The sequence below is a fragment of the Ruegeria sp. YTSC325 genome, assembly GCF_059609525.1.
This window is the reverse complement of record NZ_JBXWLY010000002.1, coordinates 395,573-486,711: the sequence shown is the minus strand read 5'-3', so window position 1 is coordinate 486,711 and position 91,139 is coordinate 395,573. Positions and strand designations below refer to the sequence as shown.

The following is a 91,139-nucleotide window of genomic DNA, read 5'->3' as shown; positions in this document are numbered from 1 at the left end:
ACGCAAAAATCCAGACAATAACGTCCGACCCTCAACATCACCGCTCACAGCTACGCCGTTCACAGTCATCGAAACCTGTGCCATGAAATCCTCCCGTTTCGTGTTGTTCCTCGGGTCGAGTTAAACACGCGGGTTTTCATTTGAGAACAAAAATCTGAGACGGTTCAGAGGATTGTCGGGCGAGCCCACCACATCAGGGCTTTCGCGAAGACCGGGGCTGCGGGCGTGTCGGGATCTCTTTCAGCAAGCCGCCGACCCCCATTCCAGCGATATCAAGCCCCGTTGTTTCGACCCCACAGGCCACGCGGGACAAAACCCAATCGGCCCCGTTCAGTGCAGGTGAACGCGCGCAGCCCGGCAAGCCAATCACGGGCCGCTCGCCAAGCGCTCCGAGAAATAGAAGGTTGCCCGGATCGACCGGCATTCCGAACCGGTCCACTTGCCCTCCGGCGGCGCGTACCGCCTCGGGTGCCACGTCGTACACGTCAGACGTGGCCGAGCCGGTCAGGATCATGACGATATCCCCTTCAGAGTCGGACACAGCCAAGGACAAAGGTTCCGCCTGATGCGGGACGATCCGAACGTCTGACAGTTCCATCCCCAAGGCTTCGACACGCCCCCTGATCGCGGCAATCCCTTTGTCATTCGACGGGCCGCCGGGAATATCAGTCACCACTAGACCCGCAGTTTTGTGGATCGGCGAGACCATACGGATCGATGCCTGCGCCAGACGTGCCGCGTGCATCACATCGCCTCCGGGCACGGCATAAGAGATAACCTTGATCGTCGCCACCATGCCGCCTTCGCCCATCTGCTGGTATTGCGGAACAGTCGCCACGGTGATCATCGGGTTGACGCGATTGAAAGCCTCCAACGCCTCAACATCCAGCACGGCGACGCCCGGTCCATCCGCCAGCAGATTCACGCGACCGGTAAAAGGTTGGGTCACGCGTAAACCCGCCTCGGTTGGGTTCGGAGCCAGAGCGGCAGCCAGCATCTGGGCGGCCTCATCCTCGTGACAGTCACCCGGTTCAAGTCGCGCGACAGTGACGGAGCCAAAGCCAGCCTCGGTCAGGTCTTCGATGTGGTCTGCCGTCAGCGCGATGCCTTTGCGCAGCTTACGGTCACCGACCTTGATCGAATGGGCTAGGATCGTGCCGACGGCCTCGGCAACGGGGACAGGACCGAACTTCACGCTTTGCCTCGTAACACGGCGGTCATCTGTGCCAATATGGCGACTGCAATTTCGGACGGATCGGCAGCCCCGATATCCAGACCAACCGGACCATGAATGCGGGCAATCTGATCTTCGGTGAACCCGGCCTCGGTCATACGAGCCACGCGTTTGGCATGGGTCCGGGTCGAGCCCAGAGCACCGATGTAAAACACCCCGGCGGCCAACGCTGATTCCAGTGCCGGGTCGTCCAGCTTGGGGTCGTGGGTCAACAACACCACAGCGGTGCGCGAATCCGGACCCAGCTTGGCAACAGCCTCATCCGGCCAATCGGTCAGTATGTTTTCACCCGGAAAACGGGCGCTGGACGCAAAGGCATCCCGTGGGTCGATAATCGCGGGGTCATACCCTGCAATCCGTGCCATCGGCACCAGCGCCTGCGCAATATGAACCGCACCCACGACAATCAGGCGCAAAGGTGGGTTGTGAACAGCCACAAAGGTCTTGCCGTCCTCTTCGAACCCCGAGCGATCCATGCGCAGCCGGTCGGCATACGCGTTGCGACGCAGCGCGCGGTGGCCGGTCTCGACATTGACCTCATAGGCGAGTGGTTCTCGCGCGGCCCGCGCCTCGACCAGATCACGAAGCATGGGTTCGGGCAGAACGCTTCCGATGGGCTCGACCAGCACCCGAATCGTCCCTCCACAGGCCAGACCAACAGCGAACGCATCTTCGTCGCTGACACCAAATTCCAACAGACGTGCTTCGCCTTCATCTATGGCCTCAAGCGCTTCGACGATCACAGCGCCTTCGACACAACCGCCCGAAACCGAGCCTTCGATACGACCATCGCCGCCAATGACCAACTGCGCGCCCACACGGCGCGGGGCGCTTCCCCAAGTCTCAACCACGGTGGCGAGCGCGGCCTTTTTGCCATTGCTGAACCAGCGCAGCGCAGTTTCTGGGCTGTTGTCGAATCTGTCCATTGCGCCCTCCCATAGTGCTTTGACCCAACATAGGCAGGTTTGGCCAGATGAAAAGGAACCCCGACTTTAAGGTCAGACGCCGCAGTCAGGCTTCGGCGCGAATTGGCTGAGTTTTTACCATTTTCTGCAAAGCATTGATTGTCTACAGAGCAGATTCTAGCCTACACATACATCTACTGCATTCCAGTATGCGCATATTTAATTTTCACAAGGGAGACAAAGAGTTGAAACGCATTTTTGCACTCGGAACAGCAATCGGACTTTTGGCATCCACGGCAGTCAGTGCAGATACATTTCTGCGCTATGGCGAGGTCGAGGGCTGGAAGGTATTCATTGATCAGGACAAAAAATCCTGCCTGATTGAGGCTATCGATGACTCCGAAAACGTGGTTCAGATGGGGCTAACCGAAGATCGCGGCGTTGGCTATGTGGGCGTCTTCACCAAAGAAAAAACCGACATCAAGCGCGGCGATACCGAGGCTGTGGCAATTCTGCTGGGAGAAAACCTCTATATCGGTGAAGCCACCGGCATGAAGGGCAACATCACCAAGGGGTATTCGGGCGGTTACGTTCTGTCCAATGATCCCCAATTCGCTGAAGACATTGCCAAGCAAAAGGTGATGCTTGTCTTCCCCGAGAAGGAATTTGCCTTCACCGTGGATCTGACTGGCACCTACAAGGCCATGGAAATGGCCCGCAAGTGCAATGAAGAACAGCTAAGTTAACTCTAACTCGAAAGCGCGGTCATCAGCCGCGCTTTCTCACCCATGTCATCGGGTTTCGAGATGACCTCGGCCAGATCCTCGAGCGAGGCAATCGAATGCCCGGCCCGAAAGCTGTCCACATGCGGCAGCATCGCGGCCACGCCCTGCGCCTTAGGTGCAAACCCGTCCCAGCGCAGCAGTGGGTTCAGCCAGATCAGACGGCGGGCGGAAAGGTGCAGACGCTCCATCTCTTTTCCCAACGCTTGCGGTTCGCCCCGGTCCAATCCGTCCGAGATTAGCAGAACCACCGCACCCTGCCCCATGACGCGCCGCGACCAGTCGCGGTTGAACGCGTGCAGGCATTCGCCGATGCGGGTGCCGCCCTCCCAATCCTGCGCCTCCGCCCCAGCGGCGGCCAAAGCGGCGTCCACATCGCGCTGATGCAGGTGGCGGGTGATATTGGTCAGCCGCGTCCCGAAAGTGAACGCGTGAACCTTGGCCCATCCCGCGCCCTTCGCGTTCGAGACCGAGTGCAGAAAATGAAGGATAATGCGGCTGTATTGGCTCATCGAGCCCGAGATATCACACAGCACCACCAGATTTGGCCAGCGGGTTCGGGGTTTCTGACGGGCGATTTCGTGCAACTCTCCGCCCTGGCGCATGGCGGCGCGCAAGGTGCGGGCGCGGTCTATCCTTTGCCCAACATGGCTGGCTTGACCGCGCCGGGATTCGATTGGTTTTACGGGTAGCGTCATACGGGCCAATATGCGCTTGGCCTGAGCGATCTCGGCGGTGCTCATCTGTTCAAAATCCAGACTGCGCAGGCGTTCCTCGGTCGAGGCGGTTTGTGAGGCGTCGATCTCAAGCTCAGTTTCTTCGCCCGTGTCTTGCGTCTCTGGCTGATCGCGTTCGACACCATCCAGCAGCGCCTCGGCCGCGCGCTTTTCGCCCGCGTCGGCCTTGCGGTCTTCCTGAACACCACGGATCGCCGGCAGCATCATGGCCATCATATGCTCCATATACCGCGGGTCGCGCCAATACATGCGAAAGACCTGCGCGAACACCGTGCGATGTTCGGGACGGTTCACGAAACAGGCGTGCAGGGTCCAGTAGAAATCCTGCTTTTCCGAGAACCCGGCAGCCTGCACCGCGCGGATGGCATCGACAACACGGCCCGTACCTATGGGCAAGCCCGCCTTGCGCAGGGCCCGCGCGAAATGGGTGATGTTCTGCGCCAGTTTGGGGTCATCTGGGATATCTAGGGGAAGCTGCTCCGCCATCACACCGGTTCGAGCGTGGCTTTGGCTTCGTCCAGAATACGTTTTGCCTCAGACCCTTGGAGTTTCTGGATGTCGTCCTGGTACTTCAGGATCGCGCCCAGCGTATCGCCGATCACTTCGGGGCTGAGGTTGATCACATCAAGCGCCAGGAGGCATTTGGCCCAATCGATCGTCTCCGCAACGCCGGGTTTCTTGAACAGGTCTTCGGTGCGCAAATGCTGGACGAAGGCCACCACTTCGCGGCTGAGTTCCTGTGCCGCTTCGGGTGCGCGGGCGTGGAGGATTTCGATCTCGCGCTCGAAATCGGGGTAGTCGACCCAATGATAGAGGCAACGGCGTTTCAGGGCGTCATGCACCTCGCGCGTGCGGTTCGAGGTGACGATGACAATGGGCGGTTCCGGCGCTTTAACAGTGCCCAGTTCGGGGATTGTAACCTGAAAATCGCTGAGCGCCTCCAGCAGAAACGCCTCGAACGGCTCATCCGTGCGGTCCAGTTCGTCAATCAGCAGAACCGGCGCGCCGTGTTCGTCTGGGCGCATAGCCTGCAACAGCGGGCGTTCGATCAGGTAGTCATCCGAAAACAGCTCGGATTGCAGGGCACCCCGGTCAGCGCCGCCCGAAGCTTCGGCGGTGCGGATTGCCACCATTTGCGCCGGGAAGTTCCATTCGTAAACGGCCGAGGACGCGTTCAGCCCTTCGTAACACTGCAGGCGGATCAGGCGGCGGTTCAGCCCGGCGGCCAGCGCCTTGGCGATCTCGGTCTTGCCGACCCCGGCCTCACCCTCCAGAAACAACGGGCGGCCCAGTTTCAGCGACAGGAAAACAACCGTGGCCAAGGCCCGCCCGCAGACATAGCCCTGATCGCCCAGCATAGTCTGAACGGCGTCGATGGAATTTGGCTGCGTCATGGCGATCTCCCTCGGGGCACAAGAGGTCACGACGGCGGGCGCGCGTCAAGACCAGGGCTTTGCAAGGAGTTACGACGTTCGGGCATATTGACAAGGGGCAGCCGTGCATTCGGGGCCTTTCACGGCTGCGCGCACTGTGCTAGCCGGGGGCCATGACCGATACCCTGACGATCCGCCGCCCCGACGACTGGCATCTGCATCTGCGCGACGGCGCAATGTTGCAGGCCGTCCTGCCCGAAACCGCGCGCCATTTCGCCCGCGCGATCATCATGCCGAACCTCGTGCCGCCTGTGGTGCGCGGCGATCAGGCCGCCGCCTATCGCGACCGTATCCTGGCCGCCCTGCCCGACGGGATGAGCTTTGAGCCGCTGATGACCCTCTATCTGACCGAGGACACGGATGCCGAAGACGTCGCCGCCGCCCATGCCAGCGGGCTGATCAAGGCGTGCAAGCTGTACCCGGCTGGAGCCACGACCAATTCGGCCTCGGGTGTGCGGGATTTCGACAAGGTGCGCCCGGTGCTTGAAAAGATGGCCGAGATTGGCCTGCCTATGTGTGTGCATGGCGAGGTCACGGACTCTGACATCGACATTTTCGACCGCGAGGCCGTGTTTATCGACCGTGTTCTGGACCCGATCCGTAATTCGACCCCCGGCTTGCGCGTGGTGATGGAGCATATCACCACCGCAAACGGTGTGGACTACGTCAAGGCCAATGACACCGATCTGGGCGCAACGATCACGGCGCATCACCTGATCATCAACCGTAACCATATTCTGGTTGGCGGGATCAAACCGCATTACTACTGCCTGCCCGTCGCCAAGCGCGAAGAACACCGGCTGGCACTTTTGGCTGCTGCGACCTCGGGTGATGCAAGGTTCTTTTTGGGCACCGACAGCGCGCCGCATACGGATGCGAACAAGGAAATGGCCTGTGGCTGTGCCGGGTGCTTCACCGCGACGAACACGATGTCACTAGTGGCCGAGATGTTCGACCGTGAAGGGGCGTTGGACAAGCTGGAAGGGTTCACCTCGCTCAATGGCCCCGGTTTCTATGGCCTGCCGGTGAATGAGGACACGATCACACTAACCAAGGGCGAACCGGTCGTGTATCCCGAAAAAATCGACTCTGGTGACGGGCCTGTCACGGTGTTCGACCCAGGATTCCCGCTGCATTGGCGCGTGGACTAATCCGCTAGCAATGCCGCCAGATCGCGGGCGCGGCCTCCGGTGCGCAGCATCGACCAGATCGCGTCCGCCTCGTCACCTCCGATCAGCTTGGCAGCCTTGCCACGCACCCGATCCTCACGCTCGGACAAGGGCAACGGGGTCAGAAGATCATGACTGGCCTCTTTGCGCGCGCCGTCACGGCGCAACAGGGTCAGGTGGGCTTGCGTCTCGGACAGCGTTTCATCCTCCTCGACCGTGACGCGGTCGCGCAGCGATGTCAGGCGCGGATCGGCGCAGGTTTTCTCGGAATAGCTGGCGGGCAAGGCGGTGTCATATCCCAGCGCCTGCATCGCAATCACCGTCCGGTATGAAAACTTGGCCCCCAACCCGGTGGTCGGAGACATCTGGTTGCACACGCTCATCCAGCGCGGATGGGTCTTGACCGTGATCTCGGCCACTTCGGGTTCGGCGATGTCCAACGCGCGCGCCGCCTCTAGCGCCGCGTGCAGCCCGTGGCAGCAAGCGTGAAACTTATGGCTTACGGATGTGAACAGCCAATCCTCGCCCAATCCATCCAGAGCGGTCTGCACATCACCCTGCCCCTGATGCGTGGCCCCAAACCCACAGGGGCCTTCCAACGCATCTGCACTGGGGTCGAACCCCTTGGCGATCAGCAGAGCCGCTTCGACCCCGGCCGAGGCCGCAAGCCCCGCGTTATAGGGCTTCCCCATCGTGCCAAATTGCGCCTTCAGCCCCGCCGCTCGGGTGGCCGTCAATCCCAGAACCTTGCGCATCTGCCCAGCGTCAAACCGTAGGATGCGGCCCGCTGCGACCGCTGCCCCGAAAGCCCCGGCGGTGGCCGTTTGATGAAACCCGGCCTGATAGTGGTCGCGCCCTAGCCAGAGACCGACACGGATTGAGACCTCCATCCCCACCAAAGCGGCCTCAAGAACATCCACCAGAATGCGGTCGTCCCACTCTCCAAGCGCAAGGGCCGCTGGCAGAATGGCAACCGAGGGATGGCCAATATGGGCGAAATGCGTGTCGTCATAGTCCAGCGCATGGGACACCGTCCCGTTAACCAGTGCCGCACCTCGCAAGGGCGCGGCCCCACCGCCGAACAGATGCGCCTGTGCTTCGCCGCCCTCGTCAAGAACCAGCGCGCGTACGGATTTCGAAACGGGCTCGTCTTCTCCAGCCCGCCCTACGGCCAGCCAATCCAGAACGGACAAAGACGTTACAATCCGAGCCTGCTGCGACGTAGATACGGGACTGGCCGCGAACCCGGCCAAGGCGTTGGTAAAATCACTCATGCGGCGCAGTCTAGCGTGCGCCGGGGATGGGTAAAGCCTCAGCTGTACAAATCTGCGGCGCGGGCCTCGAAGGCTTTGACCACCCGCTGCATGGCCTCGTTGAACACGACGCCGATGATGCCCTGCAGGATGGCATTCTTGAACTCGAAATCCACATGGAACGAGATGTTGCAGCCCCCATCAGCCGCGTCTTCGAACCGCCAGTCGGATTTCATGTATTTGAACGGCCCGTCCAGATACTCGGTGTCGATCCGGCGATCCTCGGCGTGTAGCGTCACACGGCTGCCGAACCGTTCGCGGAACACTTTGAAGGAAATCACAAGATCGGCCTCTAGCACCTGGGCCTCGCCCGCCGCATAAGTGCGCCTGATCCGGGCCGCCGCGCACCACGGCAAAAACTGCGGGTATTTGGCCACATCCGCGACAAGGTCATACATCTGCTGAGCGGTATACGGCAGGTGACGTGTCTCGGAATGGGTCGGCATGGCGGTCCGCTATTTGCAGGTGACAATGGCGCGTCATGTCGTATGTTGCGCGCCAAAGATCAAGGGGGCAGTGATGACAGACCGCGCATATGTGATAGATGAGATGATCTCGGCCAAGGCCATCGCCGCCCGGATCGAAGAACTTTGCCGCGAGATCACGCAGGAATTCGGCAACACCGACAAGTTGGTTGTTGTGGGTCTGTTGCGCGGCAGTTTTGTGTTCATCGCAGATCTGGTGCGCGAGCTGGATCTGCCAATCGAGGTGGATTTCCTTGAGGCGTCCTCGTACGGCGACTCGATGGAGAGCAGCCGTGAAGTACGCATTCTCAAGGACTTGCGCGGCGCAATTGAAGGACGCGATGTGCTGGTCGTCGAAGATATCGTCGATACTGGCCATACCCTGAACCACGTGACCAAACTGTTGCGCAGCCGTAAACCCGCGCGGCTGAAATCCATCGCCTTGCTCGACAAGCCCAGCAGGCGCGAGGTCGATTTCCGCTCAGACTGGATCGGGTTTGAAATACCTGATGAGTTTGTCGTGGGCTACGGCATCGACTACGCGCAGCGCAATCGCAACCTGCCGTTTATCGGTAAGGTTCGATTTGTCGAAGACTGAGCGGCCTTCTGACCTATCCATCTTGTGCAAGTAGCAGTGGTTAAGCTTCCTAAAAATTCATCTATTGGAATATTATTGGACATTTCTCCCAGCAAGAGACTACCATTCGAGTACTTTGGGAGGTTTTATACATATGAAAACACTGTCTATTGGGATTCTGGCGGCTTTCGCGCTAGTCGCAACAGTTGGAATTGCGGATGCAAAAGACAACAAGGGCAAAGGTAAAGGCCCCGACAAGTCGAAAATTGAAAAGTCGCTAAAAACAAATAAAGGCGTCGGTGTACCGCCCGGACAAATCAAGCGCTATACGCGAGGTCAGAAAATCCCTAATGACTTGGATTTTGACTATCTTGACGATCTGGATGGTTGGAAGTTGAAACCCTTGCCCGCCGGTCAGCGGTATATCCGCGTAGACGACGAAATCCTTTCGATATCCGATGACACAAAGACAGTTATTGATGCCGTTGGAATCGTCGGTGATCTTGTAAACTGAGGGCTCAGCCTACAAGAGATCGAATTACCGCACTGAATACATCTACCCCTACAGGGATCAGCGCATCCGGAAAATCATAGTCCGGGTTGTGCAATTGCGGGTGCGCTTGTCCGGCACCCAACCAAAACATGGCCGCCGCGGCGCTTTTGCCAAACTGGCCGAAGTCCTCGGAAAATTTCTGGGGTTCTGTCGTAAAAGTACAAGGAACGCCGAGCGCGGCGCAGGCCTCAGCTACAGTGGCTACAGCCTGCGCGTTGTTTGTGCAGGCCTCGAACACATCCTCATAGGTGATTTCAACCACAAGACCCTGAGCTTCGGCGGCTTGGGTGACAAGCCCTTCGGCTTCGGCGATCAGGTTCTGCATCCGAGTGTCGGATACCGTGCGCAGCGTAACCCACAGCTCGGCCGCGCCCGGGGCGACGCCAAACGTGGGTTCGCCCAGCCGGGCATGAGTCACAGTGGTCAGGGCGAAATCGGCATTCAGTGCGCCGCCCGATCCCAAACCTGCCAGTTGCGGAATCAAAGACGCAAGCGCTTTTGCCGGAGAGACTCCATCCTGCGGCTCCGCAGCGTGCGAGGTCTTACCCTTAAGCACAACTCTCATCCCGCGTGACGCACAGTTGGCAGGGCCTGCACACAACGACACCTCACCCAGCGCGAGGCCGGGCAGATTGTGCAACGAAAATACATGGTCCGGCGCGATGGGCGCGAACTGGGGATCAGCGCGAAAGCCTGCAGCCCCCTGCCCGGTCTCCTCGGCGGGTTGATAGATCAGAACCACCCGGCCCCTTTTCGGGCGGGTCTCCGCCAGATGATCAGCTACGCCCAGAACCATGACCATATGGCCATCATGTCCACACAGATGCCCCTTGCCCACCACGCGCGAAGCATAGCCTGCATCCGATATTTCCTGAATCGGCAGCCCGTCCAACTCGCACCTTATCGCCACTGTGGGCCCGGGCTGGCCGCTGTCGAATACTCCAGCCACGCCATGCCCGCCGATCCCGGTCAATACCTGATCGGCATCGCGCGCGCGCAATTCATCAGCGATCCGGGCGGCCGTTTCGGTCTCGTGCCCGGACAATTCAGGATATTGATGCAATTCGTGCCGCAGCCGGGTCAGCCGGGCCAACGCCTCGGGGCTCACCCTTGTTCGAGCTTTGCCTGACGAGCGTCACGCAGGCGCGCAAAGTCGTCACCTGCGTGATATGACGAACGTGTTAGCGGAGTCGCCGATACCATCAGGAAACCTTTACCAAAAGCAGCCTTCTCGTATGAAGCGAACTCCTCGGGCGTTACAAAGCGGTCAACACCGTGATGTTTTGGCGTCGGCTGTAGGTATTGGCCAATGGTCAGAAAATCGATATCGGCAGCGCGCATGTCATCCATAACCTGCCGAACCTCTTGCTCGCCCTCACCCAGTCCAACCATGATGCCGGATTTGGTGAAGATCGAGGGGTCCATCTCTTTCACCCGCTGCAACAGGCGCAGGCTGTGGAAATAGCGCGCACCGGGGCGGACTTGCGGATAGAGGCCGGGAACGGTTTCCAGATTGTGGTTGAACACATCCGGCTTGGCCTCGACCACGGTTTCCAGAACCGCAGGATCACACTTCAGAAAATCGGGGGTCAGAATCTCGATCGTGGTCTTGGGCGAGCGATGACGCACGGCGCGGATGGTCTGCGCAAAATGCTCGGCCCCACCATCGGCAAGATCATCACGGTCCACCGAAGTGATAACCACGTGGTTTAGCCCCAGCTTTTGCACCGCATGGGCCACGCGGCCCGGCTCGAACGCATCCAGTTCATCAGGGCGGCCAGTGGCGATGTTGCAGAAGGTGCAGCCACGGGTACAGATTTCGCCCATGATCATCATGGTGGCGTGGCCTTGGCTCCAGCATTCGCCGACATTGGGGCACCCGGCTTCTTCGCAAACGGTGACCAAATTGTTTTCACGCATAATCTTGTGCGTTTCTGCATAGCCCTTGCCCCCCGGTGCCCGCACCCGAATCCATTTCGGTTTTTTCGGCTGCGCATTGTCCTGACGATGCGCTTTTTCGGGATGACGTTGTTCGGGGATCTTCAGATCACGCACGGCGGCTTTCCTGACTTAGGGTCACTTGAGTGGGATTTAGTACATTCCTGTGTAACAAGCTAGCCCAACCGTGCATAGCTGCCATGACCGCGCACCATGCTTCCGCAGAATACTGGCTGTACTGATTCAATCGATTATCGCGATATTTCAGCGTCTTCCAATAAATATCAGAAAATTCGCATCTGCGAAAACAATCGCATTGAAGCACATTTAGAACTGTTTTAAATCCGCCTCAATTCACACAGGAATCACAGGAATTTGAACATGAAGACCGGGACCGAGCTGCCGAAAGTGACCTTCCGCACCCGAGTGCGTGACGAGGCCGTCGAAGGCCCCAACCCCTATCGCTGGGAAGACAAGACCACCACAGATTACTTCGCCGGCAAGCGCGTGATCCTGTTCTCGTTGCCAGGTGCATTCACGCCCACCTGCTCGACCTACCAACTGCCCGGTTTTGAAAACGGCTTTGCCGACTTCAAGGAAAACGGCATTGATGAGATCTACTGCATGTCGGTCAATGACAGCTTTGTCATGAACAAATGGGCGCAAGATTAGGGCTTGAAGAACGTCAAGGTCATTCCCGATGGATCGGGTGAGTTCACACGAAAGATGGGGATGCTGGTCGACAAAGACAATCTGGGATTCGGAATGCGTTCGTGGCGCTATGCGGCCATCATCACCGACGGCGTTGTCGAAGCGTGGTTCGAAGAGCCCGGACTGATGGATAACTGCCCCGAAGACCCCTATGGCGTGTCATCTCCGGAAAATCTGATGACGCATCTGGAAGCAGAGAAAGAACTAACTCTGGCCTGATCGCGACTTTGAGTACCTCTGCAAGACCCGCCCTGTTGGCGGGTCTTTTCATGTCCGCGTTGCCGAAACGATATCCGTTCCGACAGCTCGGATGACCCCGGCCAGACTGTCAAACCAGTCTTCGCCCCGGGTAGAAATCCGACGCACCAACCCTACAGTCCGGAAGGGTTGTGGTGCGCCGAAACGCTTTAAGCTCAGACCGCGCACAGCGCCAATCTCAGCCTGCGCGGCCAGTTCCGGCATCAAGGTCAAACCAAATCCCTCGGCAACAAGACGCGACAATGTCGCCAGCGAAGAAGCCCCCATATTAATCAAGCCGCTGCTGCGGTCCTGACCGCAGACCTCCAGCGCTTGATCTGTCAGGCAATGCCCGTCGTCCAAAAGCATCAACTGAGTGGTTTGAAGGTCCACCGGTCGCAAAGCCTCAGTGTCGCGCTGCATGGTTTGCAACCGGCCAGCACTGCCCGCCAGTAAAAACCTGTCTTCGAACAAAGGCTGCTCGAACAACTCAGAGCCGCCCGAGGGCAGAGCCATGACCCCCGCATCAATGTCACCAGCCCGTAGCATGTCCAACAGTCGATCGGTGCGCGCCTCGCGAATCTGCACGCGCAACGAAACGTCCATCGTCCGCAATCCTGCTAAAACACCGGGTAGAATATAGGGTGCAATCGTCGGGATGATCCCGATCGACAATGACCGGTGACCGCCCGAATGATCCCGAGCAAACTGGTCGAGACGACTAGCGGCCCCCAAAACCTGCTGCGCATAGTCCAGAACATCCCGCCCCAACGGGGTTAACAGGATGTCGCGCGCTTGTCGTTCAAACAGCGGGCCGCCCAGCGTTTCCTCAAGCGTTTTGATCTGCACTGACAGGGCGGGTTGTGACACGTTGCATTTCTGCGCCGCCCTGCCGAAATTTCGCTGTTCGGCCACTGCGCTGAAATATTGAAGTTGTCGGAGCGTAAAATTCATAACCCCTGATTATCTCAATGCGCATTATCCGCAACCGTAAATTATCGCGCTAGCCTATCATCCGGCTCTTTTCGGCTTGGCTCTCATAGTGGCGTTTCAACCGTTGAAGTGCAATCCGCAGCACAATTTTGCCCGAGCGTGCAGACCACCCCATGCGTTTCTCGGCCAGTTCCAAACCCTCCAGATAACAGCAGCAGCGCAGTGCAACATCGCTGAGGCCCGACCCCAGATCGGACAGAGCCCGCTCGACCCGATCGCGCGCATCGGACGAGCCCCGCCCGTCCTTCACACCCGCGCCAAAACTGCCGCGCCCTCCTGCCGTCAGGAAATGATCCCAGTTCTGCGCGACCTGAGGACCGATCTGAGCAAGTTCAAAATCCTCACGCAGCCTCTCACCCGCCCGAACCAGTGCTTCGTCCAGAAAAGGCTTTCCGTCCCGATCCCGACGCCGCGCCAAGGCGATCAGAGGGCTTTCAGCGGCGCTGTACCGTATGCGCCGCGGACGTTCTGTCTTTGTAGCGCCCACTTGCGCAAGGGATGAGGCCATCTGAAACGGCGCTTGTGCCTCGGCCAACCCGAAATCATTTCGATTATGTGCCTTGTTTCCGCCTCGGCCACAAGCTGGCTTAGCGCAGCACGACCCGAAGTCGAAATCCGATAACGTGAAATTCGTCCGGGGTTATCGCACGTGATCCAGTCCTTCAAAGCCAAGGCTTGAGCGGTTTTGCAATCCACTACAGCCGTCCGCGTGGTACCGCTGTCACCCGCATCGCGCACTACAACGGCCTTATCCATTTCTTCGGCCACGGCTAGAACTGACCCAGTTTCGCAAAGCCGCCTGAGAACGCGCATCGCCTCTCGATTGAATTTTTCCTCGGCCGCAGCAAGATCGTCTTCCTGAGCGGCCGGAAAGGTGCAACTCTGTTGAGCTGTGTCCAAAAAATAAGCTTCCGCCAGCGTCTGAAGCGCAGCATCCACCAGCGGATCGTCTCGCCGCATCTCAATCCGGCGAATTTGTCTGAGTATGGTCGACGCATGGCACCCCGCTGACCGCGCTATATCGCGGATCGACTGACCGGTTTCGGTATGCGCGAGATACCTCTGCGCCCCTTCGGGTACCCAAGCCGGAATGGTAAAAGCCACGTTATTTTCCATAGTTACTTGCCCTCGTCGACAAAACAATTCCGTTCCCAATCGCCCCCGATAAATGTGTTAACCAATTCTAACTAGAGCCGCTTTCGTTACTCGTTCGTTAACCAACAGGGACGAAAACCAGATTTGCTTCAAAATCATAAACACTCATGAAACCATCGTTCGGAGGGAATGCTGTTAAGGCACCGCCCGCTTAGGTTGTGTGACAAAGAGGGCAACTTTTACTCGGACCAAGGAACCCCGACATGCAGGACCTGATGACCATGATAGCTGCCCTTCGCCGCCCTCGTTTGCTGGCGCGGGCTGCAAAACACGGAGCGCAGGACTACGATCGAGATCGTCATCTTCAACGTCTGTTGGGCTATGGTGCACTGCCCGGATCTGGCGCGGCACTCATGCAGTTGATGGAAATGGAGAAAGATGTAAACGCGCAAAGGCTGGCCGAAGACGCCGCCTATTCTCTGGTCCGCCATCTGGACCTGTTGATCGCGTTACTAGGCGAGGCGCAGCTGTACAAGGCCAGCCGCGCCGCGCAATATCAGTGATCAGGCAAAGGCATCCGGCATAGAGGCCTTTTTCTTCTCGATATACTCATTCAGAGCGGCATGGATCGCCGGGTCGAGCTGCGGCTGCTGGTAGTTTGCCAGCAGATGTTCGACCCGCGAAGTGGCCAGTTGCCGTGTATCCCGACCGCCTTCATCTTCCCAGGTTTCGAATGGCTTGTAGTCAAGCAGTTCCGATTTCCAGAACGCGTCCTTGAAGTTGGCCTGCGTGTGGGCGCAGCCAAGGTAGTGACCACCGGGGCCCACTTCGCGGATCGCATTCATCGCCTGTGCGTTGTCGTCAAAGGCGACGCCTTTGGCCACGCCGTGCAGAACACCCAACTGGTCAGCATCCATGACGAACTTTTCAAAGTCCGCCACCAGACCACCTTCCAGCCAGCCGCAGGAATGCAGCATAAAGTTAACACCGGCCATCAGCCCCATGTTCAGCGAGTTAGCGGTTTCATATGCGGCCTGCGCGTCAGGCAGTTTCGAGCCGCAGAACGACCCTGCTGACCGGTATGGCAACCCAAGGCGTCGCGCCAACTGACCCGCACCATAGGTAACCAAAGACGCCTCAGGCGTCCCGAAGGTTGGCGCGCCCGAATTCATGTCTATCGACGACACAAACGCGCCAAAGATCGCTGGTGCGCCGGGACGGATGATCTGGCTATAGGCGACACCGGCCAGAACCTCGGCCAGAACTTGCGTCAGCGTCCCCGCTACCGAAACCGGAGCCATCGCACCTCCCACGATGAAGGGCGAGATGATGCAGGCTTGATTGTTCGCGGCGTACACCTCCAGCGAGCCCATCATCACATCGTCGAAGGTCATCGGCGAGTTGATGTTGGTCAACGAGGTCATGACGGTGTTTTCCTGCACGAACTCTTTGCCGAACAGAATCTCGCACATCTCGACCGAGTCCTGCGCGCGGCTTGGATCAGTAACCGAACCCATGAAGGGTTTGTCCGACAAAGTCATATGCGCCATCAACATATCCAGGTGGCGCTTGTTCACCGGCACATCTGTCGGTTCGCAGACCGTACCACCCGAGTGGTGCAACCACTTGGACATGTAGGCCAGTTTCACGAACTTGTTGAAATCATCCATGGTCGCGTAACGACGACCACCCTGAGCATCACGCACAAATGGAGGGCCATAAACCGGTGCAAGAACCAGGTTGCGGCCGCCGACAACCACCGATTTTTCGGGGTTTCGCGCGTGCTGCGTGAATTCGCTGGGCGCGGTTTTAATCAGTTCACGCGCCAACCCTCGGGGGATACGCACACGCTCGCCATCAATGTCGGCACCGGCGTTCTTCCAGCGCACTAGTGCAGCGGGGTTGTCGACAAAGTTGACGCCAACCTCGGCCAGAATGGTTTCAGCGTTGCTTTCGATAATTTCCAGCGCTTCCTCGTTCAGAACTTCAAAATTCGGAATGTTGCGCTCGATATACTTCGCCGTTTCGATACGAACCGCGGTACGCTCGGCCCGGCGGGCGGCTCCGCCACCGCTTCTGGCTCTGCGTCGGGTGTTTGCCTCTGTCATGAGATGATCCCGTTAAACATGTTCACGTTGGACATTGTGTTACCGGAACAACCGGAGTCACCAGACGTGGATTACGTCGCAATAGGGGTAAAAGCGACATGATCAGCCATTCGCTTTTGTTTTGACCCAATTTCACGAATGCTCAAAATGTAAGCATGGATTCGGAAACGCCTCACGCCGCGGGCCCATCTGCGGAACGAAAAAATCTGGACGCGGCCGAGATTGGTGCAGTTGCGCACCTTTACCGCGGCGAAGTTTACCGGAGCACGATCTGGCGCACACGACTGGACACCACGACCAACTGGGCAGTTGTCACATTGGGCGTTGCGCTGTCGATTTCTTTTTCATCGCCCGAGGCTTCGCCGCTTCCACTGGTACTTGTTGGCGTTCTGATTATCCTTTTCCTGATGCTCGAAGCGCGGCGCTACCGGTATTTCAATGTGTGGCGCGCCCGGGCCAGATGGCTGGAAACCCATTTCTATGCACCACTTCTGTATGACGGCGATCTTCACATGGAAGAGAACTGGCAAAAGGTTTTGGCTCAGGACTATTTACACCCACGCTACCACGTCAGCCTGATGATCGCGATCGGGCGGCGAATCCGAAGGAATTATCTGTGGATTTTATTGATCCAGAGCCTTGCCTTTTGCGTCAAGATTTCGGTCCATCCGACGCCAGTTGAAAGTTTTCATCAGGCCCTCGATCGAGCGGATGTCGGCCCCATTCCCGGTGAGTTTCTTATTATCACAGGTATTTTCTACATACTTTGTTGGTCCCTCATCGCGATCTGGAGTTACCGGGCAGATGTCAGCCGTGCCTCTCATCGAGGTCGCGAAAAATCGGAATCGATGGGCTAATCTGCTTCGAGTGTTTTTTGCATGGCCACAGAATTTCCGCTGACTTCTGATTCAATCCAACCCAGATGCGCATAGATCGCGCGGGTATCTCGCATCAGCCGGTGCGTGCGCAATACCATCAGGGTGCATCCGGCTTCGCGCGCTTCGGCTTCGGCCCGGGCAAGCAGTTTTCCGGCAATTCCCTGCCCTTGTGCCTTTGGTGAGACGGCCAGATTAAAAACCTTCATCTCGGCCCCTTGCCGTGCAAAAATGATCACCCCCGCCAAACAGTCATCTGAAACGGCAATAACCACCCTATTGTCAGCGATATCCTGATCAATACCCGCAGTCACATCCGGTAAATCGGTAAGGTATTCACGCGCGCTTAAATAAGCCGCATTTATGCAATCAGTGATCGCCGTGGCGTCTTTCTGAGTCGCGTTCGCGAAACGAATGGCAGTCATTGATCCAATCTCCCTCTCGTATCTGGTCAGAAACACCTCATAACGCTTGCACATACCCGCCGTGCAACCTAATAGCCAACCATGAGCCAGACATCCCATGACCGCCTATTGATCATCGACTTCGGCAGCCAGGTAACGCAGCTTATCGCCCGTCGCCTGCGCGAGCTTAACGTCTACTGCGAAATCCACCCCTACCAGAATGTTACTATGGACTTTGTGCGCCAGATGGCACCCAAGGCTGTAATCTTCTCAGGCGGACCGGACAGCGTCACACGCGAGGGCTCACCCCGCGCCCCGCAAGAAATTTTCGACTATGGCGTGCCGATCCTTGGTATCTGCTACGGCCAGCAAGTGATGATGCACCAACTGGGTGGCAAGGTCGAAAGCGGCCACGGTACTGCCGAATTCGGTCGTGCCTTCGTCACTCCCAAGGGTCAGCTGGACATTCTGGACGGTTGGTTCGCCGAGGGTGACGAGCAGGTCTGGATGAGCCATGGCGATCACGTCAGTGAAATCGCTCCGGGGTTTGAGGTGTTCGGGACGTCTCCAAATGCGCCCTTTGCCATCACCGCCGACAGCTCGCGCCATTTCTATGCAGTACAGTTCCACCCCGAGGTGCACCACACCCCCAAAGGTGCGAAACTGTATGAGAATTTCGTCAGGCTGGCTGGGTTCAGCGGCGACTGGACCATGGGCGCCTATCGCGAGCAGATGATCGAACAAATCCGCGAACAGGTGGGCGACAAGAAAGTCATTTGCGGTCTGTCCGGCGGCGTCGACAGCTCGGTCGCCGCGATCCTGATCCACGAGGCGATCGGCGACCAGTTGACCTGTGTGTTCGTCGACCATGGGTTGCTGCGCAAGAACGAGGCCGAGGAAGTCGTCGGCATGTTCCGCGACAACTATAACATCCAGCTAATCCACGCCGATGAAAGCGAGCTGTTCCTTGGTGAGCTGGAAGGCCAGTCCGACCCCGAGACCAAACGCAAGATCATCGGCAAGCTGTTCATCGACGTGTTCCAGAAACACGCCGACACCATCGACGGTGCCGAGTTCCTGGCACAAGGTACGCTCTACCCGGACGTTATTGAATCGGTGTCCTTTTCCGGCGGTCCGTCGGTCACGATCAAGTCGCACCACAATGTCGGCGGCCTGCCCGAGAAAATGGGCCTGAAACTTGTCGAGCCGCTGCGCGAACTGTTCAAGGACGAGGTCCGCGCTTTGGGCCGCGAACTGGGCCTGCCTCAGAGTTTCATCGGTCGTCACCCCTTCCCCGGCCCCGGCCTGGCGATCCGCTGCCCTGGCGAAATCACCCGCGAAAAGCTGGAAATTCTACGCGAGGCAGATGCCGTCTATATCGACCAAATTCGTAAACACGGCCTTTACGACGAGATTTGGCAGGCCTTCGTGGCGATCCTGCCCGTGCGCACCGTGGGTGTAATGGGTGACGGGCGCACTTATGACTATGCCTGCGCCCTTCGGGCCGTGACCTCGGTCGATGGTATGACCGCAGATTACTACCCCTTCACCCATGAATTCCTGGGCGAAACCGCCACGCGGATCATCAACGAGGTCAAGGGCATCAACCGATGCACTTATGACATCACCTCGAAGCCTCCGGGCACAATCGAGTGGGAATGACGCAAAAAGCCGGGCCATCGCCCGGCTTTTTTGTTTCTGCGCGACAGATTTCCGGTTACGTATCAGAACAATACACATCAGAGTTAACAGGGCCTTGCATGGAAACTTCCAGACCGCAAATCGGCAAGGCCGCGTTATGGATGCTCGGTGCGATCGCTTCGTTTTCCTCAATGGCGGTAGCCGGACGCGAGCTGAGCGTGACGCATGACACGTTCGAAATCATGTTCTACCGCAGCATTGTCGGCATCTTGGTGGTCGGCCTTGTTCTTACGGCAACCGGTAATTGGCATCAGGTCTCAACGCACAGGCTGGGGCTGCACGGCGTTCGGAACGTGTTGCATTTCACCGGGCAAAATCTGTGGTTCTACGCCGTTTCGGTAGTTCCGCTGGCGCAAGTGTTTGCACTGGAATTTACGCAGCCCATCTGGGTGATCCTGTTGTCCCCGCTCCTGCTGGGTGAGCGTTTGACCACAATTCGCGTCCTGTCGGCCCTGATCGGATTCCTCGGTATCCTCATCGTGGCGCGTCCGGGGGCCGTTCCCCTCAGCGCGGGCGTAGTGGCCGCCGCCATGTCTGCGATCTTCTTTGCCCTGACGACGATCTCGACAAAAAAACTGACCCAATTCGCAAGCATCGGGTGCATTATGTTCTGGCTGACTGTTATTCAGGCCGGCCTCGGGTTTGCCGCTTCTGCATTCGATGGCCAGATCACCCTGCCGACATTATCAACCGCCCCTTTCCTGCTGCTCGTCGGGCTGGCTGGGTTGCTTGCGCATTTCTGTATTACGAACGCTCTGGCGATTGCTCCGGCCACAGTTGTGGTGCCTTTCGACTTCGCCAGACTGCCGACAATCGCGATTGTCGGGGTGATTCTCTACCAAGAACCACTGGATCACTGGACGCTTTTAGGGGCCGTTGTGATCTTTGCAGGTATCTTTCTGAACGTTCACGCCGAAAATCGTAACAGTTTAGCAACAGTTCCTCGCGACACTCAGCGCAAGTAACGCACCGTCACCAGTTGACGCTAAAATGAACCCCGAGTGAATATTGAGCATCATAAGTAAACACCACACTGCGCGCACTCACATCACAGCACTGCGCAGCATACAGGAAAGTATAAGGGAGGAATTTCATGAAAAAGGCGCTTCTACAGGCGTGCGCTTTGTGCGTTGGCGCGACTGGCGTGCATGCCGCAGGACTTGATCGCAGCGGTCAGGGCATCAACCTGATTTTCGAAGACGGTTCGGTGGTCCAGGCGCGCCTGGGTTACGCAAACCCAGATATCAGCGGTGAGCAGAATGGTGTGGATTCCGGAAACGTCGGTGAAAGCTTTTTCTCTCCGGGTCTGGGCTACAAACGGGCCCTGACGGATAAATTGGATTTTGCTCTTATCTACGACCAACCTTTTGGCGCAGACGTTGAATATCCATCGAACTACCCGCTCTCTCAGAACCCATTGGCGCAGTTTGGTGGTCGAACTGATGTTCTGCGTGCAGAAGCCGATGTCGATGCCATCACCGCCGTCCTGCGTTACAAAGTTGGAAACGGTTTCAGCGCGCTTGGTGGTATCCGAGGTCAGCGAATTGATGCAAACGTAGCTGTTCCCGCCGTCTTGGGTTACGAGGTGGATTTCGACAACACTACGGACTTTGGATATCTGGTAGGTGTTGCTTGGGAGCGTCCTGAAATTGCCGCGCGTGTTTCTTTGGTCTACAATTCTAAGATCACCCACGACATAGGCACTACTGAATCTTTCAATGCCTTGGGACCGACAGGTGTTGTTCTCCTGACCGAGGACTCAACAACCAGAGTCGAGACGCCTCAGTCCATCAACTTGGATTTCCAAACCGGCGTTGCACCTAAAACTCTGGTCTTCGGCTCCGTGCGTTGGGTTGATTGGCCGCAGGCTGACGTTTCGCCTCAGGCGTTCACAGCGCTGCCGCCCAACAGTGATCCACTTGTGAGCTTTGCTGACGAAACGTTCACATACACGCTGGGTGTGGGCTATCAGTTCTCGGATGAATTCTCCGGAGCATTCTCCTTGGGCTATGAAAGAGACACAGGCTCAGAGGTGTCCAACCTGGGCCCGACCAACGGTTTCTGGAGCGTCGGCGTCGGTGGCACCTACTCGATTGAGAAAGCTCAGATCTCGGGCGGTATTCGCTACACTGATATCGGCGACGCGACCACAACCACTGGCGGCGAGTTCAGCGGAAACTCGGCCTGGAGCGTCGGTCTGCAGCTGACCTACGCGCTGGACTAATCAGATTAATCCAAACCATTCAAAGGCCCCGCCCAATCGGTGGGGCTTTTTCGCATGTTTCGGGTCGCCTCCAGCCTTGGCGATATGAGAAACAAACATATGGCTGATCAAAAACATCTCTCTGGCCGCGCATGGGCCGAGCTTTTACTTCTGGGGCTGATCTGGGGTGCATCCTTTTTGGCGATCCGCATCGCTTTGGACACAATCCCTGTGATGACTTCTGTTCTGCATCGTGTGTTCTGGGCGATGCTAGCTTTGTGGCTAATAGTCTGGGCAAAACAACAAAGCGTCCCGACCGACCTGCGTACATGGGGTGCGTTTCTTGTCATGGGGCTGCTGAATAACGCTATCCCATTCTCCCTTATGGCATGGGGTCAGTTGTATATCGACACCGGGCTGACCTCGATCCTCAACGCGGCCACGGCGGTTTTCGGTGTATTGGTTGCCGCTATGCTGTTCCGGGACGAAAGGCTGACTAAAGCCCGCGCCCTTGGTGTCGGGTTAGGTTTTCTGGGTGTCACTATCGCCATTGGCTGGCGGAACTTTGCGAGCTTTAACATACAAAACGTCGCCCAACTGGCGATCATTGCCGGCGCCCTGTCATACGCTTTCGCCAGCGCATGGGCGAGAGTTGCGCTTTCGCATCTTCCCCCAACCGTTGCAGCAGCGGGGATGTTAACTGGAGCTACGGTGGTGATCCTTCCCATAACCTTGATGACCGACGGGATACCCGTGCTCAATCTGCCTGCGATAACGTGGGTCGCGATCACATATTACGCCCTGGTCGCGACCGCAGGTGCGTACCTTTTGTATTACCGCGTTCTGGCTATGGCGGGTGCAGGAAACCTGATGTTAGTAACACTTGTCATTCCGCCCATCGCCATTCTGCTGGGCAGTGTCCTGAGGGACGAAGCCCTTCCGGTACAAGCATATCTAGGTTTTGCGGTTCTCGGACTTGGGCTGCTAATACTTAACCGATCCGCTGCGCGCGATTGACGCCGCCGCTGCCCCGAATTAGCAAGGTCGAAAAAAGGGATAGCGGTCGATGATCTACAATTCGGCGAAAGAGTGGCGGGACGCAGAGCGGAAGAAAGTGCTTTTCTTCGGCATGTCAGGGCTTGGCAAAACCTATGTCTCGAATGTCCTGAGGGATTCTGGAGACTGGTTTCACTACTCGATCGATTATCGCATCGGCACACGCTACATGGGCGAATACATTATCGATAACGCCAAAGCCCAAGCCATGAAGGTCCCTTTTCTGCGCGATCTTCTGTTGTCGGATTCGATTTACATTGGCTCGAATATCTCGTTCGAAAACCTGACCCCAGTTGCCGCTTACCTGGGCAAGCCGGGCAATCCTGCGCTCGGCGGGTTGGAGCTGTCGGAATATCGCCGCCGACAAGAGCAGTTTCGCCTGGCCGAAATTCACGCTCTTCTGGAAACCGAGTATTTCATTGATCGTGCCAAGCGCCTGTACCAATATCCGCATTTCATTTGCGACACGGGCGGTTCTATTTGCGAGTGGGTTGATCCCGATGATGCGCGCGATCCGGTCTTGTCGGAATTGTCGCGCCAGACATTGATGATCTGGTTAAAAGGCGATGAGGATCACACCGCCGAGTTGGTCCGCAGGTTTGACAAAGCCCCTAAACCGATGTCCTACCAGCCAGAGTTCCTGACACGAGTTTGGGAGGAATATCTTGCAGAACAAGGCTGCAGCGCGACCGAGGTCGATCCAGATGCTTTTGTTCGGTGGACCTATGCGCGCGCGTTAGCGCATCGGCAACCGCGCTATCAGGCGATGGCCGACAATTGGGGCGTGACGGTCACTGCAAATGATATGCACAGCGTTCGTGACGCGGGTGATTTCGATGAGTTGATCGAACGTACCCTTGAGACCCGCGCTAACCACGCTTAATTACCGCCTCTACACTGTAACTCCAAAGGCTTGCACTGATGCCAATCAAGATTCCCTCCGACCTGCCCGCATTTGACGTCCTCTCGAAAGAGGGTGTCATGGTCATGGCCGAGGATCAGGCAATGCGTCAGGATATTCGCCCTTTGCGGATCGGGTTGCTGAACCTGATGCCGAAAAAGATTCAGACCGAAAACCAATTCGCCCGCCTGATTGGCGCGACGCCTTTGCAGATCGACCTGTCGTTGATCCGCATGACCGAGCATCGCACGAAAAATACTGCGGCCGAACACATGGCTGAGTTCTACCGCCCGTTTCAGGAGGTCAAAGATCAGAAATTTGATGGCCTGATCATCACCGGTGCACCTATCGAACATCTTGAGTTCAATGATGTTACTTACTGGGACGAAATCAGCGAAGTCTTTGAGTGGACTCAGACCAATGTCCATTCGACTTTTGGCGTTTGTTGGGGTGGAATGGCGATGATCAATCATTTCCACGGCGTCAAAAAGCACATCCTGGACGCCAAGGCGTTTGGTTGTTTCCGTCACAGTAATCTTGCACCAGCGTCGCCCTTCTTACGGGGTTTTTCGGACGATTGCGTTATCCCTGTCAGCCGTTGGACAGAAATGAAGCAATCCGAAATCGACACCGCCTCGGGGTTAAAGACGCTTTTGGGCAGTGACGAAGTCGGACCGTGCCTTGTCGAGGATCAAGCTCACCGCGCGATCTATATCTTCAATCACTTCGAATATGACAGTGATACGCTGAAACAGGAATATGACCGCGACGTGGCCAACGGTACCCCAATCAACGTTCCAATGAACTACTACCCTGACGACGATCCAAGTCGCCCGCCGCAGAACCGATGGCGCAGCCATGCGCATTTGCTCTACGGTAACTGGGTCAACGAAATTTATCAGTCCACCCCGTTCGAGATGGAAAACATTGGCCGTTAAAGCGCTTATAGCAGTTCTTTTGCTCGTCATTGGGCTTGCCGTCATCACCACTTGGCGCGAGTCGCACAACAAGGCGCGCGCGGAAACTGCTTTCCCACCAGAGGGCCAGATCATCGACGTTGATGGCGTCGGCATTCACGCTGTCATAATGGGTAATGGCCCCGATGTTGTTTTGATCCATGGATCGAGTGGCAACACACGGGACATGACCTTTGCGCTGGCGCCGATCCTTGCCAAAAATTACCGGGTTATCGTATTCGACCGTCCCGGCCTGGGATATAGCGATAGCTTTAATCCCGACGGAGAAACTATTGTAGAACAAGCAGAAATCTTGCAAAAAGCGGCTGAAAAACTTGGCGCCAAGAAACCTGTAGTAGCAGGGCAAAGCTATGGGGGGGCTGTGTCTCTGGCATGGGCAGTGAAGCGTCCTGATAACCTTTCAGCGCTGGTCCTGATCGCGCCGGCTGCCATCCCGTGGGAGACACCTCTAGATGAGTTCAACAAGATGGCCTCAACACCAACAGGAAATGTGCTGGCGCTGCCGCTGATCAGTGCGTTTGTTCCGGAATGGTATGTCGAACAAGCTTTGGATCGCGTCTTCGCGCCTCAAACGGCCCCTGAAGGATATGCAGACCATTTTGGCACCGGCTTAACGATCCGTCGTGCTTCGATGCACGCCAACGCCAAACAACGTGCCAACCTTCTGGAAGAAGTGCGCGCCCTGCAACCCAGCTATAAGAACATCGACGTACCGACCGAGATCGTACACGGCACTGCGGATGACACCGTGGGTCTTGGTTGGCACTCACATCGCTTGATCGAACAGATTCCCGGCGCAGAGCTGATCGAGCTTGAGGGCATTGGCCACATGCCGCAGGTCGTCGCAGCCCCCGAAGTCGCCGCAGCCATTGATCGCGCAGCCCAAAGGGCAGGTTTGCGTTAATTCGCCGGCTAATCCATAGTAAGTTATGGGTTTTATTGTGAGGTGAGGTATGGCCCGGTCTGAAAAAGGCTCTATTGAAAAATACTTTCGTAAAGAAGCGCCAAAGGATGTCCGCTCGGCCATCGAGAAATCCGACAAAGACGACATCCTCAATCCATCATACCCTTACAACGAGCGCATGAAGCGTAAGGACTATGACAAGCAGATGGAGGCTCTGCAGGTCGAGCTGGTCAAAATGCAATCTTGGGTAAAAGAATCCGGCAGCCGCATTGCGCTTATTTTCGAAGGCCGCGATGCCGCAGGTAAAGGCGGTACAATCAAACGGTTCCGAGAAAATCTTAACCCGCGCGGGGCACGCAATGTTGCGCTCAGTAAACCCTCGGATCAGGAACGCAGCCAGTGGTATTTCCAGCGCTATATCCAACATCTACCTGCGGCGGGAGAAATCGTGTTTTTTGACCGCAGCTGGTACAACCGCGGCGTTGTCGAAAACGTTTTCGGTTTTTGCGAAGCTGTTGAGCGCGAAAGATTTTTCCGACAGGTCCTGCCGTTTGAGACCGGGCTGGTCAATGACGGTATCCAGTTGTTTAAGTTCTGGTTGAATGTCGGTCGCGCCGAACAGTTAAACCGGTTTCTTGCGCGCGAAACTGACCCCCTCAAACAATGGAAACTTAGTCCAATTGATGTCGCTGGGCTTAGTAAGTGGGACGAGTACACGCAATCGATCAGCGAAACACTGACCCGCAGCCATTCTGACCACTGTCCCTGGACGATCGTTCGTTCCGACGACAAGAAACGCGCGCGTTTGGCTGCAATCCGGACGGTTCTGCACGCGGTCGACTATGATGAAAAAGACGCAGATGCCATCGGTGAAAATGACCCGAAAATCTGTGGCGGTCCGGACATCTGGGATGCATGAGTGTTCCACTGTTGCTATTGGACGAAGCCCGGTCACGGATTATGTCGAAATAACAACAAACAACGACAACAAAGGCAGCTGATCAGGAGATGACGAAACGCGGGTATCACCACGGCAATCTAAAACAAGCGCTGATCGAGGCTGCTTTGTCGCTGATTGAAAAGAAGGGCCCGACCGGCTTCACCTTATCCGAGGCCGCAAAGACTGCCGGGGTTACACCCGCTGCAGTGTATAGGCACTATCAGGGTCGCGAGGATCTGATTGCCGAGGCAGCTCGTCAGGGTTTCGAGATGTTCGCGGATCTGATGCAATATGCCTACGACAAGGGGCAGCCGTCAGCTTTGGCCGCGTTCGAGGCGACCGGTCGGGCCTATCTGGCTTTTGCCCGCAAGCATCCCGGTCACTATATCGCGATGTTCGAAAGTGGCATTTCACTCAATCGCACGCCGGAACTGTCAATGGCAGCGAACCGCGCCAAAAGCGTACTTGAAAAGGCTGCCTCTGACCTGTCCCAACATATCCCACCAGAAAAGCGCCCTCCGGCCTCGATGTTCAGCGCTCATATCTGGGCCATGAGCCACGGGGTGGTAGAGCTATTTGCGCGCAATACTGGTGCAAGCTCTCCGTTCCCACCCGAGGACTTGTTGGAATCAGGGATAGGCATCTATTTGCGCGGACTGGGACTGGTGCCACCCGACGAATGACGATGACTAAAACAAATGCCGGGGCTGTGGCATGCTCAACCCCGACGTCACATTGATCAGATCCATCTCGCCCATACCCTTGATGTCAACGCGTCCTAAGTCGGAGACCTGAAACTCGTCGATCAACGCATATTTCATCTCTTCCGGAGCGACAATATTCATTGGGTTGGCAAAGACTTGCAGCCGAGACGCAATGTTAACCGCAGGTCCGAACACATCGTAGACGTATTTCTGAATCCCAACCACAGATCCCACGGCGGGGCCCATTCCCAGACCAATTCTTGCCTGCCACTTGTGCGGGTGGCTTTCGTTGCGACGTTCCAAGTACCGCAAGAACCGGACTGCACAATGTGCAACTGCGGTCGCATGGTCCGGCGTAGCATCCGGCATCCCGGATACAGCAAGATACGCGTCGCCGATGGTCTTGATCCTCTCGCAGCCAAATTGTTCGACGATGCGGTCAAAAGCTGTGAAAATGTCGTTCAATTCACTCAGTGTAACCGTCGGATCCGTCTTGGCGGCAAAGTCGGTGAAGCCCACGAAATCAAGCATAACAACTGAAACCTGATCGTAAAGCTGAGGCGTGACAACGCCAAACGTCTTAAATTCTTCATACACAGCGCGCGGCATCAGATTTAGCAAAAGCCGCTCAACCCGCTCTTTTTCCCGCTCCAATTCGCGCGTATTGCGTTCCACCATGGTCGAGTAGCTGTCGATCATGCTTTCCAATTCACGAATGCGGGTGATGTTCTGGCACTCAATGACCAAAAGCTGCTCTTCCGCGCCGTTGGCCAATGAAATGGCCGTCGCAAAAACCAAAGTCCTGCGCTTTGGCTTCAGTTGCATTTCGAAGGAATAGCGCAACCCCGATTGCTTGACGTCTTCCAACTCACGCTGATCAAGGGTCGGGAAAACGTCCAACAGAGTTTGGCCCTCAGCCGGTGTGCCGAACCATTCTGAAAACGGACCATTGTAAAAGACAAAGCCAAGGTCCGAGGCGCGAACAACCGCAACACCGACTCCGATAGCGCGTAACAGTTGCTCATTTATCGCTAAAATGCTCATGCCGCGCTGCGTGCAACGATTATTCTGCGTTTCGATTCAATGGCTCCCAGCGCGATTTTAACATGAGAGTCATCCATCCCGTGCATTTCAAGCGCCTGCGCAAACAGCGCAGCCATCTCATCAAAATCCTCGTGTGAAATATTGAGGTGCCGATGCACGGCCTCGATACGCTCATCGCTGAACGAAGCGGGTCCACCGACCAAAGAAGATACAAATTTGGTCTGGTGGTCGATCAGACGTGGCATATCGATATCTTCAAAATGCCCTCCGATCTGATCGGAATCCAAGGCCATTTCATAGAACGTCATAACGATTCGACTGATCGTTTTGAACCCACCGTAGCGTTCGTAAATCGTCTGACTCATGCTGCGAACCCGTGCGCCACCCGTAAACAACACCACAACGTTATATCAAACTGACAGTTTTGTTAACGCTAATACGTGCAGAAAGCACCGAATAGGCTCGCGGCGCCACAAAACGACGCGTCTAAACGTTGAGATCGCCCGCACAAGGAATAAAGCCAACAAAGCCACCCTTCCGGATCAGCCGCCTTTGGCCACCCATCCGCCAATACAGTTTCCGCTGTGCGGCCAAAAGCTCTCGTCGCAAGCGGAACCAAGTGGGCCCTTTGTCCAGGCCGCTGTTGGTTTTACGATCCCTAGAGCGTTCGCTGACCTTAACATCCTCTTGCGTCTGTTCCTGATGCTGAGACCAGATAACCTGCACACCGACGGCCGGAAAGCTCTGAAACATGCGCCAATCCGCACGCGGGATCGAGACGAAGTCATCCAGGTGGTCGGAATAGGCGGTGGACCAGGCCAATAGCTTACGGCAGGCGGCATTCGACAAGACATACGCAGCAGCGCTTGGTGCCATCTCCAACATCGGTCGCACGTCAACTGCGCCAACGGTCTGAAGGGTCCCAAATCGCAACTCTCGGGGGGAATAATCAAGCTTCACAAAATCAAACTTGGAACTTTCATTCAGAATATTGGTGACAACGCGCCCTGCACTGCTGGACATTTCCACGTCATCCTCAAAAACGGCCACAGCCCTCAAGTCCTGATCGACGGCGGCTTGCCAAACGGCACGATGGCTTTCGAAACAGGCGATCTCGCTCTGCTTCAGCCCCCAACGGCTACCAGTGCCGGGAACATAGCTGTTCTGGTCCAACGCGCCAGTTCGCTGCCCGTCAACGGCACTGAAACGGACGGCAGCGGACAGGCCAGCGTGCGCGAACTGCCGTTCCATAAAATCCCGACGGGCGGGAACACGATCCAGATTGATGTAGAACACACCTGTCTTGGGTGGCAGTTCGTGCTGTCCCACGGCAATTCCTTTCAGACCTTTCGCTCAGATAGACACCCTTGGCGGGCGACATTCAACCCATCCACCCCTCAAAGAAACCTATCCTGCTTAAGGCAACGCTTCTAAGCTGCAACGGACAAACAAGAAACGGGAATCGCGCTATGTCGTCTCATGGGTATGCAAGTGGCCGCCTGAACCTGCCATTCGTCGGTATTTCGACCTTTGGCAAGTCACCTTATGTCGAGGATTGGGACCAGATCGACGCTGATGTGGCGATCATAGGCGCACCCTTCGATTTCGGCACACAATGGAGATCCGGCGCTCGGTTCGGGCCACGTGCGGTGCGTGAGGCGTCGACACTGTTCAGCTTTGGCCATGCCGGGGCGTATGATCACGAGGATGACGCGACCTATCTGGATAGCTCGGTCCGGATGGTCGATATCGGCGACGCGGACATCATCCACACCAAGACCGAGGAAAGCCACGCCAATATCCAATTCGGGGTCCAGAAAATTCTGGACGCAGGCGCCCTGCCCGTCACCATTGGCGGCGATCACTCAGTCAACATCCCCTGCATCAATGCTTTTTCTGACGATTGCGCGGAAAATGGTCCGATCCATGTGGTTCAGATCGACGCCCATCTGGATTTCGTGGATGAACGCCACGGGGTCACTGCCGGTCACGGCAATCCGATGCGGCGCGCGATTGAGAAAGACTATGTCTCGGGCATGACGCAGTTGGGCATCCGCAATGTGTCCTCAACCGCAAAGGAAGGCTATGAGGATGCCCGCGCCCGAGGGTCCGATATCCTGTCTGTGCGACAGGTCCGCAAACTGGGAACCGAGGGTGTCTTGGCCCGCATCCCCGAAGGCGCGCGGTATTATGTGACGATTGATATCGACGCTTTTTGCCCATCGATTGCGTCAGGCACCGGCACGCCCAGCCACGGGGGGTTTCTGTATTATGACGTGCTGGAAATCCTGCAAGGTCTGGCGCAACGCGGCGATGTGGTCGGCATTGATCTGGTCGAGGTCGCGCCGAATTACGACCCTACTGAGAGCACGCAGATTCTGGCGGCGCAGGTACTGCTGAATTTCATCGGCTTCATTTTCCACGAACGTAGCAAGAGGGGCTAAGCGCCCCTCCTGCCCTTCGGGTCAGTTGATCGTGTTATGTTCCGGCCCATAGGGGAACCCGGTGATGTTCTCGGCCCCATCATCGCCGACAACCAGAATGTCATGCTCACGATAGCCACCCGCACCGGGCTGACCTTCGGGAATCCACAACATCGGCTCGATTGACACGACCATGCCGGGTTCCAACACCGTGTCGATATCTTCACGCAGCTCCAGCCCTGCCTCGCGCCCGTAGTAGTGGCTGAGTACGCCAAACGAGTGGCCATAGCCGAAGGAGCGATATTGCAGCAGCCCCTCATCGGCAAAGAAGCGGTTGATCTCGGCGGTGATGCCCGAGCAAGTCGCGCCGGGTTTGATCAGGCTTAGGCCAAGCTCATGCGCGGCCACATTGGCCTTCCAGATGCGCAAGCTGTCGGCGTCGGGTTCGCCCAGAAACAGGGTACGTTCCAGCGCGGTGTAATAGCCCGAGATCATCGGGAAGGTGTTCAGCGACAGGATATCGCCCTTTTGCAGCGCCCGCTTGGTTACGGGATTATGCGCGCCGTCCGTATTCAGGCCTGACTGGAACCAGACCCAGGTGTCCCGGTATTCGGCATCCGGGTAGGCGCGGGCGATCTCGGCCTCCATCGCGTCGCGCCCGGCCATGGCGATCTCGATCTCGGTCGCGCCTTCGCGGATCGCGGCGTGGATGGCCACCCCACCCACATCTGCAGTGCGGGCCCCGCCCTTGATCAGCTCGATCTCTTCCGCCGATTTCACCATGCGGGCGGCCATCGTATCACCGGCCACATCCACCAGTTCCGGCTGCCCCAGCATCGCCAGCGCCGTGTCGCGCGCGGCCAGCGTCATGTGATCGCCTTCGATCCCGATCCGCTTGGCACCCCCGATCAGGCTGGCCACCGCGCGCCAGTAATTGTCGCGCTTCCAGTCGGTATAGATCACGTTTTCCTCGACCGAGCGCCGCCACGGCTGGCCCGCGTCGATATTCGCCGACACCGTCGTACATGCGTCCTGCGTCACCACGCAGCCATAAGGACGGCCAAAGGCGCAATACAGAAAGCCCGAGTAATAGGCGATATTGTGCATCGAAGTCAGCAACACCGCCGGAATATCCCGTGCCGCCATAATGGCGCGTAGGCCCGACAGGCGGCGGGCGTATTCGGCTTTGCTGAACGGCAGCGGGGCCTTGTCGCCATTGTGGCTGGTGAAAAACTCGGGGCGGTTTGTCAGGTCTGTCATCATGCTCTCTCCTGCAATGCCGGACGAAAGGTGCCCGGCCACAAGCCCCGGCGTTCAGGACAAGCGGCCTCGGGAACCGAGAGCCATGCGCCCGTTTGGATGTCACGACGCCATCGTGACCGGGCTGCATATCGCAATGGCTAAATCACGCCGCGCCGTGCGTCAAGCGGGGGAAAGCCCCCGCAGACGCTCGGACCGGCGGCGCAGCAATTCAACCGTGGTCAGCAGCGCGATTGAGATCACCACCAGGATCGTCGCCACCGCCAGAATGGTCGGGCTGATCTGTTCTCGCAGACCGGTAAACATCTGCCATGGCAGCGTTTTCTGGCTGGCCGAGCCGACGAACAGCACCACGACCACTTCGTCAAACGAGGTGATGAAGGCAAACAAACCACCCGAGATTACGCCCGGCAGGATCAGCGGCATCTGGATCTTGAAGAAGGTCCGCACCGGCCCTGCCCCCATATTCGCCGCTGCACGGGTCAGCGATTGGTCAAAGCCCACCAAGGTCGCCGTCACGGTGATGATCACAAACGGAATACCCAGAACAGCGTGGGCAAGGATGACCTTCACATAGCCTACAAAGTTCTTGTCCATGCCCAGCGTGCCTTCAAGGAACCGGCCGATATCGCTGTAGAAAAAGAACATGCCGGTGGCCGAGATGATCAGCGGCACGATCATGGGCGAGATCAGGATGCCCATGATCGCCCGTTTACCCGGCACGTGGCTCTGGCTGAGGCCAATGGCCGCCAGCGTCCCCAGCGACACCGAGATGATCGTCGCAATCGGCGCGATGATCAGCGAGTTCTTGAAGCTGCGCTGCCATTCATTGTTTGTAAAGAAGTCGCGGTAATGCTTCAGCGAATACCCCTCGGGGTCCAGTCGCAGCATTTCGGGCGTGAAGGTAAAGAAATCCTGCGCGTTGAACGACAGTGGTAGAACCACAAGGATCGGTGTGATCAGGAACACGAAGATCGCGCCACAGATCACCCGGAACGTATAGTGCCAGAACACCTGTCGCCCGGTCATATAGGGCAGCAGTTTTTGGCGGTATCGACCCTCGTAAAGCCAGAAGATGAAGAAGGCAAAAAACCACCCAACCAGAAGGCCGATGATCAGACCAGTCGCCCCAGCGAACACAAAGCCCAACACGCCCATCCCAAGGATCGTGATCCAGCGGGCGACACGTTCATTGTCCAGGACATTCATGTAAAGCCAGGCCAGACCCGCCATTAGAGCGGCTCCGATCACGATCCCGAGCAGGACGCTGCCCTGCCCGGCGCCGACGAACATACCGACGAAACCTCCGGCGATGGCCACAGCGGGCAGAACCACCGACATGGGTTTGCGGGATATTGGTGTTAGTGCTGCCATCGTCTTTATCCCAGCTTCACGTTGTCGATGCCTACGATCTTGTCATAGCACCAGTAGAGTAACAGAACGACCGCCAGCAGGATCGTCCCGAGCGCAGCCGCCAATCCCCAGTTCAGCGAGGATGAGATGTGGTACGCAATCCGGTTCGAGATGAAGACACCCTTGGTCCCGCCAACGATCTCCGGCGTGATATAGTAGCCGATGGCAAGGATAAACACGAGGATCGAGCCCGCACCAATGCCCGGTATAGATTGCGGGAAGTAGATGCGCCAGAAGGTCGTCCAGTTCGTTGCGCCCATGGATTTCGCGGCGCGGGTGTAGGATTCAGGAATGGTCTGCATCACCGAATACATCGGTAATATCATGAACGGCAGCAGGATATGCGTCATCGCGATGATCGTGCCGAACTGGTTGTTGATGATCACCAATCGCGCGTCATCCGCGACCAACCCCAGCCAGACCAGCGTTTCGTTGATCACCCCCTGCTGCTGCAACATCACCTTCCACGCAGACGTTCGCACCAGAAGTGATGTCCAGAACGGCAGCAACACAAGGATCATCAGCAGGTTCGACACCCGCATCGGCAGGGTCGCCAGGATATATGACACCGGATAGGCAAGTAGGATGCACGAAGCAGTGATGATCAGCGACATCATCAGCGTACGGCCAAACAGCTTGATCAGGATCTGTTTGTCTTCAGGCTGCGCCTGCGCACCTTCGGGCGTGCGGCGCATGTCAATTGCGTTCAGGAAATATCCGTTGGTGATCGGAACAGCGTGGGTCTTGATGGTTCGCCAGGTTTCGACATCTCCCCAACCGTCGTGAATGTCGATCAGCTTGTCCTTGAACGGGCCATCGGTTTCAGGGTCCAGTTTTTTAATCTGGCGGCCCGAGCGACGGAACATCGAGGACATACCCGTCTGCTCATAGTTCAGGCGCGAGCCAAGCCGGGTGTGTGTCTTTTCGTCAATGGCAACGACCATATCTTTGGTGAACGCGGCGTATAATGCCTCATCCGGTAGTTCGCCGCTTTCCGCATCCCAGTTCTTCAACTCGACCACGGTCAGGGGCAGAGTATCAGCCACAATCCCGTTCTCGACCGAACGGAACAACATGGACACGATCGGGATCACAAAGGACAACAGCACAAACAGCAGCAACGGCGCAATAAGGGCCAGCGCCCTAAGTTTGCGACGTCTTAACGACCGCGCCAGCGATTTCTTCAGAGGCGTGCCGTCAGCGGCCAGCATCGGACCGGATTGAGTTGCGTCAGTCATCTGCGTCCCTTGGTCTTTTGGTGGGTTGGGGCCAAAACCGGCCCCAACCATTTGTCACAAAAGGCTTATTGTGCCAGCCACGCCTGGAACTTGGCGTCGATGTCGTCGCGGTAGTCCGCCCAGAACTCGTAGTTATACAGGAACGTATTCTTGGCGTTTTCCGGGTCGGTCGGCATGTGCGGTGCCATGTCGATGCCCAGATCGGCGTGCTGACCAACCAGCGGCGCCGACGAGGCACGGGCCGGACCGTACGAGATGTATTTGGCCTGATCCGCAAGACGCTGGGTGTCAGTTGCGAACATGATGTAGTCCAGCGCGCGCTGCTGACGCTCTTCGCTCAGACCGGCGGGGATGATCCAGCCATCCAGATCGAATACCTGCGCGTCCCACAGCATGGCGACGGGCTGTTTCTGCTCTTCGATCACGCTGAACAGACGACCGTTATAGGTCGAGCCCATGATGACTTCGCCGTCGGCCAGCAACTGCGGTGTGTCGGCACCGGCAGACCACCAGACAACGCTGTCCTTAATAGTATCCAGCTTGGCCAGAGCCTGATCCTGACCTTCCGGTGTCGCCAGAACGTCATAGACGTCGTCCTTGGCTACGCCATCACACAGAAGCGCCCATTCCATATTGTTGATCGGACGCTTTTCCAGCGAACGTTTGCCGGGATAGTTTTCCAGATCGAATACGGCGCAGATCTCGGTCGGAGGCGTGTCACCCACCAGATCGGTACGATAGCCGAAAGTGGTCGAGTACACGATCTGCGGGATAAAGCAGTCACTGACCAACAGATCACCGAAATCTTCGGATGCGGGTGTCCCGTCAGGTGCGGCGGCCAGTTGGCTGTCGAAATCGATCTCCATCGCCAGACCTTCGTCGCACAAACGAATCGCATCCGCTGCAACAACATCCACCACATCCCAAGTGATGTTGCCCGCTTCGTTCATCGCTCGCAGTTTGGCCACCGCCTCAGCCGAACTGTCATCGTTCAGGATGGTGACGCCTGTCTTTTCCGAATAGGGCTCGTGATATGCTTTCAGCTGCGACTTGGAATAAGCACCGCCCCAGGACACGATGGTCATTTCTTCGGCCATCGCACCACCGGCTACGGCAGCAACCGCACTTGCCATAAGAGTGGTTTTAACTTTCATGTTTAACTCCCTGTTATACCCGTTACTTTTACTTTCTTAGGCCGGATCACGGGGCAAACCGGCCAACTCTTGCCCCGCAGACGCGGGGGGTTCTGTGTTCAGGCGTCCAGCGCCCGGCAATCATGCGCCAGCCAGCCGATTTCGACCTCTTGACCCGGCGAAAGACGCACCGCATCCGGCGCGTTGCGGGTTTTGATGATGAAGTCATCGTTACCGGCAACCGACAAACGAAAACGGAATACGTCGCCCATGTAGATGAACTCTTTCACCGTTGCTTTGAGCGTATGTGCATCAGCGTGCAAGCGATCCTTGTTGAACTCGACCCGTTCAGGCCGGATAGAGACCTTGGTCCGTTCGCCCGCCTTCGTCACATTCACCGGTTTGGCGTCAATCTCGGATCCATCGTCCAGCGCAACAACACACGAGTCGCCGTCAATCGACTTAACGACACCTTCCAATGTGTTGTTTTCACCAATAAATTGAGCCACAAAGCTGTTTTCCGGCTCTTCATACAGCAAATCGGGCGGCGCAAGTTGTTGAATTCGTCCGTCGTCGAAAACAGCCACACGGTCCGACATGGTCAACGCTTCGGTCTGGTCGTGGGTTACGTAAACAGTGGTAATACCCAACTCATGCGCCAGACGCGTGATTTCGAACTGCATGTGCTCGCGCAACTGTTTATCCAACGCACCCAACGGCTCGTCCATCAAAACAAGCTCGGGTTCAAAAACTAGTGCGCGGGCCAATGCGATCCGCTGCTGTTGACCACCGGACAACTGAGCGGGGCGCCGGCTGCCAAATGCCCCCATCTGAACCATATCCAGGGCGCGTTTCACTTTTTCTTCGCGCTCGTCCTTCCCGATTTTTCGAACTTCCAGCGGGAAAGCGAGATTTTCGGCAACCGTCATGTGCGGGAAAAGCGCATAGTTCTGAAAAACCATGCCGATCCCCCGCTTGTGGGGCGGAATATTGTTGATCGGACGACCATCCAACATGATCTCGCCATGGGTTGCTGTTTCGAACCCGGCCAACATCATAAGGCAAGTGGTTTTGCCTGACCCGGACGGGCCGAGCATTGTCAGGAACTCACCTTTAGGCATTGAAAGATTTAGATCTTTTACGACAAGGATCTCGCCGTCGTAAGATTTCTGGACACGCTGAAACTCGACGAACGCTGCGTCATTAGACATTACCAACTTGGCTCCCCTGTCTGTCCTTGTGTGCCCGGTTTATCCGGATCTCAAGGACCTGTCAGAGCCCATTTAAGGACAAGCAGGACGGGCGACGCAACCAAAATATGTCAGGAGAATGACAAAGAAAGCGCCACACGCCTGATATTCAGGCGCCATTCAAGCGTCGCATGTGCCACGCAAGGCTTTGATTGCTTGAAAGAACCGGCTTTCCCAACCGACTTTCAATTTCTGGCAAAGCATCAAAAGTCCTTAGATTCGTACAGCTTATAAAAACACCCTCAACTGCCGAATCAGAGCCCAGGTTAAGCGCCGCGTCGACTAGCGATTGGCGGGATATTCGAACAACCTTGGATTCCTCGGACTCACCGAATGAGCCAAAAACGTCCATTGTCACTCCGTTTTTTGCGAAGGCACGACGTAATGGATCGTTCACTTCTTCGATATAGGGCGACAGCAAAGCGAATTTGGAAACACCTTTTTCCGCAGCGCAGGCGGAAGCTGCACGCAGCGGATTCGTGACGGTCGCAACGTTGCAGGTCTTTTGAACCATGCGCTCGATCATAGCTGAACCGATCACGGAGCTGGCCGAGGTGCAGCCATACCCCACAACCTTATAAGGCCGGACTTTGGGCAATAGATCTGAGGCCGCAGGAAGGGCGTTCTCCATCTGGGCCAGCGTGTCCGTTGTCACCTCTGCGCCGCTGGGAATTCTGGAAACGTAAATCGGCGCGCGGCAATTTGCGAAGTAAGCGCTGAATTCCGGTTCAATAGTTTCGTCCGTCTGCAAGACGATCAAGCCCATCGGGTTGAGCTGCGGGTCGTCCTCTTCCAGTTCATAGGGTAAATAGCTCATATCACAGGCAACTCCGGCCCAAGCCGAGGGCTGATGAACCGCGGCGCATCTTCGGTAATCACGATGTTCTCTTCATGAACCAGAATTTTATCGCCAACGGCTATTCCGGGTTCGAGCGTCAAAACCATGCCGGGTTGCAACACAGTATGATCGTCGGGAATCAACGAAGGCCATTCTGTGAGGGACATCCCTAGGCCATGCCCCAGACGCCCAGCCCCCGTATCCGCATTTTGACGTGACAGAACACTATTCATTGCATGATGAAGGTCAGAAGCGGTCGCGCCCGGCTTTGCAATCTCGAATGCTGCATCTGACGCCTCAATCAAGGTTGCATACGCAGAACGCACTGACGTCGAGGCCGGACCAATCGACCAGTTTCGGTCGTAGTCACAAAAATACCCGTCCCACACCAAACCAGTGTCCAACATCAGGACATCTCCGGCCTCCATCGCCGTATCTCGGGCCGGAGAGATTACATCCGTATATCCCCCCTGCTCGGCACCGCCCGCAAGATAGGGCACCCAGTCGGCGCCTTCCTCCAGACACAGCATTTGGAACTTTCTAAACACCTCATCAACGGCAATGCCAGATCCTGCGATTTCAGGAACACGCTGAAAAGCCCGCGCGGCAATCGCGCAGGCGGTTTCGATTTTCGCGATCTCCGCCGTTGATTTGATCATCCGAAGGCCGCGCATAAGTTCCGCATCGCCAGCAACCCTCCGCGAGCCCAATAGCGATTGAAGGCGCAACAAATCGGCCATCGGCATACGGACATGGGTTTCGTGCCCATCAGGCAAACCAATAGTGGCATCGGTCGGAGTGACCTCGATCAGGGTTTCCGCCAACAGACTAACGCCGTCATCCAACAAGTCCGGAGAGCTCCAGGTTCGGATATCGTCGATCCAGGTTTGCCCCATCAGTGCAGCACCAATAGAGGGGATAGCGGCAATCGGTTTTCCACTGACCGGAACCACCAGAAACCAAGGTCGGGTCGGGCTTTCCCAAAACCGGGTCAAGTAGCCGGTAAAGTACCGAATCTCGGGTTCAGTTGTCAGCAGCAAGGCAGACAAGTCCGCTTGGGCCATCTTCTTTTGCGCTCGCTGCAACCGGGCGGTGAACTCAGCAGTGTCGAACCCTCTCATTCCGCAATCTCGGACAGAAAGCACAGAACCTTGGCGTCCGCACCAATTCCTAAACGCTGCAGCACTTGGGCATTCATGGCAGCGGCAATCCCTGCCCCACCGGATGCCGTCGTTGCCACCCCAGCCGCCGCCATCGCAGGCAAATGCTGAACAACCTCGTCATCGGTCAAAGTCAAAAACGCGTCGGCATCTCTGGCCAAGCCGTTCAGAGCGATCAACGAAGGTTCTTTGCAATCCAGACGTCCCATTATGCTGTCAGGGCCATCCGCGAAAACGCAGGCTCCGGCTTCGATACTGGCCTGTAGCGCGGGGGCGGACTCGGGCTCGACCACGATGATTTTGGGCGCGTCACCCCAGACATGGCGCGCATAGGCCGCCACCGCGCCCGCCAGCCCGCCAACCCCGGCCTGCAGCATGATATGGCTGGGCATTTCCGGACATTGACGCACGGCCTCGGCAGCCATCTGCAGATACCCCTCCATAAGCATATGCGGAATTTCGATATATCCGTCCCAAGAACTGTCGGACAGCAGCGTCCACCCGTTATCCTGCGCGGCTTGGCTAGCGGCCTCCATACTGGCGGCATAATCGACGCCTTGGCGCACAACCTGCGCCTTTTGCGCGCGGAGGCGGTCCGCGAAACTCTCCGGTACAGTTTCGGCGATATAGACTACCGCCTGCGCGCCAAATACTCGCGCGCCTGCGGCGACGCTCATGCCATGGTTTCCTGCACTGGCCGTCACATAGGTTCGACTGTTCAATGTATTGCAGTCCGGCGCATCCGTTGCCTCGGCCGCATGTCGCGCGATTACGTAGGCCGCCCCAAGCGCCTTGAAAGACCCAAGATTCATGCGGCCGCGCTCGTCCTTGATCCAAAGATTGGCCACGTCGGCAAGCTCTTTTGCATCGACCAATGGAGTTTCACCCGCAGCGGGGCATTGCGACAGAAGATCGGCTACGCGGGCTGCATCAATGGACGGGTACGGAGCAGAAGCGGCAAGTTTCCGGCCTCCGCGATGTGGATTGAGTGTGATCTTCAATGGGGCGTCTTTCCTGAGTTGCCCATTGACGTGACTGCATTCGTCCAGTTCTGTCAACATAACTCGAACACGACTGGAGCTGCTATGCCTCATGCCAATCCGGCCTTTTCACGCGCCGAATATGATCGCCGGCTTGCCAAGACGCGTTCCGCAATGGCAGCCGCTGGTTTAAATGCCCTGTTTGTGCAGGACCCATCGAATATGGCGTGGCTGACCGGTTATGAGGGCTGGTCCTTCTACGTGCATCAGGGCGTCGTCGTTCTACACGATACCGATCCAATCTGGTGGGGCCGCAATCAGGACGCCAACGGCGCGCGGCGCACGGTCTGGATGAGCGATGACCGCATTCACAGCTATGCGGATGGCTATGTTCAATCAACAGAGCGGCACCCGATGCAAGACCTCGCTCAGTTGCTGGTTGAGAGTGGCCTTGGGCAGGCGCGTATCGGGGTTGAGTTGGACAATTACTATTACTCGGCCAAGGCGCATCTGACATTGGCCGCCGAATTGCCTCAGGCCACGTTGGTCGATGGCAACGCTTTGGTGAACTGGCAGCGTGCCGTGAAATCCGGTGAAGAGATCGCCTTGATGCGCAAAGCTGCGCGGATTTCGGAACATGTGATTGATGGCGTGATTGAACGGATCGAACCCGGCTTGCGCAAGAACGAACTGGTGGCGCAGATTTATCACGATGCGATCTCGGGCGTGGGTGAGGATTGGGGAGACTATGCCGCCATCGTGCCCCTGCTGCCTTCGGGGCCTGATGCCGCCGCCCCGCATCTGACATGGGACGGCGCGCCATTCAAAACCGGGGAATGCACCTTCTTCGAACTCTCGGGCTGCTATCGCCGCTATCACGCACCTTTCTGCCGGTCGGTCTTTCTGGGTCAGCCGCCCGACCACCTGCTAAGGGCCGAAGCCGCACTGGTCGAAGGGCTTGAGGCCGGGCTGGACGCCGCCCGTGCGGGCAATCAGGCGCGCGACATCGCGCTGGCGCTGGCCGCTCCGCTGGAACGCGCCGGAATCGAGCGCGGTGCGCGCTGCGGCTATCCGGTGGGCCTCAGCTATCCGCCGGACTGGGGTGAGCGGACAATCTCGCTGCGCCCCGAGGATGAGACGGTGCTGGAACCCGGCATGACGTTCCACTTTATGCCGGGCCTGTGGATGGACGACTGGGGCCTTGAAATCACCGAGACCATCCTGATCACCGATTCCGGCCCTGCAGAATGCCTATGCAACCGGCCCCGCAAACTGTTCGTGAAACCATGACCCTGACCAGAACCACCAAAATCCTCGCCGATCTAATCGCCTTTGAAACGGTATCCGCTGACAGCAACCTTGAGATCATCCGATACCTGACCAACCACCTTCAGGCCTTGGGTGCGCGCTGTATCGAGACACGCGATGAGACAGGCAAGAAGGCCAATGTCTTTGCCACACTCGGCCCGGACATGCCCGGCGGCATCCTGCTGTCCGGCCATACAGATGTCGTGCCCGTGGCCGATCAGGACTGGACCACGGACCCGTTCGAAATGGTTGAGCGTGATGGCCGCCTGTATGGGCGCGGCACCTGCGATATGAAGGGGTTTATTGCGGCGTCTCTGGCCTTTGCCGAAGCGTTAGACGTCGAAAAACTGACCCAACCGCTGCATTTCGCCTTTACCTATGATGAGGAAACCGGCTGTCTGGGCGCGCAGAATTTGGTCAATGACCTGTCCGAACGTGGCATCGTGCCCGACATCGCAATCATCGGCGAACCGACCGAGATGCGGGTGATCGAAGGCCATAAGGGTTGCTTTGAATACACCACGCGGTTTACCGGGCTGGAGGGTCACAGCTCGGCCCCCGATGACGGCGTGAACGCTGCCGAATACGCCGCACGCTATGTCGGAAAGCTGTTGGAATTACGCCATGTTCTGAAATCCCGCGCCCCTGCGGGCAGCTTGTTTGAACCCCCATGGACCACGATCAATGTCGGGTTCTTCAACGGCGGCGTGGCCCATAACGTGATCGCCAGCAAAGCCGAGATCGGTTGGGAAATGCGCCCGGTGCAGGCCAGTGACGCCGACCTCGTCAACCAGACGCTCAGCGATTACGTGACCCACACCCTGCTCCCCGAGATGAAGGCCGTCCACCCCGAGGCCAGCATCACCCAAGACGTGGTGGCCGAGGTGCAAGGGCTCGAGCCGATGGAGGACAACGCCGCCCGCAAACTGGTGGCCGAGCTGACCGGCGCCAATGGCACCGGCACGGTCGCCTTCGCCACCGAGGCCGGTCTGTTCCAGCAGCTTGGCGTTCACGCTATCGTCTGCGGCCCGGGCTCGATCACACAGGCGCACAAGGCCGACGAATATGTCGAGATCGAGCAGCTGGACCTGTGTTGCCGGATGCTCGACCGATTGGGCCGCCGCCTGATCGCCTAGCCCGTGCCGTGGGTCCGGTCATAGGCGGATCGCGGCGGCTGAACATGGGCCGCGCGGGCATCCACGCCGGGGTCATAGACCTCCATCAACAAAGGGTAACAGGCGGCGACGTCCGAGGAATGCTCGGAGGAACAATCGCCGCCGGGACAGGCCGAAAGGCCCACGATCAGGTCAATCTCGGCGTAGAATTCAAGGTTGTCGCCCGGGCGCACCGGGCTGGCCTTCATAAAGTACTGACCGGTATCGCGGGTAAAGCCCGTGCACATAAAGACGTTCAGTACGTCATGCACATGCATCTCGGCCTCGTGCAGCGGCAGATCGCAATGATCGGCCAAAGCGCGGGTCAGGTTGGAATGGCAGCAATAGTGATAGTCGTCCCCCGACAGCAGCCGCCCCGTATAGGGATCACAGCGCGTCCCGATCACATCATGGACCGAGCCGCCATAGGCATCGAACCCGTACCAATCCAGCGTGTCCCCCACGATGGTTGCCATCGGGCGCATGTTGGGAAAGCTGGACCACATGCGGTCGCCGGTCGAAAGGTGCGTACCGTGCAACGCGCGGGTTTTGCCGGAATAGAACCGCTCGGTCAGGTCATGCTTGTTCCACATGTTCAGATCGCCGACCTGCGGGCCATCCACCGACACCACGCGCACAAAGGCCCCGGCGGGCACCTCGATACAGGCCGCATCGCGCGGGGCCGCCGTGGCCTCAGCCGTTTTAACCGCGCTTTGCCGCAGGGTGTTCAGCCCGGCGATATCGGGTTGGGGCAGCGTATCCGGCGGATAGCAGACGAGCGGAGGAATGTCCTTACGCGCCCCCGCATCTGCGGGGGCTGGGAAGTGAGGTGTCTTCAGTTTCATGCGCGCTCTCCCTGTGTTTCCACAGGTTTAGCGCATCACAAACGGGTTCGCCATCGGCTCTTGCGCAGTGCTGATCCACGTGGTTTTCGTGCGGGTGTAATCCAGAATGGCCTCAACCCCGGCCTCGCGTCCATAGCCGGATTGGTTGAACCCGCCAAACGGCGCAATCGGGGAAATCGCACGATAGGTATTCACCCAGCAAATCCCCGCGCGGATGCGTTTCGACACCCGATGCGCCCGCGCAAGATTCTGCGTGAAGACGCCGGACCCCAGACCATAAGGCGTGGAATTGGCAAGCGCGATGGCCTCTTCTTCGGTCTCGAACGGCAGCAGAGACATGACCGGCCCGAACATCTCCACCTTCAGCGTCTCGGTCTCAGGCACTGCGCATTCGACCAGCGTGGGCGTCATGTAATTGCCCGGACGATCTGCGGGCGCGCCGCCAAAGCGAATCCTCGCCCCCTGCCCTTGGGCTGTGGCCAGTGTCGCCTCAATCTTTCTGACCTGCGCGGCGGTGCATAGCGGGCCGACATGGGTGTCGGGCTGCAGCGGATCGCCCAGCCGAATGGCGCTGGCCTTTTGTGAAATCTTTTCGATCAGCGGCTCAAGGATCGAACGATGCACCAACCCCCGTGTTCCCGCCACGCAACTTTGACCCGAGGCCCCGAAATTCCCGGCGATCAGCCCGTTTGCGGCCCCGTCCAGATCGGAGTCGTCAAACACAAGGATTGGAGATTTGCCGCCCAGTTCCAGCGAGGTCACCGCGAAATTCTCGGCCGAGTTGCGCACCACGTGGCGTGCAGTCTCGGGCCCTCCGGTAAAGGCAATGCGGTCCACATCCGCGTGGCGAGTCAGCGGGATGGCGCAGTTCTGGGCATCACCGGTGATGACCGAAACAACGCCGGGCGGGAACCCGGCCAATTCGATCAGCCGCGCGAATTCCAACATCGGCGCGGGAGCGATTTCCGAAGCTTTCAGCACAACCGAGCACCCCGCCGCAAGCGCCGGGCCCAGCTTGGTGGCTGTCAGAAACATCTGCGCATTCCACGGTACGATGGCGGCGACAACACCGATTGGTTCGCGCGTGGTGAACACATGCATGTCGGGCTTATCGATGGGCAAGACAGTGCCTTCGACCTTGTCCGCAAGCCCCGCGAAATAGCGATAATAGTCAGCCACATAGCCCGTCTGCATCGCCGTTTCCGCCAGCAGCTTGCCGCTGTCGGTGGTCTCCAGCTCTCCCAACTTCTGTGCGTGCTCCGCCACTAGATCAGCCAGCCGGTAGAGTAACTTACCGCGCGCTGTCGCCGTCATGTCGCGCCATGCGGGGTCGTCCAGCACGCGCTTGGCTGCGGCCACAGCGCGGTTCACGTCATCGGGCGCGGCGCAGGCGAACGTGGCCCAGCCCTGCCCGGTGGCCGGGTTTTCCGAGGTCATGACCTGCGCATCCGCACCCTCGGACCATGCGCCGTCAATGAAAAGCTGAAAATGTGGAAGGTTTCCCATGGTGTTCCTCACTGAAAGGCTGGCATGACTTCGTCGATGAACCGCGCCAACGAGGCGCGCTTGCGGTCATGGGTCATGCCGCTGTCAACCCAGAACGAGAACTCATCATATCCCAAATCCTCGTACCGTTTGATCCGGTCAATCACCTGCTGCGTTGTGCCAACGGTCAGATCCTGGCCCAGTTTCTCGGTCGTATACATCAGGTTGGCGTCCATCTCCTGATCCGAGATCGGTTGGATCAACCCTTGCTGGACGGGCCGCTTGTTCAGGAACCATGCGCCGAAGTAATTGTAATAACGGCGCAATTCCTGCACACCCTGCGCCACGTCATCTTCATCCGCACCTACATAGGTGTGATGCAACAGCATGATCTTGGGGCGTGGGCCGGAATAGCTTTCGCAGGCGGCATTGAAACGGCCCATCAGCGTTTCGATCTCTTCCATGCCCTGCCACAGCGGTGTGACCTGAATGTTGAACCCGTTGTGAACACCGAATTCGTGGCTGTTGGGATCGCGCGCGGCGATCCAGATAGGGGGGCCATTTTCCTGATACGGTTTCGGGGCCGAGGTGGCCGCCGGGAACGAATAGAACTCGCCCTCATGCGCGCAATCCCCGCGCCAGATTTGCGGCACCAGAGGGGTGCATTCGCGCATGCGCTGCCCGGCCTCCCACGCGTCCATGCCGGGCATCAGTCGCTCGTATTCATAGGAATAGGCCCCGCGCGCGATCCCCAGCTCGATCCGGCCCTTGGTCATCTGATCCGCAGCCGCGGCCTCACCGGCCAGCTTGATCGGATGCCAGAAGGGCGCGATCACCGTACCAGTGCCCAAGCGCACATTCTTGGTGTGATGCGCCAGATCGACCAGAGACAGGAACGGATTCGGCGCGATGGTAAATTCCATCCCGTGATGTTCACCAGTCCAGACCGCGCGCATGCCGCCATCATCGGCCATTTTCACGAGGCTCACGAACTCATCATGCAACACGTCATGGGGCTGATCGGGTGTCAGACGTTCCATATGGGCAAAGAGAGAAAACTCCATTAACCGGCTCCTTTGTCGAAACTGTGCAGCTCACCCCGGTCGGCATCGCCAAGGTAGAGCGAAAAATCCCCTTCGCGCGCTTCCAGCGCAAAGCGTCTTATCATTTTGCCCACCGACGGGGTGGCGTATGTCAGGTTGGGCAGGTGTTCGATGGCGATCCACTCGGTCCCTTCGGGGATCGCTGCCCCGGCGAATGACGCCAGAAAGAACGTGTAATGCAGCTTGGTCGTCGCATCGTTGAACGAGGAATAGACTTGCTCTAGCCGCGCCTTGATCCCCCGGTCCGCCAGACCCTGCGCCAACCGCAGACGCTGCCCGCCGGGCTCGGCACCGGCGATGTGGAAGGGGCTGTGCGTGGTCCCCCGCCGCTCCATCAGAACCGCGTCGCCGGCCCGGATGATCGCGCCGCAGATGGTGGGCTGATCGCTGTCCATCTCCTGTTCCAGCCCAAGGCTGAAATACGAGCCGCCCACATAACCGAGCCCCCGCCCCCCGGCATGCGAGAAATCCGTGACCTGCCCGATCAGCACCGTATGGTCACCCGCCGGGATCGTCTGATGAGTCGAGCAACAGAACTGCGCCAGCGCACCGTCGATCAGCGGCAGATCATGGGCCCCTGTGCTGTGGGCCACTTTGGCGAAACGGTCGCCCCTATAGCTTGCGAACGTGTTCGAGGCGTCCTGCTGCCCCTCGGCCAGAATGTTGACGGCAAAGTGGCTACAGCCCGCAAACACCTCATAACTCGACAGGAATTTTCCCGGACAGACCAGCAACAAAGGCGGATCCAGCGAGACGGACGAGAACGAATTGGCCGTGAACCCGACTGGGTTGCCTGATGCATCGCGGGTCGTCACCACGGTCACACCGGTCATGAAACTGCCGAAAGCGTCGCGCAGCGCGCGGGGATCAAGCGTCATGAATGGCACTCCTTAACAAACGACAACAGAGTAGCGTTGACCTGTTGGGAATGTGTCATCGGCATCATGTGAGCCGCGTTCGGGATAATCTCGGCCCGCCCGTTCGGGGCAAGCGCGGCCATGTCTCGCGACATGCGCGGGGTCGAGTTTGGCTCATCCTCGCCCGTCAGAAACAGGGCCGGACAGGTGATCGCGGCAAGTTGCTCAGCAGTCGGTCCGTCGCTTTCGGCGAAGACGGTATAGGCGGCCTTGTAGGCGCGTGGCCCGACCTGTTGCAGCCAGCTATCGCAGGCGTCCCGCTCGGGGGATGCCCTGTCATCGAACCAGCGCTGCAACGTGGTCGAGGGGTCATTGGCCCGCTCGGCATCCAGCGCCTGCGCCCGCGCCAGAACCGCCGTGCGGGCTTCATCCGAGCGCTGGAAAATCGCGTTCAGCGCGGCCACGCCTTTGACGTTTCCGCCCTCTGCCGCAACCCGGGTTGCGATCAGTGCGCCCATCGAATGCCCGATCAAAACGGCCGGTTGGTCAATCAGCGCCGCCACGGGTGCGGCATAGCTCTCTAGTCCCTCGACCGGGTTAAACGCTGAGTCCCCGTGCCCCGGCATGTCCGGGCACAGCACCCGGAACCCAGCCGCGACCAGAGCATCAATCTGCGCGCCCCACGCCTCGGCCCGCAGGCCAACACCGTGCAGCAAGACGACCAGCGGCCCCTCACCCGCGTCAATCGCGGCGAGGCCGCCGATCTCAGACCGAGGCCGGGTTGTCCACGTCATGTCCCAGATCCTTCAGGTCTTGGTAGCGGTCTCCGATGCGATGATGTGGCCGCCCCGTCGTCGCCCCGCCCAGCACCACCACGACCTCATCTGCGCGAGGCGCATCAGGGATGGAGAATTGCAGCGTCAAGTAATGCGACCGGCGGCCCGCATCGTTCTTGTCCATCATCGGCACCATGATCGGCGTATTCGCAGGGCCGCGCGTGTTGGTGAAGGACAGGTAGGATTTGGCCCCCACCGCCTGCCGGTAGAAATTGCCGAAATGCAGCGTGTGGATCAGGCCCGAGGCATGTTCAACCTCACCATCCAAACCCACCACGGCCGCCTTGCCATAGGCTTCGATCGCCTCACCGCTACCGGCCAGCGCCACCATCCGCTCGGTCATCATCTCGCCTAGCACCGGACCATAGGCCAGAATTTCGGGGCGCAGGTCTTCGACATACCGTCCGGCCCAAGGGTTCTTGATCACAGCGGCTACGGCGAACATCCGCCACGGGTGGTCCGCCGGGCGGAAACCTTCGATCAGAACCTCTTCGTCATACGTCACAATTTTGCGGATTTCTGGCTGCACGGTGTCCTCCTGCGTGTTGCGCGGAATATCCACGGCAGAGTCATGTTTTGACAAATGAAAGAAGTTCAGCCTTAGGTATTAACATCACTACTAGGTAGGTTACCGATGGCCAAAACTCTGCCCCCGCTGACATGGTTCAGATCCTTCGAGGCCGCCGCCCGACGGCTAAGCTCCACCGCCGCTGCCGATGAGATCGGGTTGACCCAATCCGCCGTCAGCCAGCAGATCCGAGCGCTGGAAACGCGGCTGGGCGTTGTATTGTTCCACCGCCACGCGCGCGGTTTGTCTCTGACGGACGAAGGGCGCAAATTGCTGCCGCAGGTCGAGGCCGCGCTTGAGATGCTGGAAACCGCTGCCTCTCCCTATCTGACCGAGGAGAAGGCACGCCACATCACAGTTGCTGCCTCGATCAGTATCATCGAATGGGTGATCGCCCCCGCCCTGCCCGCGTTTCAGGCGCAACACCCCGAGACATCGGTTCGCTTTGTCAGCACGATCTGGCCCGACGAATACGCCGCTGCGCGTGCTGATGTGGAAATCCGCTTTGGGTCGGCGAAACAGGTGGGCAAGGACGCGGTGGCCCTACAACCTAATCGGCTTGTGCCGGTGAAATCCCCGGCGCTTGCGGGCGAGGCCCTGCCGCTGATCGAATCCGTGGGCACCTCGGACAGCTGGGTCACTTGGGCCGAGACAACAGGCCAAACCATGGGCACCCCGACTTATTTCGTGGATTCCTATGGTCTGGCGCTGCAGATGGCGGCGTCCGGCAACGGGGTCGCTTTGGTCAACCAACTGATCGCCGCCCACGCGCTGGGTTCTGGTCAAGTGGTGCGGGCCTCGGACCATACTGCCCCCGCGACCGAGGGGTATTTTCTGGCCGTCCAACGCCGGTCAGCCGAGATAGACGCCTTCACCGCGTGGTTTTACGACTTGCTAAGGGTCTGATTCAGACATGTCTATGTCGCATCCGAGGATATCAAACCGCGCCAAAATAGTGAATTCTGGCGAAAAAGGTCCGATTCATGCGATATTCCGGCTTTCGAGTCATCAAAGAGGCACTGACCGGCCACAAAGGCTGGAAACCGGTCTGGCGCGAGCCTGAGCCCAAATCCCATTACGACGTCATCATTATTGGCGGCGGCGGTCACGGGCTAGCCACGGCTCACTATCTGTCCAAAGTCTACGGTCAGCGCAATGTAGCCGTGGTCGAGAAAGGCTGGATTGGGGGCGGCAATGTGGGGCGGAACACGACCATTGTGCGCTCGAACTATATGCTGGACGGGAATGAGCCGTTCTACGAGTTTTCGCTGAAATTGTGGGAGGGGCTGGAGCAGGACGTCAACTATAACGCCATGATGAGCCAGCGCGGGATCATCAACCTGTTCCATACCGACGGCCAGCGCGATTCGTATATCAGACGCGGCAATGCGATGATCCTGAACGGTGCGGATGCGGAACTGCTGGACGCCGATCAGGTCCGGGCCGAGCATCCCTATCTGAATTTTGACGACGCCCGGTTTCCGATCAAAGGCGGTCTGGTCCAGCGTCGCGCGGGCACGGCACGCCACGACGCGGTGGCCTGGGGCTATGCGCGGTCGGCGGATTTGCATGGTGTCGACATTATCCAGAATTGCGAGGTAACGGGCCTGCGGATTGAAAACGGCACCTGCTTGGGCGTCGAAACCTCAAAAGGCTTTATCGGAGCCAGCAAAGTGGGCTGTGCGGTCGCTGGAAACTCGGGCCGCGTGATGGGCATGGCCGGGATGCGGCTGCCCATTGAAAGCCATGTGTTGCAGGCGTTTGTGTCGGAGGGGCTGAAGCCCGTTCTGCCCAGCGTCATCACCTTTGGTGCGGGCCATTTCTATGTCAGCCAATCCGACAAGGGCGGGCTTGTCTTTGGCGGCGATATCGACGGCTATAACACCTATGCCCAACGCGGCAACCTGCCCGTGGTCGAGGATGTGTGCGAGGGCGGCATGGCCCTGATGCCCATGATCGGCCGCGCGCGGCTGCTGCGGATGTGGGGCGGTGTAATGGACATGTCGATGGACGGCTCACCCATCATAGACCGCACACCGGTTCAAGGACTCTATTTCAACGGCGGCTGGTGCTACGGCGGGTTCAAGGCCACGCCTGCCTCGGGCTATTGCTTTGCGCATTTGCTGGCAAAAGATGAACCACACCCCGTTGCCACCGCCTATCGTCTGGACCGGTTCCGTACTGGCCGGATGATCGACGAAAAAGGCGCGGGCAACCAGCCCAACCTGCACTAGAGGGGACCACGGATATGATCATCAACCACCCTCTGCTTGGGCCTCGCGATGCCTCAGAGTTCACCTATCTGGGCGATGCATCCCTGATCGACCGGCCCGACGGGATGGCCGAGAATGCCGCCGATGCGCTCTATGACTATGCCTATCTGCGCGACAATCCCGCCGGTGAACACCGCGAGCTGTGGTATCACGAAGCCGGGGACCGGTCTTGGCTAGTTGTCACCCGCAACACTCTGACCCACGAGATTTCCAAGGTTGAACTGGCCCGCGATGTGGCCCGCGCGCGGGGGCGTTCGAAATGACACAAGTGAACCGGCTGACCGGCGGGCAGATCGACCGCGATACGACCCTGAACTTCTACTTCGACGGGCGCAGCTATACGGCGCATCCCGGCGATACTCTGGCTTCTGCGCTGCTGGCCAATAATGTGCGACTGATCGGGCGGTCGTTCAAATACCACCGCCCACGCGGGCTGCTGACGGCGGGATCCGAGGAACCCAACGGCATGGTGGAACTGCGCGCAGGTGCCCGCAAGGAACCCAACACCCGCGCCACGACGATCGGGATGTTTGACGGGTTGATCGCAAACTCGCAAAACCGCTGGCCAAGTCTTCGGTTCGACGCGTTGGCCGTGAATGACATGTTTTCTAACTTCCTGTCGGCGGGGTTCTACTACAAAACCTTTATGTGGCCCGCCACGTTTTGGGAGAAGCTGTACGAACCGATCATCCGCCGCGCTGCTGGCCTTGGCTCACTGTCGATGCAGGCCGACCCGGATGAATACGACAAAGGGTTTCGTCACTGCGATCTGCTGATCATCGGTGCCGGGCCTGCGGGTCTGATGGCAGCGCTGACCGCCGGGCGTGCGGGCGCAGATGTCATACTGGCAGACGAGGATTTCACGCTGGGCGGACGTCTGAACAGCGAGACCTTCTCGGTCGGCGACCACAGCGCGCCCGATTGGGCAGCACAGGCTGTGGCCGAACTGTCGGCAATGCCGAACGTCCGGCTGATGCCGCGCACCACGGTGATCGGAGCTTTCGACCACGGCATATACGGGGCCGTCGAACGCACCGGAGATCACCTGCCTTCGCTGCCCACCGGCAAACCGCGCCAGATCCTGTGGCGGATCTATAGCCAAAAGGCGCTGCTCTGTGCCGGGGCGACCGAGCGGCCGATTGCGTTTGAAAACAATGACCGACCAGGCATCATGACAGCCAGCGCGCTGCGGACTTATGTCAATCGCTTTGCGGTGACAGCTTCGCCTCGGGTTGCGATCTTTACCAACAATGATGACGGCCACCGCACGGCCTCGGACCTTCACGCCAAAGGCGTCAAGATCGCCGCCGTGGTCGATGTGCGCGAAGATGCCCCCCTCAGCTATGACTATGAGGTGCTGAAAGGCGCGCAGGTCGTGAACACCAAAGGCCGTCTGGGCTTGAGCTTTGTCGAGGTCGCCTTGCCCGATGGTTCGACCCGGACACTGGATTGTGGCGCGCTGGGCGTGTCGGGCGGCTGGAACGCGAATGTTCATCTGACTTGCCACCAACGCGGACGCCCTGTTTGGAACGAAGCCCTTGCTGCTTTCGTTCCGGGAGAAAACCTACCGGTTGGCATGTCCGTCGCGGGTTCTGCCAATGGCGTCATGTCAACCCATGGCGCACTGCGCTCGGGAGCCGAAGCGGCCGCTGCCGTGCTGGACCTGACCACCCTGCCCGACCTGCCAGAAGCCGAGGACGCGCCCATTGCGCTAAAGCCGTTCTGGTATGTGCAGGGCTGCAAACGCGCCTGGGTCGATCAACAGAACGACGTGACTGTCAAGGATGTGAAGCTCAGCTATCAGGAAGGCTTCCGCTCGGTCGAGCATCTGAAACGCTATACCACGCTGGGCATGGCAACTGATCAGGGTAAGACTTCCAACATCACGGGTCTTGCGATCATGGCCGAGGTTGCGGGCAAGTCGATCCCCGAAACCGGCACCACCATTTTCCGCCCGCCCTACACACCCGTTCCCATCGGCGCGTTTGCCGGTCGGATGACGGGCAAAGAGTTTCACCCGACCCGCCTGACCCCGTCACACCATTGGGCCAAGGAACGTGGCGCAGTGTTTGTCGAGGCCGGGAACTGGCTGCGCGCGCAGTGGTTCCCCCTGCCCGGTGAGACGCATTGGCGCGAGTCCGTCGACCGCGAGGTACGCCAGACCCGAGCCTCGGTCGGAGTGTGCGATTGCACCACGCTGGGCAAGATCGACGTGCAGGGCACGGATGCCGCCGCGTTCCTCAACCGCGTCTACGCCAACGGCTTTGCCAAGCTTGCGGTGGGCAAAACCCGCTATGGGCTGATGCTGCGCGAGGATGGCATGGTCATGGATGACGGCACCGCCGCGCGGCTGGCCGAGGATCATTTCGTCGTCACCACCACAACCGCAAATGCTGTAAGTGTCTATCGTCACATGGAATTTGTGCGCCATTGCCTGTTCCCAGATATGGATGTGCAGCTTATCTCGACCACCGATGGCTGGGCGCAATACGCGGTGGCAGGGCCAAATTCCCGCAAGCTTCTGCAAAAGATCGTGGACCCCGAATTTGATATTTCGAACCAGGCGTTTCCCTTCATGGCCTGCGGCAAGATCTCCGTCTGTGGTGGATTACGGGCGCGGCTGTTCCGTATCTCGTTCTCGGGCGAATTGGCGTTCGAGATTGCCGTCCCGTCGCGCTATGGAGACGCGCTGATGCGGCGGTTGATGACCGAGGGCGCAGAGTTTGACGTCACCCCTTATGGCACCGAAGCGCTGAGCGTGATGCGCATCGAAAAGGGCCACCCGGTCGGCAATGAGTTGAACGGCACCACCACGGCGCTGAATCTTGGTCTGGGCAAGATGGTATCAAAGAAGAAAGACAGCATTGGTTCAGTTCTATGCGAACGCGAGGCCCTGACCGCGCACGATGTGCTGAAACTGGTCGGGCTGAAACCGGTCAACCCCGAGGAAAATATCACCGCTGGCGGCCACTTGATGAACACGGATGGCCCGGTCGATGCGGCGCATGATCAGGGTTATGTGACCTCGGCGGCCTATTCGCCCAATCTGAACAGCAATATCGGGCTGGGCCTGCTGAAACGCGGTGATGCGCGGATGGGTGAGAAGATGCGCCTTGTTTCGCCACTGACCGCCCTGACGGTCGAGGTCGAAATTGTCTCGGCCCATTTCATTGACCCCGAAGGAGAACGTCTGCGTGCATGATCTTGTAGCAATAACCGCCCTCGGCGGGGCCGCGCCGCGCGTCGACACGGTCGGGCCGGTAACATTCACCGAGGTGCCCGACGTGGCGCTGACCTCGGTCGCGGCCCGGTTGGGACAGGAAGCCAAGGCACGTGAGGCACTGGCCAACGTGATCGGCGCGCCTGCACCCGACATCCAGCGCATAGCAGGTGGCGAAAAAACCGCCTTTTGGTCCGGCCTCGATCAATGGATGATTGAGGCCCCCTATGAAGGACACCAAGACCTTGCGGATCGGATCAAGGCAGCGGTAGGGAATACGGCGTCCGTCACCGAACAGACCGACGCCTGGGTACGCTTCGACCTGCGCGGTGATGGCATTCCGTCAGTGTTGGAATTGCTAAGCCAACTGGACCTGCGCCGCCTACCCCCCGGCACCGCAGCACGCTGTTCGATCCACCATGTCGGGTGTTACCTTTTGTGCCGCGATGCAGATCATTACAGCATATACGGTCCACGATCCTCGGCCGGGTCGCTACATCACGCTGTGCTGACCTCGATGCGATCAGTCTACTAAACTGATGGAAGTGGTGCGTTGCCCTGGACCCGGAACCGGTTGATCCGGCGGCGATCCTCGGCCGGGCTGAGTCCGAATGCAGCCCGGTAATGTGTCACCAAAGGCGCGGCGGAACTATAGCCGACCGATGCAGCGATCTCGGGGATCGGATCCGCTGTATACATCACCATCTGCCGCGCGGCCTTCATACGCATGGCCCTGTAGTAGTGACTGGGGCTTTTGCCGGTTGCCCGTTTGAAGGCACGTTCAATTTGGCGCGGCGTGACGCCTATTTCCCGTGCGACGTCGGCGATCGAGACTGGTTCGCTCATATCCTGCCCAAACAGCGCCACGCAACGCGCGACAAGCGGCGGAAGACTGTCGCCCGTTTCGGGTTGTGTGGCACTGGGCACCTGTTGGCGCACCCCAGCTCCACGCATCATGGGGTGCTGAAACCAACACGCAACCTCATGCGCTATTTCCGCTCCAAGACGATCCTGAATCAGATGCAATGCCAGATCAAACCCTGCTGCGGCCCCGGCGGCAGTGTAGCGCGTTGCGGTTCTGACGATGACTTCACTCCGGGCATCAAAATCGGGAAATTCGGCCTCGAACGCCGCTTCATAGCACCAATGAACCGAGACCGGTTGCCCTTGCATTGTGCCCGAGCGAACAAGCGGGAACACACCACCGCTGATCCCACCCAGAATTGTACCGTGTCGCCCAAGGCTGCGCAGAGCGGCATTTCCCGCGCTGGCGTTTTCAAACCTCGAGGTCGGGCTACTAAGAAGGAACAGAATGTCGACTTCACCGTGATCCAGCAAGCCACGCATTGCGTCAAATCCCACCTCGGCGCTAGAACGTACCTTTTGTCCGCGCTCGGACAGTAACGTCCAACAAAAGGTCTCCTGCCCTGCGATCTCGTTGGCGGCACGCAAAGGTTCGATAACCGAAGTCAGGCAAGCCATCGGAAAGCCATCAAACAGCAGAAAACCAATCTCGATTCTGTCATCTCTGCACATTGGATTATCCTGGCCGAAAGTCCGCATCCGTGAACATATTCTTCACGAACGGAAATAACCCTGACGAATTACGGGCGCAGCATGCCAAGCATCCTCTCACGTCGACGTTGTATCGACTTGCGAAAAGCTAAATCACTGACCAGAGCCAGCGGAAGCAGAACCCTCTCACCGACGCCGTCGATGACAGTCAACTTTCCGCCACGCTCTTGAGCGCGCACTACGTTTTCATGGCTCATGTCTCCGACGATGATCCGTCCACGTTCCAGATCGTCCATTAGCTCGGCGAAATCATCGTGCAAACGCTTCAGACCAACGGGATCGTCTTTGACCAACAGCCACTCACTGTAAACCGTCGGCGCCAACCCGCCATCGGGACCTGTCAGTTTTTCTACGGCCATGGCTGGCCCTAATGAGGTTGGTGCATAACCCATAAACAGCGCAAGGCGCTCAATTTCTGGACACCCCCTGTGCAGCGCGGCGAGGTATTCGTTAGCCTCGCGGTTCCATTGGCGTAAATTGCCGTATCGTCTTTCGGCATAGCGCTGGACAGCGTGATTTCTGACAGGAATGTCCGCTCTGACCTTTAGCAGCGCGTCTTCGTGATCCGGGTGCTCGAAAATCAGGTAGTTGCGACTTTCTCGCAAAGGCTTACGCCCACTGAGATCAATCATTTAGTGTTGCCCTATGATAGAAGACGACGGTCGCGTCATTCGGAATAAAGTGTCAAACCGGAATTGGCTTAATAAAACCTTCTTAGAATTGTTACAAATGACTTTTGCCCAAACCAAATGAAAAACGCCCCGTCGGGAAATACGGGGCGTAGTTAGTTCATACCGTCCTGTTACGGCCCGACCGGAGGCGAAGGCAACAGAAGAAAGCTTACCTCGCCCCGGCTTTCAACTACCGGAACATGTGTCCAATCCCTAGGGTCGAAAAGAGGCGTTTCCTTTTCGCAATCTTCAGGTTGCTTATGACAGATGAAAACCTCGGCCCCGGTTAGATAAGCCAAGCGCAGTTGCAGCCCACGCGAAAACTGGATTCCAGCCGAACGCGCGCCGTTCAACCCAAGAAATTCACCATAAATGTGGATCGCGCTTGTGCCTTCAGGAATGGACGCCGCCAAATCGCGGGTGGTTTTTTGCCATTCCGGAATTTGAAGGTAAGTCGCGCGTCCAAATAGGATCAACTTGATCAACAGCACATACATTATTGTAATCCGCGCGACACTCGCCCACCTGCCTGGTGTTTTGGCCATGTGCAAGGTTGCTGTGGTAAAGGTAAATCCGATGAGGATCCAAATCCAGCCATAGGCGCGCACAGGCACTAACACGCCGGACATCAGTGACTTGGCGAACAAAGGTGCAAGACCGGCCAGCGCTGCTGCCAAAACGGCTATGGCAGTGAACCGTTGCCAACGAAACAAGCAAACCCATGCCCCAACAAAAAACAGCAACAGCACAGTTCCGGTTCCTGCAGTCCCACCCCCGAATTGGCGGACGGTCATCATTAGAAACCTTTTTAGCTTGCCCAGATTTACTATCAGGTCATCCAGCGTTTTGGCTTCTGTCGGGGCCCGCCACTCAGCTATGGGGATACCGAAAACCCCGTGGTAGAGATAATTGAGCGAGTAAACCGACACGACCGCCAGGACGAGACTGACAAAGAAGACAAGCAGTGTGGTGACCATGCTTTTGTAAGTCTGTGGTGCTTTGTGCGACAATAACAGCAGCGTCAGCAACAGAAACGGATAGGTCGTATAGGCCATGAAGGACAGCGGCACTGCGATCAACATCAAGGCCAGCGCGATCCGATGAGGCAAAAACACGACCGCAAGCGCAAAAAGCGCAATAACCCATGCCCCAGGCAACAACGTGTTGAACCAAAAGCTGATCAAAAATGTCGGGATCGATAGCACCACGAACAAGGTAAAGTAGCCGCGGTACCAACCCGGAGCATCCCGACCAAAAACGATCAAGGCTGTCGATGCCGCAAAAACGGCACTGGCGATCAGGTAGAGTGCAAAACTGACGGGTGCAGGCCAAAAATACGGGCGAAACTGCCACCAGTAATTCAACCAGCGCCCTTCATCCAGCGCTTTTATATACGCCATTTCTTTGGTTCCCAGCAAAGCCGGGAAGTCATCATGCCGCACCAGCGGATCGAACAGTAAAGGCGCGTAAACCAGAACAAGCGCTGCCAGTCCCAGCAACGAAAACCGGATGACATCGCGCCCCAAAGACTGTGTACTCATTATTTACTCCGGTGAGCGCGGGCGATGACCGAGGCGCGAGCCTGCGCGATCGAGGTAACGGTTTTTTGCGGCAATTGGCGAACGATCATCTTGCGCAGGTTCCATCCGAAGCTGCCAACCTCTTTCAGAGCACCTGCCGCGACTTTAGTGTTCAAAACCTCTGTCGGCAGAGTTTCGGCTCCTGCCTCACTGGCATAAAGAACGCTGTTGTAGCGATACCAAGGCTCAATCGAGCTGTCATTGAACAGAACGGGGCGCAAGCAGTCATAGGCAGTGTAACCACGCTCGGCAAACAGGCCCTGCCAGAATGCCAAAGGCTGCTCGTTGACGTGGAACTCTCCTCCCTGCCCGGGAACTGCCGCCGAAAAAAGTACGAGATCGCTGTGGGTTGTCAGGCTTTGCACAAGGCTGGCGGACGCCGCATTAGGAAGGTGCTCTCCGACTTCAAGCGATTGCGCCAAACCAAACTTTCGCCCCAGATCAACGGGCTTGCTCAGGTCTTCAGCATAAAAAGACTCGGGCGCGATAGCCAACCGATCCCGGTCAACGTAGTCACCATCGACCCCGGCAACATCCGGGCAACCGGCAGCTGCCCATTCGGACAACCATACACCTCGTCCACATCCGAAATCCACGACGCTTTCTGGTTTAACCCAAGCGTGCAGGCACTTAATCAACCGAACAGCCGACTGCCTTGCGCCGCGGTCGATATAGTCGAAGAACTCGTTGGAATAGATATGTGACATCTCAACTCTCTAAATTGAATTCTCTTCGCGATAGACCCACAGCCGCAGGATCACGAAATTGATGACAGGTAGAACGACGACCACCACCCCAGCCGTTGCAAGCTCGGACATGTTCAGTCTGGGGCCGAGAACCGAAGTCAGAACCGAAGACACGATCAATCCGATGCCGATCATGCACATAAATCGGCCAAACTGAGCCGGAACGGCCAGCTTCTTTTCAAAGGTCCAACTGGTTTGGCCGACATACTGGATAAGGATGGCCGACCCAAACGCCAGAAAGTTGGCAACCCAAGACGATCCGAACAACCTGAGCAACCCCAGATACGCCAGGATATAGTAGACGGCTACACCTACTCCCACGACCGCAAAGCGGACTATCCGGCGGCGTTCGCTCATGCTTGTTTGCTCATTGTTTCCGGCGTGTTCTCAACCACGCCGCCGACTTGTTCATCGATGAAAAACAAGGGGCGCCCTTTGGCTTCGATGTAGAGCCGCCCGAGGTATTCGCCCATAATTCCCAATGTCAGCAACTGGATACCCGAGAAAAAGCTGATCACCAAAACCGTTGAGGCCCAACCAGCAACCGTGTTGTATAGGATCAGCGACCAGAATACATAAACAAGCATCAGCGCCGCAACGATCAGGGTTAAGAACGCAAGGCGCGTGGCAATCTGCAACGGTTTGATCGAAAAACTGGACAACGCATCAAAGGCCAAGCGGATCATCTTGGACATTGGGTACTTGGTTTCACCAGCAACGCGCGGATCCCGCACGTATTCGATACCAATCTGCCGGAACCCAGCCCAGGCGAACATCCCGCGGATGAAACGTGCACGTTCAGGCATATCCAGCACCGCGTTCAACACCCGGCGGCTGACCAATCGGAAGTCACCTGTGTCATTCGGGATCGGGACATCCGACAACCGGTTGAGAATGCGATAGAACCCATGAGCGGTCAGCTTTTTGAACCAGCTTTCTCCTTTGCGCTCGCTGCGGCGGCCGTACACCACATCGTATCCGCGATCCATCATCGCCATCATGTCAGACAACAACTCGGGCGGGTCTTGCAGGTCAGCATCCAACATAAAGATGCGCTCACCCGTTGCGGCCATCAACCCGGCTGTCAAAGCCACCTGATGCCCCCTGTTGGTGGACAGTTTAAGACCACGCACTCGCGGATGCTTCTGGCTTTGCAAACAAATCCCATCCCAGGTGTCGTCGGTCGAACCATCGTCGACCAACAGGATCTCGGTGTCGTCAGACCATGCGTCTGTTGCTGCGATCAAGCGCTCTACCAGAGCTGGTAATGAGTCCTCTTCGTTCATACATGGAACGACTACAGACAGTAACATTTAACCTCCGAACGCGATCTGTCCTGCTCGATTTTGTGGCGAATATTTCGCTTCTGTTGGAACACGTCGCTTTGGTTTAGCTTCTTCGTATTGGGTCGGAACCCTTGATATCTTAACACCCGGTCGCCGCTAATCGGTAAGTTCCAGTTTTCAGACCGTAGTTACCAATGCGACACATTCAATCACCCGTTCAGACGGGCTGCACGCAAAATATTCGCGCCGTTCTTGCCTGTACGATGTGGCAGCAATGAGCCCATCTTAAGACAAAGCGTTGTCTGATGATCCAAAACCGCAACTTGATTGCAGGTCTGAACAGTTTTTCCAACGAAATTCAAACCTTCGGCTGGTCATGACCCGCGTTTTTAGTATCAACTGTGGCTAACCAACGAGGGAGAGAAAAATGAAAAAGCTATTGCTGGCTGCATCAGCTGCATCGCTGCTAGCCACATCAGCATTCGCTGAGGTCAAGGTCGGGATGATCACTACCCTTTCGGGCGGCGGCGCCGGCCTGGGTCTTGACGTGCGCGACGGGTTCCTTTTGGCGATTGAACAGTCAGGACGTGACGACATCGAAGTCGTGATCGAGGACGACCAGCGCAAGCCCGACATTGCGGTGCAACTGTCAGACAAGATGATTCAATCGGAACGCGTCGACGTCATGACAGGCATTATTTGGTCGAACCTTGCCATGGCCGTCGTTCCAGCAGCGGTGAACCAGAATGTGTTCTATTTATCCCCCAACGCAGGCCCTTCGGCCTTGGCGGGAAAAGGATGCCATCAGAATTATTTCAACGTGGCATGGCAGAATGACAACCTGCACGAAGCGGCTGGAGCATACGCAAATGATGCTGGCTACAAGAAATCTTTCATTCTGGCTCCGAATTACCCGGCGGGTACGGATGCACTGACCGGGTACAAACGTTTCTTCGATGGCGACCTGGCCGGAGAGATTTACACCCAGCTTGGTCAAACGGACTATGCCGCCGAGCTCGCCCAAATCCGCGCGAGTGACGCCGACAGTGTCTTTTTCTTTCTGCCCGGCGGGATGGGGATTTCCTTTCTCAAGCAATATGCCGACAGCGGAATCGATCTGCCTGTCGTCGGCCCGGCCTTTAGCTTTGATCAGGGTATCTTGCAGGCAGTGGGTGACGCAGCCTTGGGTGTTGTGAACACCTCGCAATGGAACAAGGATATCGACAATCCGACCAACAAGGCTTTTGTCGATAGCTTCAAGGCCGAATACGGCCGCCTGCCGTCGCTTTATGCCAGCCAGGGCTTCGACACCGCTAACCTGCTTTTATCCGCATTGGAAAAAGCCGATCCGTCGGACGCAAATGCTTTCCGCGAAGCCCTGCGAGCCGCTGAGTTCGACAGTACGCGCGGGGAGTTTGCATTCGGCCCGAACCACCACCCGGTACAAACGATCTATGCGCGTGAAGTGATCAAGGAAGGTGATGTTTTTACCAACAAGATCATCGGCACCGCGCTTGAAGCTCATTCGGATGCCTACGCCGCTGAGTGCAAAATGTAAGAAACGACTGCTGCCCGCCGTCAACCAGACGGCAGGCAGACCACCGGAGTTCCCATGTCCTCGATCCTGATTGTCGAGCAGATCCTCAATGGTCTGCAATTTGGCGTCATGTTATTTCTGATGGCTGCGGGCCTGACACTTATCTTTGGCGTCATGGGGTTGATAAATCTTGCCCACGGTTCGCTTTACATGGTCGGGGCTTTCGCAGCAGCCGCTGTGGCCGGTGCCACGGGATCGTTCTTTCTGGGTCTAGTTGCGGCGCTCGCCTCAGCTGCGCTTGCCGGCGCGATGATTGAAATTGTTGTCATACGAAGGCTATACGATGCACCTCATCTGGATCAGGTTCTAGCTACCTTTGCCCTGATACTTATATTTTCGGAGGGAACCCGCTGGTTTTTCGGGTCTTTCCCCTTGTTTTTAAATATCCCGCAAGCTCTTTCGGGGCCTGTCACCCTGCCCGGCGGCATCGAATACCCCCTTTACCGTCTAAGCCTGATCGTCATCGGTGTGGCAATCGCGGGCGGATTATGGCTGTTCATCGAACGTACACGCATAGGCATTCAGATCAGGGCCGGTGAAAACGACCGAGAGATGATCGCGGTACTTGGCGTTGATATCTCAAAACTCTACACCCTCGTTTTTGCCCTAGGAGCTGCTCTGGCCGGGCTGGCCGGCGCTTTGGTTGGAGCAATTCAATCGGTGCAGGTAGGCATGGGTGAACCCGTTCTGATCCTTGCCTTTGTGGTTATCGTAATCGGCGGTATCGGGTCGATCCGAGGGGCGTTCATTGGAGCATTGCTGGTCGGTTTGACCGACACGTTGGGCGGCGTTTTCCTTCCTGAATTCCTTGGCTTGTTCATGGAGCACGGTGCAGCGCAAAAAAGCGGGTCAGCCATTGCCTCGATGGGGATTTACATACTGATGGGGCTTGTTCTGATCTGGCGCCCTACTGGTTTGTTCGGAGCCCGCGCATGAGAGTTAAGGAAAGATACATCAATGGCGTCGTTCTGACTGGCCTGCTTCTATTACCCATTTGGGCATTGGCGATGGACGAGCCTTTCACGATCACGTTAGCCACCCGAGCGGTTGTCCTTGCACTGGCAGCCGTCGGGTTGAACCTTGCATTGGGCCTGGGCGGAATGGTCAGCTTGGGCCACGCTGCGTTCTTTGGCCTTGGCGGCTATACCATGGGTATTCTTGCCTATCACGCGCAGACGTATTCAACCCTAAACCTTGGTCTGTTCAGCACTGATGGGACAACATCGATGCCGTTGATCTGGCTGTCGGCTATGGTCATCTCGGCGCTGGCCGCGTTTTTCATCGGCATGCTGTCACTGCGCACAACCGGGGTTTATTTCATCATGATCACCCTCGCATTTGGCCAGATGTTTTTCTACTTTGCCATCTCATGGGCGCAATATGGCGGCGAGGACGGACTGTCCATTTATGTGCGCAACGGTTTTCCCGGCTTAAACACGCTGGTGCCAATTCAGTTCTTCGGCATCTGTTTCACTCTTCTTTGCATCGTGTTGTTCCTGTTTGCCCGCCTTCAGGCTTCACCCTTCGGTTTGGCACTGAACGCCACGCGCCAAACCAGATCACGTGTTCAGGCAGTCGGTCTGAACCCTACGCGAATTCGTTTGCTGGCCTTTGTTCTTTCAGGCGCAATAACTGGATTGGCGGGCGCGCTCTTCGCTGACCTCAACCGGTTTGTGTCGCCCACAATGTTTAGCTGGCAATTGTCCGGAGAGCTTATCGTATTGATCGTGATCGGCGGCGTTGGACGGCTGATGGGACCGGTAATCGGGGCTTGTGTCTTTGTAGCACTCGAGCATTTTTTAGGAGCATTGACCGATTATTGGCATGTTTACCTTGGAGTCGTCCTGTTGTGCATTGTCCTGTTCGGGCGTGGTGGACTGATCGGCCTACTCACTGGGAAAGAGGGTGCGCATGTCTAAGCCCATCCTTGCCACTGATGCACTTAGCAAACGGTTCGGCGCGTTGACAGCGACAGACGATGTGTCAATCGACCTCAACCCAGGGGAAATCCACGCGATCATTGGCCCGAACGGAGCGGGCAAGTCCACGCTGATAAAACAGATATGCGGTGAAATCCACCCCGATTCCGGTCGTGTGTTGTTGGATGATCGGGATGTTTCGGCCCTGCCCCCCCACATTCGCGCACGCGCTGGCTTGGGTCGGACGTTCCAGATTTCCGACTTATGCATGGAAGACACTGTTTTAGAAAACGCGATTTTAGGCTGTCTGGCAATCGAAGGGGCCTCATGGCGGTTCTGGGGGGCCGCTCAAAAATCAAAAACTTTACGGTCCCGTGCAGAAGGTGCACTGGATCGTGTCGGCCTTGCGAATTTTCGCGACACACAGTGCTCCAGCCTCAGTCACGGGCAGCGACGACAGTTGGAAGTCGCCGTTGCGCTTACGCTTTCACCCCGCGCGTTTGTCATGGATGAACCCATGGCCGGTCTCGGAGCAGAGGGGTCCCGGAACCTGACTGCTCTACTCGACGGACTTCGCGTCGAAGCCCCAATACTGCTGGTCGAACACGATATGGATGCCGTTTTTGCTTTGGCAGACCGCATCAGCGTGATGGTTTATGGCGCGGTGATCGCCACAGGATCAGCAGATGACATCCGCCAAAGCGCGGATGTCCGAGAGGCCTACCTGGGAGAAGAAGTATGAGTTTTCTCACGGTCGAGAACCTTCAGGCAGCCTATGGTCCAAGCCAAGTGCTTTTCGGTGTCGATCTGCGCGTGGCTGAGGGCGAAGTTACCGCATTGCTGGGGCGGAATGGCATGGGCAAGACAACCACCGTCAAGGCGATCTGTCAGATGATCCGTTCCTCAGGCACGATCACCTTAGATGGCAAGAACTTGCAGGGTCTACCCAGTCACAAAGTTGCGCGGAGCGGTGTAGGTCTGGTTCCCGAAGGGCGCAGGTGTTTCATGGACTTAACCGTGCACGAAAACCTAATCGCTGCAGCCCGCCCCGGAGAATGGGATCTGCGCAGGGTCGCAAGTCTGTTCCCAAGGCTGGATGAACGTGGAAACCAGCGAGCCGCCTCATTGTCTGGCGGTGAACAGCAAATGCTGGCTATCGGTCGTGCATTGATGACGAACCCACGTCTTCTTGTTCTGGATGAAGCAACCGAGGGTCTCGCACCCATCATACGACAGGAAATCTGGGCTGCAATGCGGCAGTTAAAGCAGAACACCAGCGTCGCAATCCTTTTGATCGACAAGTCCTTGAAAGAATTAGCCACTGTATCAGACACCGCAACCATCCTAGCACGCGGGCGCACAGTCTGGAGTGGCGCCATGTCCGACTTGACGTCCGAGGTGAGCGAAAAGCACATAGGTGTCTAAACTCGTTAGACCAAGCATCGCCAATCAACTTTTAAGGTATGTGGCGGAGAGACAGGGATTCGAACCCTGGAGACGGTTTCCCGCCTACACACTTTCCAGGCGTGCGCCTTCGACCACTCGGCCACCTCTCCGTGCGGGCGATATTTGGACTATCGCTTGCAGATTTGCAAGGCCCCAATAGGGTGAAAATTCAACCTTCCTGAGCGGGACCGGAAAACCGATCAAATCTCGTCCCCGTCGCTATCCGACTTGTCGGCTTCCGTCATTTTAATCGGTGCAGGTTTGGCTGCGGAGCCCTCTTCGGAATTGGGGGTAGCCTTCACCTCTGGACCGGTGTTGCGCAGAGTTTCAGGGTTGCGCAACCACACGTCACGCTGCGCGAACGGGATCTCGATGCCCTCTTCAACAAAGCGACGGTTAATCTCATGGTTCATGTCTGACTTTACAGACAGCATCCAATTAACATCCCTCAGAATAGCACGGATTTCAAAATCCAGAGAATCCGCGCCGAAGCCTTGGAACACAACACTGGGAGCAGGGTTGGCAAGAACCATCGGGTTCGCATTTGCAATTTCGCCCAGGATTTTCTCGACCTTGCGAGTATCGGTTCCGTAGGCAACGCCGACAGGAACAATCACCCGCCCGATTGTGTTGCCGCGGGTGTAGTTGGTCACCACACCGCTAATCAGATCCGAATTGGGGACGATCACATCGGATCGGTCGAAGGTCTCAATCCGTGTCGACCTAACCGAAATATCGCGCACATAGCCCATCATCCCGTTGACGTCGATCCAATCGCCTTTCGAGATCGGACGCTCGACAAGCAGGATGATACCCGAGACAAAGTTAGACACGATGGTCTGCAGGCCGAAACCAATACCGACCGACAGCGCACCGGCAACAATCGCCAGCGAGGACAAGTCGAACCCGGCGACCATGATGGCGCAAAGGGCAGCAAGGAATATGCCGACATAGCCTGTCCCCGCGACAATCGCGTTTTGGCCGCCGGGATCGATCTTGGTTTTTGGCAGCAAAGAGCTGCGCAGCCCCCCTTGAAGCATCCGTGTCAGGCCATACCCCATCAAGAAGACGATCAGGAAGGTAAAGAAATTCTTCGGTGAAACTGTCACGCCACCGACATCGAATCCCAGCAGGACACGCGACCAAACCTCAAGTAAATCCGTCTGGCGCGCGCCCCAGTAGATTGCCAGAACCGGGATGGCGAAAATGGCCATCGCAAAGCCGATCAAGACGGAAAACAGGGAATCCTTGGCCGCGTCGCCCTGTCGCGTGACCCACCCGTAAACAGCAGTCAGGAACCGCTGAACGATGACCAGAGCCGCAATGAGAACAAGGGATTTGACAGCAGGATAAACGATCGCCTCGGCGGCGTTGGTATAACCGACCACTGCCAGCACCGGGCTGGCAATACCCAGCAGAAACAGGGCTCGACGCAGGAATTCTATCAACTGCGCCAAACCCGCGCCTCGGGTCGCGCCGCCCTCATCCGAGTCCACGACGACCTCGGTGCTGCGCACCTGACGCACCCGCAAAAGAACCAGTGCCGTAATGATTGTCACAGGGAAACCGACGACCGCGCGCGTCGCGTCCGAGATGTTCTCGATCTGCTCGAACAGATTCACCAATTCGTGCAGGATCAACAGGACTGCAAGCAGATCGAGATAGACCCGCAGTTCGGCCACCCGCTTCGCGGTCAGACGCTTAAAACCCTGCGCCTCTTGCAAGACATAAACCTGACGGCCAATCCAGTCATAGTAGAGGATGATCGCAGCCCAATATGGGATGTTTTCCAACAGCAAAGTGCCACGCAAGCCCGGCACGCCGGTCATGACAATCGCCTTGACGATCAACCAGACCCCAAGCCAGGGTAAAATAATACGCAGTAGTGAAGTCAGGAACGTCCAAACACCACTGCCTCGGCCGCCCAGCTTACGCAAGTAGCTCCCTGCAAGCTCGGACCAATGCTTGCCGTAGAACAACAGTACCCCGGCGAGAACCACCAGTACAAAAATACCCAAGCCCTGATTGCGCAACTTCTCGTGGGCTACATCAGATTGCAGATTCCTTCGGGCTTCGTTGAACAGGCCGCGGGCTGCTTCGGTAACATCTGTCCATGCTGGCCCCCAATAGATTGGGTTAATCGGAGACGGACCGCGCTCTAACAGCTCTTTGGTCTGGCGGTTACGCAGAAGCTGATCGATTTCTGCGATCAAACCGTTGGCGCGGCTGAACGCTTCTTCCGAGATAATCCTAGGAACCTGAAGCGCATTCAGTTGCTCTTCAAGATGCGCGCGCAGGGCGGCAATGTCTTTGGGTTCACTTGCATCCCCCTCGGGCTTCGGCCCAAGCGCCTCGATCTGAGCGTCAAGCGTCTGTATGCGTTCGGTATTTGCACCACGCGCACGATTGAAATCATCGCGATAGGCATGAATTTCCGAACGTAGGTTTTCAAGCGATGCATTCGAGGCCCGGTCGGCCTCGATCACCACTTCTGCTCGGTCCGCCGTTTTGACCCAACCCTGATAGTACTCGCTCTGTCGGTCGGAAAGCTGAGCAGCCGCAGGGCCGCAGAGAACCGCCAGACAAACTGAGACAAGCGCTAGGAGCAGGCGGACCTGTCGCAGCATCACACGTCCTCGAACACGCCGGGTATGCTGCGCGGGGCTTCGGTCATCCAATCAGGCACCGGCAGCTCTTTTTCACGCAGGAATTCCGGGTTGAACAGCTTGGACTGATAGCGCGTTCCATAGTCGCACAGGATTGTCACGATAGTATGGCCCGGCCCTAGGTCTTTGGCCAAACGCACAGCACCCGCCATGTTGATCGCGGTCGAACCGCCCATGACCAGCCCCTCTTCGCGCAGCAGGTCGAAGATGAGCGGCAGCGCCTCATTGTCGGTCATCTGATAGGCGTAATCGGGCTTGAAGCCTTCGAGGTTCTTCGTGATGCGCACCTGCCCGATGCCTTCGGCGATCGAGCTGCCCTCCATCGCGATTTCGCCAGTGGTGTAATAGGAATAAAGCCCCGCCCCCATCGGATCGACCAGACCGATCTTAACACCCTTGGGCTGCAAAGCATCGGCGACGCCGGCCAGCGTTCCGCCGGAACCCACGGCGCAGACAAAGCCATCCACTTTGCCCCCGGTTTGCTCCCAAATCTCGGGGCCCGTAGTTTCCACATGCGCCTGACGGTTGGCCACGTTATCAAACTGGTTTGCCCAGATCGCGCCATTGGGTTCAGTCTGCGCCAGCTCCTCGGCCAGACGGCGGGAGTAGTGGACAAAGTTGTTAGGGTTGCGATAAGGCGCGGCTGGCACCTGCACCAATTGCGCACCGGCAAGGCGCAGCATGTCCTTTTTCTCTTCGGACTGAGTTTCCGGGATCACGATCACGGTTTTGAAGCCCATAGAAGCTCCGACCAAAGCCAGACCGATACCTGTGTTGCCCGCAGTTCCTTCAACGATCGTACCACCGGGTTTCAACTCGCCCCGCGCGATGGCGTCTTTGATGATATAGAGCGCCGCGCGGTCCTTGACCGATTGGCCGGGGTTCATAAACTCGGCCTTTCCAAGGATTTCGCATCCGGTTTCCTCGCTAATGCGCTTCAATCGGATCAGCGGGGTTTTTCCGACTGCGTCGGCAAGGTCTTTCGCAATGCGCATGGCGCCCTCATTTCATTACGGATCAAGGCAGATTTACAGTTGCTGCGCGCCAACCACAAGCAGCGATCATCACGAGCGCAGACGGTTCCGATGTCGCGCGAGCCAATGAGCCAGCGCCAGCAACGGCAAATCTTTAAACCCATGGGCATCAACTCTGTCCATGAAGTCCACAAACGGCAGGATTTGTGTGCGAATGTCCTCGCCCTCGGAAGCAAGGCCACCATTGTTGACTGTCTGATTAAGGTCAGCCAGCCCGACATAGAGATGAAGGTATTCGGTGGATGACCCGCTTGACGAATAGGCTGATCCCGCGCTTTCCAGAACCAACAGATTTACATGAGCCTCTTCAAGTGTCTCGCGCCGAGCCGCCTGTTTCGGCGTTTCGCCGGGGTCAATCATTCCAGCGACGGGTTCCCACATCCAAGGCTCCGGATCTTCGGCCATGAAGACCGGTGCCCGGAATTGTTCGACCAATAGGACTGCATCGCGGATCGGATCGTAGGGCAGAACGACAACCGCACTGCCCTGCATCAGCCCGCTACGATGTACGACCGGCCCCATCGAGCCATCATACAGCCGATGCTGCAGCTCGATTCTTTCCATCCCGAAATAGTCGACATACTCTCGCGCGTGTTGTTGCAGGACCACGTCTTTGCGCACATCGCGCGGATCGCCAGTGTGCCGCTTGCGCGCGGCGAGCCTTGCCCAAGCCCGCGTACGAATGGCAGGAAAGCTGCGGGAAATCTGGTCAGCGTCGACCTTGCCATAGTAGCCCATCACCTCTTGCGCCGCTGACACCGACATTTCCGCCCAGTCGTCCACCCAATCCTGTAGCGACCAGGGACCGTCAGAGGTCCACAAGTTCGGCTGCGGGTAGAACACGCTTGCCAAAATGCGAGAACCATCAGTGAGGTTCAAAGTGTGAGGCTCCATATCAAAGTCGAAACCGGCCTCATAAAACTTTAACCGCTTCAGGTCTTCTGGCCCGAGCCCTTCAACCACCAGCCCCGGGGCATTTTGGCCTGTTTCAGAGCAAATCATCGGAAAATGCTCGTCCCGAACATCATAGACCGCGTGGTCTGGCAGAACTGCGTCTCTTATCTGCAAGTCGGAGAGCGGTCGATCCAGAACGGTCTCCAACAAAGGCAGATGGCGAAGTGTTCCATAGAAAAACAATGCGGACACAAAATTACCCTCGTAGTGCCAGCAGCCCTCACCGCCAGCGGCGACTGGCCTCTTCCGTGGCGAGACCCGCGATCACAGCACCGATCCCGAGCGTCCACAGGATTTCTGGTGCTAACAACTGCTGACCAAATTCAATGCCAATCTGGAAAATGGCCAACAGTGCCTCAAATGGTCCGTCATACCGATGGCGCATAGCCAATCGGAACATTTCGTTGCACCCTTGAACAAACAGGCCCCAGAAAACCAATGAGACAACCCCGGTCAAACCGTTGTTCAGTCCGGACGTCCACCCTTTGCCAGCTCGCTTTCCCATGATTTTCCAGCCGCACGCAACCGCAATGATCATGTTCACGTAGGTAAAGATACCGTAGTCCTTACCATCTTCCCCATTAGCGATGATCATGCTCGAAACTAAAAAGGCCACCACCAAAAGACAAATGGAGGCTACAAGTCGCGCAGCAGTGGGCATCAGGTGGGTCCGTTCATTACGTTGGTTTTGCTACAGTAATCTGTGTCACATCGCAATTGCCGGTGTCAAAGGCTGCGCCGCAGGCAGTCAAATAATAATTCCACATGCGGCGAAAACGCTCATCAAAGCCCATCTCAGAAATGACGTCCCATTTATCATTGAACGTGTCATACCAGCGGCGCAGAGTCAGATCGTAGCTTTTGCCGAATTCCTTGGACGTCACCACGTTCAAACCTGCCTGAGCGACCTGCTCTTTCAGCACCGAAGGTGCAGGCAGCATACCGCCGGGAAAGATATATTTCTGAATGAAATCAACACCATTGCGGTAAATCTCCCAACGATGATCTGCCACGGTGATAATTTGTAAAGTCGCCTGAGCACCCGGCTTCAAACGTTCGCGCACAACTTCGAAATAGACTGGCCAGTATTTTTGACCAACCGCCTCGAACATCTCAATTGATGCGATGCCGTCATACTGGCCACGCTCATCACGGTAGTCCTGCAACTTGAACTCGACCATATCGGACAATCCCGCTTTATCAATGCGTTGCCGGGCATACTTCAACTGCTCCTCGCTGATCGTCAGGCCTGTGACCCGTAGGCCACGCTCTTTTGCTGCATATTCAGCAAATCCCCCCCAGCCACAGCCGATTTCAAGGATGTGATCACCGGGCATTGCCCCCATCTCATCAACCATACTGGCGTATTTGGCGGTTTGCGCCTTCTCAAGACTTTCCTGCCCAGTCTCAAACAGCGCGCTGGAATAGGTCATCGTATCATCCAGCCACATGGCATAGAATTCATTGCCCAAATCGTAGTGATAAGAGATATTCTTTTTGGCTTGCTTACGGCTATTTCCGTTCAACCAAAAGCGAAGCCTCTCATAGGCTTGAACCAGAAACTTACCGGTGAAATCGTCGTAAACGGTCTCGGTTCCCAAATGGACCAAATCCATGAAAGACCGCAAATCCGGTGTGCTCCAGTCGCCTTCCAAATAGGCGTCCGAGAACCCCAATTCGCCCTCTCGGATCAGCCGGGCAAAGACGTCCGGGTTGTGAATATCGACCCGCGCAATTGGCCCGGGCTTTGTACCTTCGGCTCGGAAAACACGGCCATCCGGCAGCGCGATATCCAGGCGGCCGTATTCCATCTTGTTCAGCATTTTTACAACCTGCCCGAAATAGCGTGGCAGGCCTTTCTGTCCGTCTGTGGTGGTCAGGATCATCCGCTCTCCCCTGTGCGGTTGTTGTTTCAGGCTAGGCCGAGTTTGTGTTTCTGGCAAGTTTTCAGTTCCTTACTGGGTTTTCCGGTGCTCATAGGCGGCCAGTGCCTGTGCTCGTCCTTCGGACAATGAAACGATAGGAGCCGGATAGTTATCCGTTGGCTCCAGGCCCCAGGCCCGAGGGATCGCTTCGAAATACGCCAAGGCGGTATCGGGCGGAGCAGTCTGGCCCTCGGCCACCCATTTGCGCACATAGGCGGATGATGGGTCAAATTTCTCTTGTTGTGTCACGGGGTTAAAAATCCGAAAGAACGGCGACGCGTCAGGCCCCGAGCCCGCCACCCACTGCCATCCCATCGCATTCGATGCGGGATCCCAGTCCACCAAACACTCCTCGAACCACCTCAGGCCGACTTTCCAGTGAGTCATCAGATGCTTGGTCAGATAGCTTGCGACGATCATCCGTGCCCGGTTGTGCATCCGCCCGGTTACGTACATCTCGCGCAAGCCGGCATCTACGACGGGAATACCCGTTCTTGCTGTTTTCCAAGCAATTACCCGTGGGTTATCTTCATCGAAACGCCACGGAAATGCGTCCCACTCTGGCTTCCAGTTGTCGCCAAGCAAGTGTGGAGTGTGAAACATCAGGTGATACGCGAATTCGCGCCACACAAGTTGGCGCAGATACGCATCCGCACCCGACACGCCATTCATCTCAGAGATCCTAACACGATGCCAGATCGACCGTGGGCTGATCTCACCCAGTGAGAGATATTCGGCCAAGGCCGATGTTCCGTTGTAATCCAACCGGTCTCTATCGTTGGAATAGTCAGAAACACGACCAACAAACGCTTCGAGAACGTCAAAGGCGGCCTCTTCACCTGCGCGCAAATGCTGCGCGACCACTCCGGCGCCTCGGTTCATTGCCGCCCCCATGGCCCAACTCCCAATGTCATCCGACTTTGGCCAAGCTGGCGGCGCAATCAGGCGGTTCGGAGTTGGCACCGGTGGGTCAACGTCCCTGTGTTGCACAGCTCTCCACATCGGCGTGAACACGCGGAAAGGTTGTCCACTCTTCGTCGCTACTGTCCAGGGTTCGAACAGCAGATGGCCGGAAAACGACTTTGCCTCGACCCCTTGGTCCTTCAGCGTTGTCTTGATGCTGCTGTCCCGCTCAATGGAGTCCGGATCATAAGCGCGGGTCCAGTACACTGCAGATGCTCCGGTTTCGCGGACAAGCTGTTGCAAAACCTCGATGGCGTTTCCCTGCCGCAGGATCAACCGACTGCCAACTTGCGTCAAACGCTGCTGCAGCGCTTCCAGCCCTAGCGACAGTCGCCATTTAGGTGCAGCACCCAGCGTCTGAGCAAGATTGTCGAGTATGTAAACGGGAATGACGGAACGACCGCTTTGAACTGCTGCGTTCAAAGCTGGGTGATCCGACAGGCGCAAGTCCCGCCGGTACCAAATGATGATCGGTGACTGCTCGTTTTCCATGATCGCCCTTTGTATTTTCTTTTATACGAAACAGGGCGAAAACCGGATCACAAAACGGTGTCAAGACTTTCCAATAACTGGTTGATTTCGTTCTCAGACGTGTAATGGGTGAAACTGACACGCAGCACACCGCGGGTCAGATCGATACCCATCGCTTCAAGTGGGCGAACTGCGTAGAAATCTCCGCCCCCGGCCATGATCCCGTGCTTGACCAGATTGCTTGCCACATCTTCGGCATTTTGTTCCAACGCCAAAGCTACGGTTGGCGCACGACGGGCCGCGTCAGAGGTCCCGATCAGCCGGACCGAATTGCGATCCTTCACGGCGTCCAAAACAGGTTGCAGCATTGCAACCTCTTGCCCTCGCATCAAGTTGTGCACAAACGCACCCCGCTCGGTCGCGCCGCTTTGGGGGCCGCCATGATGATCGCACAGAAGGTCGACGTAATCCGCCATCCCCGCGCAGGCCGCGATCTGAGCGTGATCCGGCCCCGCAGGCGTAAACCTTTTGTACAAACTGTCCGCATTGAAATAATGCGCCTGGTTTGGCAGCAACTCACCCAGCGACCGTCGCATGACCATACAACCCTGATGAGGGCCATAGGTTTTGTAGGCCGAGAACAGATAGATATCCGGCCCCATATCTCCGACATTGGGGAACCCATGCGGCGCGTAAGAAACACCATCCACACACACGAATGCGCCAGCGGCATGAGCGATCGCAGTGATCTCGGTTACCGGATTGATCTCTCCGATCACATTCGAACAATGCGGAAAACAGACCAGACGCACCTTTTCATCTAACAGGTTTTCCAGATCATGCGGGTTCAGCGATCCGGTCTCGGGGTCGATCTGCCATTCCCGGACCTCGATACCCTCCTCAGCAAGGCGGCGCCAGGGACCTGAGTTGGCCTCGTGATCCTGATTGGTCACAATGATCGCCTCTCCGGGTTGCATCCAGCGCCGGAACGCCTGTGCCAATACATAGGTGTTTTGAGTCGTGGAGGGACCAAAGCTCAGCTCGTCAGTATCGACCCCCAGAATCGCTGCCATGCGGACGCGGGCTTCGTCCATTTCCTCACCCGCCAGCCGACTTGCTTCGTAAGGACCGTAGGGTTGCACTTTGCGCTGGGTGTAAAAACGAAACAGGCGATCCAAAACCGGTTTGCAGGTATAGGATCCGCCTGCATTCTCAAAAAACGCCTGCCCTTGAAGGCTAGGTTCGGAAAAGGCCGGAAACTGCGACCGAACGAAATCGATATCGAGAGTGCTCATGGCACGAGGCTCCTTAGATCATGCACGTCAATCCATGAGGACACCGGTGCATGATTCCGGGTCCCTCGGAAATCATGGCGGGTCTTCCAGCCAAGCCTTCGCGTTTGCGATGGCAGCCCCTGCGGTCGCAAAGACCGGGCCAAGTTGCCCAGCGTTCGCGTCCGCGTCAAGCACTTGAATACAGAATGCCCGGTCTTTGGGGACGAGGCTTATCCCTGAACTTTGGTATAGGTACCTTCACCTGCAAGAATACCGCGGAACCCGCCCGGTTCATCCAGGCCGAACACGATCAGCGGCAGGTTATTGTCACGCGCCAGCGCAATAGCCGAGGCATCCATGACCCGCAGACGCTTTGCCAGAACATCATCATAACTGACCGTGTCATAGCGCACTGCATCCGCGTGTTCCTTGGGGTCCTTGTCATACACCCCATCCACACCGTTCTTGCCCATGAATATCGCCTCACAGGCCATTTCATTCGCGCGTAGCGTGGCGGCGGTATCTGTCGTGAAATAAGGGTTACCCGTTCCGGCAGCAAAGATGCACACACGCTTTTTTTCAAGGTGGCGTACAGCGCGGCGGCGGATATAGGGCTCACAAACCTCATCCATGCGAATGGCCGAAATCACACGCGTGAAAACCCCAACTTCCTCAAGTGCTGACTGCATCCCAAGCGCGTTCATAACCGTCGCCAGCATCCCCATATAGTCAGCGGTCGTCCGTTCCATCCCTTGCGCCGAGCCGCTCAGACCGCGGAAAATGTTACCTCCGCCGATGACCATGCAGATTTCGACCCCCAGATCGTGCACGGATTTCACCTCTTGCGCGATGCGCTGAACCGTCGGCGGGTGCAGGCCAAAGCCCTGATCGCCCATAAGCGCCTCGCCTGAAATTTTCAGCATCACGCGACTGTATTTGGTTTTCGGGGTGTCGGTTTCGGGGGAAAGGCTCATGTTGCGCTCCGGGCTGGCACGGGTTTTATTTCGCCGCAAAATGAAGCAAAACCTCTGCGGGTTCAATGCGGATCATGAGGAACAAGGCACTCTTGGATGGCCAACACGAACACATCGCAGATTTGGGACCGCCTGCCCCCCATTCCCACCGATAAACCTGTGCTAATTGCCGGGCCCACAGCCTCGGGCAAATCCGAACTGGCGTTGCGGATCGCTGAAACCTTCGGCGGTGTCATCGTGAATGCCGATGCCAGTCAGGTCTATGCGTGCTGGCAGGTAATTTCAGCCCGGCCATCCGCCGACGACGAAGCGCGCGCACCCCATCGGTTGTATGGGCATATCGCCTATGATCAGGACTATTCCACCGGCCATTGGCTACGCGAGGTCAAACCATTTTTGAGCGGACCTCAACGCCCCATCATAGTGGGTGGAACCGGGCTCTATTTCTCCGCTCTGACAGAAGGTATGGCTGACATACCGGCAACCCCATCCGACATCAGGACCGAGGCGGATCAGCTTACCCTACCCGATCTGATCCGTGGCGTTGACCGCGAAACTCTGGCGGGGATCGACACGCAGAACCGCGCACGAGTTCAGCGCGCGTGGGAGGTTCTGCGCGCGACCGGTCGCGGCCTACGCGACTGGCAGAACGACACACCGCCTCCGGTTTTGAACATCGCGGATACAGTGCCCATCGTTTTCGACGTGGACAAACAGTGGTTGCTGAACCGGATCAACCTGCGATTTGATCTGATGCTGGACACCGGCGCATTGCAAGAGGTCAAAGCCATGCGTGCGCACTACGATGCGTCGCTTTCTGCTTTCAAGGCCATCGGAGTTCCCGAGCTTATGGCCTACCTTGACGGCAACATGACACTCGAGGCCGCCCGTGAACGCGCCACAATCTCGACCCGACAATTTGCCAAACGTCAGCGGACATGGTTCCGTGCGCGCATGAAAGACTGGAATCGCGTTGATTTCTCAAAGTGATACCACATTTTTTTGATTGACTACTCAGGCGTGCTTTGTGCCCCGCGCGAATATGTCGAATCCCCTGCCTTCAGACCGATCAGCCAATGTAACGCAGGTCCAGACTCGATCGGTGTTAGCGGCAACCGACCCCGACGAATGTCGTTTTTGTACCCTGAATGACGATTTCGAACGTTGACCTGACCCGATTTCTGGTGCCGAATGAACGCATGGGGATGTTCAGTATCACAAAAACGGAAACCCGAGAGCCTGCCACCCGCGCCTGCCGGGCCTGAGCGGTTCTACATTCAATCATAAAAATCTATGTCACAGGGAGAGACATTAATGACAAAGCAAACCTTGACCGGAGCACCGATGCACTGGGCGGCGGAAATGCATGCACAGGAATTTCGTGACGGCAAGCTCAGCCGGCGGGAGTTCATGGCCCGCGCCACGGCATTGGGTGTCGCTGTTCCTGCCGCCTATGGAATGATCGGCCTAAGCTCACCCGCAGTCGCGCAAGAACCACAGCGCGGCGGCACGATCCGCTACCAGATGGAAGTGCGTGCGCTGAAAGATCCGCGCACCTACGACTGGACACAGATTGCCACCTTCACCGCAGGTTGGCTTGAATATCTGGTTGAATACAACAATGACGGCTCATTCAAACCCATGTTGCTGGAAAGCTGGGAAGCCAATGCTGACGCGACCGAATACACGCTGAACGTGCGTAAAGGCGTCAAGTGGAACAACGGTGACGATTTCACCGCCGAAGACGTCGCGCGCAATATCACCGGCTGGTGCGATGCGACCCTAGAGGGCAATTCCATGGCGTCACGCATGGCGTCTTTGGTCGATGAAGCCACCCAAAAGGCGGCGGACGGTGCCATCACCGTGGTCGACTCGCACACTGTAAAACTGAAATGCAACGCCCCGGATATTACCATCATCCCAGGCATGGCAGACTATCCGGGTGCCATTGTTCACAGCAGCTTTGACGCAAACAACATGCTGGCCAACCCGATCGGTACTGGATTTATGATCCCGGAAAGCCACGAAGTTGGCGTTAAGGGCGTGCTGGTGCGTAACGAAGGCTTTGACTGGTGGGGATATGAGGCCGGCAAAGGCGGCTATATCGACCGGATCGAGTTCATCGACTACGGCACCGACCCTGCCGCGTTCCTAGCTGCATACGAAGCCGAAGAAATCGACATGAATTGGGAGTCGGTGGGCGAATTCGTCGACATCTTTGATGGTATCGGTCTGGTGCGCTCGGAAATCCCGTCTGGCTTTACCATCGTCATCCGCCCGAACCAGCTGGCCGAGGACGATAGCGGCAACAAGATCTACGGCGACAAGCGGGTTCGTCAGGCGCTGGCAATGGCCGTCAACAATGAGGTCTGCCTAGAGCTGGGCATGTCTGGCTATGGTATTCCTGCGGAAAACTGCCACGTGGGTCCGATGCACCCCGAGTACGACTCGGCCGTGACCCGTATCCCTTATGATCCGGCAGGTGCAAAAGCCCTGATGGAAGAAGCGGGTATGGCTGATTTCGAGCACGAAGTTCAGTCCATCGACGATGACTGGCGCCGGAACACCACTGCGGCTGTTGTTGCACAACTTAACGATGCCGGGATCAAGGCCAAACACACGATCCTTCCGGGCTCGACCTTCTGGAACGACTGGACGAAATACGCATTCTCCTCGACCAACTGGAACCACCGTCCTCTGGGCACGCAAGTTCTGGCATTGGCCTACAAGTCGGGTGTTGCATGGAACGAATCCGGTTTCGCCAACGAAGAGTTCGACAAACTGCTGGCCGAGGCGAACTCGATCGCAGATGTGGACAAACGCCGCGAAGTGATGGCCAAGCTGCAGGCGATCATGATCGAAGAAGGCGTGACCATCCAGCCTTACTGGCGCACAGCGATGCGTCACCATCGCGACAACATGGTCGGTGTCGAAAAGCACATCGCGGACCTTCCGCAGCTTTATAAATTCGGCCTCGTTTCCTAAGCCGAACAACACAAGGCCGCGCCTGACGGGCGCGGCCTTTTCATCCTGACGACGGCGACCAAAACAACAGCGATGCGCACGGTCCGGCGACCGATGCGCGAGCCTACCAACAGGGGCTAACATGGGATTATTCATCTTAAGGCGCGTCGGCATCATGCTTTTGACAGCGCTGTGCCTTACCTTTCTGGTCTTCTACCTGACGAACCTTTATCCGAACCTCGAAAAACTTGCGAAGACGCAGGGCAACTTCCGTATGTCCGACGAGCAGGTCGAGAGCTTTCTGGAAAAAGGTGGATACCTGCAGTCAACCCCCGTGAAATACGGTGAATGGTTGGGAATCCTGCCATCTTATCGGCACACGAATGAGGACGGCACAATTCAGGGCAGATGTATCTTGCCCGGCAAGACTGCCGAAGAGTCTCCGAATTTCTGTGGTATTCTGCAGGGGTACTGGGGCTATTCGACCGTGTTCAAAGAAGAGGTCTCGACCGTTGTCGGGACACGTCTTGCCCTGACCGGACGGCTGATGTTCTGGGTGATGCTGCTAATGGTGCCGTCAGCTCTGATCTTGGGTATTTTGGCGGGTATGAAGGAAGGCTCGGCCACCGACCGGACGCTTTCGACCTTTGCCATCACAACAACGGCAACGCCGGAATACGTATCAGGCGTGATCTTCATCGCGATCTTCACGTCCTCTGCCGTGGGGCTAAAATGGTTCAAGGGCACGGCCACACAGGCGATGGAGAATCCGACGTTTGAGAATTTCTTCTTACCCGTGCTGACAATCGCGCTTTATGGGATGGGCTATATCGCCCGGATGACCCGCGCCTCGATGACCGAGGTGATGACCGCGCAGTACATCCGAACCGCGCGCCTGAAGGGTGTCTCGTTCCCGAACATCGTGATGAAACATGCGTTGCGCAATGCGCTGATCGCCCCCTTCACCGTCATCATGCTGCAGTTCCCATGGCTGCTGAACGGTGTCGTGATCGTCGAGACCTTGTTCAACTACAAGGGCTTTGGCTGGGCATTGGTTCAGGCAGCAGGCAACAACGACATCCAATTGCTGCTGGCGATCTCGGTCGTGTCAGTCTTTGTGGTGCTGGTGACCCAGCTGATATCGGATATCGGCTATGTCTACCTGAACCCGCGCATTCGTATTTCGTGAGGAGGCAGAGATCATGGAACCATTAACCTGGACCGGCTCTATTGCCTTCCTGAACCCGCTTTTGGCGATTGCGCTCGTTCTTATGGCCGCATCGATCCTGGCTTGGATATTGGCCAGTATCGTTCTGCCCGAACCTCAGATGACGGTGAACCCCGACGGGACGCTGACATCGGGATCTGGCATACGAAACCTAATCCAAGCCCTGATGCGATACAGCTTTCTGGCAAGCGTCGCGCTTGCTGTTGCCTATATCGTCTTGGGCATTTTGATGGGAACCAGCGCAGGTATCATCGGCGCAATGATGCAGCAATTCCTGCCCGTCTGGTTTTCGTTGATCCTGCTGTACGCAATGTCCATCGCGTTCAAACGCAAATTGGGACTATATGGCAAGCTGTTTGACAGTCCAATTGGCATGATCGGCTTTGGCCTTGTGATGTTCTGGGTTTTCACCGGGATTTTTGGCGCGCTTGACCTGATCGTGACGCATGACTCGCTATCACAAGTCTCAGGGATGAAGAACAAAGTGCCCGGAACGCCTTTGCCCAGCGTGGAGGACGGAGAATATGCGTGGTACCTGCTGGGGGGCGATAACCTGGCCCGCGACGTCTTTAGCCGAATGGTCAAGGGCGCGTGGATTGTGGTGCAGATCGCGCCTCTGGCGACGATGTTTGCCTTCATGGTCGGGATCACGCTGGGCTTGCCTGCAGGTTACTACGGTGGGCGGCTGGACACATTGCTGTCTTTCCTTGCGAACCTGATCCTCGCCTTCCCGGTCATTTTGCTGTTCTACTTACTGGTGACGCCCGAGATCGTGGCAACCGGTGTTCCAAACTACATGGCCGCTGTCCTTTTCATCTTTCCGATCATCTTTCTTGGGGTGCTATTGAACTCGCGCTATTACACACGGCCGACGTTCCGAACGCCTCTTTTGATTGGTGTTCTGGGAGTCGCGCTCTGGCTGTACCTGTCGCTGATTTCGACAGGTGGGTATGTGGTTAACACCGACGCCTACGGCATTTGGGGTCTGCCAACCTTTCTGGACCTTTTCGACGTTCCAGCTGGCATCCTTGTGGTCTTCGTTTCGGTGGTCTTCGTGAACTCACCCACTGTGTTCCGCATCGTGCGAGGGTTGGCGATGGACATCAAAACCCGCGACTATGTCGCCGCGGCTCAGACGCGGGGTGAAGGACCATGGTACATCATGCTGTGGGAAATCCTGCCCAACGCGCGCGGCCCTCTGATCGTCGATTTCTGTCTGCGGATAGGATATACTACGATCCTTTTGGGTACCTTGGGCTTCTTTGGCCTGGGTCTGCCGCCAGAAAGTCCGGATTGGGGGTCGACCATCAATGAAGGGCGCAAGCTGTTGTCGGTCTATCTGCACCCTGCCCTTCCTCCGGCGTTGGCGCTGTTGTCATTGGTTCTCGGTTTGAACCTGCTGGCAGACGGTCTGCGCGAAGAAAGTCTGAAGGATTGATGTGAAAGCGGCCGGGGGGCCAGCCCCCCGGACCCCCCGAGATATTTTCAGCCAGATGAAGGGGATCCCCTGACTCTCGCGAGGAGAAAACAAGATGAACAAACTGGCGGATTATGATGGGCCAATTCTTGAGATCGATAAGTTGTCGATTTCGTTTTTCACCCGTCTGAGGGAAATCCCCGCTGTCATGGACTTCTCGGTCAGTGTGCAGCCCGGCGAAGCGGTTGGTCTGGTCGGCGAATCCGGCTGCGGCAAATCTACTGTGGCTCTGGGCGTTATGCAGGACCTTGGCAAGAACGGGCGGATCGTGGGTGGAACGATCAAGTTCAAGGGACGTGATCTAGCCGAGATGAGCTCGGACGAGTTACGCGACATTCGCGGCAATGAGATCGCGATGATTTATCAGGAACCAATGGCGTCGCTGAACCCGGCCATGAAGATCGGCAAGCAGTTGATGGAAGTACCGATGATCCACGAAGGCGTGAGCACGGATGAGGCCTATGCCCGCGCGCTTGAAGTGGTAACAGATGTCCGCCTTCCCGACCCTGAACGGATGCTGAACTCTTTTCCACATCAGCTTTCAGGCGGTCAGCAGCAGCGGATCGTTATTGCGATGGCGCTGATGTCTAAACCGGCTTTGTTGATACTGGACGAACCAACAACAGCACTGGACGTGACCGTCGAGGCCGCCGTAGTCGAATTGGTCAAGGATCTGGGCAAGAAATATGGCACTTCGATGCTATTTATCTCGCACAATCTGGGACTGGTGCTTGAGACCTGTGACCGTCTGTGCGTGATGTATTCCGGCGAGGCGGTTGAACGCGGCTCAATCCATGACGTGTTCGACGAGATGCAGCACCCGTATACGCAGGCACTGTTCCGGTCGATCCCCCTGCCAGGTGCAGACAAGAACGCGCGGCCTTTGGTGGCGATCCCCGGGAACTTCCCGTTGCCGCATGAGCGTCCTCCGGGATGTAACTTTGGACCACGTTGCGATTATTTCGAAGAAGGTCGTTGCGACGCACAAGACATTCTGATGGAGGCCGTACCCGGCAATGATCGCCATCACACACGTTGCCTAAAGTTCAAGGAAATCAACTGGAACGCGCCGATCACCGTGTCTGAGCAGAAGGAAAAGGCCGAAATCGGTCGGACCGTTCTGAAGATGGACAACCTCAAGAAATACTATGAAGTTGCGGCGAATGCACTGTTTGGTGGTGGTGCCACAAAGGTGGTTAAAGCCAATGAAACGCTCAGCTTCGAAGCACATGAATCCGAGACACTTGCGATTGTTGGAGAATCCGGTTGCGGTAAGTCCACGTTTGCCAAGGTTCTGATGGGGTTGGAAACCGCGACAGATGGGCAGATCCTTCTGGACAACCGCAATATCGAGGCCGTGCCCATCGAGGAACGCGATGCCAAGACCGTTGGCGAGGTTCAAATGGTCTTCCAGAACCCGTTCGACACGCTAAATCCCTCAATGACTGTTGGTCGCCAGATCATTCGGGCGCTTGAGATTTTCGGTGTTGGCAACTCGGAGGCTGAACGCAAGAAGCGGATGCTCGAGCTTCTGGATCTTGTGAAACTGCCACGCGCATTTGCAGATCGGATGCCGCGCCAGTTGTCAGGAGGACAAAAACAGCGCGTGGGCATTGCCCGCGCCTTTGCCGGAGATGCGCGGATTGTTGTGGCAGATGAGCCGGTCTCGGCGCTGGATGTCTCAGTGCAGGCAGCAGTGACAGACCTGTTGATGGAAATTCAGCGCGAACACAAAACCACCCTGCTGTTCATCAGCCATGATCTTTCGATTGTGCGCTATCTCAGCGACCGGGTGATGGTGATGTATCTGGGCCATGTGGTCGAGTTGGGCACAACAGATCAGGTTTTTGCTCCTCCCTACCACCCCTATACCGAGGCGCTGCTGAGCGCGGTTCCGATTGCGGACACCTCGGTCGAAAAGCAGCATATCGTGTTGGAGGGCGACATCCCGTCAGCCATGAACCCACCCCCCGGTTGCCCATTCCAAACGCGGTGTCGTTGGAAATCCGAAGTACCCGGCGGCTTGTGCGAAGAAAAAGTACCGCCTGTGAAAACTCTGGCCGAAGGCCATCAGGTCAAATGTCACCTGGCGGAAGATATTCTGGCGCGGATGGAACCCGTCATCAAAGTTGCGGCGGAGTAAATCATAAACCCAATTGGACCGGCAGCAATGCCGGTCTAGGCTAGGATAGAGAAGTAAGGTTAACTTCCCCAGATTATACGAACGTAGTTCTGCGTCTCTTTGTAAGGCGGCACACCACCATGTTTTTCAACGGCTTTTGGTCCGGCATTATATGCCGCCAACGCAAGGCGCCAGGATTTAAACTTGCGGTATTGCCAAGACAGATAGCGCGCACCGCCTTCCAAATTCTGTTTCGGGTCGTGAGGGTTTACGCCCAACAACCGTGCTGTTCCGGGCATAAGTTGGGCCAACCCCAGCGCGCCTTTGTGCGACACTGCTTGGGGGTTCCACCCGCTTTCCTGCTGAACAAGCCGTAGGAACAGATCCTCCGGAACGTTATGCTTTCGCGCAGCTTGCCGTGCGAGTGACACAAATTCACCTTTGTATTTTCCGGTATAACGCTGATTGAACTGGCCTTTGGGCCTTTTGGGCTTTAGACGCTCTGAATCTCGGTACTGTGTCGCGGCGCGTGTATCCAAAACCTTGGATTGTTTCAGAAAAATGTCTTTCCGGCTCTTGGTTGACAACGTGTCAGCCGATGCTGAAACGGAAACCAGCGCAAGAAAAAGAACTGAAAAACCAATCACCAAAAACCGCATTAACGCCAGTCCTGCATTTTCACGAACCCGATTGAGTATAGGTATTTCAGCCAATAATGAAAGCATGGTTAATCCAGCCTTGGTAAATTCCTGCTTATCTCAATACCCATCAACTGTGTTTTAACCATGACGCAGGCCGTATAGGGTCGCAGTGAGAATTGGCGTCAGATTCGGACGCATACTGTTAGATAAAGAACGGGGACGTATATGGCAGGCTCAGTCAACAAGGTCATTCTGGTAGGAAATCTAGGTCGCGATCCTGAAGTGCGCTCATTCCAGAATGGTGGCAAAGTGTGTAACCTGCGTATCGCCACCTCAGAGACCTGGAAAGACCGCAACACCGGCGAACGCCGCGAGCGTACCGAGTGGCACTCGGTCGCCATTTTCTCGGAGCCTCTGGCACGGATTGCCGAGCAATATCTGCGTAAAGGCAGCAAAGTGTATATCGAAGGCCAACTGGAAACCCGGAAGTGGCAGGACCAATCGGGTCAGGATCGCTACTCGACCGAAGTTGTCTTGCGTCCCTACCGGGGCGAGCTGACCCTGCTTGATGCCCGAGGCGAAGGTGGCGGTGGCGGCGGCTATGGTGGTGGCCAGTCAGGTGGATACGGCGGCGGTCAGGCTGGCGGCGGCTATGGTGATCCGTACGGCGCACCATCCAGCGCTCCTGCCCCGGCCTCTAGCGGAATCGACGACGACGAGATTCCGTTCTAAGTAAAACGGAGACATATCATGACATGGTCCTTCTCACTCGGCCGGATATTGGGGTCGGAATTGAGGGTCCATGTCACCTTTTTCCTACTGCTCGCCTGGGTCGGTTTCGCCGCCTACTCCAACGGAGGTCTCGAGGCGGCCGTTGAAAACCTGATTTTCGTGTTGGCGTTGTTTGCCTGTGTGGTCGCTCATGAATTTGGCCACGCCCTGATGGCAAGGCGGTACGGGATCAAGACTCCGGACATCACTCTGTTACCGATCGGCGGTTTGGCGCGTCTCGAGCGGATGCCGGAAAACCCGTTGCAAGAGGTCTGGGTCGCTTTGGCAGGCCCCGCGGTGAATATCGTGATCTGGATCGTTTTGGTCTTGCTTGGTGCCAACATGCCGATTGAAACGATGGCGCAGATTGACAGCACGACGCCGGGTCTGATGAACCGTCTGGCCTATGTGAACCTGCTGCTGGCTGTGTTCAACATGATCCCCGCCTTTCCAATGGATGGCGGGCGCGTGTTCCGCGCTTTGTTGTGTCTAAAAATGGACCGGGTCAAAGCCACAAGGGTCGCTGCGTTAGCTGGTCAGGCGGTTGCGGTGGGGTTTGGCTTTCTGGGTCTCAGCACAGGAAATCCGCTGCTGGTCTTGATCGCAGTGTTCGTCTTCGTTGCCGCCAATGCAGAAAGTCAGGATGTGACCATGCGCGCAGTCGCGCGGCAGGTACAGGCGCGCGACGCCATGATTACCGAGTTCCACGCGCTATCACCAAACGACACGCTAGCGACCGCCGCCCAAGCTGTCATCCACACGACGCAACACGAGTTTCCGGTAATGTCTGACGGCGGCGAATTACTCGGCTTTGTCACACGCAACCGATTGTTTGCCGCGCTTGCTGATGAAACGCCCCGGTCCAACCCAGCAACGTCGATCATGGAGACGGACGTTCCAACAGTCCGCCTGACCGACGGGCTTGAGGCGGTGTTGGACGGGCTGCACAAAGGTGCTCCGGCCATTGCGGTCTGTACACAGACGGGCGCAATGGTCGGATATATCACGCGCGAAAACATCGGCGAGTTGATGGTGATCCGCAGCCGCTGATCAGGCTGTTGCCAGCGCGTCCTGAAGCACCGACAACACGGCGTCGCGCGGCACATCCGACGTGACGAAAGCCTGACCAATCCCGCGCGCCAGAATGAATCGCAACTGACCGTCTATGACCTTCTTGTCCTGCGCCATCAGATTGACCAATGCCTCGGCCCCCGGAAGCTCTCCGGGAATGTCGGCCAGGTCGGTCTTCATCCCCATCGCGCGCAGATGCGCCCGAACGCGGCTTGGGTCTTCTTGCGAACAGAGGCCCAGACGAGAGGACAGCTCAAAGGCCAGCGCGCAGCCGATGGCCACGCCTTCTCCATGCAACAGGCGGTCCGAATACCCAGTCGCAGCCTCAAGCGCATGACAGAAAGTGTGACCCAGATTGAGCAAGGCGCGATCGCCCTGCTCGGTCTCATCCCTTTCCACGATATCAGCTTTCATTTGCACTGAACGGGTCACAGCACGCACACGTGCTGCCATATCACCACCCGAGACCTTGGTCCCGCTTTCTTCAAGCCACTCGAAGAAATCGGCGTCACCCAGCAGCCCGTATTTGACCACCTCGCCATATCCGGACAAGAAATCCCGATCCGTCATTGTGCTCAGAACCGAGGTGTCGGCCAACACCAGCGAAGGCTGATGGAACGCCCCGATAAGGTTCTTACCCTGTGGCGCGTTTATGCCGGTCTTGCCGCCGACCGAACTGTCCACCTGCGCCAGCAGCGAGGTCGGGATTTGCACGAACCGAACACCGCGCCGCAAAACGGCTGCGGCAAAGCCTGCAAGGTCGCCGATCACGCCGCCGCCAAACGCGATGACAACATCCCGGCGCTCGACCTTCTCGGCCAGCAGCCACTCGACCGCGCGTTCAAAATGAGGCCAGCTTTTGGTTGCCTCACCCGCAGGCAGGGCCAATGCCGACATCTCGATCCCCGCCGAGGCCAACCCATCGCGCAGGGCATCCAGATGCAAGGCAGCCACATTTTCATCGGTCAAAACGGCGACCTTGGGCCTGTGCAGCAGCGGAGCGATCCGTGTCCCGGATTTCGCCAGCAGATCCGGCCCTATTTCGACGTCATACGAGCGCTCGCCCAGTGCAACATGTACGGTTTGGTGCATTTAAGTCCGTTCCAAAACATCGGGTCGCGTCAGCAATGCGTCCACAACCCGGTCCACCATATTATCTATCGAGGTTTCTCCGTCCGACGTAACCGTCAGATCCGCTTGCGCATAAACCGGCACGCGATCCTCATAGAGGGCGCGCAATGTCGCATAAGGGTCTGCCGTGCGCAGCAAAGGGCGCGTGTCCTTGTGCTTGACCCTGTTCCACAGCACGTTCAGATCGGCCCTGAGCCAGACCGATACGCCCCTCTCTGTGATCATCTGGCGGTTATGCCCGGCCAAGAACGCCCCCCCGCCCGTTGAAAGGATGCCTTTTTCCTCGTCCAGAAGCCGCCCGATCACCTGACTTTCCTTGTCACGAAAGAACGGCTCGCCGTCGCGTTCGAAAATCTCGGGGATGGTCATGTTGGCCGCCGATTCGATTTCGGCATCACTGTCGAGGAACGGAACCGCCAGTCGCGCCGCCAAAGCGCGGCCGACCGCGGTCTTTCCCGCCCCCATCATGCCCACCAGAACAACCGTTTTGTGCAATAGAAGGCCCGGAGCACGGACTTTCGCATCGGTATTATGCTTAATTTCGCTCATTTCAACGTGAATGACGTGATCTTAAGAAAAATGCCAGCTATAACTGGGACAAAACAGAAAAATGAGGCGATGTTGAGCGATGGGCCGTCTGATAAAATTCCTGATATATCTGATCTGCCTGTGTTTTATCGGGTTGGTGGGCTACGCGTATCTAGGTCCTTTCTTTGGCGTTGATTTTTCGGCCCCGCAGGAAGAAGTGCGCGAGCCGGTCATTCTGAATGTGGATTAAGGCCGCAGCGGCTGCGATGCTGCTGGCCAGTGCGGCACAGGCGCAGCAGGAACCTTTATCTGTGATCGACTGGCTGAGCCAGCCACCGGACAACCTGCCCGGCACTGTTCTGCTGGAACCGCCTGTATCGGATTCCGGGTTGCAACCGGGTGTGGAAGTCACTCCGCTTGAGGCGTTGTCCCAGCCCTTGGGATTGGTGTCGTCGTCGGTGACAGGCCTTCCGGTGGATGTGTGGCAAAACAGCGATCCCGCACGGTTGGCGGAACTGATCGGTCACGTGCCGGTCAAATACAACCCGGCCATGCAACGCCTGCTTTTCACTCTGTTGCTTACCGAAGCTCGTGCGCCATCCGGACCCGATGCCGAGGAGACCTTGCTGCTGGCGCGGCTGGACCGGTTGATGCAGCTTGGCGCAGCTGATCCCGCGCAGTCTCTGGTGCAACTTGCCGGTCCGACGGACACCCGCGACCGGTTCCAACGCTGGTTTGATGCCACCCTTCTGACCGGAGACGAAGATAGAAGTTGCACAGCGCTGATCGCGCAACCGCATCTGTCTCAGGACTACGAAGCCCAGATATTCTGCAAGGCCCGGCGTGGCGATTGGACCTCAGCCGCGCTGACGTTAGAGGCAGCTCATGCGTTGCAGATTCTTCCGGAAATGGACCTTGCCTTGCTGGACAGGTTCCTCAGCCCCGAGCTGTTCGAAGACGCCGAATACCTACCGCAACCCGAGCGCCCCGACCCGCTTACATTCCGACTGTATGAAGCAATTGGCGAGCGCTTGCCCTCGACTTCGCTGCCGCGCGCCTTTGCCAATGCCGATCTGCGAGATGTGGCCGGATGGAAAGCACAGATCGAAGCAGCCGAACGACTGACTCGCGTCGGTGCTTTGACGCCCAACCAGTTGCTTGGGCTATATACCGAACGCTCTCCGGCTGCATCCGGAGCGGTCTGGGACCGCGTCGCCGCCGTTCAACGTTTTGAAAGTGCGTTGGACTCCGGTAAAGTCGGCGCGATCGCGCAGTCCCTACCCACCGTGTGGGAGCAGATGCGCAGCGTGGGGCTTGAAGTTCCATTCGCCGAGCTTTTTGCGAACCGGCTGTCAAAAGTCACATTGACCGACCCAGCCGCCGAGGAATTGCGCTGGCGTATTCTGTTGCTGTCCGATCTTTACGAAACCGCTGCCCTGGCTGTTCCTGACCAAGGGGAAGAGAACCAATTCCTCGCAGCTTTGGCTCAGGGTGATCCTGGACGCGCGCGCTCTCCATCGCCTTTGGCAGACGCTGTCGCGCAGGGTTTTGCCTGGGCCGCACCCGTTCCCGCCGATATCGACCGTTTGCTAAGCGACGGACAACTGGGTGAAGCCGTCCTTGAGACGATGGAGTTGTTCGCACATGGGTCACGCGGCAACCTCGTGGACCTTTCAGCCGCCATCGCAACCCTGCGGAGGGTTGGTCTTGAAGACACGGCCCGTCGCGCTGCGCTGAACCTTTTGATCCTACAGGGCACATGACCATGGTAGCCCCGGCCTCGCACGACCTTTGGATTTCAACCTTTCTTCAGGCGCAAGCGGCCGAGCTTGGGGCGTCACCCAATACATTGCTGGCATATGGGCGCGACCTGAAAGACTTCGCCGCGTGGCTCGAGCGTCGAAAAACCACCTTTGATCAGGCGGACCGCGACAGAATCGAACGTTATCTGATCGATTGTGACGCGCAGGGATTGTCCCAATCCACCCGCGCAAGACGGCTGTCCGCGATCAAGCAGCTTTACCGTTTTGCATTCGAGGAAAGCTGGCGTGAGACCAACCCCGCCATCCAGATAAAAGGACCGGGTCGCCAAAAACGCCTGCCGAAAACTCTGGACGTGCCGGAAGTTGACCGTTTGCTGCAAGCCGCGCGTGAAACTGGTCGCACCGAAACCGACCGCATCCGCAACACTTGTTTGATGGAAGTTCTTTATGCAACCGGCATGCGCGTGACCGAGTTAGTCTCACTGCCGGTGTCTTCCGCACGAGGTGACCCACGAATGTTGTTGGTTCTGGGTAAAGGCGGGAAAGAGAGGATGGTGCCGCTGTCGCCCCCAGCCCGCGAGGCGCTGGCGCTATGGCTTAAAACGCGGGACGAGGCCGAAGACCAATTGGTGGCCGATGGCGGGCAAAGGTCGCGGTTCCTGTTTCCCTCGCGCGGCAAATCGGGTCATCTGACGAGGCACATGTTCTTTCACCTGATCAAAGAGCTTGCGGTTCAGGGCGGCGTGTCGCCAGAAAAAGTCACTCCGCACACTCTGCGTCATGCGTTTGCCACACATCTTTTGGCAAACGGGGCCGATCTGCGATCGATCCAGACGTTACTGGGTCACGCCGATGTCGCGACCACGGAAATCTACACGCATGTATTGGACGAACGCCTTGCGGAGTTGGTGTTGGAGCATCACCCGCTTGCCAAAGAGCCGCAGGACAAAGGCTAACCCCTTGATCCGCCGGGGCCGCGCCCCCATAACGAATGAAGCAACACCAACCTACAAGGACCAATGGAACCCTCACCCTCTATGATCGACGGCGCATTCTGGTTTACCACAAGCGCTATTCTGCTTTTGCTTGTCCTGTCGGGCTTTTTCTCGGGTTCTGAAACAGCATTGACTGCCTCATCGCGCGGTAAGTTGCGGGCGCAGGCCGACAAAGGGTCTCGCGGCGCACAAAAGGCGCTGGATATCACCGACGACAACGAACGTCTCATCGGCTCGGTCCTGCTTGGCAACAACCTGGTCAACATCCTGGCGGCATCTTTGGCGACTGCTTTGTTCACCAAACTGTTCGGGGAAAGTGGCGTGGCTTTGGCGACGCTGGTGATGACCCTGCTGGTGCTGATTTTTGCCGAGGTGCTGCCAAAAACCTATGCCATCACAAACGCGGAAAAAGCGGCATCTTTGGTGGCACCCATTATCAGTGTCGTTGTCACCGTATTCTCGCCTGTTGTGGCAGCAGTACGTCTGTTGGTGCGCGGCGTTTTGCGCCTCTTCGGCGTTCGGATCGATCCCGACAGCAACATTCTGGCTGTCCGGGAAGAGATCGCCGGTGCATTGCAACTGGGACACTCGGAAGGTGTGGTCGAAAAGGAAGACCGCGACCGAATTCTTGGCGCGCTCGATCTGGGTGACCGCGCAGTTGAAGAGATCATGCTGCACCGCTCGAACATCGAGATGATTGACGCAGACGACGCGCCCGAGGCGATCCTTCAACAATGTCTTAAAAGTCCTCACACCCGCCTGCCCGTCTTTCGGGACGAACCCGAGAACATCGTAGGCGTCGTCCACGCCAAGGACCTGTTTCGTGCCATGTATGCCCACGCTGGGGATCGCGAAAGCCAGCCGAACCAGTTGGAGAGCTTCGATATCTCGAAGGTGGCCAACGATCCGTATTTCGTGCCCGAAACCACCACTCTTGACGATCAGATGCGAGAATTCCTGCGGATGCACAGCCATTTTGCGCTGGTCGTGGATGAGTATGGTTCGTTGCGCGGATTGATCACGCTCGAGGATATTCTGGAAGAGATCGTTGGTGAGATCGCGGACGAGTTTGATCTGGAAGAAGATGTCCCCGTCACGCGCACAGATGATGGTCAATATCTGGTTGAAGGCGCGATGACGATCCGTGACGTGAACCGGGCAATGGAATGGTCCCTGCCGGACGAAGAGGCAAACACCGTCGCGGGTCTTGTCATTCACGAGGCGCAGATGATCCCCATCGTAGGTCAGGTCTTTTCCTTCCACGGCTTCCGTTTCGAGGTCACCGCACGCGAGGGCAATCGGATCACCGAGCTCAAAATCCGACCGTTGTAACGAACAATCCGCGACACCTGGTGTCGGGAACGGAACAGTAAACCCGCACCCGCCCTTGCAGGTTCGGGTAAATGCGGATGGAGGCGAGGACGTGAAGACGACAACGCAAGTGGCAGTTATCGGCGGCGGCGTCGTCGGCTGTTCAGTCCTTTATCACCTGACCAAGCTGGGATGGTCCGACGTTATGCTATTGGAACGCTCGGAACTTACCAGCGGGTCCACGTGGCACGCGGCGGGCGGGTTTCACACGCTGAACGGCGACACCAATATGGCCGCGCTGCAGGGCTATACGATCCGCCTGTACAAAGAACTGGAAGAGATTACCGGCATGTCATGTGGCCTGCACCATGTTGGCGGGATCACTTTGGCGGACAATCAGGATCGGTTCGACATGTTGTTGGCCGAACGCGCCAAGCACCGCTTCATGGGGCTGGAAACCGAGATCGTCGGACCGGATGAAATCAGGAAAATTGCGCCAATTACCAATACGGACGGCATCATAGGCGCGCTTTATGATCCCCTGGACGGGCATCTGGACCCATCCGGCACAACTCATGCCTATGCCAAGGCTGCGCGCATGGGTGGGGCCACGATTGAAACCCATTGCATGGTGCACGAAACCCTGCAACGGCGGGATGGCACTTGGAATGTGGTCACCGACAAGGGCATCATTCACGCGGAGCACGTGGTGAATGCAGGCGGCCTATGGGCGCGCGAGGTCGGGGCGATGGCG

Annotated in this window: 85 protein-coding genes, 1 tRNA gene and 3 pseudogenes (1 of these 89 cut by a window edge); 41 read left to right on the top strand and 48 right to left on the bottom strand. The window is 57.3% G+C overall.

From position 1 onward, the window contains the following. From AC2FF7_RS05165 to AC2FF7_RS05155, 3 genes and pseudogenes are all read right to left on the bottom strand, one after another. Positions 1–84, bottom strand: a pseudogene (locus AC2FF7_RS05165) ((2Fe-2S)-binding protein); the annotation flags it as partial. Positions 85–193: 109 nt separating this feature from the next. After that, on the bottom strand, positions 194–1,195 hold the full coding sequence (locus tag AC2FF7_RS05160) for a molybdopterin-binding protein (RefSeq protein ID WP_480867569.1): 1,002 nt from the start codon (positions 1,193–1,195) through the stop codon (positions 194–196). Continuing rightward, positions 1,192–2,160: an XdhC family protein gene (locus AC2FF7_RS05155; RefSeq protein WP_480867567.1), complete on the bottom strand. Its 969-nt coding sequence runs from the start codon at positions 2,158–2,160 to the stop codon at positions 1,192–1,194. The genes AC2FF7_RS05160 and AC2FF7_RS05155 overlap by 4 nt, the downstream gene beginning before the upstream one ends. Before the next feature lie 224 nt (positions 2,161–2,384). Between AC2FF7_RS05155 and AC2FF7_RS05150 the strand changes: the two genes are divergently transcribed. Beyond that, positions 2,385–2,885, top strand: coding sequence for a hypothetical protein (locus tag AC2FF7_RS05150; protein ID WP_480867565.1), 501 nt, complete (start codon positions 2,385–2,387; stop codon positions 2,883–2,885). 2 nt (positions 2,886–2,887) lie between these two features. Here AC2FF7_RS05150 and AC2FF7_RS05145 read toward each other — a convergent pair whose 3' ends face one another. After that, positions 2,888–4,144 carry a vWA domain-containing protein gene (locus AC2FF7_RS05145; protein WP_496905296.1) on the bottom strand — a complete coding sequence of 419 codons (1,257 nt, stop codon included), beginning with the start codon at positions 4,142–4,144 and terminating at the stop codon, positions 2,888–2,890. Further along, the gene (locus AC2FF7_RS05140) at positions 4,144–5,052 is read right to left on the bottom strand and encodes an AAA family ATPase (RefSeq protein WP_496905295.1); all 909 of its coding nucleotides are present in this window, start codon (positions 5,050–5,052) and stop codon (positions 4,144–4,146) included. Before AC2FF7_RS05140 ends, AC2FF7_RS05145 begins: the two co-directional genes overlap by 1 nt. A gap of 152 nt (positions 5,053–5,204) precedes the next feature. Here AC2FF7_RS05140 and pyrC point away from each other — a divergent pair, with 152 nt between their 5' ends. Further along, complete coding sequence (gene pyrC / locus AC2FF7_RS05135) at positions 5,205–6,242, top strand: dihydroorotase (protein ID WP_496905294.1); 1,038 nt, start codon at positions 5,205–5,207, stop codon at positions 6,240–6,242. On the opposite strand, the gene AC2FF7_RS05130 is transcribed toward pyrC, so the two are convergent. Together AC2FF7_RS05130 and AC2FF7_RS05125 are read right to left on the bottom strand one after the other, a co-directional pair. Beyond that, complete coding sequence (locus AC2FF7_RS05130; protein ID WP_170353099.1) at positions 6,239–7,534, bottom strand: MmgE/PrpD family protein; 1,296 nt, start codon at positions 7,532–7,534, stop codon at positions 6,239–6,241. The genes pyrC and AC2FF7_RS05130 overlap by 4 nt on opposite strands. A gap of 38 nt (positions 7,535–7,572) precedes the next feature. Then, positions 7,573–8,019: a type II toxin-antitoxin system RatA family toxin gene (locus AC2FF7_RS05125; protein ID WP_170353098.1), complete on the bottom strand. Its 447-nt coding sequence runs from the start codon at positions 8,017–8,019 to the stop codon at positions 7,573–7,575. Between the two features lie 73 nt (positions 8,020–8,092). On the opposite strand from AC2FF7_RS05125, the gene hpt reads away from it, so the two are divergent. Continuing rightward, entirely contained in the window at positions 8,093–8,635 is a 543-nt protein-coding gene (hpt, locus tag AC2FF7_RS05120; RefSeq protein WP_170353097.1) for a hypoxanthine phosphoribosyltransferase, read from the top strand. A gap of 133 nt (positions 8,636–8,768) precedes the next feature. After that, the gene (locus tag AC2FF7_RS05115; RefSeq protein ID WP_353392928.1) at positions 8,769–9,128 is read left to right on the top strand and encodes a hypothetical protein; all 360 of its coding nucleotides are present in this window, start codon (positions 8,769–8,771) and stop codon (positions 9,126–9,128) included. A gap of 4 nt (positions 9,129–9,132) precedes the next feature. Here the strand turns inward: AC2FF7_RS05115 and AC2FF7_RS05110 are convergent, their stop codons facing one another. Then, positions 9,133–10,275: an amidohydrolase gene (locus AC2FF7_RS05110; RefSeq protein ID WP_496905293.1), complete on the bottom strand. Its 1,143-nt coding sequence runs from the start codon at positions 10,273–10,275 to the stop codon at positions 9,133–9,135. After that, on the bottom strand, positions 10,272–11,222 hold the full coding sequence (gene lipA / locus AC2FF7_RS05105) for a lipoyl synthase (protein ID WP_170353094.1): 951 nt from the start codon (positions 11,220–11,222) through the stop codon (positions 10,272–10,274). Before lipA ends, AC2FF7_RS05110 begins: the two co-directional genes overlap by 4 nt. A gap of 264 nt (positions 11,223–11,486) precedes the next feature. On the opposite strand from lipA, the pseudogene AC2FF7_RS05100 reads away from it, so the two are divergent. After that, positions 11,487–12,035 (top strand): annotated as a pseudogene (locus tag AC2FF7_RS05100) (peroxiredoxin). Positions 12,036–12,083: 48 nt separating this feature from the next. On the opposite strand, the gene AC2FF7_RS05095 reads toward AC2FF7_RS05100, so the two are convergent. Both AC2FF7_RS05095 and AC2FF7_RS05090 read right to left on the bottom strand, forming a co-directional pair. After that, positions 12,084–13,007, bottom strand: a complete 924-nt coding sequence (locus AC2FF7_RS05095) for a hydrogen peroxide-inducible genes activator (protein ID WP_170353092.1) — start codon at positions 13,005–13,007, stop codon at positions 12,084–12,086. A 49-nt stretch (positions 13,008–13,056) separates the two neighbouring features. Further along, positions 13,057–14,162, bottom strand: a pseudogene (locus tag AC2FF7_RS05090) (DUF6456 domain-containing protein). A 242-nt stretch (positions 14,163–14,404) separates the two neighbouring features. Between AC2FF7_RS05090 and AC2FF7_RS05085 the strand changes: the two are divergent. Next, entirely contained in the window at positions 14,405–14,704 is a 300-nt protein-coding gene (locus AC2FF7_RS05085) for a DUF6477 family protein (RefSeq protein ID WP_353392933.1), read from the top strand. Here the strand turns inward: AC2FF7_RS05085 and AC2FF7_RS05080 are convergent, their stop codons facing one another. Continuing rightward, positions 14,705–16,249 carry a trimethylamine methyltransferase family protein gene (locus AC2FF7_RS05080; RefSeq protein WP_496905292.1) on the bottom strand — a complete coding sequence of 515 codons (1,545 nt, stop codon included), beginning with the start codon at positions 16,247–16,249 and terminating at the stop codon, positions 14,705–14,707. A 155-nt stretch (positions 16,250–16,404) separates the two neighbouring features. On the opposite strand from AC2FF7_RS05080, the gene AC2FF7_RS05075 reads away from it, so the two are divergent. After that, the gene (locus tag AC2FF7_RS05075; RefSeq protein WP_480867552.1) at positions 16,405–17,106 is read left to right on the top strand and encodes a DUF2270 domain-containing protein; all 702 of its coding nucleotides are present in this window, start codon (positions 16,405–16,407) and stop codon (positions 17,104–17,106) included. On the opposite strand, the gene AC2FF7_RS05070 is transcribed toward AC2FF7_RS05075, so the two are convergent. Beyond that, positions 17,103–17,549 (bottom strand): GNAT family N-acetyltransferase, encoded by a 447-nt coding sequence (locus tag AC2FF7_RS05070; RefSeq protein WP_496905291.1) that lies wholly within the window; start codon positions 17,547–17,549, stop codon positions 17,103–17,105. The two genes, AC2FF7_RS05075 and AC2FF7_RS05070, sit on opposite strands and share 4 nt — an antisense overlap. Positions 17,550–17,630: 81 nt before the next feature. On the opposite strand from AC2FF7_RS05070, the gene guaA reads away from it, so the two are divergent. The 9 genes from guaA (at position 17,631) to AC2FF7_RS05025 (ending at position 26,893) form a co-directional block, all read left to right on the top strand. After that, positions 17,631–19,190 carry a glutamine-hydrolyzing GMP synthase gene (gene guaA / locus AC2FF7_RS05065; RefSeq protein WP_480867549.1) on the top strand — a complete coding sequence of 520 codons (1,560 nt, stop codon included), beginning with the start codon at positions 17,631–17,633 and terminating at the stop codon, positions 19,188–19,190. A 98-nt stretch (positions 19,191–19,288) separates the two neighbouring features. Continuing rightward, entirely contained in the window at positions 19,289–20,194 is a 906-nt protein-coding gene (locus tag AC2FF7_RS05060; protein ID WP_496848348.1) for a DMT family transporter, read from the top strand. Between the two features lie 128 nt (positions 20,195–20,322). Beyond that, complete coding sequence (locus tag AC2FF7_RS05055) at positions 20,323–21,453, top strand: OmpP1/FadL family transporter (protein ID WP_170750935.1); 1,131 nt, start codon at positions 20,323–20,325, stop codon at positions 21,451–21,453. A gap of 99 nt (positions 21,454–21,552) precedes the next feature. Further along, on the top strand, positions 21,553–22,449 hold the full coding sequence (locus tag AC2FF7_RS05050; protein ID WP_480867546.1) for a DMT family transporter: 897 nt from the start codon (positions 21,553–21,555) through the stop codon (positions 22,447–22,449). Between the two features lie 49 nt (positions 22,450–22,498). Continuing rightward, positions 22,499–23,371 (top strand): ATPase, encoded by an 873-nt coding sequence (locus AC2FF7_RS05045; RefSeq protein WP_496905290.1) that lies wholly within the window; start codon positions 22,499–22,501, stop codon positions 23,369–23,371. A gap of 38 nt (positions 23,372–23,409) precedes the next feature. Further along, positions 23,410–24,327, top strand: coding sequence for a homoserine O-acetyltransferase MetA (gene metA / locus AC2FF7_RS05040; protein ID WP_170353081.1), 918 nt, complete (start codon positions 23,410–23,412; stop codon positions 24,325–24,327). Next, positions 24,317–25,270 carry an alpha/beta fold hydrolase gene (locus tag AC2FF7_RS05035; RefSeq protein WP_480867542.1) on the top strand — a complete coding sequence of 318 codons (954 nt, stop codon included), beginning with the start codon at positions 24,317–24,319 and terminating at the stop codon, positions 25,268–25,270. Before metA ends, AC2FF7_RS05035 begins: the two co-directional genes overlap by 11 nt. Positions 25,271–25,319: 49 nt before the next feature. Beyond that, complete coding sequence (gene ppk2, locus AC2FF7_RS05030) at positions 25,320–26,189, top strand: polyphosphate kinase 2 (protein ID WP_496905289.1); 870 nt, start codon at positions 25,320–25,322, stop codon at positions 26,187–26,189. Between the two features lie 89 nt (positions 26,190–26,278). Continuing rightward, a complete protein-coding gene (locus AC2FF7_RS05025) occupies positions 26,279–26,893 on the top strand; it encodes a TetR/AcrR family transcriptional regulator (RefSeq protein WP_170750925.1) in 615 nt (204 codons plus the stop codon). A 6-nt stretch (positions 26,894–26,899) separates the two neighbouring features. Here AC2FF7_RS05025 and AC2FF7_RS05020 read toward each other — a convergent pair whose 3' ends face one another. From AC2FF7_RS05020 to AC2FF7_RS05010, 3 genes are all read right to left on the bottom strand, one after another. Next, positions 26,900–27,958 carry an adenylate/guanylate cyclase domain-containing protein gene (locus AC2FF7_RS05020; protein ID WP_170353077.1) on the bottom strand — a complete coding sequence of 353 codons (1,059 nt, stop codon included), beginning with the start codon at positions 27,956–27,958 and terminating at the stop codon, positions 26,900–26,902. Continuing rightward, entirely contained in the window at positions 27,955–28,323 is a 369-nt protein-coding gene (locus AC2FF7_RS05015) for a group I truncated hemoglobin (RefSeq protein WP_496905288.1), read from the bottom strand. The genes AC2FF7_RS05020 and AC2FF7_RS05015 overlap by 4 nt, the downstream gene beginning before the upstream one ends. Before the next feature lie 121 nt (positions 28,324–28,444). After that, the gene (locus AC2FF7_RS05010) at positions 28,445–29,287 is read right to left on the bottom strand and encodes a glycosyltransferase family 25 protein (RefSeq protein WP_480867540.1); all 843 of its coding nucleotides are present in this window, start codon (positions 29,285–29,287) and stop codon (positions 28,445–28,447) included. A 140-nt stretch (positions 29,288–29,427) separates the two neighbouring features. Between AC2FF7_RS05010 and speB the strand changes: the two genes are divergently transcribed. Further along, positions 29,428–30,402, top strand: a complete 975-nt coding sequence (gene speB / locus AC2FF7_RS05005) for an agmatinase (RefSeq protein WP_480867538.1) — start codon at positions 29,428–29,430, stop codon at positions 30,400–30,402. Between the two features lie 21 nt (positions 30,403–30,423). Here speB and AC2FF7_RS05000 read toward each other — a convergent pair whose 3' ends face one another. The 8 genes from AC2FF7_RS05000 to AC2FF7_RS04965 form a co-directional block, all read right to left on the bottom strand. Then, on the bottom strand, positions 30,424–31,641 hold the full coding sequence (locus tag AC2FF7_RS05000) for an aminopeptidase P family protein (protein WP_496905287.1): 1,218 nt from the start codon (positions 31,639–31,641) through the stop codon (positions 30,424–30,426). A 162-nt stretch (positions 31,642–31,803) separates the two neighbouring features. After that, positions 31,804–33,015: an ABC transporter permease gene (locus AC2FF7_RS04995; protein ID WP_209196442.1), complete on the bottom strand. Its 1,212-nt coding sequence runs from the start codon at positions 33,013–33,015 to the stop codon at positions 31,804–31,806. Between the two features lie 5 nt (positions 33,016–33,020). Continuing rightward, the gene (locus AC2FF7_RS04990) at positions 33,021–34,292 is read right to left on the bottom strand and encodes an ABC transporter permease (RefSeq protein WP_353392957.1); all 1,272 of its coding nucleotides are present in this window, start codon (positions 34,290–34,292) and stop codon (positions 33,021–33,023) included. Positions 34,293–34,357: 65 nt separating this feature from the next. Continuing rightward, complete coding sequence (locus AC2FF7_RS04985) at positions 34,358–35,446, bottom strand: extracellular solute-binding protein (RefSeq protein ID WP_170353070.1); 1,089 nt, start codon at positions 35,444–35,446, stop codon at positions 34,358–34,360. 98 nt (positions 35,447–35,544) lie between these two features. Beyond that, positions 35,545–36,636, bottom strand: coding sequence for an ABC transporter ATP-binding protein (locus AC2FF7_RS04980; protein ID WP_170527354.1), 1,092 nt, complete (start codon positions 36,634–36,636; stop codon positions 35,545–35,547). Between the two features lie 148 nt (positions 36,637–36,784). Next, the gene (locus tag AC2FF7_RS04975; RefSeq protein WP_480867534.1) at positions 36,785–37,441 is read right to left on the bottom strand and encodes a maleate cis-trans isomerase family protein; all 657 of its coding nucleotides are present in this window, start codon (positions 37,439–37,441) and stop codon (positions 36,785–36,787) included. Positions 37,442–37,488: 47 nt separating this feature from the next. After that, positions 37,489–38,634 carry a M24 family metallopeptidase gene (locus tag AC2FF7_RS04970; RefSeq protein WP_496905286.1) on the bottom strand — a complete coding sequence of 382 codons (1,146 nt, stop codon included), beginning with the start codon at positions 38,632–38,634 and terminating at the stop codon, positions 37,489–37,491. Continuing rightward, entirely contained in the window at positions 38,631–39,674 is a 1,044-nt protein-coding gene (locus AC2FF7_RS04965; protein ID WP_480867532.1) for a pyridoxal-phosphate dependent enzyme, read from the bottom strand. Before AC2FF7_RS04965 ends, AC2FF7_RS04970 begins: the two co-directional genes overlap by 4 nt. Positions 39,675–39,758: 84 nt before the next feature. Between AC2FF7_RS04965 and AC2FF7_RS04960 the strand changes: the two genes are divergently transcribed. Both AC2FF7_RS04960 and argE read left to right on the top strand, forming a co-directional pair. Next, a complete protein-coding gene (locus AC2FF7_RS04960; protein ID WP_496905285.1) occupies positions 39,759–40,943 on the top strand; it encodes a M24 family metallopeptidase in 1,185 nt (394 codons plus the stop codon). Further along, the gene (gene argE, locus AC2FF7_RS04955; RefSeq protein WP_496905284.1) at positions 40,940–42,097 is read left to right on the top strand and encodes an acetylornithine deacetylase; all 1,158 of its coding nucleotides are present in this window, start codon (positions 40,940–40,942) and stop codon (positions 42,095–42,097) included. The genes AC2FF7_RS04960 and argE overlap by 4 nt, the downstream gene beginning before the upstream one ends. Here the strand turns inward: argE and AC2FF7_RS04950 are convergent. From AC2FF7_RS04950 to AC2FF7_RS04925, 6 genes are read right to left on the bottom strand one after another with little or no spacing between them, the layout of a single operon-like run. Next, a complete protein-coding gene (locus AC2FF7_RS04950) occupies positions 42,094–42,960 on the bottom strand; it encodes an urea carboxylase-associated family protein (protein ID WP_496905283.1) in 867 nt (288 codons plus the stop codon). The two genes, argE and AC2FF7_RS04950, sit on opposite strands and share 4 nt — an antisense overlap. Positions 42,961–42,987: 27 nt before the next feature. Further along, a complete protein-coding gene (locus tag AC2FF7_RS04945; RefSeq protein ID WP_496905282.1) occupies positions 42,988–44,466 on the bottom strand; it encodes an aldehyde dehydrogenase in 1,479 nt (492 codons plus the stop codon). A gap of 8 nt (positions 44,467–44,474) precedes the next feature. Beyond that, positions 44,475–45,509: an LLM class flavin-dependent oxidoreductase gene (locus AC2FF7_RS04940; RefSeq protein WP_496905281.1), complete on the bottom strand. Its 1,035-nt coding sequence runs from the start codon at positions 45,507–45,509 to the stop codon at positions 44,475–44,477. After that, positions 45,509–46,426: a flavin reductase family protein gene (locus AC2FF7_RS04935; RefSeq protein ID WP_496905280.1), complete on the bottom strand. Its 918-nt coding sequence runs from the start codon at positions 46,424–46,426 to the stop codon at positions 45,509–45,511. Before AC2FF7_RS04935 ends, AC2FF7_RS04940 begins: the two co-directional genes overlap by 1 nt. Further along, a complete protein-coding gene (locus AC2FF7_RS04930; RefSeq protein ID WP_480867518.1) occupies positions 46,423–47,199 on the bottom strand; it encodes an alpha/beta fold hydrolase in 777 nt (258 codons plus the stop codon). The genes AC2FF7_RS04935 and AC2FF7_RS04930 overlap by 4 nt, the downstream gene beginning before the upstream one ends. Continuing rightward, a complete protein-coding gene (locus AC2FF7_RS04925) occupies positions 47,171–47,770 on the bottom strand; it encodes an amino acid synthesis family protein (RefSeq protein WP_496905279.1) in 600 nt (199 codons plus the stop codon). Before AC2FF7_RS04925 ends, AC2FF7_RS04930 begins: the two co-directional genes overlap by 29 nt. Before the next feature lie 105 nt (positions 47,771–47,875). Here AC2FF7_RS04925 and AC2FF7_RS04920 point away from each other — a divergent pair, with 105 nt between their 5' ends. From AC2FF7_RS04920 to AC2FF7_RS04900, 5 genes are all read left to right on the top strand, one after another. Continuing rightward, positions 47,876–48,715, top strand: a complete 840-nt coding sequence (locus AC2FF7_RS04920; RefSeq protein ID WP_480867515.1) for a LysR family transcriptional regulator — start codon at positions 47,876–47,878, stop codon at positions 48,713–48,715. 77 nt (positions 48,716–48,792) lie between these two features. Then, positions 48,793–50,043 carry a sarcosine oxidase subunit beta family protein gene (locus tag AC2FF7_RS04915; protein WP_480867514.1) on the top strand — a complete coding sequence of 417 codons (1,251 nt, stop codon included), beginning with the start codon at positions 48,793–48,795 and terminating at the stop codon, positions 50,041–50,043. Positions 50,044–50,057: 14 nt separating this feature from the next. Further along, positions 50,058–50,345 carry a sarcosine oxidase subunit delta gene (locus AC2FF7_RS04910; RefSeq protein ID WP_480867512.1) on the top strand — a complete coding sequence of 96 codons (288 nt, stop codon included), beginning with the start codon at positions 50,058–50,060 and terminating at the stop codon, positions 50,343–50,345. Next, positions 50,342–53,284 carry a sarcosine oxidase subunit alpha family protein gene (locus tag AC2FF7_RS04905; protein ID WP_496905278.1) on the top strand — a complete coding sequence of 981 codons (2,943 nt, stop codon included), beginning with the start codon at positions 50,342–50,344 and terminating at the stop codon, positions 53,282–53,284. Before AC2FF7_RS04910 ends, AC2FF7_RS04905 begins: the two co-directional genes overlap by 4 nt. Next, a complete protein-coding gene (locus tag AC2FF7_RS04900) occupies positions 53,277–53,837 on the top strand; it encodes a sarcosine oxidase subunit gamma (RefSeq protein ID WP_480867509.1) in 561 nt (186 codons plus the stop codon). The genes AC2FF7_RS04905 and AC2FF7_RS04900 overlap by 8 nt, the downstream gene beginning before the upstream one ends. Here the strand turns inward: AC2FF7_RS04900 and AC2FF7_RS04895 are convergent. The 6 genes from AC2FF7_RS04895 to AC2FF7_RS04870 form a co-directional block, all read right to left on the bottom strand. Continuing rightward, positions 53,834–54,838: a GlxA family transcriptional regulator gene (locus AC2FF7_RS04895; RefSeq protein WP_480867507.1), complete on the bottom strand. Its 1,005-nt coding sequence runs from the start codon at positions 54,836–54,838 to the stop codon at positions 53,834–53,836. The genes AC2FF7_RS04900 and AC2FF7_RS04895 overlap by 4 nt on opposite strands. A 68-nt stretch (positions 54,839–54,906) precedes the next feature. After that, on the bottom strand, positions 54,907–55,509 hold the full coding sequence (locus tag AC2FF7_RS04890; protein WP_170353040.1) for a YrbL family protein: 603 nt from the start codon (positions 55,507–55,509) through the stop codon (positions 54,907–54,909). A gap of 170 nt (positions 55,510–55,679) precedes the next feature. Next, on the bottom strand, positions 55,680–57,089 hold the full coding sequence (locus tag AC2FF7_RS04885) for a hypothetical protein (RefSeq protein ID WP_496905277.1): 1,410 nt from the start codon (positions 57,087–57,089) through the stop codon (positions 55,680–55,682). Beyond that, a complete protein-coding gene (locus AC2FF7_RS04880) occupies positions 57,089–57,835 on the bottom strand; it encodes a methyltransferase domain-containing protein (protein ID WP_480867503.1) in 747 nt (248 codons plus the stop codon). Before AC2FF7_RS04880 ends, AC2FF7_RS04885 begins: the two co-directional genes overlap by 1 nt. A 9-nt stretch (positions 57,836–57,844) precedes the next feature. Then, positions 57,845–58,231, bottom strand: a complete 387-nt coding sequence (locus AC2FF7_RS04875) for a GtrA family protein (protein WP_170750884.1) — start codon at positions 58,229–58,231, stop codon at positions 57,845–57,847. Further along, on the bottom strand, positions 58,228–59,187 hold the full coding sequence (locus AC2FF7_RS04870; protein ID WP_170353032.1) for a glycosyltransferase family 2 protein: 960 nt from the start codon (positions 59,185–59,187) through the stop codon (positions 58,228–58,230). The genes AC2FF7_RS04875 and AC2FF7_RS04870 overlap by 4 nt, the downstream gene beginning before the upstream one ends. A 400-nt stretch (positions 59,188–59,587) precedes the next feature. On the opposite strand from AC2FF7_RS04870, the gene AC2FF7_RS04865 reads away from it, so the two are divergent. Genes AC2FF7_RS04865 through AC2FF7_RS04845 form a run of 5 tightly spaced genes read left to right on the top strand, consistent with a single transcriptional unit; the run spans position 59,588 to position 64,101 of the window. Further along, a complete protein-coding gene (locus AC2FF7_RS04865) occupies positions 59,588–60,718 on the top strand; it encodes an ABC transporter substrate-binding protein (RefSeq protein ID WP_496905276.1) in 1,131 nt (376 codons plus the stop codon). A gap of 54 nt (positions 60,719–60,772) precedes the next feature. Continuing rightward, the gene (locus AC2FF7_RS04860; protein ID WP_496848377.1) at positions 60,773–61,693 is read left to right on the top strand and encodes a branched-chain amino acid ABC transporter permease; all 921 of its coding nucleotides are present in this window, start codon (positions 60,773–60,775) and stop codon (positions 61,691–61,693) included. After that, complete coding sequence (locus tag AC2FF7_RS04855) at positions 61,690–62,676, top strand: branched-chain amino acid ABC transporter permease (RefSeq protein ID WP_480867497.1); 987 nt, start codon at positions 61,690–61,692, stop codon at positions 62,674–62,676. Before AC2FF7_RS04860 ends, AC2FF7_RS04855 begins: the two co-directional genes overlap by 4 nt. Beyond that, entirely contained in the window at positions 62,669–63,418 is a 750-nt protein-coding gene (locus AC2FF7_RS04850; protein WP_480867495.1) for an ABC transporter ATP-binding protein, read from the top strand. The genes AC2FF7_RS04855 and AC2FF7_RS04850 overlap by 8 nt, the downstream gene beginning before the upstream one ends. Further along, the gene (locus AC2FF7_RS04845; protein WP_496905275.1) at positions 63,415–64,101 is read left to right on the top strand and encodes an ABC transporter ATP-binding protein; all 687 of its coding nucleotides are present in this window, start codon (positions 63,415–63,417) and stop codon (positions 64,099–64,101) included. Before AC2FF7_RS04850 ends, AC2FF7_RS04845 begins: the two co-directional genes overlap by 4 nt. Before the next feature lie 41 nt (positions 64,102–64,142). Here AC2FF7_RS04845 and AC2FF7_RS04840 read toward each other — a convergent pair. The 9 genes from AC2FF7_RS04840 to pyrH all read right to left on the bottom strand — a co-directional run bounded on the left by AC2FF7_RS04840 (position 64,143) and on the right by pyrH (position 74,383). Continuing rightward, a tRNA-Ser gene (locus AC2FF7_RS04840) sits at positions 64,143–64,232 on the bottom strand. Between the two features lie 90 nt (positions 64,233–64,322). Further along, the gene (locus AC2FF7_RS04835; protein ID WP_496905274.1) at positions 64,323–66,749 is read right to left on the bottom strand and encodes a DUF3772 domain-containing protein; all 2,427 of its coding nucleotides are present in this window, start codon (positions 66,747–66,749) and stop codon (positions 64,323–64,325) included. After that, positions 66,749–67,783 carry a cysteine synthase A gene (locus tag AC2FF7_RS04830; protein WP_170353019.1) on the bottom strand — a complete coding sequence of 345 codons (1,035 nt, stop codon included), beginning with the start codon at positions 67,781–67,783 and terminating at the stop codon, positions 66,749–66,751. The genes AC2FF7_RS04835 and AC2FF7_RS04830 overlap by 1 nt, the downstream gene beginning before the upstream one ends. A 69-nt stretch (positions 67,784–67,852) precedes the next feature. Beyond that, positions 67,853–68,968, bottom strand: a complete 1,116-nt coding sequence (locus AC2FF7_RS04825; RefSeq protein WP_496905273.1) for an NUDIX domain-containing protein — start codon at positions 68,966–68,968, stop codon at positions 67,853–67,855. A 28-nt stretch (positions 68,969–68,996) separates the two neighbouring features. Beyond that, a complete protein-coding gene (locus AC2FF7_RS04820; protein WP_170353015.1) occupies positions 68,997–69,437 on the bottom strand; it encodes a TrgA family protein in 441 nt (146 codons plus the stop codon). A 16-nt stretch (positions 69,438–69,453) separates the two neighbouring features. Continuing rightward, positions 69,454–70,662, bottom strand: a complete 1,209-nt coding sequence (locus tag AC2FF7_RS04815; protein WP_496905272.1) for a class I SAM-dependent methyltransferase — start codon at positions 70,660–70,662, stop codon at positions 69,454–69,456. 69 nt (positions 70,663–70,731) lie between these two features. After that, positions 70,732–72,156, bottom strand: a complete 1,425-nt coding sequence (locus AC2FF7_RS04810; RefSeq protein ID WP_496905271.1) for a cryptochrome/photolyase family protein — start codon at positions 72,154–72,156, stop codon at positions 70,732–70,734. A 47-nt stretch (positions 72,157–72,203) separates the two neighbouring features. Further along, complete coding sequence (locus tag AC2FF7_RS04805; protein ID WP_480867486.1) at positions 72,204–73,430, bottom strand: aminotransferase class V-fold PLP-dependent enzyme; 1,227 nt, start codon at positions 73,428–73,430, stop codon at positions 72,204–72,206. A 209-nt stretch (positions 73,431–73,639) separates the two neighbouring features. Next, entirely contained in the window at positions 73,640–74,383 is a 744-nt protein-coding gene (gene pyrH, locus AC2FF7_RS04800; RefSeq protein ID WP_170353007.1) for a UMP kinase, read from the bottom strand. A gap of 96 nt (positions 74,384–74,479) precedes the next feature. Here pyrH and miaA point away from each other — a divergent pair, with 96 nt between their 5' ends. The 5 genes from miaA (at position 74,480) to AC2FF7_RS04775 (ending at position 82,195) form a co-directional block, all read left to right on the top strand. Continuing rightward, complete coding sequence (miaA, locus tag AC2FF7_RS04795) at positions 74,480–75,373, top strand: tRNA (adenosine(37)-N6)-dimethylallyltransferase MiaA (RefSeq protein WP_170750860.1); 894 nt, start codon at positions 74,480–74,482, stop codon at positions 75,371–75,373. 324 nt (positions 75,374–75,697) lie between these two features. After that, the gene (locus AC2FF7_RS04790) at positions 75,698–77,368 is read left to right on the top strand and encodes an ABC transporter substrate-binding protein (RefSeq protein ID WP_170750858.1); all 1,671 of its coding nucleotides are present in this window, start codon (positions 75,698–75,700) and stop codon (positions 77,366–77,368) included. A gap of 121 nt (positions 77,369–77,489) precedes the next feature. After that, positions 77,490–78,536 (top strand): ABC transporter permease, encoded by a 1,047-nt coding sequence (locus AC2FF7_RS04785; protein ID WP_496905270.1) that lies wholly within the window; start codon positions 77,490–77,492, stop codon positions 78,534–78,536. A 13-nt stretch (positions 78,537–78,549) separates the two neighbouring features. Beyond that, a complete protein-coding gene (locus AC2FF7_RS04780) occupies positions 78,550–80,013 on the top strand; it encodes an ABC transporter permease (RefSeq protein WP_480867483.1) in 1,464 nt (487 codons plus the stop codon). Between the two features lie 94 nt (positions 80,014–80,107). Continuing rightward, the gene (locus tag AC2FF7_RS04775; protein WP_480867481.1) at positions 80,108–82,195 is read left to right on the top strand and encodes a dipeptide ABC transporter ATP-binding protein; all 2,088 of its coding nucleotides are present in this window, start codon (positions 80,108–80,110) and stop codon (positions 82,193–82,195) included. A gap of 59 nt (positions 82,196–82,254) precedes the next feature. On the opposite strand, the gene AC2FF7_RS04770 is transcribed toward AC2FF7_RS04775, so the two are convergent. Next, positions 82,255–82,833, bottom strand: coding sequence for a lytic transglycosylase domain-containing protein (locus AC2FF7_RS04770; RefSeq protein WP_496905269.1), 579 nt, complete (start codon positions 82,831–82,833; stop codon positions 82,255–82,257). Between the two features lie 207 nt (positions 82,834–83,040). On the opposite strand from AC2FF7_RS04770, the gene ssb reads away from it, so the two are divergent. Both ssb and AC2FF7_RS04760 read left to right on the top strand, forming a co-directional pair. After that, positions 83,041–83,547 carry a single-stranded DNA-binding protein gene (gene ssb, locus AC2FF7_RS04765; protein ID WP_353393025.1) on the top strand — a complete coding sequence of 169 codons (507 nt, stop codon included), beginning with the start codon at positions 83,041–83,043 and terminating at the stop codon, positions 83,545–83,547. Between the two features lie 18 nt (positions 83,548–83,565). Next, a complete protein-coding gene (locus AC2FF7_RS04760) occupies positions 83,566–84,636 on the top strand; it encodes a site-2 protease family protein (protein ID WP_480867479.1) in 1,071 nt (356 codons plus the stop codon). Here the strand turns inward: AC2FF7_RS04760 and aroB are convergent, their stop codons facing one another. Together aroB and AC2FF7_RS04750 are read right to left on the bottom strand one after the other, a co-directional pair. Further along, positions 84,637–85,749, bottom strand: coding sequence for a 3-dehydroquinate synthase (aroB, locus tag AC2FF7_RS04755; RefSeq protein ID WP_480867476.1), 1,113 nt, complete (start codon positions 85,747–85,749; stop codon positions 84,637–84,639). Next, on the bottom strand, positions 85,750–86,337 hold the full coding sequence (locus tag AC2FF7_RS04750; RefSeq protein ID WP_496905268.1) for a shikimate kinase: 588 nt from the start codon (positions 86,335–86,337) through the stop codon (positions 85,750–85,752). 79 nt (positions 86,338–86,416) lie between these two features. Here AC2FF7_RS04750 and AC2FF7_RS04745 point away from each other — a divergent pair, with 79 nt between their 5' ends. The 5 genes from AC2FF7_RS04745 to AC2FF7_RS04725 all read left to right on the top strand — a co-directional run. After that, positions 86,417–86,566, top strand: a complete 150-nt coding sequence (locus AC2FF7_RS04745; protein WP_170352987.1) for a hypothetical protein — start codon at positions 86,417–86,419, stop codon at positions 86,564–86,566. After that, positions 86,556–88,079, top strand: a complete 1,524-nt coding sequence (locus AC2FF7_RS04740) for a hypothetical protein (RefSeq protein ID WP_480867473.1) — start codon at positions 86,556–86,558, stop codon at positions 88,077–88,079. The genes AC2FF7_RS04745 and AC2FF7_RS04740 overlap by 11 nt, the downstream gene beginning before the upstream one ends. 2 nt (positions 88,080–88,081) lie before the next feature. Beyond that, entirely contained in the window at positions 88,082–89,035 is a 954-nt protein-coding gene (locus AC2FF7_RS04735) for a tyrosine recombinase (protein ID WP_353393442.1), read from the top strand. A 63-nt stretch (positions 89,036–89,098) separates the two neighbouring features. Next, a complete protein-coding gene (locus tag AC2FF7_RS04730) occupies positions 89,099–90,406 on the top strand; it encodes an HlyC/CorC family transporter (protein WP_170352984.1) in 1,308 nt (435 codons plus the stop codon). Positions 90,407–90,497: 91 nt separating this feature from the next. Further along, positions 90,498–91,139, top strand: the start of a protein-coding gene (locus AC2FF7_RS04725; RefSeq protein ID WP_496905267.1) for a GcvT family protein. Its footprint extends 1,776 nt past the window's final position; only the first 642 of its 2,418 coding nucleotides appear in the window; its start codon is at positions 90,498–90,500; the stop codon falls past the right edge of the window.

Excerpts from the sequence above, each read along its gene's own strand:
- AC2FF7_RS04760 (WP_480867479.1), top strand. The coding sequence starts at position 83,566 with ATGACATGGTCCTTCTCACTCGGCCGGATATTGGGGTCGGAATTGAGG.
- AC2FF7_RS04880 (WP_480867503.1), bottom strand. The coding sequence starts at position 57,835 with ATGTCACATATCTATTCCAACGAGTTCTTCGACTATATCGACCGCGGC.
- AC2FF7_RS04870 (WP_170353032.1), bottom strand. The coding sequence starts at position 59,187 with ATGTTACTGTCTGTAGTCGTTCCATGTATGAACGAAGAGGACTCATTA.
- AC2FF7_RS04790 (WP_170750858.1), top strand. The coding sequence starts at position 75,698 with ATGACAAAGCAAACCTTGACCGGAGCACCGATGCACTGGGCGGCGGAA.
- AC2FF7_RS04940 (WP_496905281.1), bottom strand. The coding sequence starts at position 45,509 with ATGGAGTTTTCTCTCTTTGCCCATATGGAACGTCTGACACCCGATCAG.
- AC2FF7_RS04975 (WP_480867534.1), bottom strand. The coding sequence starts at position 37,441 with ATGGGCTTGATCGTCTTGCAGACGGACGAAACTATTGAACCGGAATTC.
- AC2FF7_RS04770 (WP_496905269.1), bottom strand. The coding sequence starts at position 82,833 with ATGCGGTTTTTGGTGATTGGTTTTTCAGTTCTTTTTCTTGCGCTGGTT.
- AC2FF7_RS04860 (WP_496848377.1), top strand. The coding sequence starts at position 60,773 with ATGTCCTCGATCCTGATTGTCGAGCAGATCCTCAATGGTCTGCAATTT.
- speB (WP_480867538.1), top strand. The coding sequence starts at position 29,428 with ATGTCGTCTCATGGGTATGCAAGTGGCCGCCTGAACCTGCCATTCGTC.
- AC2FF7_RS04895 (WP_480867507.1), bottom strand. The coding sequence starts at position 54,838 with ATGTGCAGAGATGACAGAATCGAGATTGGTTTTCTGCTGTTTGATGGC.
- AC2FF7_RS05130 (WP_170353099.1), bottom strand. The coding sequence starts at position 7,534 with ATGAGTGATTTTACCAACGCCTTGGCCGGGTTCGCGGCCAGTCCCGTA.
- AC2FF7_RS04910 (WP_480867512.1), top strand. The coding sequence starts at position 50,058 with ATGATCATCAACCACCCTCTGCTTGGGCCTCGCGATGCCTCAGAGTTC.
- AC2FF7_RS04780 (WP_480867483.1), top strand. The coding sequence starts at position 78,550 with ATGGAACCATTAACCTGGACCGGCTCTATTGCCTTCCTGAACCCGCTT.
- AC2FF7_RS04740 (WP_480867473.1), top strand. The coding sequence starts at position 86,556 with ATGTGGATTAAGGCCGCAGCGGCTGCGATGCTGCTGGCCAGTGCGGCA.
- AC2FF7_RS05050 (WP_480867546.1), top strand. The coding sequence starts at position 21,553 with ATGGCTGATCAAAAACATCTCTCTGGCCGCGCATGGGCCGAGCTTTTA.
- AC2FF7_RS05025 (WP_170750925.1), top strand. The coding sequence starts at position 26,279 with ATGACGAAACGCGGGTATCACCACGGCAATCTAAAACAAGCGCTGATC.
- AC2FF7_RS05145 (WP_496905296.1), bottom strand. The coding sequence starts at position 4,144 with ATGGCGGAGCAGCTTCCCCTAGATATCCCAGATGACCCCAAACTGGCG.
- argE (WP_496905284.1), top strand. The coding sequence starts at position 40,940 with ATGACCCTGACCAGAACCACCAAAATCCTCGCCGATCTAATCGCCTTT.
- AC2FF7_RS04730 (WP_170352984.1), top strand. The coding sequence starts at position 89,099 with ATGGAACCCTCACCCTCTATGATCGACGGCGCATTCTGGTTTACCACA.
- pyrH (WP_170353007.1), bottom strand. The coding sequence starts at position 74,383 with ATGAGCCTTTCCCCCGAAACCGACACCCCGAAAACCAAATACAGTCGC.
- miaA (WP_170750860.1), top strand. The coding sequence starts at position 74,480 with ATGGCCAACACGAACACATCGCAGATTTGGGACCGCCTGCCCCCCATT.
- AC2FF7_RS04920 (WP_480867515.1), top strand. The coding sequence starts at position 47,876 with ATGGCCAAAACTCTGCCCCCGCTGACATGGTTCAGATCCTTCGAGGCC.
- AC2FF7_RS05020 (WP_170353077.1), bottom strand. The coding sequence starts at position 27,958 with ATGAGCATTTTAGCGATAAATGAGCAACTGTTACGCGCTATCGGAGTC.
- pyrC (WP_496905294.1), top strand. The coding sequence starts at position 5,205 with ATGACCGATACCCTGACGATCCGCCGCCCCGACGACTGGCATCTGCAT.
- AC2FF7_RS05155 (WP_480867567.1), bottom strand. The coding sequence starts at position 2,160 with ATGGACAGATTCGACAACAGCCCAGAAACTGCGCTGCGCTGGTTCAGC.
- AC2FF7_RS04820 (WP_170353015.1), bottom strand. The coding sequence starts at position 69,437 with ATGCCCACTGCTGCGCGACTTGTAGCCTCCATTTGTCTTTTGGTGGTG.
- AC2FF7_RS04990 (WP_353392957.1), bottom strand. The coding sequence starts at position 34,292 with ATGACTGACGCAACTCAATCCGGTCCGATGCTGGCCGCTGACGGCACG.
- AC2FF7_RS05015 (WP_496905288.1), bottom strand. The coding sequence starts at position 28,323 with ATGAGTCAGACGATTTACGAACGCTACGGTGGGTTCAAAACGATCAGT.
- AC2FF7_RS04850 (WP_480867495.1), top strand. The coding sequence starts at position 62,669 with ATGTCTAAGCCCATCCTTGCCACTGATGCACTTAGCAAACGGTTCGGC.
- AC2FF7_RS05000 (WP_496905287.1), bottom strand. The coding sequence starts at position 31,641 with ATGACAGACCTGACAAACCGCCCCGAGTTTTTCACCAGCCACAATGGC.
- AC2FF7_RS04980 (WP_170527354.1), bottom strand. The coding sequence starts at position 36,636 with ATGTCTAATGACGCAGCGTTCGTCGAGTTTCAGCGTGTCCAGAAATCT.
- AC2FF7_RS05140 (WP_496905295.1), bottom strand. The coding sequence starts at position 5,052 with ATGACGCAGCCAAATTCCATCGACGCCGTTCAGACTATGCTGGGCGAT.
- ppk2 (WP_496905289.1), top strand. The coding sequence starts at position 25,320 with ATGGCCCGGTCTGAAAAAGGCTCTATTGAAAAATACTTTCGTAAAGAA.
- aroB (WP_480867476.1), bottom strand. The coding sequence starts at position 85,749 with ATGCACCAAACCGTACATGTTGCACTGGGCGAGCGCTCGTATGACGTC.
- hpt (WP_170353097.1), top strand. The coding sequence starts at position 8,093 with ATGACAGACCGCGCATATGTGATAGATGAGATGATCTCGGCCAAGGCC.
- AC2FF7_RS04945 (WP_496905282.1), bottom strand. The coding sequence starts at position 44,466 with ATGGGAAACCTTCCACATTTTCAGCTTTTCATTGACGGCGCATGGTCC.
- AC2FF7_RS04905 (WP_496905278.1), top strand. The coding sequence starts at position 50,342 with ATGACACAAGTGAACCGGCTGACCGGCGGGCAGATCGACCGCGATACG.
- AC2FF7_RS04930 (WP_480867518.1), bottom strand. The coding sequence starts at position 47,199 with ATGACGTGGACAACCCGGCCTCGGTCTGAGATCGGCGGCCTCGCCGCG.
- AC2FF7_RS04775 (WP_480867481.1), top strand. The coding sequence starts at position 80,108 with ATGAACAAACTGGCGGATTATGATGGGCCAATTCTTGAGATCGATAAG.
- AC2FF7_RS04735 (WP_353393442.1), top strand. The coding sequence starts at position 88,082 with ATGGTAGCCCCGGCCTCGCACGACCTTTGGATTTCAACCTTTCTTCAG.
- AC2FF7_RS04750 (WP_496905268.1), bottom strand. The coding sequence starts at position 86,337 with ATGAGCGAAATTAAGCATAATACCGATGCGAAAGTCCGTGCTCCGGGC.
- AC2FF7_RS04950 (WP_496905283.1), bottom strand. The coding sequence starts at position 42,960 with ATGAAACTGAAGACACCTCACTTCCCAGCCCCCGCAGATGCGGGGGCG.
- AC2FF7_RS05080 (WP_496905292.1), bottom strand. The coding sequence starts at position 16,249 with ATGACAGAGGCAAACACCCGACGCAGAGCCAGAAGCGGTGGCGGAGCC.
- AC2FF7_RS04835 (WP_496905274.1), bottom strand. The coding sequence starts at position 66,749 with ATGCTGCGACAGGTCCGCCTGCTCCTAGCGCTTGTCTCAGTTTGTCTG.
- metA (WP_170353081.1), top strand. The coding sequence starts at position 23,410 with ATGCCAATCAAGATTCCCTCCGACCTGCCCGCATTTGACGTCCTCTCG.
- AC2FF7_RS04865 (WP_496905276.1), top strand. The coding sequence starts at position 59,588 with ATGAAAAAGCTATTGCTGGCTGCATCAGCTGCATCGCTGCTAGCCACA.
- AC2FF7_RS04970 (WP_496905286.1), bottom strand. The coding sequence starts at position 38,634 with ATGAGAGGGTTCGACACTGCTGAGTTCACCGCCCGGTTGCAGCGAGCG.
- AC2FF7_RS05055 (WP_170750935.1), top strand. The coding sequence starts at position 20,323 with ATGAAAAAGGCGCTTCTACAGGCGTGCGCTTTGTGCGTTGGCGCGACT.
- AC2FF7_RS05115 (WP_353392928.1), top strand. The coding sequence starts at position 8,769 with ATGAAAACACTGTCTATTGGGATTCTGGCGGCTTTCGCGCTAGTCGCA.
- AC2FF7_RS05045 (WP_496905290.1), top strand. The coding sequence starts at position 22,499 with ATGATCTACAATTCGGCGAAAGAGTGGCGGGACGCAGAGCGGAAGAAA.
- AC2FF7_RS05125 (WP_170353098.1), bottom strand. The coding sequence starts at position 8,019 with ATGCCGACCCATTCCGAGACACGTCACCTGCCGTATACCGCTCAGCAG.
- AC2FF7_RS04785 (WP_496905270.1), top strand. The coding sequence starts at position 77,490 with ATGGGATTATTCATCTTAAGGCGCGTCGGCATCATGCTTTTGACAGCG.
- AC2FF7_RS04875 (WP_170750884.1), bottom strand. The coding sequence starts at position 58,231 with ATGAGCGAACGCCGCCGGATAGTCCGCTTTGCGGTCGTGGGAGTAGGT.
- AC2FF7_RS04805 (WP_480867486.1), bottom strand. The coding sequence starts at position 73,430 with ATGAGCACTCTCGATATCGATTTCGTTCGGTCGCAGTTTCCGGCCTTT.
- AC2FF7_RS04890 (WP_170353040.1), bottom strand. The coding sequence starts at position 55,509 with ATGATTGATCTCAGTGGGCGTAAGCCTTTGCGAGAAAGTCGCAACTAC.
- AC2FF7_RS04845 (WP_496905275.1), top strand. The coding sequence starts at position 63,415 with ATGAGTTTTCTCACGGTCGAGAACCTTCAGGCAGCCTATGGTCCAAGC.
- AC2FF7_RS04885 (WP_496905277.1), bottom strand. The coding sequence starts at position 57,089 with ATGAGTACACAGTCTTTGGGGCGCGATGTCATCCGGTTTTCGTTGCTG.
- AC2FF7_RS04810 (WP_496905271.1), bottom strand. The coding sequence starts at position 72,156 with ATGGAAAACGAGCAGTCACCGATCATCATTTGGTACCGGCGGGACTTG.
- ssb (WP_353393025.1), top strand. The coding sequence starts at position 83,041 with ATGGCAGGCTCAGTCAACAAGGTCATTCTGGTAGGAAATCTAGGTCGC.
- AC2FF7_RS04995 (WP_209196442.1), bottom strand. The coding sequence starts at position 33,015 with ATGGCAGCACTAACACCAATATCCCGCAAACCCATGTCGGTGGTTCTG.
- AC2FF7_RS04815 (WP_496905272.1), bottom strand. The coding sequence starts at position 70,662 with ATGATCCTGACCACCACAGACGGACAGAAAGGCCTGCCACGCTATTTC.
- guaA (WP_480867549.1), top strand. The coding sequence starts at position 17,631 with ATGAGCCAGACATCCCATGACCGCCTATTGATCATCGACTTCGGCAGC.
- AC2FF7_RS05075 (WP_480867552.1), top strand. The coding sequence starts at position 16,405 with ATGGATTCGGAAACGCCTCACGCCGCGGGCCCATCTGCGGAACGAAAA.
- AC2FF7_RS04960 (WP_496905285.1), top strand. The coding sequence starts at position 39,759 with ATGCCTCATGCCAATCCGGCCTTTTCACGCGCCGAATATGATCGCCGG.
- AC2FF7_RS04935 (WP_496905280.1), bottom strand. The coding sequence starts at position 46,426 with ATGACGCTTGATCCCCGCGCGCTGCGCGACGCTTTCGGCAGTTTCATG.
- AC2FF7_RS05085 (WP_353392933.1), top strand. The coding sequence starts at position 14,405 with ATGCAGGACCTGATGACCATGATAGCTGCCCTTCGCCGCCCTCGTTTG.
- AC2FF7_RS04745 (WP_170352987.1), top strand. The coding sequence starts at position 86,417 with ATGGGCCGTCTGATAAAATTCCTGATATATCTGATCTGCCTGTGTTTT.
- AC2FF7_RS05060 (WP_496848348.1), top strand. The coding sequence starts at position 19,289 with ATGGAAACTTCCAGACCGCAAATCGGCAAGGCCGCGTTATGGATGCTC.
- AC2FF7_RS05070 (WP_496905291.1), bottom strand. The coding sequence starts at position 17,549 with ATGACTGCCATTCGTTTCGCGAACGCGACTCAGAAAGACGCCACGGCG.
- AC2FF7_RS05095 (WP_170353092.1), bottom strand. The coding sequence starts at position 13,007 with ATGAATTTTACGCTCCGACAACTTCAATATTTCAGCGCAGTGGCCGAA.
- AC2FF7_RS04915 (WP_480867514.1), top strand. The coding sequence starts at position 48,793 with ATGCGATATTCCGGCTTTCGAGTCATCAAAGAGGCACTGACCGGCCAC.
- AC2FF7_RS04855 (WP_480867497.1), top strand. The coding sequence starts at position 61,690 with ATGAGAGTTAAGGAAAGATACATCAATGGCGTCGTTCTGACTGGCCTG.
- AC2FF7_RS04985 (WP_170353070.1), bottom strand. The coding sequence starts at position 35,446 with ATGAAAGTTAAAACCACTCTTATGGCAAGTGCGGTTGCTGCCGTAGCC.
- AC2FF7_RS04830 (WP_170353019.1), bottom strand. The coding sequence starts at position 67,783 with ATGCGCATTGCGAAAGACCTTGCCGACGCAGTCGGAAAAACCCCGCTG.